Origin of the sequence: Mesorhizobium sp. ESP-6-4, from assembly GCF_020164735.1 — a bacterium.
Classification (GTDB): Bacteria; Pseudomonadota; Alphaproteobacteria; order Rhizobiales; family Rhizobiaceae; genus Mesorhizobium.
This window is the reverse complement of the sequence record NZ_JAIUGS010000001.1, coordinates 399,872-515,214: the sequence shown is the minus strand read 5'-3', so window position 1 is coordinate 515,214 and position 115,343 is coordinate 399,872. Positions and strand designations below refer to the sequence as shown.

Genomic DNA, 115,343 nt, shown 5'->3' with positions numbered 1-115,343 from the left:
AAAGAACGGGCTGACCAAAATTCTCGCCTATTGAAAACCGATCGCGTCGACCGTGCCCTTCGGGCAACCGGCCTTGGCTGTCGGCGCCGACCCCATCAGGAGATCAGCCAGCTTGCTGTCCGGGCCGATCGGACCGGACAGGCCGAGCGTGATCTCGCCGATCATACGCCTGCCGCTCGACGGATCGACCAGACACGACACGCGTACGCGATCCCCGGCGCCGGGACCGAAAGCCTGGTTGAAGGCGCCGCGGATCGCATCCGATGTCAGCTGCTTGCCGATGTTCTTGTTGAACAGATCGCGCACCGCCGAGGCGTTCACCGCCCGCATCAGGTTCAGCGCGTCTGAGAAATAGTCCTGCTGGTTCTTGCCGTAGCAGGTGCCGTGCTTGATCCATTCGTGGCGCTCGAGCCTGGACGCCGTGCCCGGCATCACCTGGTCGAGTTCGGCACGCGTCTTTGCGTCGAGATCGACCGGCGGCAGGTCTCCCCAATGCGCCGGATTGTCATTGGCCTTGTCGTTCGCCGAGACCTGGCAATAGAAATTGCCGTTCGGCTGCGGCCACAGCCCATGCAGCGTGAAGTGCGAGGCATCGAACTCGCTCGGGCTCTGTGCCTTGCATTCGGGCTTGCTCGCCTTGGTCTCGCAGAAAGCCGGCTGCCAGCTCAGCGCAAAGACATATTCGGGTTTTCCCGAGGCTGACGGCGACGGTTTGGCCTGGCCGGCAGGCGCCGGGGTCATCTGCGCGCTGCCGCCGTTGACGTGGCCGCAGCTGATCTTCACCCAGCGCCGCTCTGGGTCGGCGCCCGGCACCTGGAGAAGGTAGTGCGTGGGCTCGTCCTTGTTGCCGGCAAGAAGGTCGTAGCTTTTGCCGGCTTCGGTCGAGATGTTGCCGGGGTTCTTGCCGCTCTTGATGGCCTGCGTCGCCGGGCAGGCGCTGTCGGCAACGAACGTGCCGCTCATCTTCACGTCGGCATGCGCCACCCCGGCACCGGCCAGCGCCAGCACCATCGAACCCCATAATGCCCAAACCCGCATCCCGCTCTCCCGGCGATCATTGAACCGTATTGGATACGTCACACTAGAACAGTCGACGTGTCAGAATTGCGATCTTTTTCGCCGCTCGAAAAAACAATCCCCAGCTGAGCGCTTCCCATTGGCATGTTCGCAAGCGCGCTCATCCTCTTGACGCCGGCAAACGCCGCGCCCAACAGTCGCCGAGGGAGCGACACATGCCATTCGACAGAAAGACCAGCCTGGCCTCACCGACCGGGGCCGACCTCAACCTCTATGTGAAACACGCGGAGGCGAAGCCACGCGCCTTGGTCCAGATCAACCATGGACTGGCCGAGCACGCGGCGCGTTATGCCCGCTTTGCCGATTATCTCGCGCCGCGCGGATTCCACGTCTATGCCCATGATCATCGCGGCCATGGCGCGACAAAGGCGCCCGACGCGCCGCTCGGCAAATTCGCCGACAGCGACGGCATCGCCAAGGTGATCGCCGATGTCGAGGCCGTGCACGACCTGATCGCGGCCGAGCATCCGGGCTTGCCGGTGATCGCCTTGGGACATTCGCTGGGCGCCTCGGTGGCGCTGAATTTTGTCCTGCGCCATTCCGGGCGTGTCCATGCCGCCGCGATCTGGAACGGCAATTTCTCGCAAGGCCGGCTCGGGCAACTGGCGCTTGGCATTCTAGGCTGGGAGCGGATGCGGCTCGGCTCCGACGTGCCGTCGCGGCTTCTGCCCAAGCTCACCTTCCAGGCTTGGGGCAAGGCGGTGCCAAATCACCGGACCCTGTTCGACTGGCTGTCGCGCGACCCGGTCGAGGTCGACAAATATATCGCCGACCCGCTTTGCGGCTGGGATGCGTCGGTCTCGATGTGGCGCGACGTAGTCGACATGGCGCTGCACGCCGGCAAGGATTCCAGCTTCACCGGCGTCCGCCGCGACCTTCCTTTCAATCTCATCGGCGGCGAGAAGGACCCCGCGTCGGACTACGGCAAGGCGGTCCATCACCTGGCAACGCGCATGCAGGCAATGGGCTTTTCGAATCTGGTTTCAAAGGTTTACCCGGAAACCCGCCATGAAAGCCTGAACGATATCAATCGCGATGCCGTCATGAATGATTTCGTCGCTTGGGCGGACAGCGTGCTGAAATCCTGATCCGGCTTGGCCCACTGCAAGGGCCGTGACAGGTGCGGCTGCTGTTGATAGAGCCTGCGTTTCCGACCCATTACGGTGATCCATGGCCGAACCTCCGCTGAAAGGCATCCGCGTTATCGAGCTCGCCCGCATCCTGGCCGGTCCCTGGGCCGGGCAGTTGCTCGCCGATCTCGGCGCCGATGTCATCAAGGTCGAGAGCCCCGATGGCGGCGACGACACTCGCAAATGGGGTCCGCCCTTCGTCATGAGCCATGATGGCGAGAACCTGTCGGCCGCCTATTACCACTCCTGCAATCGCGGCAAGCGTTCCATCGCCGTCGATTTCTCCAAGCCCGACGGTGCCGGGACGCTGCGCAAGCTGGTCGCCACCGCCGACGTGCTGATCGAGAACTTCAAGCTCGGCGGCCTGAAGAAATACGGCCTCGATTACGAGAGCCTGAAGGCGATCAATCCGCGCCTCGTCTATTGCTCGATCACCGGCTTTGGCCAGGACGGCCCCTACGCGCCGCGCGCTGGCTACGATTTCATCATCCAGGCCATGGCCGGCATGATGTCGATCACCGGCGAGCCCGGCCGCGAGCCACAGAAGGCCGGCGTCGCCATCTCGGATCTCTTCACCGGCCTCTATTCGGTGATCGCCATCCAGGCAGCACTGCGCCACGCCGAAAAGACCGGTGAGGGCCAGCATATCGACATGGCGCTCTTCGACAGCCAGATCTCGGCGCTCGGCAACCAGAACCTCAACTATCTGATTTCCGGCAAGTCGCCGGTGCAGATGGGCAATGCGCATATGAACATCGCCCCTTACGAGGTGCTGCCGGTCAGGGACGGCCACATCATCCTGGCGGTCGGCAATGACGGCCAGTTCGGCAAGTTCTGCGCCGTAGTCGGCCTGACGGATCTGCCCGCCAATCCGGATTTCGCCACCAACCCTGCCCGCGTCGCCAACCGGGTGAAGCTGCGCGAACTGATTATCGCGACGCTGAGCACCTGGGATCGCGATCCGCTGCTGGCGAAGCTCGAGGCTGCCGGCGTGCCGGCAAGCCCGATCAACACTATCGGCCAGATGTTCGACGATCCGCAGACGATCGCGCGCGGCATGCGGCTCGATCTCGACGACGGCCACGGCAATCGCCTGCCTTCGGTGCGCGCGCCGATGGTGATGTCGGGCACGCCGCTCGTCTATGAACGCCCCTCGCCGCGCCTTGGCGAGCACACGGACGAAATCCTTGCCGAATTGGAGAGAGCAAAATGAAGACCGGCGGACAACTGATCGTCGAGGCGCTGGAAGCGAACGGCACCGACCGCATCTTCTGCGTTCCGGGCGAATCCTATCTCGCCGTCCTCGACGCGCTGCACGACTCTTCGATCCGCACCATCGTATGCCGCCAGGAAGGGGGTGCTGCGATGATGGCCGACTGCCAGGGTCGGCTGACCGGCAAGCCCGGCATCTGCTTCGTCACCCGCGGCCCCGGCGCCACCAATGCTTCGGCCGGCGTCCACATCGCCATGCAGGATTCTGTGCCGATGATCCTGTTCATCGGCCAGGTCGCCAGCCACGCCAAGGAGCGCGAGGCCTTCCAGGAGGTCGATTACAAGCGCTTCTTCGGCGACATCGCCAAATGGGTGGTCGAGATCGACGACGCCGCGCGCATTCCAGAATTCGTGACCCGCGCCTTCGCCGTCGCAACCTCCGGCCGCCCCGGCCCGGTGGTCATCTCGCTGCCGGAGGACATGCTGACCGACGAGGTCGAGGCTCCGGAAGCGCTGCCGCACACGCCGGTCGAGACGCGTCCCGGTGAAGCCGAGCTAGACGCGCTGGAGATGCTGCTGAGCAATGCCAAGCGTCCCTTCGTCATCCTCGGCGGCACGCGCTGGAACGGGGAAGCGGTGGCGCATATGCGCCAGATCGCCGAGGCCTGGTCGCTGCCGGTCGGCTGCTCCTTCCGGCGCCAGATGCTGTTCGACCATCTGCATCCGAATTATGCCGGCGATGTCGGCATCGGCATCAATCCCAAGCTGGCGGAGCGGATCAAGCAAGCCGACGTGGTGCTCTTGATCGGCGGCCGCCTTGGCGAGATGCCGTCTTCCGACTACACGCTGCTGAAGAGCCCCTACCCCGACCAGGCGCTGGTGCATGTCCACGCCGATGCCGGCGAGCTCGGTCGCGTCTACCGGCCGACGATAGCGATTAACGCGTCGCCCGCCGCTTTTGTCGAGGCTTTCGCCAGGCGAAAGCCAACGGCCAAGCCTGCCTGGGCGGCCGAGACGGAAAAGGCGCACGCCGCCTATCTCGAATGGTCGACGCCGCCGCAGACCGGCCCGGGCGCCGTCCAGATGGGCCCGATCATGGACTACCTCGGAAAGGTTCTGCCGGAAGATGCCATCCTCACCAATGGCGCCGGCAACTATGCCACCTGGGTGCATCGCTTCTACCGCTCGCGCCGCTTCGGCACGCAGGCGGCGCCCACGTCCGGCTCGATGGGCTACGGCACGCCCGCGGCGGTCGCCGCCAAGTCGCTGTTCCCGGATCGCACTGTGGTTGCCTTCGCCGGCGACGGCTGCTTCCTGATGAACGGCCAGGAGTTCGCGACGGCTGTCCAGTATGACCTGCCGATCGTCGTGATCGTCGTCAACAACGGCATTTACGGCACGATCCGCATGCATCAGGAGCGGGAATATCCAAGCCGCGTCGTCGCCACCACCCTCAAGAACCCTGACTTCGCGGCGCTCGCCCGCGCCTATGGCGGCCATGGCGAGACGGTGGAAAAAACCGCCGACTTCGCGGCGGCCTTCGAACGCGCGCGCGCCAGCGGCAAGCCGGCGATCGTCGAGATCAAGCTCGATCCCGAAGCGATCACGCCGACCCGCACGCTGACGCAGATCCGCAACAAGGCGTAAGGCAGCCTGCTGCCTTTCTGCCGGCTGCACGACAAAAGCGGCGGTGAACCGCCCCTTTTGCGTCTTTACATCGCCTTCTCGATCTGGCCGCGGATCTCGCCGTCCTTGTTCTTGGCGGTGTGGACGTTGACGTAGTATTTGCCGGCTTCCAGATCGGCTGCCTGCGCGTCGGTCAACGTCGCCGATCCCTTGATCGGGCTCTTCAGCTTCTTGAACGGGATGACCGGGTCAGCGTTCGCGCCCATGTCCGCCGGGCCGTGGATGTGGGCGGCCACGGCAGGCCCGCTAAGGCCGGAATATTTGACGTTCCAGCTGAGCTTCTTGCTTGTGGTGTCGAAGGTAAGTGTGGCGGTTCCCTTGCCCTTGGTGGTGACGGGCGGGCTCTGCTGACTGCCGTCGAGCGTCGCCTTGTACTTCACCATCTCGGCCATGGCCGGCGATGCAAGAAGGAAGGCGGTCGAAACGGCCAAGGCCGAAAGCATCGGCACGGATAGGATGCGCATGAAGAACCTCCGTTGATTGCAGCATCCTTCGCGGCTCCCCGGCGCGCGGATGCGCCAATCAACGGCTGAGCGGCCCGATGTATCCCGGCGCACACGGTTATTTTACCGCGGGGCAACGAGAAAGGGGCGGTCGCCCGCCCCTTTCCAACTTCCGCGCTGAGAGCGGACCTTACTTGATCGCCTTGTCGGTGATCGCGGTCGTGTAGGCGCCGCTCGCCTCCTTGCTGATGATCTTCTGGTCCAGCAGCGCCTTGGCGGTGCGCTCGTAAGCGGCCGGGATCAGCTTGCCGTCGGCATTGTCGACCAGCTTGGCCACTTCCTTCATCATGAACTTCTGGTGGTTCTCATCCTGGCCGCCGGCGTCCACGACGATCTCGGCCGCCTCGTCGGTGTTCTCCGTGGCGTATTTCCAGCCCTTCATCGAGGCGCGCACGAAGCGCACCATCTTGTCCTCGAAGGCCGGATCCTTGAGCTTGTCCTCGAGCGTGTAGAGCCCGTCCTCCAGAAGGTCGTTGCCCATGGCGGAGTAGTTGAACACGACCAGGTCTTCCGGCTTGTAGCCGGCGTCCAGCACCTGGCCGTATTCGTTATAGGTCATCACCGAGATGCAGTCGGCCTGCTTCTGGATCAGCGGCTGCACGTCGAAACTCTGCTTGAGCACGGTCACGCCGTCCGGGCCGCCATCGGTCTTGAGGCCGATCTTGTTCATCCAGGCGTAGAACGGATATTCGTTGCCGAAGAACCAGACGCCGAGCGTGTGGCCCTTGAAGTCGGCTTCCGTCTTGATCGGGCCGTTTTTGGGGCAGACCAGCTCCATGCCGGCCTTCTTGAACGGCTGGGCGATATTGACGAGCATCACGCCCTTGTCGCGGGCCGCGAGCGCGCCGCCCATCCAGTCGACGATGACGTCGGCGCCGCCGCCGGCGATCACCTGCTCGGGCGCAATGTCCGGGCCGCCCGGTTTGATGTCGACGTCGAGGCCTTCGGCGTCATAAAAACCCTTGGCCTTGGCTACGTAATAGCCGGCGAACTGGGCCTGCGTGACCCATTTCAATTGCAGTGTCACCTTGTCGGCGGCCATCGCCTGGAAGGCGGCCAGCGACATGGCGCCGGCCAGAGCAGAAATCAGCAGTCTTTTCATCTTATTACCCTCTGAAGTTAGCACCCAAACCCACCGCCCCTATCCACCTCGGACAGAGGGATGCCAAAACGTGACGGCTCTCTCGATGAGAGCGACCACGCCATAAAAGACCGAACCCGCCAGTGCTGCAACTGCGATTTCGGCCCACACCATGTCGATGTTCATCCGCCCGACTTCCGTCGAGATGCGAAATCCCATGCCGACCACAGGCGTACCGAAGAACTCCGCGACGATGGCGCCGATCAGCGCCAGCGTCGAGTTGATCTTCAGCGCGTTGAAGATGAAGGGCATTGCCGCCGGCAGCCTGAGCTTGAGCAAGGTCGGCCAATAGCCCGATGCATAAGTGCGCATCAGGTCGCGCTCCATATGCCCGGATGCGGCAAGGCCCGCCACCGTATTCACCAGCATCGGGAAGAAGGTCATGATGATGACGACCGCGGCCTTGGACGGCCAATCGAAGCCGAACCACATGACCATGATGGGTGCGACGCCGATGATCGGCAGCGCCGAAACCATATTGCCGATCGGCAGCAGGCCGCGCCGCAGGAAAGGCACGCGGTCGGCGAGGATGGCGACGGCGAAGCCGGCGAGATTGCCGACGACATAGCCGATCAGCACCGCCTTGAAGATCGTCTGCCGCACGTCCGATCCCAGGATCGGCAGCGAGTTGGCGATCCGCGCGCCGATGGCGCTGGGCGGCGGCAAGAGGATGAACGGGATGCCGGCACCGCGCGTCACCGCCTCCCAGATGATCAGGATCCAGGCGCCGAAGATCGCCGGGATGATCAGGCGCAGCGCGTTCCTTGCGACGCTCCCGCTCGGACGCAACCAGGCGAGCAAGGCAACGCAGCGCCAGGCCAGCAGCCAGGCAGCGGCAAGCAGCAGGAAATAGGGCGCCAGCGCCGTGCCCTCGAAACCGGCTATGCCTTTGACCAAGAGCCAGGCTGCGGCATGGGCGCCGACGAAGAGCACAATGGCCTCAACGACCGGCGTCAGCCTTAAGGTCGAGACCAGCGCCGCAATGAGCAGCAGCCCGATGATCAGCCCCTTGGCGCCCATATAGGGATAGGCCAGCGTTGCGGCCGGCTCCGCCAGCACGGCTGCCTCCGGCTTCGTCATTGCGCCAAGCGCAAAGGCGATGAGACAAAGCAGGATTGCCAGCACCGATTGCCATGATGGCTTCAGCCAATTCATGCCGGCCTCCCGCCCATGGCGCGGTCGACCAGGCGTCCGGCGATGCCCACCACCATCACCAGCAGCGCCGCGACGACGGACCCCGCGACCAGCGCCGACCAGATGTCGATGGTCTGACTGTAGTACGCGCCGGCGAGCAGCTTGGCGCCGATGCCGGCGACGGCGCCCGTCGGCAATTCGCCGACGATCGCGCCGACCAGGCTTGCCGCCACCGCCACCTTCATCGAGGTGAACAGGAACGGCACCGAAGCCGGCACCCTGAGCTTCCAGAAGGTCTGCGAGGCGCTGGCGTTATACGTATGCATCAGGTCGAGATGCATGATCTCGGGTGAGCGCAGGCCCTTCACCATGCCGACGGCGACCGGAAAGAACGACAGATAGGTCGAGATCAGCGCCTTGGGGATCAGCCCGGTGATGCCGATCGCCGCCAGCACCACGATGATCATCGGCGCCACCGCCAGGATCGGAATGGTCTGCGAAGCGATGATCCAGGGCATCAGGCTGCGGTCGAGCGTCGCCACATGCACGATACCCACCGCAATGACGATACCGAGCGCCGTGCCGAAGGCAAACCCGAGCAACGTAGAGGACAGCGTCACCCAGGCGTTGTAGACCAGGCTGCGGTTCGAGGTGACGGACCGCAGGAAGGTATTTTCGAAGAAATTCACCGCCACCTGATGCGGCGCCGGCAGCGTCGGCTTCGGCTGCGCCAGCGTCTTGCCGATGAATTCGACTGCGCCGGGGGTTTCCTTGGCTCTGGCGTCGAGATCGCGCTGGAACGGCGCGTTGAGGATGACGGCGAAGACGTACCAGAGCACCACCACGCCGGCGAGGATGCTGGTGACGGGGATGATTTTCGAGCGGAAGGTGTCCATCTAGCGCTGCCCTTCTCCTCTCCCCCACGGGGAGAGGGTGGCCGGAGCGAAGCGAAGGCCGGGCACGTTCGACTGGAGTGCTGCGGCGCGGGTATTTTTCGTCATCCTAGGGCGGAGCAAGGAGCGAAGCGACGCGGCGCAGACCCTAGGATCCATTCCGTTACTTCTGAGCTCCGCAACGTTCCAGAATACAGCTCCCTGCGCCACGCTCTGCTCGTCGGGTATTCTGAGCCGCTTACGCCCTTCGACCAGCATTACGGAATGGATCCTAGGGTCTGCGCTCCGCTTCGCGTCGCTACGCCCTAGGATGACGAAATCGCGATGGCCGGCTTCCTTAACACGCGGGGTGGCGCGCCTGCTCCGCCCTAGGATGACGAAGGCGCGAGTGGCCGGCCCCTCACCCGGCCGCTGCGCGGCGACCCTCTCCCCGGAGGAGAGAGGAGAGAGCTCATCCTCCCGCCCCTCAATCATCATAGCTATGCCCTGCCCTCAAGCCATCCCGCACCCGTGCGGCGATCGCCAGGAATTCAGGCGTCTCGCGGATGTCGAGCGGCCGCTCTCTCGGCAGCGTCGATTCGATGATGTCGGTGACGCGGCCTGGCCGCGGCGACATCACGACAATGCGCGTCGACAGATAGACCGCCTCGGGTATCGAATGGGTGACGAAGCAGATCGTCTTGTTGGTCCGCGCCCAGAGATCGAGCAGCTGCTCGTTCAGATGGTCGCGCACGATCTCGTCAAGCGCGCCGAACGGCTCGTCCATCAAGAGCAGGTCCGCATCGAAGGCGAGAGCACGCGCGATCGAGGCGCGCTGCTGCATGCCGCCGGAAAGCTGCCAGGGGTATTTCTTCTCGAAGCCGGAAAGGTTGACCAACTCCATCGTGCGCTTGATGCGCTCCGCCTGCTCGACTTGGCTGAGGCCGATGATCTCCAGCGGCAACGCCACGTTGCGCTCGATCGTGCGCCACGGGAACAAGGCCGCCGCCTGGAAGACATAGCCATAGGCGCGTTTCTCGCGCGCCTGCTCCGGCGTCATGCCGTTGACGGAGATCGCCCCGGCGGTCGCCTTCTCCAGATCGGCGATGACGCGCAGCAAGGTGGTCTTGCCGCAGCCGGACGGGCCGATGAAGGAGACGAATTCGCCCTTGCCGATGGTCAGATCGACATTGGACAGCGCCTGCACCGGACCGTCATTGGTCTGGAAGGTGAGGCCGAGCTTGCTTGCCGAGACGACGGCTGGCGGCTGTTCGGTCATTGGCTGCAGCCTGCCTTTCGCAGCCGCTGCCGCGCTGTCCGCAATCCGGTTGATTTTATGATAGCGTTGCTTTCCACTCGTCCTGTCCCACCCGATCGACGCCGCCCGGAGCCTTGCCGATGTCGCCTAAACCCACCTGTCGTCTCGTTCGCCCCGAAAGCACCTATCAAGGCAAGCAGGGGCTGAGCTATTTCGCCGGCATCGCCGCCGAAACCGTCGGCTCCTCCGGCATCTGCATGCATCTTCTCACCATGCCGCCCGGCGCGCGCGCCAAGGCGCACATGCATGAAAGCCACGAGACGGCCATCTACGTGCTCTCCGGTGAAGTCCACACCTGGTACGGCGACCGGCTCGAACACCACACCGTCGTCAAGGCCGGCGACCTCTTCTACATTCCGGCGGGCGTGCCGCATCTGCCCGCCAATCTGAGCGGGGCGCCCTCCTCCGCGGTCATCGCCCGCACCGATCCCAACGAGCAGGAAAGCGTCGTGCTGCTGCCGGAACTGGATGGCCTCGTCGCTTGACCCTGACGGGATGACCGTCATTTGCATCGCGCGACTTCGCCCATCACATTGCCGTCCTCGTCGGCCACCACCAGCTTCTTCGCATTCTTCGCGCTGCGCTTGATGGTGAACCTGGTCGGCTGTCCCTCTTCGCCCTCAGCCTCGCATTTTGCCGTCACCACCAGTGATCCATCGGCCTGCGCTTGGCGGTCGCTGAAGGTGCAGGCGCTGGCCGCCGTGATCAGTTCCTTGTCGGTCAGAAGCAGCATCTTGTCGGCAGCCACCTGCTGGCCGTTCCGGTTGATGCAGCCATATTTGTCGCCATAGGGCTTGCTGAGGTCGATGCCGGCGGCAAGAGCCTGGCCGGCGGCAAGCATCGCGGCCGCCGTGATCGCAAGATGAAGAGCCCGCATGGTCAGACCCCGGTGGCCGGAATGCCGGTTCGCTCGACCTTGCGCGGCGCGGAAATCTCCTTCCAGGTCGACAGCGCCCGGTTGACCGCGGCGTTCGGCTCGCGGGCGACGAACTCGCCATGGCCGGTCTTGGCCTTCACCTCCGCTTCCTCGATCGACAGCTCGCCGCGCGAGAAGACGAAGCGCGGCAGACCGGTCACCTCGACGCCTTCGAAGACGTTGTAGTCGATCACCGACTGCTGGTTCTTGGCCGAGATCGTCTTCTTGCGCTTCGGATCCCACACGACGATGTCGGCGTCGGCGCCTTCGACGATCGCGCCCTTCTTCGGATACATGTTGAGGATCTTGGCGATGTTGGTCGAAGTCACCGCGACGAACTCGTTCATCGTCAGCCGCCCGGTGTTGACGCCTCTCGTCCATAGAACCGGCAAGCGGTCCTCGAGCCCGCCGGTGCCGTTCGGGATCTTGGTGAAGTCGCCGATGCCGTTGCGCTTTTGGCTGGTGGTGAAAGAGCAGTGATCAGTCGCCACGACCTGCAGCGAGCCGGCCTGCAAGCCGGCCCACAGCGAATCCTGGTGCCACTTGCTGCGGAAAGGCGGACTCATCACCCGGCGCGCCGCATGGTCCCAGTCCTTGTTGAAATACTCGGTCTCGTCGAGCGTCAGGTGCTGGATCAGCGGCTCGCCGAACACCCGCATGCCCTTCTGCCGGGCGCGACGGATCGCCTCGTGGCTCTGCTCGCAGGAGACATGCACGACATAGAGCGGCACGCCCGCCATATCGGCGATCATGATGGCGCGGTTTGTCGCCTCGCCCTCCACTTCCGGCGGCCGCGAATAGGCATGTCCCTCCGGACCGTTGTTGCCGGCGGCTAAAAGCTTCTGCGAGAGCGCTGCGACCACGTCGCCATTCTCGGCATGGACCAGCGGCAGCGCGCCGAGATCGGCGCAGCGCTGGAACGACGAGTACATCTCGTCGTCATCCACCATCAGCGCGCCCTTATAGGCCATGAAATGCTTGAACGAGGTGATGCCCCGGTCGACGACATGAGCCATCTCGTCGAACACCTGCTTGCCCCACCAGGTGATCGCCATATGGAAGGAATAGTCGCAGGACGCTTTCGAGGTCTTGTTGTCCCACATCTGCAGCGCTTCCAGCAGCGACTGCTGCGGCGCCGGCAGACAGAAATCGACCACCATGGTCGTGCCGCCGGAGAGCGCCGCGCGGGTGCCGGATTCGAAATCGTCGGCCGAATAAGTGCCCATGAAGGGCATTTCGAGATGGGTGTGCGGATCGATGCCGCCCGGCATGACATAGCAGCCCGTGGCGTCGAACTCATGGTCGCCGTGCAGGTTGGAGCCGATGGCGACGATCTTGCCATGCTGCATCAGCACGTCGGCCTTCCAGGTACGGTCGGCGGTAACGATGGTGCCGTTCCGGATGACTTTGGTCATATCTGTTCCCCTGTTCTTTCGCGCTTCTTTGCGAGCGGCGTTGCGAGGTGACTGGTCTAGGCGGTCATTCAACGATTCCAGCTGTCTCGACCACCGCATGGAACAGCACATCGGCGCCCGCCGCCGCCCATTCCTTGGAGATGTCCTCGGCCTCGTTGTGGCTGAGGCCGCCGACGCAGGGGCACATGACCATGGTCGCCGGTGCCACCTTGGCCGCCCAGCAGGCGTCGTGGCCGGCGCCGGAGATGATATTCATATGGCTGTAACCGAGCTTTTCGGCGGCTGTGCGCACGCGGCCGACCAGCGTCGGATCGAAGGTCACCGGGTCGAAATGGCCGACCGCCTCGACCGAGCATTTCACGCCAAGCGCCTCGCAGATCTTCGGCGCTTCCTTTTCGATGCGGGCGCGCATGCCGTCGAGCTTGGCCTGGTCCGGCGAGCGGATGTCGACGGTGAAGACCACCGTGCCTGGCAGGACGTTCCGGGAATTGGGCGAGAACTTCACTTGGCCCACCCCGCCGACGGCGCCGGGCTGGTTCTCCATGGCGACCGTCTGCACCATCTCCAGGATGCGCGCCATGGCAAGGCCTGCATTGACGCGCATGTTCATCGGCGTCGAGCCGGTATGCGCTTCCCTGCCGGTCAGCGTGAACTCCAGCCACCACAGGCCCTGGCAGTGGGTCACCACGCCGATTTGCTTGTTCTCGGCTTCGAGGATCGGGCCCTGCTCGATATGGTATTCGAAATAGGCGTGCATCTTGCGCGCGCCGACCGTCTCGTCGCCCACCCAGCCGATCCGCTTCAGCTCGTCGCCGAAGGTCAGGCCGTCGAGATCCTTGCGGGCATAGGCATATTCCTGGGTGTGCACGCCGGCGAACACGCCCGAGGCGAGCATCGCCGGCGCGAAACGAGCGCCCTCCTCGTTCGTCCAGTTGGTGACGACGATCGGATGCCTGGTCTTGATGCCGAGATCGTTGAGCGAGCGCACCACCTCCAGGCCGGAAAGTACGCCGAGCACGCCGTCATATTTGCCGCCGGTCGGCTGGGTGTCGAGATGGGAGCCGACATAGACCGGCAGCGCGTCCGGATCGGTGCCAGCCCGCGTCATGAACATGGTGCCCATCTGATCCACGCCCATGGTGAGCCCGGCCTCATCGCACCAGGACTTGAACAGCTCGCGGCCTTGCTTGTCGGAATCGGTCAGTGTCTGACGATTGTTGCCGCCGGCAATGCCGGGGCCGATCTTCGCCATCTCCATGATGGAATCCCACAAGCGGTCTGAATTCACTCGCAGATTTTCACCAGGTGCGGCCATTTGCGGTTCCCATTTTCACCAGGGGTCTTGTCGCCCCTTGAGTGGTTTGCATCCTGACCGTATGGTCAGCTTTCAGACTACACAAGCTGACCAAGCGGTCAACGAGAATCTTGGGGGAGACATGAGCGAATCCACCCGTCCCATGCGGCGACAGGACATAAGGCGGGAGAATGAAAAAGCAATTCTGCTCGCCGCCGAAAAGGTGTTTGCGGAAGCCGGGTTCGGCGGCGCCACGATGCAGCTGATCGCCGATCTGGCGGGACTGCCAAAGGCAAATCTCCACTACTATTTCGCGACCAAGGAAGAGCTCTACCGGTCCGTCGTCCAGAACATTTTCGAGATCTGGCTGCAGGCGGCCAATTGCTTCGACGCGGCGCGCGGCCCGGTTGACGGCATCAGCGCCTATATCGACGCCAAGATGGAAATATCGCGCCGCCACCCGGACGGCTCGAAGGTCTGGGCCTCGGAAGTGATGCACGGCGCGCCTGTGCTTCAGGACTATATGGAATCGACGCTGCGCGAATGGACCGACGGTCGCGTCGAGATCATCAGGCGCTGGATCGAGGAGGGCAAAATGGACCCGGTCGACCCGCGTCATCTCCTCTACATGCTCTGGGCCACGACCCAGCATTACGCCGATTTCGGCCACCAGATCGAGACGCTGAACGGCGGCAAGTCGCTCTCCGACCGGCAATGGCGGGAAGCCAAGGAAAACATCAAACGGGTGATCCTGACAGGTATCGGCGCGCAGCCCGCCTGAATCGCACCGAAGGTCGGCGCTGCGGCGTCGACCTCAGCCGGCGGCTTCGCGGACACCCTCCCTCCACGGCAGAGTGTCCGCGCCGGCTTGTCAGTCGATCGACCTCAGCACCTCACGCACATGGTCGATCAGCTCGTTGATCTGGCCCTTGGTGATGATCAGCGGCGGCGACAGCGCGATGATGTCGCCGGTGGTGCGGATCAGCGCGCCGCGTTCGAACGCCTTGACGAAGGCCGAGAAGGCCCGCTTGGTCGGGCTGCCGGCGATCGGCGCCAGCTCGATCGCGCCGATCAGGCCGATGTTGCGGATGTCGATGACATGCGGCTCGCCCTTGAGCGAATGCAGCGCGTCCTCCCAGTAAGGCGCCAGTTCCTCGCCGCGGGTCAAAAGGCCCTCTTCCTTGTAGGTGTCCAGCGTGCCGAGCGCCGCGGCGCAGGCGATCGGGTTGCCCGAATAGGTGTAGCCGTGGAAAAACTCGATCATGTGCTCGGGGCCGGTCATGAAGGCGTCGTGGATCTCCTTCTTGACGAACACCGCGCCCATCGGGATGACGCCGTTGGAGACGCCCTTGGCGGTGGTCATGATGTCCGGCGTGACGCCGAAATAGTCCGCCGCGAACGGCGCGCCGAGGCGGCCGAAGCCGGTGATCACTTCATCGAAAATCAACAATATGCCGTGCTTCGTGCAGATTTCCCGAAGCTTCTGCAGGTAGCCCTTCGGCGGCAGGATGACGCCGGTGGAGCCGGCGACCGGCTCGACGATGACGGCAGCGATGGTCGAGGCGTCATGCAAGGTGACGAGACGCTCCAGCTCATTGGCGAGCTCGGCGCCATGCTCCGGCACGCCCTTCGAGAAGGCGTTCTTCTCCGGCAGATGCGTGTGCGGCAGGTGGTCGACGCCGCCGAGCAGTGTGCCGAACATCTTGCGGTTGGAGACGATGCCGCCGACCGAGATGCCGCCGAAATTGACGCCGTGATAGCCGCGCTCGCGGCCGATCAGACGGGTGCGCGACCCCTCGCCGCGAACGCGGTGATAGGCGATCGCCATCTTGAGCGCGGTGTCCACCGATTCCGATCCGGAATTGGTGAAGAAGACATGGTCCATGCCCTTGGGCGCGATATCGACCAGGCGGTTCGCCAGCTCGAACACGATCGGGTGGCCCATCTGGAAAGCCGGCGCGTAGTCGAGCTCGGCAGCCTGGTTCTGGATCGCCTCGGTGATCTTCGGCCGGCAGTGGCCGGCGTTCACGCACCACAGGCCCGCGGTGCCGTCGAGCACCTTGCGGCCGTCGCTGGTGGTGTAGTGCATGTCCTTGGCGGACACGAACATGCGCGGCGCCTGCTTGAACTGGCGGTTTGCCGTGAACGGCATCCAAAATGCGCTGAGATCGTTCGGCGTGACTTTCAGCCGGTTGGACATGACCAGGACTTCCCCTTGTAAGCGTGTTTCGGTGCGGCCAACGCTTGGTCTTTGCTGCGTTTTCGTGCTACGCAAATTTTTGACCGGTTGGACAAACGTTAGCACCGCCTGTCGGCGGTCAGGGGATTACTAGCGGAAATGCGGCATAAAAAGCGCGCTCCACAGCCCAAGGAAAAACTGGTCCAGACAATTGGTCCAGAGAGCCGGCGCGAAGACGGCCGGCCAGGATGACGGCGGCGATGGAAGGCTCCGCTCCCCGCCGCACCCGCATCCAGCAGGAAAAGCGCGAGCTGATCCTCGAGGCCGCGCTCGAAGTCTTCTCCGCCAACGGTTTTCGCGGCTCGACCATCGACCAGATCGCCGAAGCCGCCGGCATGTCGAAGCCCAACCTTCTCTATTACTTCCGCCGCAAGGAAGACATTCACGAGACGTTGATGCAGCGCCTGCTCGACACCTGGCTGGCGCCGCTGCGCGAGCTTGACGACATCGGCGATCCGCTGACGGAGCTCAGAAGCTACATCCGCAGGAAGCTGGAGATGGCGCGCGATTTTCCGCGCGAAAGCCGGCTGTTCGCCAACGAGATCCTGCAGGGCGCGCCGCGCATCAAGCCGATGCTGGAGGGCGAGCTGAAGACGCTGGTCGACGAGAAGGCCGCCGTCATCAAGGGCTGGATGCGCGCCGGCAAGATCGCCCGCACCGATCCCTGGCACCTGATCTTCTCGATCTGGGCGACGACGCAGCACTATGCCGATTTCGACGTCCAGGTCCGCGCCGTGCTCGGCGCCGACCGCGGCGGCGACGGCCGCTTCGAGGACGCAGCGCGGTTTCTGGAGCAGCTGTTCCTGGATGGGCTGAAGCCGAAGGGCTAGCGTATCGCCGGGACGGGGCCGTTTTGCCAGCCGTTTGGCTGTTGCTGTCCTTCGAGATTAGCCGAAGCCTCTCAGCTTCGTCATCCACGGGCGGAGCGGGAGCGAAGCGACGCAGCGCAGACCCGAGGATCCATTCCGTGACCTCGAAGCGACGCGACGATCCAGAATTCTGCACCGCTGGCACACACGGCAAAGGTAACGGAATGGATCCTCGGGTCTCCGCGTCCGCTTCGCTCCCGCTCCGCCCGTGGATGACGAAGCTGACAGCTGCTGCCAACCAACCTTAGGCGCTACGCTTCTGAATGGCCTGGCTATCAAGCAGCTTGCGCAATTTCACCACCGAGTTCTGCTCCGCCAGCGGCGTGTAGACGATCAGCCGCATGTCTGAGCCGTCGTCGATCGACAGGCTCATATGCTCGAACGTCATCGCGCCGGCGATCGGATGCCGCAGATGCTTCAGGCCGGAGAGCCGGTGCACCACATCGCGCTGCGGCCACCATTCGCGGAACTCGGGGCTTGAGCGCATCATCAACTCGATCAGCCGTTCGAAATCCGGATCGCCGGTGTATTTCGCGCTCTCGGCGCGAAAGGCTGCAAGGGTCGCGCGCGCCAGCTGTTCCCAATCCACCAGCAGATGCCGCCGGTGCGGATCGGTGAAGACGCCGTGGATGATGTTGCGGGCGTCGCCCTCCAGCAGGCCGTAATCGCCGAAAATGGCGACGGCCGCATCGTTCCATGCCAGCACGTCCCAGCGCGGGCCGACGACATAGGCGGGCTGCAGGACCAGGCTCTGCAGCATGTGCAGCAGCGGCCCCTCGACCTTGCCCTGCACGATGCGGCGCCGCTCGGGCTGCTGGCGGCCGGCGAGCGTGAACAGATGCCGCTGCTCGGCGGCGTCGAGCCGCAACGCTTCGCAGAGCGCTGAGAGCACCTCGACCGAAGGCCGCACGTCCCTGCCCTGTTCCAGCCAGGTGTACCAGGTGGTGCCGACGCCGGCGATCATCGCCACTTCCTCGCGCCGCAGGCCCGGCGTGCGCCGCCGCGCGCCGCAGGCGATGCCGGCGGTATCCGGCGAAAGCCTTTCGCGGCGGGACCGCAGGAAGGCGCCGAGCTCGCGCCGGCGGTGATCTTCGGGGGAATGAGTGATGACGTCCATATGCCCATTATAGCAGTACCGATACCAGGATAAAGTTTGAACTGTTAGCGCCCCGCGCGATGTCCCATCTTTGCGTTCAGAGCAGCGCAAGGAGGCTCCGGACATGGAACTCAACGACAAAACAATTCTCGTAACCGGCTCGACCGACGGCGTCGGCCGTGTGGTCGCCGAGCGGCTCGGCGCCGGCGGCGCCCGCGTGCTGGTGCATGGCCGCGACGAAAGCCGCGGCAAGGCGACTGTGGCCGCCATAGAGGCAAAAGGTGGCAAGGCGGAATTCCTCGCCGCCGATCTCGCTTCGCTTGCCGAGGTGCGTCGCCTCGCCGAAGCGGCGCGCGCCAAGACCGATCGGCTCGACGTCCTGATCAACAATGCCGGCGTCGGCACCGGCGGCCAGGCCGCCAGCCGGCAGGTCAGCGCCGACGGCTACGAGTTGCGCTTCGCCGTCAACTATCTTGCTGGCTTCCTGCTGACGTCGGAGCTCTTGCCGCTCATCAAGGCAAGCGCGCCGGCGCGCATCGTCAACGTCGCCTCGGCCGGCCAGCAGGCGATCGACTTCGACGACGTGATGCTGACGCATGGCTATAGCGGCGTGCGCGCATACTGCCAGAGCAAGCTGGCGCAGATCCTGTTCACAATCGATCTGGCGGAGCAGCTCGACGGCACCGGCATCACGGTCAATGCTTTGCACCCGGCAAGCTACATGGACACAACGATGGTGCGGCAGGCCGGGGTCACGCCATGGAGCTCGGTCGAGACCGGGGCCGACGCCATTCTCAACCTGGCAACATCGCCGGCGCTCGAAGGCCGCAGCGGCCGTTACTTCGACGGCCAGCGGGAGTCGCGCGCCGACGCCCAGGCCTATGACGAGAAAGCCCGCCGCCGGCTGCGCGCGCTTAGCCTCGAACTGATCGGGCAATCTTCCGCAACATCCAGGGAAAAGCACTCATGAGCGAGACCACCGAACACTGCGTCATCGTCGGCGGCTCATCCGGCATCGGCCTCGCCACGGCCAAACGGCTGGTCGGCCCCACGATAAAAGTCACGATCACCGGCCGTAACGAGGAGAAATTGAAGAGCGCCTGGAAGAGCCTCGACGGCACCGTCGGCAAGGCCGCCTTCGACGCCACCAAGCCGGACGAGGTCCGGAATTTCTTCGAGCACCTCGGACCCTTCGATCACCTGGTTCTCGCTGCCAGCGGCGGCAAGGGCCTGGGACCGTTCGCGACGCTCGACCTCGCCGATATCGGCAGCGGCGTCGACGAAAAGATCCGGCCGCAACTCTCCTGCCTGCAGGCGGCCCTGCCGACCTTGAACAAAGCCGGATCGGTGACTTTCATCTCGGCCGTGTCGGCGCAGATCGCGGCGCCTGGCGTCGCCGGCATCGGCGCCATCAACGGCATGCTCTTGACCGTCGCGCCGATCCTCGCGGTCGAGCTGAAGCCATTGCGCGTAAACGTCGTGGCCCCCGGCGTCATCGACACGCCCTGGTGGGACTTTTTGCCGGACGACCAGCGGCAGGCGGTGTTTGCCGAATATGCCGACAAGACGCCGGTCGGCCGCATCGGTCGCGCCGAGGACGTCGCCGAAGCGATCGCCTTCCTGGTCTCGAACAGCTTCATGACCGGCCAGGTGCTGACCTGCGACGGAGGCCTGCGCTTTGCTGCGTGAACAGGCGCGCGGATCTCTTATCCGCGCGCCAAGCCGTTCGATCAGGCGGCCTTGGCGGCCGGCATCGGATGAATGGCGTGGAAGGGAATGCACAGCCGGTTCCAGGTGTTGATCATGCCGAGCGCGACCGAGAGCTTGACCAGTTCCTCTTCCGAGAAATGCTCGAGCGTGCGGGCGTAGAGCTCGTCCGATACGCCATTGTCGGCGATCAGCGTCACGGCTTCGGTCCATGCAAGGGCGGCGCGCTCGCGCTCGGAAAACAGCGGCGATTCCTTCCAGGCCGCGACCAGATAGAGCCGGGTCTCGGTCTCGCCGTCGCGCCTCGCCTCGCGACTGTGCATCTCGACGCAGTATGAGCAGCCATTGATCTGCGACGCCCTGAGCTTGATCAGGTGCAGCAGGCTCACTTCCAGCCCGCATTCGTCGACGGCCTTGTTGAGCGCCGACACCGCCTTCATGATTTCCGGCGCCTTGGCAAAGAACTGCAGTCTCTGTTTCATTGTCTTTTCCTTCCGGGTTTTTGGTGGGGTTAGAGGTTCAAATCTGCTTCGGTGAAGCGGATTTCTGACGCCGCTGGTGACGCTCGACGAAGGCGCAACTCGCGGCATAGGATCGCGGATCGCCTTCGGCCGCGTAGTCCGCCACGATGTCGGACAGCTTCACTTCGGCGAGCGCCGCCCGATAGGCGCGCTCGGCCTTGAGCATCGCGACATTGATGCCGCAGGGCTTCACATAGGCGGAGGCATCGATCTTGACCGGGCCGCGCTGGCGGATCTCGCCGCAGCGAAAGGCGGGCTCCCTGCCCTCCACTGCAAGCACAATGTCGAGCAGCGTGATGCGCTCGGCCGCCCGCGCCAGCCTGTAGCCGCCCGCCGGCCCCGGCACCGATTCCAGGATGCGCGCCGCCGTGAGCTGGTTCAGATGCTTGAGCAGGTAACTCGGCGACAGACCAAACGCCTCAGCCAACGCCGCGCCCGGCATAGTGCTGTTGCCATCGACGCTGGCCAGCGTCGCCGCGCAATGGATTGCCGCCTCAACCCCATCGCCGAGCTTCATCGTGCCGATCTCCTAATCATGGATATCTTTTATCATGGATAATTTTTATCTGCAATAGAAAAATGAAGATTGCCCGCCGATTCGCAATGACAGAGTGAGGGAGAATTGGCGCTTCGCAGGACTTGGGTTCCTCGCACCCCGCAAAGCGGAGAGGTGGCCCGGCGAAGCCGGGACGGAGAGGGGGACGCCTTCTGTGAGCTCAGAGTCGGTGAAGAATGAGGTGTTAGCAAGATAAACAGGCGGTCAGGAGCCTGGACTAGTTCCCATCCGTCCCGAAGACCCCTCTCCGTCCCAGCTTCACCGGGCCACCTCTCCCCACTTCGTCTACGGCATGCACACGTTTCCAAGCGGCATGGCCTTTGGCGATAGCGTGCATGGCAGTTTGGCGCATGCATTGTCTTATGTAGCGCTGGTCGACCCCCACTCCGTCTCGGCTTCGCCGAGCCACCTCTCCCCCGATCGACGGGGTAGAGGAAGGCGCCAAGCTTTTTGCCGTCAACGCTCGTCCAGCAACGCTCCCTTCCTTTCCCTCCGGAGGGGGAAAGGTGGCGCTGCGAAGCAGCGACGGGTTTGGGGGAACCACGTCGCAATCAAGGCTCGGCCTGATCAGTCGCGCCAGTCACAGAAGATCTGTGCCCACTACGTGGGGCGAGGAACCAATCCTACTCCGCGGCCACCTTGGCCATCGGATTGTTGGGGTGCGTGGTCCAGTTGGCGTAGACCGGCGACACCGGCAAGCCGGTGCGCTGGTCGAGCACGCCGGCGGCCAGCGGCTGCATGGTGATGCAGCCCTCCACCGGACAGACATTGACGCAAAGGTTGCAGCCGACGCATTCGGCTTCGATCACCTCGAAATGCCTGACACCGTCGACCATGCTGGTGATCGCCTGATGCGAGGTGTCCTCGCAGGCGATGTGGCAGCGGCCGCATTTGATGCAGGCATCCTGGTCGATATGCGCCTTGGCGACATAGTTGAGGTTGAGATACTGCCAGTCGGTGACATTGGGCGTGGCGCGGCCGATGATGTCGGAGAGCGAGGCGTGGCCCTTCTCGTCCATCCAGTTCTCCAGCCCGGCGATCATCTCCTGCACGATCTTGAAGCCATAGGTCATCGCCGCCGTGCAGACCTGCACGTTGCCGGCGCCGAGCGCCATGAATTCGGCGGCGTCGCGCCAGGTGGTGATGCCGCCGATGCCGGAGATCGGCAGACCATGCGTTTCCGGATCACGGGCGATCTCGGCCACCATGTTCATTGCGATCGGCTTCACCGCTGGGCCGCAATAGCCGCCATGCGAGCCCTTGCCGTCGATGGTCGGCTGCGGCGCGAAATTGTCGAGATCGACGCCGGTGATCGAGTTGATGGTGTTGATCAGGGACACCGCATCGGTGCCGCCGGCATGCGCTGCGCGCGCCGGCTTGCGAATGTCGGTGATGTTGGGCGTCAGCTTGGTGATGACCGGCATGCGCGTGAACTGCTTGCACCAGCGCACGACCATCTCGATATATTCCGGCACCTGGCCGACCGCCGAACCCATGCCGCGCTCGCTCATCCCGTGCGGGCAGCCGAAATTGAGCTCGATGCCGTCGGCGCCGGTCTCCTCGACCAGCGGCAGGATCGCCTTCCAGCTCTCCTCCACGCAAGGCACCATGATCGAGGCGATCAGCGCCCGGTCCGGCCAGTTCATCTTCACCTGCTTCATCTCGCGCAGATTGGTCTGCAGGTCGCGGTCGGTGATCAGTTCGATATTGTTGAGGCCAAGCAGGCGGCGGTCGGCACCCCAGATCGCGCCATAACGCGGGCCGTTGACGTTGACGACCGGCGGGCCTTCCTCGCCCAGCGTCTTCCACACCACGCCGCCCCAGCCGGCCTTGAAGGCGCGCTCGACATTGTAGGCCTTGTCGGTCGGCGGCGCCGACGCCAGCCAGAACGGGTTGGGCGATTTGATGCCGACGAAATTGTTGCGGATGTCAGCCATGTTCATGCCCTCCCGTTAGAGGTCAGTGCCCGGTGGATGCTCTCGGCCGCGTCGCGCCCTTGCGCCACCGCCGAGACAGTCAAATCGTCGCCGCCGAAGATGCAGTCGCCGCCGGCCCAGACCTTGGCCAGCGAGGTGCGGCCTTCGGCATCGACCTTGATGCGGCCGCCTTCGAGCTCGATCTGTTCCGCGCTGCCGTTGAGATGCGCCGGCACGAAGCTCTGGCCGATCGCCTTGAACACCTGGTCGGCATTGAGCCGCAGCGTCTCGCCGGTGCCGACAAGCTTGTCGCCGCTCATGGCGGTGTATTCGAGCTCGATGGCCGACACCTTGCCGTTCTCGGCAATGACGCGCTTCGGCTGCAGCCAGTGGCGGATGGTGACGCCGTTGGCGGCGGCCAGATCCTGCTCGAACTCCGAAGCATTCATATGCTCCTGGCCGCGCCGGTAGCAGATCGTCACCTCTTCCGCGCCAAGCAGCTTCGACTGCACCGCGGCGTCGATTGCCGTCATGCCACCGCCGATGACGACGACACGCCGGCCGACCGGCAGGCTGGAAAGATCGCTCGCCTGGCGCAGTTCGGAGATGAATTCCACCGCGTTGGCGACGCCGTCGGCGTCCTCGCCATCGGCGCGCAGCGCGTTGACGCCGCCAAGCCCCATGCCGAGGAAAACCGCATCATAGTTGCGGATCAGGTCGGCAAGCTGGAAGTCGCGGCCGAGCGCCTTGCCGTTCTGGATGTCGATGCCGCCGATCGCGGTGATATAGTCCACTTCCGCCTGGGCGAAATCGTCGACGCTCTTATAGGCGGCGATGCCGTATTCGTTGAGCCCGCCGGCCTTCGGCCGCGCCTCGAGGATGGTTACGTCATGGCCGTGGCGGGCAAGCCGATGCGCCGCCGCCAGCCCCGCCGGGCCGGCGCCGACCACGGCGATGCTCTTCCCGGTCGGCTCGGCGCGCTTGTAGAACTGCTTACCCTCGCCCATGGCGACATCGGTGGCATAGCGCTGCAAGCGGCCGATCTGAACCGGCTTGCCTTCGGCGACCTCGCGCACGCAGGCCTCTTCGCACAGCGTCTCGGTCGGGCAGACGCGGGCGCACATGCCGCCGAGAATATTCTGGTCGAAGATCGTCTTGGCCGAACCCAGCGGATTGCCCGTCGCGATCTGCCGAATGAACAGCGGGATGTCGATCGACGTCGGGCACGCGTTCATGCACGGCGCGTCGTAGCAGAAATAGCAGCGATCGGACTCGACCAGCGCCTCGTGATGATCGAGCGGCGGATGCAGGTCGGAAAAATTGTCGGCATATTGCTCGGAAGACAGCCGGCCGCCGGCAATGCCTTCGATGAAATGACCAGTCGCCATTCCAGTTCCCCTTGTTGTCGTTTTGGGGAAGGCTAGCACGTTTTATTTTTTTATCAATTGGTCAATTTTCGGCCAAGCCACTGTATTGTTTGCGCAAAAACATGATGAATGTAGTCATGTTATAGCCGGCTCGGCAACCTTTGCTGTGTCATGGCTTGTGACGCTGTGGCCATGGATGGACCGGATCTCGTCCGCCACCAGTTCCTGCAGCCGCCACAGATTGCGGTCATGGATGCCAAAGGTCTCGAGGTGGCTGACGGTGTTGTAGAGATATTCGGCGCCAGAGCCGACATGGCCGCAGGCGCGTGCCAGTATCTTCGCCACGCTTTCCAGCGGCTGCCCGAGCGAAGTGCCCTTGCCGGTCACGCCGACCCAGAAGCCGAGCGCCCGCAAAGACCCTTGCGCCGTTCTTACCGGAACCCAGCGGACCGAGCTGACGCTTTCGTGGTCGTCGATTTCACGCCGCAGCAATCGCTCGATCTGGGCTGGTTTCTCGCCATCCGGCAAACGATAGATGACCCCGTCGCAGCGCCCGCCCCGTTCCAGCGCCATCATCAATCCAGGCTGCTCGCGGCTACCGCGCCAGCGCTTTATGTCGAGGCAGAACGAGCGGTGCCAGCCATGCGCGGCCGCGCGCCTTTGCTCAATGGACTCGAAGGCCGGCTTCCAGATCAGCGAGCCATAGGCGAACACCCACAGCGGACCGTCGTCGGCTTCGCCGGACAGGCGCATGGCAAGCGTCCGGAAATCATCATCGCTTAGCTGTGTCCAGCTGCCATCGGGACCAGGGTCGACCTCGTCGCGATGGCACAAGGCCACGAGCTCAGGCGTGAGTGACATTCGACGCATGAAGACAGCCCCCTCTTTGAGGCCAGCAAAGTCGAAAAGCGCCGGATACGCAAGATCGTGGGCCTAATGCATGTCAGCGAGAAGTGTGCAGCGGTTCTGGGTGACAACGACATGCATCAAGAGAAGGACTCAAAGCGCGCCGCCTGAATCCGTTTCAGCGCGACGCGATTTAAGCCGCTTGCCGTCCTCGAATTCTGGCCCAGATGTCGGATTCCTGTCGTCAGGATCGTCCTAAGGTGTGTTGAGATTCAGGTCAGGCCGCGCCGAAAACGGCGGTTTTCGAGAACCGGAGCGGAGCGTACTCAAGTACGTGAGCACCGGAAGCGCAGGAAACCGGCGTTTGCAGGCCGGCATCACCTGAATATCAACATACCTTAGGATGGATCGAACAACGATCGCTGCCTGAACCGGTGAGGAGACCGACCATGCCGAAATCCCCGCAACCTTTCTTCTGGTACGAGTTGATGACCACCGACCTCGACGCCGCCGAGGCTTTCTACACCGCCGTTGTCGGCTGGCGGGCCGAGCCCTTCGACAAGGCGCCCGGCATGCCCCGCTACATCGTCGTGAACTCCGCCATGCGCGGCGTCGGCGGGCTGATGACGATGCCGGAAGAGCCCGCCAAGATGGGCATGCCGCCAGCCTGGATGGGCTACATCTACACCAAGGATGCCGACGCCTCGACACAAGCGCTCAAGGACGCCGGCGGCGCCGTCCACCGCGCACCGGACGACATTCCGGGCGTTGGCCGCTTCGCCGTCGTCGCGGACCCGCAAGGGGCATCCTTCATGTTCCTGCAGCCCAATCAGGCCGAGCAGCCGCCGGTGCCGGCGACCACGCCCGGCCATGTCGGTTGGCATGAGCTCTACACATCGGACTGGAAAGCCGCCTTCGATTTCTATTCCAGCCAGTTCGGCTGGGAGAGCGCCGGCCAGTTCGACATGGGCGAGATGGGTATCTACCAGACTTTTGGCGCCGGCCCCGAATCCGGCGGCGGCATCATGAACAAGCCGCCGCAGATCCCGGTTCCCGTCTGGCAGTTCTATTTCAACGTCGACGCCATCGACGCCGCCGCCAAGCGCGTCACCGACAATGGCGGCAAGGTCATCATGGGTCCGATGGACGTGCCGAGCGGCCAGTGGATCATCCAGTGCCAGGACCCCCAAGGCGCGCATTTCGCGCTGCTGGCGCCGGTTCGGTAATAGCACCTCGGCGGGCTGGCGCTGGATCACTCCGGCGTCAGCACCGCCAGCTTCAGATCGGCTTTCTTGGCGCCGCTGAGCTGGACGACGGCCGCTCCGCCCTGGAGCTTGAAACGCACGCTTTTGCGAATGCCCGGGCAAGTCTTCACGCCGCTGAAAGCCGCCGATTTCACGATCTTGCCATCCTGCACGACATCGATCCAGGCCTCGTCGGAGAGGCTGAACTGCAGCTCGCCTTCAGGCGGCACCGTCACATTTGCCGTCGCGCCGAAGGTGCCGGCTTTCGGTGCACGGTCAGGCGGCACTTCAAAGCTGACCGTGTCGACAGCCGCGAGCGAGAAATCCACCGCTTCGCCGACCGACAGGGTGGCGCCGGACTGGGCGGCGGGCGCGGCCGGAAACAGGGCCTGCTCACGTTCAACCGGCCATTTGAAGGCGTCGCAGCCGGTGTCTGCGGCTGCGGCGAAGCTGGTGCCCGCAAGGATTGCGAATAGGCTGATGACGACTTTTCTCATGGTTAAGGGACCTGCCTGGTTTGATGCGTCACCCTTAGTAATACAACCATAAGGATACGTATGCAACCATAGAGAGAAAAAATATGGGGATTGAAGTCATTTCCACTCACCGATTGTTGATGGCAGGCCATGGGAAGTGAGTGGTCCGTCGCCGGGCGATAACTTAAGGCCCGAGCGGCGTACAATGGAGTTTTAGATGAAGCTTTTCGAAAGCCTTGCCCAGTACCGTCCGCAAGCGTTGGGCGTGTTGCGCATCATGACCGCCTTGCAGTTCATCGAACATGGCTCGCAGAAGCTGTTCAACTTCCCGGCCGCTGCCGAGCCACATGCCCTCACCGGGTTGACGACGGCTGCCGGCATTCTCGAATTCGCCGGCGGCATCCTGCTGGCGCTCGGCCTCTTCACCCGCCCGGTCGCTTTCCTCCTGGCCGGCGAAATGGCGATCGCCTATTTCATGGCGCACATGCCGCGCGACTTCTTCCCCGTCAACAACGGCGGCGACTCGGCGATCTCCTTCTGCTTCATCTTCCTCTATCTGATCTTCGCCGGGGCCGGCGCCTTCGCGCTGGATAACCGCCGCAGCGCCTGAAGCATCGAAGGGTACGCGCCTGGAGGCTTTTTGTTTTGACGCAATTCCGGATCGGAAACCGCTTCGCACTTTTCCCGGAATTGCTCTAGAGCATGATCCCGAAAAGTGGGAACCGGTTTTCGGAAAAGATCATGCTCCAACAAAGAGTTAGAGCAGTATGACGATTCAACGAAACGTCATCCTGCTCTAGCCGCGCATCCGCTCGAAATTGGCGTCGAACAGCGGCGCCGCCTGGATGCGCGCCGCATGGCGCTTGCCGAGGATCTCGATCTCGAAACCGTCCGGTCTGTCGGCGATCTCCTTGGGCACATAACCCATCGCGACCGACTTCTTCGAGTGATGCGCATAGCCGCCCGAGGTGACCCAGCCGCGCACAACGCCGTCATGCCAGATCGCCTCGTCGCCGATCACATCGGCATCGGTGGCGTCGACGATGAAGCTGCGCAGCCTGAGCTTGCCGCCGTCTTTGCGCTCGGTAAGTGCTGCTTCCTTGCCGATGAAATCAGCGTCCTTGCCATAGGCGACGAAGCGGTCGAGCCCGGCCTCAAGCGGCCCATAGATCGGCCGGTACTCGCGCGCCCATGAGCCATAGTTCTTCTCGAGTCTCAGCGCATTGAGCGCGCGCGAGCCGAACAGGCCGATGCCTGCCGCTTCGCCCGCGGCCAGCAGCGCCTGGTATGCGGCGCGCTGATATTCGGGCGCTACCCAGATCTCGTAGCCGAGATCGCCGGTGTAGCTGACGCGGCCTATCAGGCATGGCGCCATGCCGATATCCATCCGCGCAACCGCCATGAAAGGGAACGCAGCGTTGGAGACATCGGCGCGGGTGACCTTGGCGAACACTTCCCTGGCCTTCGGCCCGGTGATCGCAAGGCCGGTGAGCTTCTGTCCCAGCGCCTCGATTTGCACCGAGCCGTCCTTCGGCAGATGCGCCTCGAACCAGCGCATGTGGTATTGCTCGGCGATGCCGGAGCCGGCGATGAACCACTCTGCGTCGTCGATGTTGGCCAAAGTGAAATCGCCGATGAGTTTGCCGTCGTCCTTCAGCATCGGCGCCAGGGTCATGCGGCCGCGCTTTGGCAGCCTGCAGGCAAGCATGCGGTCGAGCCAGGCGGCCGCGCCCTCGCCGGTCACCTTGTATTTGGCGAAGTTCGAGATCTCCGACAGGCCGACGCCGTCGCGCAGCGCCGCGACTTCCTTGGCAACATGGTCGAAGTCAGTCGAACGCCGCCAGGAAAACTCGTCCTTGACGCCATCCGGCGCATACCAGAGCGGCACTTCCAAGCCGTATGACACGCCCCATTGCGCGCCCTTGGCGGCAAGCGTGTCATAGAGAGGCGTCGTCTTCAGCGGCCGCCCGGCCGGCAGTTCCTCATTGGGGAAGCGGATTGAGAAACGGCGCGAATAATTCTCGCGCACCTTGGCGTTGGTGTAGGCCATTGTCGCCCAGTCGCCATAGCGCGCCACGTCCATGGCCCAGATGTCGGCGCCCGGATCGCCCTCGATCATCCAGTTGGAGAGCGCAAGCCCCACGCCGCCGCCCTGGCTGAAGCCTGCCATGACGCCGCAGGCAACCCAGAAGCCAGGCAAGCCGCGCACCGGACCGACCAGCGGATTGCCGTCGGGGGCGAAGGTGAAGGGGCCGTTGATGATCTGCTTGATGCCGGTTTTCTGGAAGGCCGGAAAATGGCGGAAGCCGACTTCGAGCGACGGGGCGATGCGGTCTATGTCCGGCTCCAAGAGCTCATGGCCGAAATTCCAAGGTGTGGAAAATTCGGACCAGACCTTGTTGGCCTTCTCGTAAGTGCCCATCAGCATGCCGCCGCGCTCCTGGCGCAGATAGAGCTCACCGTCGAAATCGACCGCGTGTATGATCTCGGTGCCGGTCTTCTTGTTCCAGTCGGCGACTTCCGGCATGTCCTCGGTGATCAGGTACATGTGCTCCATGGCCAGCACCGGCAGCTCGAGCCCGACCATGCGGCCGACCTCGCGCGCCCACAGACCGCCGGCATTGACGACGTGCTCGGCAATGATATCCCCCTTGTTGGTGATGATCCGCCACAGCCCGTCGGGACGGCGCACGATGTCCTCGACCTTGGTGAAGCGCTCGACCTCGGCCCCCAGTTTCCGCGCCGCCTTGGCATAGGCATGCGTCACGCCGGACGGGTCGAGATGGCCGTCCTCCTTGTTGCGGACGGCGCCGACAAACTGGCTGGGATCGATGAGCGGCATCAGTTCCGCCGCTTCCTTGGCCGAGATCACTTCGAGGTCGATGCCGAGATAGCGGCCCTTGGACACCACGCCGCGCAGCCAGTCGAGCCGCGCTTCGGTCGCCGCTAGTAGCACGCCGCCCGTGAGGTGCACGCCGGTGGCCTGCCCCGACAGTTCCTCGATCTCCTTGTAGAGCGAGATCGTGTATTTCTGCAGCTTGGCGACGTTGGGGTCGCCGTTGATGGTGTGCATGCCGCCGGCCGCATGCCAGGTCGACCCCGACGTCAGTTCGTCGCGCTCCAGAAGCACGACGTCGGTCCAGCCATGGCGGGCAAGATGGAACAGCACCGAGCATCCGACGACACCGCCACCGATGACCACGACCTTTGCATGCGACTTCATGGACTTTTCTCGTTGGTTCAGTGAGTTGAGAGATTGAAATGAATCAGGATGGGAAGCTGTTCCCTCACGGCTCACCCTGCCCAATCGCTTCCTTGCGGCGCGCCATATAGGCTTCGAGCGCCTCGCGCACCGCGGGATCCATGGCCGGCTGGACATATTCCTCCAGCGCCTTCTTCCACAGCCGCGTCGCGCGCGCCGTCGTGTCGAGCGCACCCGCCTCCTGCCAGGCCTCGTAATTCTGCCAGTTGGAAAGCATCGGCTGGTAGAAGGCGGTGGCGTAGCGCTCCAGCGTGTGCGGCTCGCCGAAGAAGTGGCCGCCGGTCGGCACCGCGCCGAGCGCCTCGACCGCAAGTTCCGCCTCGTCGACGACGATCGGCCGCAGGAACTCCATCATGTGCTGGATCATCTCGACATCGATGATGAGCTTTTCGAACGACGCCGTCAGCCCGCCTTCCTGCCAGCCGGCGGCGTGGTAGACGAGATTGCCGTGGCCGAGCACCGCGCCCCACAGCGCCATCAGCGTCTCGTAGGCGCCCTGCGCATCGGCGGCATTGGAGGCCGAGCCAGGCGTCGTGCGGTAAGGCAATTTGTAACGCCGCGCCAACTGCCCGGAAGCGATGTTGGCCTTGGTGTTCTCCGGCGTGCCGAAGGCGGGCGCGCCCGACTTCATGTCGACATTGGAGGTGAAGGCGCCATACATCACCGGCGCACCCGGACGCACCAGCTGCGTCAGCACGATGCCGAACAGCGCTTCGGCATTCTGCTGCGCCAGCGCGCCGGCCAGCGTTACCGGGCTCATCGCCCCCATCAGCGTGAACGGCGTCACCGCCACCGACTGGCCGTATTCGGCCATGGTCATCAGCCCTTCGGCCATCATCTCGTCGAAGCGGCGCGGCGAGTTGACCGAAATGATGGTGGTGACGCCGGGGTCCTCTCCCATCTGCTCAAGCGTCAGCCCGCGCGCGATCGCCATCATCTCGATGCCGTCTAGCGCCCTGCCCCGCCCGATCGCCGAGACGTGGAAGCATTTGTCGGTCAGCGTCAGATTGGCGAAATAGGTATCCATATGCCTGGTGTTCGCCGGCAGCTCGACCGGGGCGCAGACCTGGTTGCCCAGCATGTGGATGCAGTTGAAATGCTGCGCCAGCCGGACGAGGTCCGAGTAGTCGGCGAGGTTGCCGGCGCGGCGGCCGCGTTCCATGTCATGCACATTGGGCGGCCCGGCGACGAGCGTGAAGTTGATGGTGCTGCCGCCAAGATGGATGGCGTGATCTGGGTTTCGGGGCGTCAGCGTATAGGCCGAGCGCGTCGACTTCAGCGCCTCCTCGACCATGCCGCGATCGATGCGCACATTCATCGAGCCGTGGTCGACCTTGGCGCCGGCGCGCTCGAACAGCGACAGGGCGCGTGCGCTCATCACCTCGATGCCGAAATTCTCCAGTATGTGCATCGATGCCTGGTGGATGGCTTCGATCTGGTCGGCCGACAGCAGCGCCATCGGCGGATAGGGATTGTCCACCCGCCGCCGCGGTAGTTGCGGGATGGCGGCTGGTCCCCGGTTGCTGGTGCGCTCGGCGCCGCGCTTGCGTCTTGGTTCGCTCATGCGCGCATCAGAGCGCCGGCATCGCATGCGAGCTGTCAGGAATTCGCCATTTGCCGGCGTGATTTTAGCCAAGGCGGCATTTTTCAAAATCGAGGAAAAGAATAGCGACACGAGTAGTCGTGATATCGATACTTAGCTTTTCGCGCTTCCCACCCCTCGTTAAGGAAGCGCGCAACACTCCTTTTATGATTTCGGCCTATTCGTCTTCCAATGCATAGGTCGAGTTTTAGTAAAATTGTCGCTGTTTCCGTGCTGCTGGCGCTTTCGGCCTGCGCGACGGCGCCCAGTCACATCAACAATGTCTGCGCGGTCTTCGACCAGAATGACGGCTGGTTCGACAACTGGCAGTCCGCCGCCGAACGGACCGAGCGGAAATACGGCGTTCCCGTCCCCGTGCTGATGGCGACGGTGCGCAAGGAATCCGGCTTCAAGAGCAATGCCCGCCCGCCGCGCACCAAGCTGCTCGGCTTCATCCCGTGGAGGCATGTCTCGAGCGCCACCGGCTACTCGCAGGCGCTCGACGGCACATGGTCGCAATATCAAAGCGAGACCGGCAACTGGGCGGCGCGCCGTACGCGCTTTGCCGACGCCATCGATTTCGTCGGCTGGTACCACTCAAAGACGGCCGACACTTTCGGCGTCGCCCGCAACGACACCTACAATCTCTATCTGGCCTATTATCTCGGCTGGACCGCGTATGGCCGCGGCAACCGCGGCGATGGCGGCGTTCAAAACTACGCGCGCGCCACCGACCAGATGGCGCGCGATTACGCCGCGCAGATGCGGCAGTGCGGCAGCTAGTTCCTCAACACGGTGATTTTGAAAGATTGAAGGCTTGTCGGGCAAGGCTATCAACGCAAACGCTGGCGATGAGCTGAAGGCTCCTGAACCTCGTCATTCTAGGGCGGAGCAAGGAGCGTAGCGACGCGCGCAGACCCTAGAATCCATTCCGTTACCCTGACCGAATTGTGCAATGGTGCAAAATTTCTGGGCCGCCGCGGCACTTCCATATCACGGCATGGATCCTCGGGTCCGCGCGCGTCGCTACGCTCCTTGCTCCGCCCGTGGATGACGATCGCGATAGGCGTCTCGGCCAATCGCCAAAGGCATGGGCTTTGCCAACGCACACATAACCAACCGGTCAAAACTTCTATGTTAAGGAACCGGGTCTAGTGCCGCCTTGTCGTGTCCTTCGGCCTTGAGACACCGGTTTCCGAATCCTCGTCGCGCACTTCGTGGCGACGGGCTTTGAGCACCTGGTCGTTCTCCTCGACGCCCTTTCCGATCGCATCGGCCTCCGCGCTGGCGTTTTTGCCGTCGGGCCGCTGCGGCGGCGAACCGGCAAAGCCTGGCCCCTCGCCGTGCGGCGCATCATCCGGCACGCCTTCACGCGCGGCATGTTCCTTGTCGAACTTGATGACCGGTTCCATCCTGGCCAGGACATCGTCCGAGAGCCAGCACAGGCTCATATGGCCGTTGCCGAGATTCTTCACCGGCGGCACCTTGGTCTCGCACAGATTGTCGGGCACCAGCTTCTTGTAGCCGCAGCGCGTCTGGAACGGGCAGCCGGTCGGCGGGTTCATCGCCGACGGGATGTCGCCTTCCAGCACGATGTGCTTCTTCACCACGCTGGTGTCGGCGATCGGGATAGCCGACAGCAGCGCCTCGGTATAGGGATGGTAAGGCGGCGAGAAGATCTGATCGGTCGTGCCTTGCTCGACGATGTAGCCGAGATACATGACGACGACGCGGTCGGCGATGTAGCGCACCACCGACAGGTCGTGGCTGATGAACAGCATCGTGGTCTTGTTCTTGCGCTGGATGTCCATCAACAGCTCGGTCACCGCCGCCTGCACCGAGACGTCGAGGGCCGAGACCGGCTCGTCGGCCACCACCACCTTGGCGTCGCCGGCAAATGCGCGCGCGACGCCGATACGCTGCTTCTGCCCGCCCGACAACTGGCGCGGCTTGCGCGTTTCGAAGGCGCGCGGCAGCTTCACCAGGTCGAGCAGTTCCAGCATCCGCTGGCGCCGCTCGGCGACTGTCCTGCCGACTTTGAACTTCTCCAGCGTGCGGATGATCTGCGAGCCGACCGTGTGGCTGGGGTTCAGCGTGTCGAACGGATTCTGGAACACCATCTGGATCGAAGACACCGTCTCGACATTGCGGCGCTCGATGCCGGTCGACTGGATCTCCTTGTTGCCCAGCGTCACGGTGCCGGAGCTTGCGGTCTCGAGGCCCAACAACACCTTGGCGAGCGTCGACTTGCCGCAGCCGGATTCGCCGACGATCGCGACCGTCTCGGATTCGCGCGCGGTGAACGAGATCGTCTCGTTGGCCTTGACGACGCGGCCTTCGCTCGAGCCGAACACCTCGCTGCCGCCCACCTTGTAGTATTTCTTGAGATCGTCGATCTTGAGCACCGGCGCGCCGGGCTCGACCTTTTCGTTGACCTTCTTGGCACCGGGCGGCAGCGCCTCCCAGTCGATCTCGTTGAACCGCACGCAGCGCGAGAAATGGCCCTCATGGCCCTCGACCGGGATCATCGGGATTTCCGCGGCGTTGCAGACGCCCTCGACGAAATGGTGGCAGCGTGGCCCGAAATTGCAGCCCTTCGGCCGCTCATGCGGCAGCGGCAACTGTCCAGGAATGGAGATCAGCGGCCGCGAGTTCTTGTCGGCGCCAGGCAGCGGGATCGAACGGAACAGCCCTTGCGTGTAGGGGTGGCGCATCCGGTCGAACACGTCCTCGATCTTGCCGGTCTCGACCGCCTCGCCCGAATACATCACCGTGATCTTGTCGCAGGTCTCGAGGATGAGGCCGAGATTGTGCGACACGAAGATCATCGAGGTGCCGAACTTCTCGCCCAGACCCTTGACCAGCTCGACGATGCCGGCCTCGACGGTAACGTCGAGCGCCGTCGTCGGCTCGTCGAGCAGAAGCAGCGCCGGTTTCGACAGCAGCGCCATGGCGATGACGATGCGCTGCTGCTGGCCGCCGGACAGCTGGTGCGGATAGGAGCGCATCATGCGCTCCGGATCGGGCAGCTTCACCGCCCGCACCATCTCCAGGGCGCGGTTGTAGGCCTCTTCCTTCGACACCTTGTCGTGGATCAGCGGCACTTCCATCAGCTGCTGGCCGATCTTCATCGCCGGATTGAGGCTCGCCATCGGCTCCTGGTAGATCATGGCGATCTTGTTGCCGCGGATCGAGCGCAGCTCATCCTCGGAGAGCTCGCCCATGTCCTTGCCCTGGAACTTGATCTTTCCGCCGACGATCTTCCCGATGTTGGAGAGGTCGCGCATGATCCCGAGCGACACGGTCGACTTGCCGCAGCCGGACTCGCCGACGATCCCCATCGCCTCGCCGGGCATGACCGTGCAGGAAAAATCCATCACGGCCGGGATCTCGCCCTTGCGGGTGAAGAAGGAGATCGAGAGGTTCTCGATCTCGATGATCGGCTGACTGGTCGCCTTGGCTGGATCTCGAACTGCCTCGTTCATGGGTCGCTCCAATCCTTGGTCCTTGGAAGATGGGGCCGAAAACCCCGCCATCAATCTTTCATCGACTGTTCACGCAGCGAATCCGCCAACAGGTTCAGCCCCAGCACGAACGACATCAGCGCGATCGTCGGCGGCAGCGCCGGGTGGATGAAGGACCGCAAGAGGCGGCTGGCGTCCTTGATCGCGGTGCCCCAGTCGGGGCTTTCCGGCGCCAGGCCCAGGCCGAAATAGCCGAGCGTTCCGAGCAGGATCGTCGTGTAGCCGATGCGCAGGCAGGCATCGACGATCAGCGGACCCCGCGCATTGGGCAGGATCTCCCACAGCATGATGTACCAGGGCGATTCACCGCGCGTCTGCGCCGCCGCCACATAATCGCGCGTCTTGATGTCCATGGTCAGCCCGCGCACGATGCGGAACACGCCCGGGCTGGAGGCGAACACCACCGCCACGAAGATGTTGAGCTGGTTGGGATCGATATGGACGATGCGCAGCGGATCCTTGTCGAAGACGAGGCCCGTATAGATCCAGCCGCCTAGGACCAGCGTGATGCCGAGCAGGATATAGAGCCGGTCCGGCCGGTTCTTGTAGCGAGTCCAGAACAGCACGCAGAAGAAGATGATCGGGAACAGGAAGAACAGCCCCGCCATCCCATAGGGGATCGGCGTGTCCATGATGCCCGGCGTTACCAGCAGGTAGAACAAGAGGATGACCGGGAAGGCCAGCACCAGATTGGCAAGGAACGACAAGAGCGTGTCGATCTTGCCGCCATAATAACCAGCCGGCAGGCCGAGCGTGATGCCGACCATCAGCGCGAAGCCGGTGGCGGCCGGCGCGATGATCAGCACGATCTGGCTACCATAGACCATCCGCGAGAACACGTCGCGGGCAAGCTTGTCGCCGCCGAAATAATAGACGAGCTTCGATGCCGGCTCGATCGCCCCGGGCAGCGTATCCTTCATCACCGAGACCTGCGCCAGCGGATCGAAGGGCGAGATGGTGGAGGCGAAGATCGCCGTGAACAGCCAGAACAGGCAGATGAAGACGCCGGCGATGCCGACGCCGCTGTCGAAGAGCTGGCCGTAAAGCCCAAGCCGCTTCTTGTAGGTAAAGCTGGCGCCCATCACCAGGATGAGCCCGACCCACACCGGCCAGAACCGCCAGAGCACGCCGATAACCACGTTGAAGGCGCTGATATATTCGGTTTGCATCGGCCCCTGCCCCTACTGAACCCTGATACGCGGATTGAGAAACGCGTAGCCGACGTCGGAAATCAGCTGCGTGATCAGCACGATGAACACCGAGACCAGCGAGCAGCCGAGCAGCAGGTCGATGTCGTTGTTGCCGGCCGCCTCGACCAGCGTGTAGCCGAACCCCTGGTAGCGGAACATCACCTCGACGATGACAACGCCGGTGAGCAGCCACGGGAACTGCAGCATGATGACGGTGAAGGGCGCGATCAGCGCGTTGCGCAACGCATGCTTGATGACCACGCTGCTGAAGGACAGGCCCTTCAGCCGGGCGGTGCGGATATATTGCTGCGTCATCACCTCGACCATCGAGGCGCGTGTCATGCGCGCGATATAGCCGATGCCGTAGATCGCCAGGGTGATCACCGGCAGCGTGAAATTGTAGAAGGTTATGCCCTGGCTGGCGGACGCCGCCGAGCCGTTCAGCCAACCGAGCCAAGATGCGAAGATGACGGTGAAGATGACGCCCGACACGTATTCGGGCGTCGCCGTCGAGGCGATCGAGGCCACCGACAGCACGCGGTCGGTGCGCGAGCCCTCGCGCATGCCGGCGAGAATGCCGATCAGCAGCGAGATCGGCACCATCACCGCCAGCACCCAGAACATCAACAATCCGGTGGCGCCGAGGGCCGGGAACAGCTTGGCCGCGACCGTCGTCTTGAACTTGGTCGAGCAGCCGAAATCGCCCTGCAGGACGCCGGAGAATTGCGGCTCGGCCGGGTCGTTGCAGAACGAGAAGCGCTGCGTCGTCTTGCCGGTCGCCGGATCGGTGATCGGATGCTTCGGCAGGACCCCCAGCCACTGGCCGTAGCGCACGAAGAAGTTCTGCCGGTAGCCATGATTGACCAGCCAGCTTTCGAGCTGGTCGGCTGGCGTGTGCATCTCGGTCTGGCTGATCGCCAGTTTCTTCAGATTGGGCTCGAGATTGACGAGAAAGAAGACGACCAGCGTCAGGCACAGCATCGTGAGCAGTATCGTGCCGATGCGTCTGGCGATGAATGAGAACATGTGCCCCCCTGCCGGCCGGGTTGGGGTCAGATACGTTCAACCCTGTTTCGAAAAGCGGATGACGCCCCGCCGCCGCTGCAGGATATGCAACGGCGACGAAGCTGCAAATACGAGGGGCCGCGGCCCCTCGTATCCATCGCGCTATGGATCATGCCTGCTCGAGCCAGACCTTGCCGAAGTCGTGCTCGTAGGTGGGGTGCATCGAGTGGTTCTTCACCTCGGGCTTGATGTTGATGTAGAGCTTGCGCCAGTAAGGCTGGATGATGATGCCGGAATCTTGCAGGGTCTGCTCGATATCCTTCATCACAACCTTGCGCTTCTCCGCATCGGCAATGCCGAGCGCCTCGTTCACCTTCTTGTCGAAGTCCGGATTGGCGTAGGCCGTCTCGTTCCAAGCTTCACCGGTGCGGTAAGCGATGGCGATCACCTGGATGCCCAGCGGGCGCATGTTCCAGTTGGTTTCCGAGAACGGATACTTCGTCCAGTCGTTCCAGAAGGTCGAGCTCGGCAGCACGGTGCGCTTCACCTTGATGCCGGCTTCGCGCAGCTGGGCGGCGATCGCGTCCGTGGTGTTCTTGTGGTAGTCCTCGTCGTTGCTGATCAGTTCGTGCTCGAAATCGATCGCGCCGGCCTCCGTCAGCATCTGCTTGGCCTTGGCGATGTCGCGCTTGACCTCCGGCAGCTTGACGTATTCCGGATGGATCGGCGCGACGTGGTGGTTTTCGGCCGGCGTACCGGCATTGCCGTAGCCGAGCTGCAGCACGGTGGCGTTGTCGACGGCAAGCAACATCGCCTGACGAACCTTCTGGTCGTCATAGGGCTTGTGGGTGATGTTGAAGCGCGACACCACGGTGGCAGCCGTCACGACTTCCGAGACCGGAGCGCCGACGTCGGCGATGATCTTGATGTAGTCGGCGGTCGTTTCGTGGTTGGTCTGGACTTCGCCCGACTCGAAGGCAGAGACGGTCGCGGCCGGATCGGTGCCGTAATCGATGAACTCGACGCCGTCGAGGAAGGCCTCGCCCTGCCACCACTTGCCGGTCTCGCGGCGCTTGTAGACCACCTTCTGGCCGACGTCGTAGGAGACTAGCTCGAACGGACCGGTGCCGATCGGGCAGCTCTTGAAGTTGGCGCCCTTCTCGTCGAAGGTCTTGTGCACGACCAGCGCCGGATAGTCGCAAAGGTTCGGGATGATGGCGATGTCGGGCTTGGTCAGCTTGAGCTTGACGGTCATGTCGTCGACCTTGACGACGGAGCCTTCGCGCAGCTTCTTGGTCGTGTCGTCAACGAGGCTGCCGAGGCGGCCAGGCATCGAGTTGCCTTCCGCGCCCTTATCCGCCCAGCGCGTGAAGTTGTAGATCACGTCGTCGGCCGTGAACTTGTCGCCGTTGTTCCATTCGACGCCCGGCCGCACATGCAGCGTGTATTCGGTGGCGTCGTCGTTGATGTCCCAGCTCGCCAGCAGATACGGCGCGAAGGTATATTCCTTCGTGTATTTCACCAGCGGCTCGAGCGCCTGGCGCTCGGCATTGGAGATTTCGGACCAGTCGGCGGTGCGCGGATCCTTCGGATCCTTGATCGACATCGCGACCTTGAGCACGCCGCCCTTCTTGCCCTGCACGTCCTCGGCCCGGGCCGGGGTCGGCGCGGCGAGGCCGAGCATGCCATAGGCCATTGCCGTCGATGCGCCGAAGACGCTGGCCATAGCCAGGAATTCGCGGCGGTCCACGCCGCCCGATTTGGCTTCTTCAGCCATTTTCAGGATGTGATCGGGAACACGATCACCATTGCTCTTATAGATTGCCATGACTTACTCCCATTGTTGGCTTTCCGCCTTTTAACATTCCGCATCCAGACCGTGATGTCAAAACACGGTGTGGAGTAGGAACATGCCAGGGAATGTGCATCTTTGGCTACAACCCGGTTCGCGCGTTAGCGACAGTCTTGACGCAAATTTGTTATCGCGAGGCGGATTTCCAAAAAAATCGTTGCGGGCGATTAAATCAATACATTTTATACGGATAACGGCCCCGTCCCCGCGGCGGCCAGCCTGCTGGGCAGACACAGAAGCGCCGGCGCGGCCTCAATATTCGCGTTCGTAGAAGACGCCGCCCTTGGCTTCGCCGGCATCATTGGCCTCGCCGCGCAGCTTCACGCCGCGACCGACATTGAGGTCGATCGTGGCCTTGCCGGAGCCCGGCTTGTCGCCCTTCTGTATGGTCACATAGGTGCGGTCGTTAAGGTATTTGCCGGCCGAAACCGCGGTGCCGCCCTTCTCGTCCGTCGTCACGTCGAGATCGTCGACGCCGATTGCGTTGCGCAGGTTGTCGAGCAGCGAGGTCGTGCCGCCGGCGCCTGCCAATTGCGCGGCGGCGTCGGCGAGCTGGGCGATCTGCAGCGGTGACAGTCTGGACATGGATTGACCGAAGATGAGCTGCGCCAGGACCTCGTCCTGGGGCAGCGCCGGCACCGAGGAGAAGTTGAATTTCGGATCGGTCGCCTCGCCGGAAACCACGATTGTCACGGTGGCACTGCTTGTCGTGGTGGTCGCGGTGAGATTGAGGTAAGGCACCAGCGATCCCTGGAACCCGACCGTGCCCTCCGTGAATGTCAGCCGTTTTGCAAGGATCGTTAGCCGTCCGCGCTGCAAGGTGAAAGTGCCCACAGCCTGCGGTGACGACGCCGGGCCGGTTAGTTTGAGCGAGCCGCCGAGCTCGGCGTCGACGCCCCTGCCCTGGATGAAGATCTGGTTCGGCGCGTTGACCGTCACGTCAAGCGTCAGGCCGCTGCCGCCCTTGCTGCTGCCGCTGGACGTCGGCGGGCGCAGCGCCTTGTCCTGTGCCCGCACGGCGCGTGGCGCGTTCTTGTGCTTGACGTTGAGTTCCGAGAGTGACCCGGGCAGCTTGTCCGGAACGGTGATGACCGTCCTCGCCAGATTGATGGTGCCGGCGATCACCGGTGCCGAGACCAGCGGCCCCTTGACGGTCAGGTCGCCGCCGAGATTGGCGGTCACTACCCGGCCGTCGGTGTAGCGGCCATCGCTGAGCTTGATCGACAGGTCGGCCGGGAAGCCTTGCGCCGGCGTGATGCCCACCGTGCCGCTGGCCGACAGGCTGCCGCGCGTCGACAGCTTTCCGGTCAAGCGATTGATCCTGGCGACGCCGCCGCCGATCGAAACGTCGGCGTCGATATCGTTGACCGCCAGGCCGGAACGCGCATCGATAAGGCGCGCGCCGGATGTCGTGACTTTGCCGCTGATCACCGGCGCGGATGCGGGACCGCGCACCTGCACATCGACATTGGCAGTGCCGTTGAGCGCCAGACCTTGCGCGGCGAGCTTGGCGGCAAGGAAGGAAAACGGCACCTTGCCCTTGAAGTCGAGCGCCAAGGTGGGCGTGCCTGCCGTCGCCACCGTGCCGCCACCCTTGAGACCGAGGCCGGCGCCATCGCTGATGTCGGCATCGAAAGCGAGCTTGTTGCCGACGAAGGTTCCCGACGACGACACATTCATGCCGCCGAGGCCGGCGCCGCGCGTCTGCGAGGTCTGCACGCCGGAAGCGTCGATCTTGAAGGCCGCCGATGGGGTCGCCGGCGCGCCGGTGACCTTGACCGTGCCCGAGACCGAGCCGGCCGCGTCGAGACCCGGCGAGAAACTGTTGGCGAGCGAGATCGGCACCCGAGCCAGATTGGCGTTGATGTCGAGCGTCTGCGCGACCTTGCCCGTCACCGTCGCCGTGCCGCCGCCGAGATTCAGCACCAGCCGGTCGAGCGTCGTCACCCCGTTGGCGATGGTCACGGTCGAGGCCTGCGCGATCGCGGCCTTGATGCCCTGCATCGTCGCTTGGCCCGACGCGAGCTCGACCGTCGTCGTGCCGTTGGCGATCCTTACCCGGCCGGCTGCCTTCGCCGGGATATTCTTGACGGTGGCGCCGCCGGAGAAGCCGGTCCAGTCGCCGTCGCGCTTGAGGTCGACATCGATGCCGGCGATGGCGGTTCCGCCGGAAGTCACGCTCTCGGCGCGTATCGTGCCGCCAATAACCGGTGCTGCCATGTAATTCGCGATCTGCGCGTCGATGGCGACATTCCTGGCGGAAAGATCGCCGCGCTTGATCTCCGAGGTGTTCGCCTTGACGGCGACATTGGCCCCGTTGGCTGCCTTGGTAAAAGCGATCGTGCCGCGCACATTGCCCTCGGCCTTTTCCAAGGCCAGCGCGGCCAGCGGCCCGATATCGGGCAAGTCGAGCGAAACGGTGCCGACCGGCACGAAGGCATCGTCGAGAGTGAGATCGCCGGCAATCTTGTTCGGACCGAGCGACAGCAAAAGCCCATTGATCGCGCGGCTGCCATTGGTCGTGGCGAGCACCGCGCTGCCTTGCAGATTCTGCCCGGCGACATTGCCGGTGAGTTCAACATTGGCCGCCGGATTGGCGGCATCGGCCTTGCCGCTGGCCGTAAGCTTCAGTCCCGTGATCTCGCGCGCCGCCACGGAAAGCCGGTCGCTGCTCACCGTCATCGACAGGTCCGGCGTGGTGACCGGGCCTTGCGCGTTCAAGACAAAGGCGATGGCGCCCTTGGCGTCTTTCGACAGCCCCGAAACGTCGCTCAACGCGCCTCTGATCCCGGCGGCCAGCTTGCCGTCGGCAAGGCTCGCCTGCCCGTCGGCGCTGAGCGCGCCGGAATTCAGTTTCAGCCCGTCGACATTGACATTGCCATTGGCATCGCGCTTCAGCGAGGCGCTCAACGCAGCGCTCTCGCCAAGCATGCCGCGCACCGCCGCCGGCAAGGCTGAAGAGGCGACATTGGCGTTCATCTTGAGGTCGACCGAACCGTCGCCCAGCGATATCCGGCCGGCGACCTGGCTGTTGAGTGCATCGCTTCTCAAGGAGCCGCTGTCGACGGCAACGGCATCGGTCGTCAGGCGGCCATTGACCTTGGCCGTGACCTTGCCGGCGATCAGCGGCGCGATCGTCGGATTGTCGAGGCCGATCCTGTCCACCGACACCGTGCCGGAAACCGGACCAGCCCGCCCCCTGAGGTCGAAGGCGTCCGAATGCAGCGCCAGGATGAGGCCGTCGACCGTCGCCTGGCTGGCGGCAATGGAAGGCAGGATCGCGGACACATCGAGCCGCGCCTGCGTGCTTTCGCCCGCCATCTTTGCCGACAAGGACCGGACGGCGATCTTGACCGGGCTTTGGGCGCTGCCGACGGTCAACGGCAGGCTGGCTCCGGATGAGGTAAGATCGAGAGAGAAATCGCTGGCGCCGTTCGGGTTGAGAGTGCCGGCGGCCTTGCCTGAAATCCCTTCGCCCGAAAGCGTGGCGTGGTCCAGGGCGACGCCGCCCGCCAGCGTGTAAGTACCGGCAGCGTCCAGATCCAGCGGCCCGAGCCCCGCCTGCCGGGTCTGGCTGGTCTCGGCGCCCGCCAACTTCGCGTCGAACTGAATGTCGGGATTGGACGATGGACCCGTGACGTGTGCCGTGCCTTCCAGCGTTCCGGCCCCGTCGAGGCCGGGCACGAAATCATTGGCGAGTGCCAGCGGGAGGTTGGCGAGATTGGCCGTCAGGTCCAGTGCCTGACCGGCGCTGCCGGAAACCGTCGCCGAGCCGCCGCCGAGATTGAGCGCGAGCTTCTCGATGGCGGTCACGCCATTGGTGATGGAGAGGCTGGAAGGCTCGGCTATGGCCGCCTTGATGCCGCGCACCGTCGCCTCGCCGGAAGCGATTTCCACGCTTGTCGTGCCGTTGGCGATCTTCACTCGGCCGGTGGCGGTGGCCGGAATGCCGGACGCCGTGGCGCCGCCGGTAAAGTTCGTCCAATCGCCGTCGCGCTTCAAATCGATGCCGATGCCGCTGATGACCGTGCCGCCGGAGGTCACGCTATCGGCCTTGATCGTGCCTGAGATCGCCGGCCCTTTCAGGTAGTTGGCGATCAGCGCGTTGACGGTGATGGCTTTCGCCGCCAGATCGCCGCGCGCGATCGACTTGCTGGCCGCATTGATGGTGACAGTCGGCGCCTCGCCGTCCTTGGCGAAGGCGATCGTGCCGTTGATATCGCCGGTCGCGCTCTGATTTGCGAGCGCCGCAAGCGGTCCGATGTCGGGCACGGCAAGCGTCAGCGTGCCGAGCGGCAGGAACATGTCGTCGAGCGCGAGATCGCCCGACACCTTGTTGTCGCCAAGCGCCAGGCTGAGGCCCCTGATCGAGCGCTTGCCGTCGGCCGTCACCAGCGAGGCTGCGATGTCCAGCGCCTGCCCCTCGGCGCTGCCCGTCAGCGAGATTTCGGCGGACGGGTTGGCGATGTCGGCCTTGCCCTTGGCCGAGAGTTTGATGTCCTTCACCGTGCGGCCGGCGGCCGTCAGGCTGGCGCTGTCTGCTGAAACGGAGAAATCCGGCGCCCAGCGCGGGCCGCTCGTGGTCAGCGCGAAATTGACCCCGCCGGCAAGCGGCGTGCCGGCGAGCGACGACAGTGGCGAGACATCGCCCAACGTGCCTTTGACGCTGGCCTGGATATCCGATCCTTGCATGCTGCCGGTGCCGCTGGCGCTGAGCGAACCGGAACTGATCTCCAGCGAATTGGCGGCGAACGCGCCTTGCGGATCGCGCGTAGCGGTGGCCGAGAATTTCACCCGCTCGCCAAGCAGCGAGCTGATCTGCGGCGGCAATGCCTTCGAGACGGCGTCGGCATTCATCTTCAGCGTCATCGACAAATCGGCCAGCGCCACATTTGCCGTCAGCCCGGCATTGAGCGCATCGCTGCGCAAGGTGCCTTTGTCGATGGTCACGGTCTCGCGGCTGATCGTACCGGAAAGATCCGCGGCGAGCTTGCCGGTCACCAGCGGCGCCAGCGTCGCCACATCGGTCTTCAGGCCGGCGGCCGCGAGCTTGATGGCGACCGGGCCGCTAACGGTCTCGACGTCGAAGCCGTCGGAATGGATCTCGCCCGTAATATTGTTGAGCTGCGTGCCGCCGACGGCGACCGAAGTAAGCGACGTGCCGATATCGACCATTGGCGCCTCGCCGTCGCCGAAGGCGCGCACCGTGGCTTTTTCGACCGCGACCAGGATCGGAACCGCGCTGTTGCCGACATCGACGGTGACCGGCTTGTCCTTGGCGGAGAGCTCGACCGCCAGGTCGCTGGCGCCCTTCGGATCGACATTGCCGGTGGCAGTGCCGTGCACCGCATCGCTCTCTATGATGGCCTGCTCGATATCGATCCCACCCGACGCGGTCGCCGTTCCGGCGAGGTCGAAGCTCGTCTTACCGGCAAACAAAGCCTTTATCTTCTCCGGCAGGAACTCTTCGAACTGGCCGTCGCCCTTGGCCTCGATGCGGTGGCCCTTGTCAGTGAGCTGGTGCCGACCGGTCAGTTGGCTGACGATCCGGCCGTCGACCATGAAGGTGCCGACGCCGCTCCAGTTGGCCAAAGGCCCGCCGCCGGAAACGACGATGTTGACGGGCGGCGCATCCGGCAGCTTGAGCAAATTGGCGATGATGCCGCCGGCCGGCTCCGACGCCTTGAGGTCGAGGTCGAGCTTGTTGTCGGCCGGCGCAAAGTGGATCTTGGCGTCGACATTGCCTTGCTTGCCGTCATGGCGGCTGACGTTGAGCACGCTTTCGATCGCCAGCGGCGACGGATCGGCCTTGAGCGAACCCTTGGCGGCCAGTTCGGCGATGCCGCTGCCGGCAAGCTCCTGTCCAAGCGCGATCTCCGGCAGGTCGATCTGCTTCACGTCGATCGACACCGGCAGGCTGGACGAGCCACCTTGCGATGGCTGCTGGCTCGGCTGCGGCAGCCGCGCCAGCTCGATGCGCTCGGCGGCTAAGTGGTCGGCATTGAAATTCCAGGACAGCAGCGCCGCCGGCGACCAGTCGAGCACTACCTTGCGCGCCACCATCCAGGGGCCGGCGCGGTCTTCCAGCACGATGTGGTCGACCCTGAGCGCGCCCGACCAGATGCCTTCGATGCCGCTGACCGTCACCTTGCGGTCCTCGTTCGAAGCCATCTTCGAAATCAGGCCGGCAAGATTCTGCCGGCCGCCTTCGGTGCCGGTCAGAACGACAAGCGCACCGATCGCCACCATGAGCAGCACAAGCAGCGCGTAGAGGCAGATACGGAGGATGCGCCAGACCATCTTCATCGTCAGAACGCCTGGCCGATGCCGGCATAAATGCCGAAATGCGGATCGCCCGGATCGCGGTTGAGCGGCACGGCAGCGTCGATGCGCAACGGCCCGAAGGGAGTAATATAGCGCAGGCCGACGCCGGCGCCCACCTTCACATTCGAGAAATCGGGGAAGGATTTGGTCGAGACCGTGCCGGCATCGACGAAGGGCACGATGCCGATCGTGTCGGTGATGCCGATGCGCATCTCGACCGAGGTCTCGAAGAAGGAGAGGCCGCCGATCGGCTGGCCGTTAATATCCTTCGGGCCGATGCCCTGATAGGCATAGCCGCGTACCGAGCCGCCGCCGCCGGAATAGAAGCGCCGGTCGGCCGGCACGTTCTGCAGCCCGGTGCCGACGATCGAGCCCAGCGTCGCGCGCTCGGCGAGCACGAACCGGCTTGCCGTGTCGAGCGACTGGTACGTGTAGCCCTCGCCCTTCAGCTTCAGGAACGTCGCGCCATTCAATATGTCGTAGCTCGGCTCGGCATAGGCTAAGAATCGGAATCCCCTGGTCGGGTTCAGCTTGTTGTCGCGGCTGTCATAGACATATTGCAGCGGCACGCTGGCGATCAGATAGGTATGCTTGCCAAAGGCGTCGGTGATCCTCGAATAATCGAGGTCAAATTCGGCCGACACCCTCTGCTTCTTGTCGAGATCGTAGGAAACGCCGACGTCGCCCTTGACCGAGAAATGGTCATAGGCATCGGGGTGTTCGAACACCGTCTTGATGCCGGTGAAGAATTTCGACGTCGGCCCCAGCACGCCCGGCTTCTCGAACATGACGCCGGCATTGTAGTTGAGCGCGGAAAGGCTGTTGCTGCCGATGCCGCTGATCGAGCCGTCGATGCGCAGCTTCTCGGCCTGGCCGAACAGGTTGCGGTGGCCCCAATAGCCTTCGAGCCCCAGGCCTTCCGTATTCGAGAAGCTGCCGCCGACGCCGAAATAGCGCGGCTTCCGCTCGCTCACCTGGACGCCGATCGGAATGTTGCCGTTGGCGTCGAGCCTGTCGCCTTCCTTGATCGTCACGCTGTTGAAGACCTCGAGCCCGAGCAGCCGGTCGCGCGCATCGTCGATCTCCTGCGGCGAATATTGCTGTCCCCGTTTCAGCCCGGTCATGTATTCGGTGAAGTCGCGATCGACCTTTTCCGTGCCCTCGACCGTCGTGTCGCCATAGCCGGCGACCGGGCCGGCGGCCACCGTCAACGTCACGTCCAGCGTCGAGCTGGTGTGCTCGGCGACGATCTCGCGGTTCGTGACCTTGGCAAGCGGCCTGCCCTCTTCCTTCAGCGCCCGCACGATCAGCAGTTCGGCCTTGAGCACCGCGCCTGAACCGGCATCGCCGCCGGCGATCAGGCCGAAATCGGCTGCCGCCAACCCCGCCGCATCGCCCTTCAGCCGGATGTTGCCAAGCGTGAATTTCGCCCCGGGGGAAACCGTTATGACCACCGGAATGGGCTGTGGCCCTTTGAACTCGGCATCCGGCGGCAGTTCGTCGATCGACTTGCCCTCGATCGTGATGGTGACCACGCCTTCGTAGCGGGCATCGGCGTAGAGGGCGGCGACGAGCTGTTCGCGGTCGCCGCGTGCCTTGGCCATCAGGCCGAGCGACCCCGACACCGGATGATCCTCGTCATTTTTCAGCGCCGAGGCGTTTTCGAGCCTCTTGATCAGATCCTTGTCGGCATCAGGCGCATTGATCGTCACCGAGTAGCGCAGCGGATCGACGATGTCGGCATCCTCGTCCTTGGACGAGCCCCAAAGCTTGATGCCGAAAATCTCGAAAGCCGCCGCCTGCCGTACCTCTACGGTCAGCACGGTCGAGCAGACGAGCGCGAAAAGCAGGGCGCGCGGGAGCCCGCGCCCTGGCGCGATCCCCTTTGACATCTGCGTTTCATGCGCCGGCATTAAGACAACCTAGTCGACAAAACTAAAATTGGAATGAAGTTCCGCAACGTTCGTAAAGGGGCCACAATCCAATTGTCTGAAATAGACCGGGCTTGGAATTCACACCTTTTGCATTTTCGCAAGAATGTGTGATCCGTCTCACAGAGGTTCTGTCGAAATACCGGCCTTTGGCCGGCATGGAAACCGTTCGCGGGTGATAAACCTGCGGCGCTCCGGCGTTGACAAGCCTGCACGAAGCTTGATCATGCCCGGACGCTGGCGATGTCTGGAGGGTGGTATGGCAATGCGCGCGGCTCGTGGTCTCTCTTTGCTTCTTCTCATCTTTTTCGCCCTGGGCGGAGCGGCCTTTGCGGCCGAAGCCCGGAGAATCGTGACGACCGATAATTCCGACTATTTCGGCTTCGACCTGAGGTCGGAGCAGAATGTCAGCCTCGACCAGTGCAAGACCGCATGTCTCGGCGATCCCGCCTGCCGCGCCTTCACCTACAACACCAAGGCCAAATGGTGTTTTCTCAAATCCGACTATAACCAGTTGAAATCCTTCACCGGCGCAGTCGCCGGCAAGGTCGCCAATGTCGACGGCGATCCCGATATCGGCGCTCCGCCGGCACTGGCTTTTTTCCCCAACTGGATGGCCGACCAGGCCCAGCAGTTCCGCAACAAGCTGACCGATCCGGCCTATGACAAGCCGACCGAAGGGCTTGCCGCCCTGCAGGCCGCCGCTGAGCAGGCATCGCTTACCGGCGACCATCGTCTTGCCATGCAGAAATACCAGGCCGCGGTCTCGGTGCTGCCCGATGACGGCGCGCTGTGGCTGGCGCTGGCGCGCGAGACGCTTGCCGTGCAGCCGGCGTCGAACACCACTGAACCTTCGACTTTGCCGATGAATGTCACCTCGGCGGCCTTCAACGCCTACAAGCTGGTGCGCACGGCAAAGACTCGTGCCGAGGCGCTGGCGCTGCTTGGCGCCGGCCTCGACAAGCGCGACCTCTACCGGCCCTCGCTGCAGGCCTATGAGGCGAGCCTTGCGCTGGTGAGCTCGCCGGCCGTCCAGGCCGACTATGCCGATCTCAAGGCGCGCAAGGGCTTTCGCGTCGTCGAGCACACTGTCGATGCCGATTCCTCCTCGCCGCGGATCTGCGCCCAGTTTTCCGAGCAACTGGTCAAGACCGGGGTCGATTATTCGCAATTCGTGACGGTGGACAACGCCGCGCCCAAGGCCGTGGAGGCCAAGGACAAGCAGATCTGCGTCGAAGGCCTGGAACACGGCCAGCATTATGACGTGACCTTCCGCGCCGGCCTGCCGTCGGCGATCGGCGAGACGATCGCCGCGCCCGTCGTGCTGTCGATCTACGTCCAGGACCGCGCTCCCTCCGCCCGCTTCACCGGCGACAGCTTCGTGCTGCCGGCCGGGGCGCGCCGCGGCATCCCGGTCGTCACTGTCAACATGAACGCCGCCAAGATGACGCTCTATCGCATTGGCGATCGTTCGCTGGCGCAGCTTCTGTCCGGCTATCAGTTCCTGCATCAGCTCGACGGCTATGACATTTCCACCATTTCCGACCAGATGGGCTCGCCCGTCTGGTCAGGCACGCTCGAAATCGCCAATGATCTCAATAAGGAGGTTACCACTTCGTTCCCGGTGGATGAGGCGATCCCGCAGCGCAAGCCCGGCGTCTATGTGCTGACCGCGCAGCCGGTCGACGACAAGAGCGACGACTATGGTTCACGCGCCACGCAGTGGTTCGTCGTCTCCGATATCGGCCTTTCCACCTATACCGGCCAGGACGGCCTCAACGTCTTTGCCCGTTCGCTGGGGTCGGCCAAGCCGATCTCCGGCGCCGAATTGACGCTGCTTGCCAGGAACAACGAGATTCTCGGCACGGCGACCACCGACGCCGAGGGCCACGCCGTCTTCAATCCGGGCCTCACCCGCGGCGAGAACGGCATGGTGCCGGCCGTGCTGATGGCCAAGCAGGGCGACAACGACTTCGTCTTCCTCGACATGGGCAAGGCCGGCTTCGACCTGTCGGATCGCGGCGTCGAGGGGCGCGCCTCGCCAGGCGCCCTCGACGTTTATGCCTGGACGGAGCGCGGCATCTACCGCGCCGGCGAGGACGTTCACGTCGCGGCCCTCGCCCGCGACGGCGCGGCAAAAGCGGTTGAGAACCTGCCGCTCACCTTCATCTTCACGCGTCCAGACGGGGTCGAGAACCGCCGCATAATCAGCAATGGCGAGTCCGCCGGCGGCCACGCCGTCGATCTGCCGCTCGAGGCCAACGCCATGCGCGGCACCTGGACGGTGTCGATCTACACCGATCCCAAGCAGTCACCGGTCGCCAGCCAGATGTTCCTGGTGGAAGACTTCGTGCCGGATCGCATCGAATTCGACCTGACCGCCGACAAGAAGGAGATCGCCCAGGGCGAGACCGCCAACGCCACCGTCGACGGCCGCTTCCTCTATGGCGCGCCGGCCGCGGGCCTCGCGCTTGAAGGCGAGCTGACTTTGTCGACCACAAGCAGTTGGGACAGCTTCAAGGATTTCACCTTCGGCCTGGCCGACGAGCAGTCGAGCGAGCCGACCGTCACGCCTCTCGCCAACCTTCCCTTGGTCGGCGACGACGGCAAGGCGACCTTCCCGGTCACGATCGCCCAGTTGCCGTCGACCACCAAGCTGGTCAACGCCAAGATCACCGTCCGCATGCGCGAGGCCGGCGGCCGCGCCGTCGAGCGCTCGCTCGACATCGGCGTTCGCCCGCAGCGCGACGTCATCGGTATTCGCCCGGATTTCGAGGGCGATGAGGTGCCGCAGGGCGGCACCGCCAAGTTCAGCATCATTGCCATCGACCCGAACGGCAAGCGCGAAGACTTGAAGGGCGCGCAGTGGTCGCTGGTCAAGGTCGAGCGGAACTATCAATGGTACCGTTCCAACAATTCTTGGAACTACGAAGCGGTGAACCTCACCAAGGCCGTTGCCAATGGCGCGGTCGACCTGAAGGCCGATGGCGAGGCGACCGTGTCGCTGCCCGTCGACTGGGGCCGCTACCGGCTCGAGGTCGAGACCGCCGATCCCGACGGTCCGGCGACCAGCTATGAGTTCGATGCCGGCTGGTATGTCGCCTCCACCACCACCGAGACGCCCGATGGCCTGGAGATCGCGCTGGACAAGGACACCTACGCTGCCGGCGAAGTCGCCAAGCTGAAGGTCTCGCCGCATTTTGCCGGCGAGCTTCTGGTCACCATCGGTGCCGAAAAGCTGCTGAAGACCGTCACCGCTTCGGTGCCGGCCGGCGGCAGCACGGTCGACATCCCCGTCGGCGACGACTGGGGCGCCGGCGCCTATGTCACGGCGACCTTGTTCCGGCCCGGCGACGCGCAGGAATCGCGCATGCCGGCCCGCGCCATCGGCATCCAATGGCTATCGGTCGATCCGGGATCGAAGAAGCTGGCGGTCAGCCTGACGCCGCCGGAAAAAACCGTGCCGCGCCAGCAGCTGTCGATCCCGGTCGCCGTCAGCGGCGCTCAGGCCGGCAGCAATGCCTATGTGATGGTGGCTGCCGTCGATGTCGGCATCCTCAACCTCACCAACTACAAGGCGCCCGATCCCGAGGACTGGTTCTTCGGCCAGCGCATGCTGGGGCTGGAGATCCGCGACCTCTACGGACGCCTGATCGATGGCTCGCTCGGCACCATGGGCAAGATACGCACCGGCGGTGATGGGGCGAACATGCAGGCGCAAGGCAGCCCGCCGACGGAAAAGCTGATCGCCTTCTTCTCCGGCCCGGTCGAGCTCGACGCCAATGGCAAGGCGCGGGTCGATTTCGACATCCCGCAGTTCAACGGAACCGTGCGCATCATGGCCGTCGCCTGGACCAAGGATGCGGTCGGCCATGCCCAGACCGACGTCATCGTGCGCGATCCGGTGGTGATCACCGCCGGCCTCCCGCGCTTCCTGGCGCCGGGCGATGCGGCGACCATGCGCCTCGACATCGCCGACACCGACGGCCCGGCCGGCGACTATGCGCTCTCGGTCACCACGACCGGCGACCTGTCGACCGGCGACAAGCCACTGCCCGAGAAGCTGACGCTCGCCCAGGGCAAGCGGCAGTCGCTCTCCTTCCCGCTGGTCGCCAAGACCGCGGGCGACGCCTCGGTCACAGTCAAGCTCGCGCATGCCGACGGCACGGAAGTCGAGCAGACGCTCTATCTGCCGGTGCGCCCGGCGCAGCTTCCGGTCACCAACCGCATGGTTGTCGACCTCAAGCCCAATGGCGGCTCGCTGCGCGTCGACAAGGAACTGCTTGCCGCAAGCGTGCTCGACGGCGCTTCGGTCAGCGTCGGCGTCTCGCAGTCGTCCGCGCTCGACGTGCCGTCGCTTCTGATGTCGCTCGACCGCTACCCCTATGGCTGCGCCGAGCAGACCACCAGCCGCGCCATGCCGCTGCTCTACGTCAACGACATGGCCAAGAGCATCGGCATGGAGAGCGATCCGGACCTGCATGGCCGCATTCAGGATGCCATCTACAAGGTGCTGTCCTACCAGGCGGCAAGCGGTAGCTTCGGCCTCTGGGGGCCGGGCTCCGGCGATCTGTGGCTCGACGCCTATGTCACGGAGTTCCTGACCCGGGCGCGCGAGCAGAAGTACGATGTGCCGGCGCTGGCCATGAACCAGGCGCTCAACAACCTGCAGAACGCACTCGGCTACGACCAGGACGTCCAGGACAAGGGCAGCGAGATCGCCTATGCGCTCTACGTGCTCGCCCGCAACAAGAAGGCCTCGATCGGCGACCTGCGCTATTATGCCGACACGCAGCTCGAAGCCTTCTCCAGCCCGATGGCCGTCGCCCAGTTGGCGGCAAGCCTGGCGCTCTATGGCGACGCGCAGCGTTCGGAAGCCACCTTCCAGACGGCGCTCAGGCTGGCGAAGTCGGAAACCGACTACGACTACTACCGCTCGGACTACGGCTCGCGGCTGCGTGACGGCGCGGCGATGCTGGCGTTGGCGGCGGAATCGAAGCCGGTGCCGAGCATCATGCCGCAGCTGATCAAGCTGGTGGGCGTGGCACGCGCGGACGCCCGCTGGACGAGCACGCAGGACGAATCCTGGATGCTGCTGGCCGCGCGGGCGCTGAAGGAAGGCAATGATTCCATCACGCTTTCCGTCAACGGCGCGCCGCATTCGGGCGGCTATTCAGACCAGGTCGCCGGCAGCGAGCTTGTCGACAGCCCCCTCACCATCGCCAACACCGGCGCGACGCCGCTGCAGGCGGTGGTGACCGCGGTTGCCGCGCCGGTCGAGCCGCTGCCGTCCGGCGGCGACGGTTTCACCATCGCGCGCACTTATTACAAGCTCGACGGCACCGAGGCCAACGTCACCGAGGCCAAGCAGAACGAACGCTACGTGGTCGTGCTCAAGGTCTATGAGCAGAACAAATGGCCGTCGCGGCTCCTGATCACCGACCTGTTGCCGGCCGGCTTCGAGATCGACAATCCGAGCCTGGTTTCCAGCGCGCAACTATCGAACTTCTCCTGGCTGGCGCAAACCGACGCCGCGCATCTGGAGTTCCGCAACGACCGCTTCGTCGCCGCTTTCAATCCGAACGAAGGCGACGGCGACCGCAACATCACGCTGGCCTATGTCGTGCGCGCCGTGACGCCGGGCACCTACGCCCATCCGGCGGCGACGGTGGAGGACATGTACCGGCCGCAATATTCGGCCCGCACCGCCACCGGCGTGATGGAGGTGAAGGCCGAGTAAGGAGCCGGACGATGGCGCTGCCCCTCATCCGCCTGCCGGCACCTTCTCCCCCTGTAGTGACGGGGAGAAGGGGACCGTCACGATTGTTGGCCACTTTCCTGCAGCGTTGGAAATTGGCGAAAGCCTCTGCGCAGCCCCCTTTCTCCCCGTCACTATACGGGGAGAAATGCCCGGCAGGGCAATGAGGGGCAGCGCCATGCTCTCGAGGAAATTCCTGCGTCGAACAGCCATCCCCGGGATTTCTCTAGCCGGCTTCGCGGCGCTTTCAGTCGCTGCCCTTTGGGAAATCGACCGCGCTTTCCCGCCGCCGCTGCCGGCAAAGCTGACGGTCTCGACGGAGGTGCAGGACCGCGACGGTCAGCTGCTGCGCGCCTTCGCCACGCCGGACGGCTATTGGCGGCTCGAGACCCGCCTCGACCAGGTCGACCGGCAATTCGTTGACATGCTGGTGGCTTACGAAGACAAGCGCTTCTGGGATCACCGCGGCGTCGATGTCCTGGCGCTTTGCCGTGCCGCCGGCCAGCTCGTCACCAGCGGCCATATCGTGTCCGGCGGCTCGACCTTGTCGATGCAGCTTGCAAGGCTGATCGAGCCGCGCGACAGTCGCAGCCTTGCCTCCAAGCTCAAGCAGATGCTGCGCGCCATCCAGATCGAGCGGCGGCTCACCAAGCAGGAAATCCTCGAGCGCTATCTGACGCTGGCGCCTTATGGCGGCAATCTCGAAGGCGTGCGCGCCGCATCGCTCGCTTATTTCGGCAAGGAGCCGAAGCGGCTTACGGTTTCGGAAGCCGCCCTGCTCGTCGCGCTGCCGCAATTGCCGGAGAAGCGCCGGCCCGACCGCAATCTCGGCATTGCTCATACCGCGCGCGACCGCGTGCTCACCCGTATGGTCTCGGCCGGCCTGCTCGGCGAACGCGAAGCCGCGCGCGCCGCGCTGGACGACGTCTCCGGCCTGCGCAGAAAATTGCCGGCGCTGGCCGCGCATGCTTCCTATGCCATGCTGCCCAGGGCCGTGCCAGGCAAGCCGCTGCAGCTCACCATCCGCAAAAGCGTGCAGCAGGGGCTGGAACAGGTGGCACGAGATGCCGCCAGGAAGCTCGGGCCGAAACTTTCCGTCGCCATGATCATGGCCGATGCGCGCACCGGCGACATTCTGGGCGAGGTCGGCTCGGCCGATTTCTTCGATGCCAGCCGCTCCGGCTGGATCGACATGACCAAGGTGGTACGCTCACCCGGCTCGACGCTCAAGCCCTTCATCTATGGGCTGGCCTTCGAGCAGGGGCTGGTGGCGCAGGAGATGATCATCGAGGACAGCCCCGCCGATTTCGGCGGCTACCGTCCGAAGAATTTCGACATGGGCTACCAGGGTGACGTCTCGATCCGCCAGGCGCTGCAAATGTCTCTCAACGTGCCGGCGATCCGCGTGCTCGACGCCGTCGGTCCGGCACGACTGACCGCGCGCTTTCGCCAGGCAGGCGTCAACCCGATCCTGCCGGTCAACGAAGCGCCGGGCCTGGCGATCGGACTTGGCGGCGTCGGCGTGACCTTGCGCGACCTGGTGCAGCTCTATACGGGGCTGGCCAATGGCGGCAAGATGCATACGCTGCATGACGGCACCGAGCCGGCCGACGCCGAGCGCACCACCGCCACCATTCTCGACGACCAGGCGGCCTGGCAGATCAACGACATCCTGTCCGGCGTGAAGCCGCCGGAAGGCGCCATGCAGCGCGGCATCGCCTACAAGACCGGCACCTCTTACGGCTATCGCGATGCCTGGTCCGTCGGCTTCGACGGCCGCTATGTGCTAGGTGTGTGGGTCGGCCGCGCCGATGCCAGCCCTGTCCCTGGCCTGTCGGGCTATGTCTCGGCAGCACCCATCCTGTTCGAAGGCTTCGTCCGTTCCGGTCTTGCCGGCGTGCCGCTGCCCGGCCGGCCGCCGGGCGTCTTCAACCCCAAGCGCGATGAATTGCCGGTGACGCTCGCCCGCTTCGGCGCCGGCGCCGACGGTCTGGTGCAGGCCACCGCCACCGAGCCGGCGCCGACCATCATCTTCCCGCCCAACGGCGCCCGCGTCGACCTCGGCACCAATTCGGCCGAGGCCACGCCGCTGGTGCTGAAGCTGCAAGGCGGCCGGGCGCCGTTCCGCTGGCTCGCCAACGGCAAGCCGCTCGCCGGCATCGACCGCCGCCGCACCGCGACCTGGCAACCCGACGGCGCCGGCTATTCGACGCTGACGGTGATCGACGCTGTGGGGCGAGCGGCGAGCGTGAAGGTTTTCGTTGAATAGGATGCGGCAAGCGATTCAGGGATTGCGTTTCTCGGCGTGATATCCGGCGCGAGGCCCCCCTCTCTGGCCTGCCGGCCATCTCCCCCTCAAGGGGGGAGATTATTCGCTTCGTGGCCTTCGCTAATCTTCAAAGTTGGAAAGGCGGGCCCAGCGCCGAAACTGCCAATCTCCCCCCTTGAGGGGGAGATGCCCGGTAGGGCAGAGAGGGGGGCCTCGCACCGACTTTTGTCGAGAGCATTCTTCGCAGCGCTTGCGCTAGCAATCGCGAGCCCTCTCTCAGTCCGCGCCGATCCCCTCCCCGCCGGCTTCGTCAGGCTGGCCGACATCGACCCGACCATTCGCCAGGATATCCGCTACGCCGGCCTGGAAAATTTCCTGCACCGCAAAGCCGATGGTTATGAGGCGCCGGTCTGCATCCTGACCGCGCAAGCCGCGAAGGCGCTGTCCAGCGTCCAGAAAGCCATGACCGCCAAAGGCCTGACGCTGGTCGTCTTCGACTGCTACCGCCCGGCGCGAGCGGTTGCCTATATGGGCAAGTGGACAAGAGACGGCGGCCGGCCTGACCCGCAATGGTATCCGACCGCCGAGCGTGGCGATCTCATCGCCAAAGGCTATATCGGCGAGTTCTCCAGCCATTCTCGAGGTTCGACGGTGGACCTTGCCATCGCCGAGCCCGGCAATAAAAGCGCGGTTCATCCGGCCTGCGGTGCGCCGGACGGCGACACGCTCGACTTCGGCACCGGTTTCGACTGCTTTGACCCAAAGAGCGAAACCGCCAGCGCCTTGATCGGCGCCGAAGCCACCGCAAACCGCAAGACGCTGCTGACCGCAATGCACGCCGCCGGCTTTCGCAACTATGCACGCGAATGGTGGCACTTCACCCTGGCAAAAGAGCCTTTCCCAAAACAGCGCTTCGATTTCCCGGTTAACGCCAATTGAGGCGCCCGGGGTTGTCATCACCCTGACCGCTTCTAATTAGGGCCGGCGGATGAAGCCCTGCGGCCGCTGGCTGAGGAAGTTATTTCCTCAACCGGCCCAAGCTCGGCGAAAAATTGCTTCGAGGAGATGAAAAAGGCAACATTCAATGCATCTAAATTCTATAAACTCGGTAGAGTTCGCAGCAGTTCAACGGAGGCCGGAATGACCAAACCTCATTTCAGGAAACTGCTCGGCGCGCTGGTCGCCACGTCTGTCCAGTTCGGCACACTCGGTTTCGCGTTTGCCGATACGACCATTCTGAATGTGTCCTATGACCCGACACGTGAACTCTACAAAGCCTATGACGAGGCGTTCGCCGCGCACTGGAAGGCTGAGACCGGCGAAACAGTCACCATCCAGCAGTCGCATGGCGGTTCCGGCGCGCAGGCCCGGGCGGTGATCGACGGCCTCGACGCCGACGTCGTCACGCTGGCGCTCGAAGGCGATATCAACGCCATCGTCTCGAAGACGAAGAAGATCAACCCGGATTGGCGCTCGAAGTTCGAGAACAACTCGGCACCTTACACCTCGACCATCATCTTCCTGGTGCGCAAGGACAATCCCAAGGGCATCCACGACTGGAGCGATCTGGTGAAGGACGGCGTCCAGGTGATCACGCCGAACCCGAAGACGTCCGGCGGCGCGCGCTGGAACTATCTTGCTGCCTGGGCCTATGCAAACGCCAATGACGGCAATGACGAAGCCAAGACCAAGGAGTTCGTCGGCAAGCTTTATGCGAACGTCCCGGTCCTCGATACCGGCGCGCGCGGCTCGACGGTGACCTTCGCGCAGAAGGGCCTGGGCGATGTGCTGATCGCCTGGGAGAATGAAGCCTATCTCGCGCTCGACGAATTCGGCGCCGACAATTTCGACATCGTCTACCCGCCGACCTCGATCCTGGCGGAACCGCCGGTCGCGGTCGTCGACGCCAATGTCGACGCCAAGGGCACGCGCAAGGTCGCGGAGGCCTATCTGGGATGGCTCTATTCCAAGGAAGCGCAGACCATCATCGCCAAGAACCACTATCGCCCGGCCAAGCCCGACCTGGTGCCGGCCGAGGACCTTGCCAAGCTGCCGGCAATCAAGCTGGTCACCATCGACGACCCGCAGTTCGGCGGCTGGAAGAAAGCGCAGCCTTACCATTTCGGCGACGGTGGTATATTCGACCAGATCTACAAGCCGGCGCAGTGAGGCCGGACGGCCGGTGAGCCTCGGGCATGCCGGCCGGATGCGACTGCGCAAAAGCCATTCTGGTTTGAATAGAAGGGACGATCCAGAACAGCATGACCACAGCACCCGTCAAGGCGGGGTGGCGATTCAGGCAGCCGAGTGTCATTCCGGGTTTCGGACTGACGCTCGGCTTCTCGCTTGCCTACCTCACGCTCATCATCCTCATTCCGCTTTCGGGGCTGGTCTGGCGCTCGGCCGCGCTCGGCTGGGCCGATTTCTGGGCAATCGCCGCTGACCGGCGCACCCTCAACGCGCTGAAGATAAGCTTCGGCACCGCCTTCCTGGCGGCTGTCGTCAACGTCGTGTTCGGCACCATCGTCGCCTGGGTGCTGGTCCGCTACCGTTTCCCTGGACGCCGCATCGCGGACGCGATGGTCGACCTGCCCTTTGCCCTGCCCACGGCCGTGGCCGGCATCGCGCTCACCACGCTCTATGCGCCGAACGGCTGGATCGGTCATCTCCTGATGCCGCTCGGCATCAAGGTCGCCTACACGCCGCTCGGTATCGTCGTCGCGCTGGTGTTCATCGGCCTGCCCTTTGTCGTGCGCACCGTCCAGCCGATCATGGAAGAGATCGACAAGGAGGTCGAGGAAGCAGCCGCCACGCTCGGCGCCAGCCGTTTCCAGATCATCACCCGCGTGCTTTTCCCAGGCCTGGCGCCGGCGATCATCACCGGCTTTTCGCTCGCCTTCGCGCGCGGCGTCGGCGAATACGGCTCGGTCATCTTCATCGCCGGCAACCTGCCCTTCAAGTCCGAGATCGCGCCGCTTCTCATCGTGATCAGGCTCGAGGAATACAATTACGAGGCGGCGACTGCGATCGCCGCGATCATGCTGGCCCTGTCCTTCGTAATGCTTTTGGTGGTCAATCTCGTCCAGACATGGAGCCGCAAGCGCTATGGCTGATCCCGAGATCAAATCCTACGAGCCGCATCACGAGAGCCAGTCGGCCGCGGTGACCGAAAGCCGGCCCGTCAAGGCCGTGCTGATGGCCATCGCCTTCGCCTTCCTTGCAGTCTTCCTGCTTTTGCCGCTGATCGTCGTCTTTCATGAGGCGCTTGCCAAAGGCATCGGCGCCTACACGGAAGCCCTTTCCAGCCCCGATACGCGCTCCGCCATCCGCCTGACGTTGCTTGTGGCGGCGATCTCGGTGCCGCTCAACGTCGTCTTCGGCATCTCTGCCGCCTGGGCCATCGCCAAGTTCGAATTCAAGGGCAAGGCGTTCCTGACCACGCTGATCGACCTGCCCTTCTCGGTCTCGCCGGTCATCTCCGGCCTGGTCTATGTGCTGCTCTTCGGCGCGCAGGGGCTGCTCGGCGCCTGGTTGAAGGCGCATGGCATCGTCATCCTCTTCGCCGTGCCCGGCATCGTGCTGGCCACCATCTTCGTCACCTTCCCCTTCGTCGCCCGCGAGCTCATCCCGCTGATGCAGGAACAGGGCAATGGCGACGAAGAGGCGGCGCTTTCGCTGGGCGCCAGCGGCTGGCAGGCCTTCTGGTATGTGACGCTGCCCAACGTCAAATGGGGACTGCTCTATGGCGTGCTTCTGTGCAATGCGCGCGCTATGGGCGAGTTCGGCGCGGTCTCGGTGGTTTCGGGCCACATACGCGGCCTCACCAACACCATGCCGCTGCATGTCGAGATCCTTTATAACGAATACAACGCCGTCGGCGCCTTTGCCGTCGCTTCGCTGCTGGCCGGCCTGGCGCTGGTGACGCTGGTCTTGAAAACGCTTTTGGAGATGCGCTACGGCGCCGAGCTTGCCGCGACACGCGGACACTGAACACTACCTGTCGCCCGAGAGTGCCTGGCAGTTTGGGAACACCGACAGCATCAACGAACCGAGGGATTTGCATGGAAGTTCGCGTCGTCAACGTGCGCAAGGAGTTCGAGCGGTTTCCAGCGCTCCACGACGTATCGCTCGACATCAGGTCTGGCGAGCTCATCGCGCTGCTCGGGCCGTCCGGCTCCGGCAAGACGACTCTGCTTCGGCTCATCGCCGGCCTGGAACGGCCGACCAAGGGCGCGATCTTCTTCGGCGACGAGGACGCCTCGCAGAAGTCGATCCAGGAGCGCAATGTCGGCTTCGTCTTCCAGCATTACGCGCTGTTCCGCCACATGACGGTTGCCGACAACATCGGCTTCGGCCTGAAGGTCCGGCACGGCGCCGCAAGGCCGTCGGGGCAGGAAATCCGCCGCCGGGCGCTGGAACTGCTCGATCTCGTCCAGCTGTCGGGACTGGAGAAACGCTACCCCGCTCAGCTTTCAGGCGGCCAGCGCCAGCGCGTCGCGCTCGCCCGAGCCATGGCAATCGAGCCCAAGGTGCTTTTGCTCGACGAACCGTTCGGCGCGCTTGACGCGCAGGTTCGCCGCGAGCTGCGCCGCTGGCTGCGCGAGATCCACGACCGCACCGGCCACACCACCGTCTTCGTCACGCATGACCAGGAAGAAGCGCTGGAGCTCGCCGACCGCGTCGTGGTCATGAGCCAGGGCCGCATCGAGCAGGTCGGCACCGCCGACGATATCTACGACACGCCGAACTCGCCCTTCGTCTACTCCTTCATCGGCGAGTCGAGTTCGCTGCCGGTCAAGGTCGAGAACGGCGAGGTGTGGATCGCCGACCGGCCGATCGGGCTCTCGGCGCCGCACGAGCCGTCCGGCGAGGCAGTCCTCCACTTCCGTCCGCATGACGTCGACCTGGTCGACGGCTGCAGCGGCTGCATCGCCGGCACGGTTGCCGCCAGCCGCCGCGTCGCCGGCACCAGGCGCGTCGAGCTCGAGATCGGCGGTGAGCGCCAGCGCGTCGAGATCGAGCTGCCGGTCGACCACCCCGCGGCGCAGAAGAGCCGGGTGGCTTTCAGGCCGCGGCGCTGGAAGCTTTTCCCGGCGGCGTGATCGTCGCGCCCGGCGCTACTCCAACCAGTTCTCGAGCTTCAGCCTGCCGATCCGGCTGAACTCGGCCATGTTGGCCGTCACCAGCGTGGAACCTGACGCGCAAGCGTGAGCAGCGATAAAGAGGTCGTTGTGGCCGATGGTCTCGCCCCTGCCTTCGAGTTCGGCGCGCAGCGCGCCATACTCGGCATCCGCCGGCACATCGAGCGGCAGGACCAGAATCTCGGCCAGCAGTTCCTCGACCTTCTTGAGCAACTTGGCCGATCCCTTCCTGGCGCAGCCATACCGCAGTTCCGAAGCGACGACGATGCTGGTGCACACGGCAGCGTCCCCCTCGCGCGCCATCGCATTGGCGGCCTTGCCGGTCGGGTTTCTGATCATGTCGCTTATGATGTTTGTGTCGAGCATGAACCGCATCAAAAAATGTCCTCGCGTCCGACAGGACTATCCTTGATCTCGGGGAAGTCATCCTCAGGACCGAGCGGGGCTTCCTTCGCCCACTGGGCGAGCAGCGCCGTGAGACCTGATTTACGAATGGGCTCGATGACAAGACGGTCGCCCTCGCGGCTGATCAGGACCTTGTCGCCGGGGAGTTCGAACTCGACTGGAATCCGCACCGCCTGGCTGCGGTTGTTGCGGAACAGCTTTGCCTCTTTCGGCGGCGTCGCTGCATGGCGTTGTTGGCTCATCACGACATTCCCTTGTATATGCCATATGTATATGCCAAGGCGCCGAAGCGCAATCTTTTTGCCTATGGATATCGCCCCACACAATGACTCTTGCTGGAAAGAAATCCTAACAACCGACTGTTCCGGCGGTGACTTTTCTCACCTGACGCCGTCTAACCGGCGCGCGTGTCTCGCCGCTCAACAGCGCCACGGCTATCATCGGCCGTTGCCATATTTTCCTTGGAGCCCGTTTTCATGAAGCGTCTGTTGCTCGGCATCGCGGCTGTTGCCGGTCTCCTCCTCGCGTCCTCCCAAGCCTGGTCGGCCGACAAGCTTTTGAATGCATCCTATGACGTTGGCCGCGAGTTGTTCGCCGACATCAACAAGGCCTTCATCGCCAAGCACCCCGGCGTCGCGATCGACCAATCGCACGCCGGCACCTCGGCGCAGGCGCGCGCGATCGCCGAAGGCCTTGGCGCCGATGTCGTCACCTTCAACCAGGTCACCGATGTCGACTTCCTGGTCAAGAAGGGCCTCGTCTCGGCCGACTGGCAGAAGAATTTCCCGGACAACGCCTCGCCCTTCTATTCGCTGCCGTCCTTCCTGGTGCGCGCCGGCAATCCCAAGCATATCAAGGACTGGAACGATCTGGTGCGCGACGACGTGCAGGTGATCTTCCCGAACCCGAAGACATCCGGCAATGCGCGCTACACCTATCTCGCCGCCACCGCCTACGCCAAGGAAGCCTTCAAGGGCGACGACGCCAAGGTGAAGGAGTTCATCGCCAAGCTCTTCAACAACGTGCCGATCTTCGACACCGGCGGCCGCGCCGCCACCACCACTTTCGTTCAGCGCGAGATCGGCGACGTGCTGATCACCTTCGAGTCTGAGACGCGCGGCATTCGCAAGGAGTATGGCGACGACAAGTTCGAGCAGGTCACGCCTTCGGTCAGCCTGCTGGCCGAGTTCCCCGTAGCGGTCGTCGACAAGGTCGCCGACGAGCATGGCAGCCGCGATCTCGCCAAGACCTATCTCGACTTCCTCTATACGCCGGAGGGCCAGGAGATCGCCGCCGCGAACGGCTTGCGGGTTCGCGACGCGACGGTCGCCGCCAAGCACAAGGCGGACTTCCCGGATGTCCGGCTGCTGACCGTGGAGGAGGTCTTTGGCGGCTGGGACAAGGTGCAGAAAGAGCATTTCGCCGCCGGCGGGCTGCTCGATCAGGCCTACGGCAGCCGTTGAAAAGCTCCGCAATCAGGAAGAGCAAGAAAGCCGGCTTTGCCGGCTTTCTTCATGTAAGCGGGCGGCACGAGTTCGCGGGGAAATCCCAACCCCCAATGTGAAAAACGTTACGAAGAATCAACGCGTTTGTGCCTAAGCTGTGGTGCGAATTATTGGGCCAGGCGGCGTCAGGCGGTCAAACTGTCATGATTTGCACACAAACAACCGCCAGATGCAGGCGCATTGGGGTTGATGAACTGAATCGGGCATGCTGACCAAAAAAGGCAAATACGGCCTCAAGGCCCTCGTGCATCTTTCCGGCCTGCCGGCTGGCCAGCTTGCATTCGTCAACGACATCGCCGTCGCCAACAACATCCCGAAGAAATTCCTGGATGCGATCCTGGGCGAGCTGCGCAATGCCGGTTTCGTCCAGAGCCGCAAGGGCAAGGAAGGCGGTTACCGCCTCGCCCGTCCCGCTTCCGAGATCAAGATCGGCCATGTCGTGCGCGTGCTCGACGGGCCGCTGGCGCCGATCCCTTGCGCCAGCCGCACGCAATACCAGCGCTGCGAGGATTGCGACGAGGCCACCTGCCAGGTCCGCCATATGATGCTGGAAGTGCGCCAGGCGATCGCCGAGGTGCTCGACAACCGCAGCCTCGCCGCCATGCGCGACGCCGACAACGACGATTTCCCGGCGGAGCTCACCTCTCAGATTTGAAGCGACCCGGCCCTGACGGCAGTCCCGTCGGTTGCTTGTCTGCTTTCCACGCAGTAAAGCGGCTGGAGGATGAAACGGGGCTCTGACGCATGAGGCTGCCTTGGCTTGGCAATTCCCGTAAGGCCAGCCGGCAATCATCGTCGAACGACATCTATCATACCGAGATCACGGCCGATGTGCCGGTGCGCGGCGAGTCCGTTCGCTTCTTCAGCCGCAAGGTGGTGCGCCCCGGCAAATTGCGTCGCTTCACCAATCGGGATCCGCGCGAGAGCCTGTTGTCCTGTTTCTATCTCGGCGTCGCGGCGATGCTGCCGGTCTCCTGGTGGAGCTCGATCTGCGGCTGGGTGTCCAGGCTCAGGCGCAAGCGCCACTTCCGCAAGGAGTTTGCCCGTTACGACGTCGCGGTGAAGGCCGTGCTCGGCAATACCGTCGACACGAAAAGCATGTTCGAGGCGCAACTCGCCGCCGTTCACCGCCGGCGGCTGACGCTTGCGGCGCATCTCGTCGCCGGCTGGCGCTGGTCGCCGGCGATCCGGCTCGAAGGCCTCGAGGCTCTGCAACAAGCCCTGCGCAATGGGCGCGGCGCCATCGTGTGGTGCGACCAGTTCACGGCGCAGACGATCATGGGCAAGCGCGCCCTGCATGAGGCCGGCGTCGATGCCCATCAGGTGAGCGCACGCTACCACGGCTTCTCGCCGAGCAAGTTCGGCCTGCGCGTGATCAACCCGCCGCTGGTCAGGCTCGAGAACCGGTTCCTGAAAAGCCGGATCGTCTTTGAGCGCACCGACGCCTATCAGGTCACCACGCGTATCCAGAAGGTGCTGAAAGCAAACGGCGTGGTGCTGATGACCAACACCGTCTATGCCGGCTCCGCCTTCACCGAGGCCGCCATGGGCGAGCGCGGCTGGACCCACCTCGCCTCGGCCCCGGCAAACTTCGCCGCGCGCGCCGGCGCTGCGCTGTTTCATATGGCGACCATCGAGACGGCGCCCTTTCGCGAATATAGGGCGATCGTCAAAGAACTGAGAGCGACGCCAGAGGCGCCAGCATCGCCTGCCAAGGACATGACAGGGAAGAACCTCGTCGTTCAGGCGGGATTTATCCTGTCGAAGCGCGACCGGATGCTGGAGACGCTCAAACTCTGTCCTGAACAGATGATGGCCTGGTCGAGCGCCGTGCGGCTGACCGAGCAGCCAGCCGAAGCCGCGATCGGCAACGACGAAGCCTGATTACCAACTGATCTAGCGGATGATCTCTTGCAGGATTCCCGCTACACTTCGCGTTCCGTCGACCGTCACGGCTCGTTCATCCGCCGCAGGCTCCTCCAGCGTGGCGAACTGGCTGTCGACGAGGCTGGCGGGCATGAAATGGCCCTTGCGATCGGCGACCCGTCGCCATGCGGTCTCCCGATCGATCTTCAGATAGAGGAAGACTGTGTCGGGGCAGAAGCGGCTCAGCCGGTCGCGATAGCTTCGCTTCAGCGCCGAGCACGCCGCCACCGCCTTCCGCCCATCGGCAACCGAGGTCGCGATATGCTCGCCTATGGCGTCGAGCCAGCCCGCGCGCAAAGCATCGGTCAGCGGCTCGCCGCGCGCCATGCGCGCCACGTTCTCCGGCGGATGCAGCAGGTCTCCTTCGATGAAGTCGGCGCCCAGCGCCTTGGCGAGCGCCTCGCCGACGGCGGTCTTGCCGCAGCCGGCAACGCCCATGACGACGATGGCGGGCGCCGTCCGAAGATCGTTCATGCCAGGCTCCGGGGTCTGCGGTCTTGCGCTCGCCTCATTTACCGTCAGCGGCTTGCCGGCGCGCGCCCGTAAAGCAGGAGCATGGCGACGATGACGACGCCATAGATGATCTGCCGCCCCGCTTCCGGCATCTGCATGACCGAGAGGATGGATTGCAGGAGCGTGATCAGGATCACGCCGGCCACCGTGCCGAGATAGGAGCCGCGCCCGCCCAGGATCGATGTGCCGCCCAGGACAACCGCCGCGATCGACGGCAGGAGATAGGCATCGCCCATGGACTGCGCCGCCTTGGATGCATAGCCCGCCAGAAGCACGCCGCCAAAGGCCGACAGCCCGCCGGAGACGGCGAAGGCGATCATGACGATGCGACGCGTATCGATGCCGGACAGGTAGGCGGCGCGCTCACGGTTGCCGATGCCGTAAACGGCGCGGCCGAAGCTTGTGCGGGTCAGCGCGAAGACCATCGCGGCGCCGATCAGCACCCAGATGATGACGGCATTGGGAACGCCTGGGATGGTGAAACCGGTTGCCAGGTAGCGCATCGCCGCGGTCGCCGAATCCTGTGGCGAGAAGCCGCCGGTGTAGACCACCATCAGCCCTTGCGCCACGGCATTGGTGGCTAAAGTAATGATCATCGAGGGGATGCGCAGATAGGCGACACCGATGCCGTTGATGATGCCTATCGCCACGCCGCACAGGACGCCGAAGGGGATGGCGAGAGCAACGCCGATCGGCCCGTAGGCCGCGGCCGCGCAGGCCATCATGGCGCCGGCGGCCACGGCCCATGGCACGGAAAGGTCGATCTGGCCAAGCAGGATGACCAGCATCATGCCGGTGGCGATGACGCCGAGGAAAGACGCGACCTTCAACTGCTGCAGGAGATATTCCGGCGACAGGAAGTTGCGCGAATAGAGGCTGCCGAGCAGAAGCAGGACCACGATGCAGGCAAAGGCCGTCAGCACTGCCGGGTCGGCGCGCCGGATGAATTTGGGCATGCGGCCGGCAATGCCGCCGATGATGCCGCCATGCGTCGTTTCGCTCACAGGAACCACTCCAGCCGGTTGCGTACCCGAAACAGCGCGAAGGCGCCAAGGCTGACCGCGATCAACAGGATAACGCCCTGGAACAGCGGCTGCCAGAGCGGATCGAAATCGAAGACGAACAAGAGGTCGCCTATGGTGCGAAAGGCAAGCGCCCCGAAGATCGCGCCGATGGCGCTGCCCTTGCCGCCGAACAGCGACACGCCGCCGAGCACGACGGCGGCGATCGAAAACAGCGTGTAGGCATTGCCGCTGGCATAGGCCGCCTCTCCCGTATAGGTGAAGAAGGTCAGGAACAGTCCGCCGATCGCCGCAAGCAGGCCGGCAAGCGTATAAGCCAGCAACTTGCCTCTGCGGATCGGCACCCCGGACATGTAGGCCGCCGTCTCCGACGAGCCCGCGGCATAAGCGGCGCGCCCAAGTTCGGAGCGACTGAATGGCACCCAGACGACAAGCACGATGACGAGCAGCGCCACGAGGCTCGCAGGCACGATGCCGAAGAAACGCCCGGTCAGGAAATCGGCAAGGTCCTCGTTGACCGAACCACCGGGAACGGGGCGCAAAAGCAAGGCCAGGCCGAAATAGACGGCGCCCGTGGCGATGGTGGCGACGATCGGCTGCAGCCGCCCGTAGATGACGATGGCGCCGTTGACCGCCCCGCTGATGAGCCCGGTGCCCAGCACCGCCAGCACGCCGAACGCCGTTTCCAGGCCGGTGCCGACCACCAGCCATGAAGCCATGCAGTTGGTCAGCGTGAAGATCATGCCGACCGACAGATCGATGCCGGCGGTGATCACCACCAATGTCTGCGCCATCGCGACGAAGGCGAGCAGCACGCCCTTGTTGGCGGCCGTCTGCACGACATTGGCGGTGAAACCTGCCGGATGGTTCGCGCTGTAAATTGCGAACATGACGATGAAGATGCCGAAGGCCAAAAGCGTTCCGCGTTGTTCGGCCAGCCGGTAGCGCCAATCCTTCACGCGTGCTCTCCCTGCCCGATGCGGACATCATCGCCGTGGATGTTGAGCGCGCTGGCGATAAGCGCATGCTCGGTGAGCCCCGCGCCGACCAGCTCGCGCTTGACCGCGCCGTCATAGAGCACGAGCACGCGGTCGCAGCAGCCGATCAGCTCGTCATAGTCCGTCGAATAGAACAGGATCGCAGCACCCGCATCGGCGAGGTTGCGCATCAGTTGGTAGAGCTCCTGCTTGGTGCCGACGTCGATGCCGCGCGTCGGATCGTTGAGCAGGATGATGCGCGGCTGCCGCATCAGCCATTTGGCGATCACCACCTTCTGCTGGTTGCCGCCGGAAAGCGCGCCGACCGGAATGTCCAGGCCCGCCGTCTTGATCGCCAGCAGCCCGACCATGTCGTCGATCAGGCGCTGTTCGGCGGCGCGGTCGATGATGCCGGCCTTGGACAACCGGTCGAGTGCTGCAAACGACAGGTTCTCGCGCACCGTCATCGGCAGCATCAGTCCTTCGGTCTTGCGATCCTCGGGGATCAGCGCCATGCCGATGCGGCCGTGGCTGGCCGCGGTCGGGCTGGCGATCGAAACCGGCTTGCCGTCGATCAGCACCTCGCCGCGCAGGCCGCGCAGCACGCCGAAGAAGGCAAGCAGCAATTCGCGCTGGCCCTGCCCATCCAGACCGCCCAGGCCCACAACCTCCCCTGCCCTGACACTCAGCGAAATATTGTCCAGCCGGTCGGCCCAGGAGAGATTGCGCGCCTCGAGCACCGTCGCAGCGGCCGGGGCGGAAGCGGGTTTCGGCGGGAAGATATGGCTGTATTCGCGGCCGATCATCAGCTCGACCACCTCATTGTCGCTCTTCGAGCCGGCGGGGTAGCTGGCGACGTTGCGGCCGTTGCGGAACACCGTGCAATGGTCGGCGAGTTCCGCGATCTCGTTCATGCGGTGCGAGATGTAGAGCAGCGCCAGCCCTTCCGAGCGCAGCCGTTTCAACACCTCGAAGACCTTGGCGACGTCCGCCGCAGTCAGCGCCGAGGTCGCCTCGTCGAGGATCAGGATGCGCGGCTTCCGAGCCAGCGCCTTGGCGATCTCCACCATCTGCCGGCGCGACAGCGGCAGGTCCTTGACCAGCGCGCGGGGATGAATGTCGGAAGCGCCGGCGCGTGTCAGCGCTTCCTCAGCGATCTTTCGCTGCGCCTTGCGGTCGATCATGCCGAAACGCTTGGGTGGATTGGAAATGACGATGTTGTCGGCGACGCTGAGCTCCGGAATCAGCGACAGCTCCTGGAAGATGCAGACGATGCCGGCCTGGTTGGCGGCGGCAGGCGAAGCGAAGGTGACCTCGCTTCCGTCCAGTGTCATGCGCCCTTCATCCGGCGCCACGACGCCGGCCATGACCTTGATCAGCGTCGATTTGCCGGCGCCGTTCTCGCCGAGGATGGCGTGGATGCTGCCGGCGGTGACCGTTAGCTCGGCCTTTTCCAAGGCCCGAACGCCGCCATAGCGCTTGGATATGCCCTCCATGCGGAAGAGCGGAGCCGTGCCGTCCATCAGCCCTCCCCGGCCGGTTTTGATTGGGGAGACAGTGCCGCGGGCTCGCCGCGGCACTGTCCGGTCAGACTATTTGTTTTCCTTGGTCTGGCCCATGATTTCCTGCGCGGTGAAATTGATGCCGCAGGTCGGGAAGGAATTGCCGACGAAGAAATTGTCGGACTGGTCGGGGAAGAAATCCTGACCCGCCTTGAAGTTCGGATCCTCGACGATAGCCAAGGGCAGCTTGACCGACTGCGGCACGACATTGCCTTCGAGCGCGGCAATCGCCGTCTTGATGGCAACCGCCACCTGGGCCGGGCCGGTACCGGCGGACGAGCATTTCAGCCCGTCGGCCGCATGCGCGGCGCAGAATTTGCGGAAGCCGTTTTCCGTCTCGCCGCCGAACGGCACGAACGGATGCTTGGCGTCGATCATCGCCTGCACGATGCCGGTGTCGCCGCCCTGCCCGGTGATGCCGTCGAACGGCCCGCTGGTGGCGATCGCGTCGGCCGTGGCCTTTTGTGCCACGCCGTCATCCCACTTGCCGACCACCTCGGTGACGGCCCACTTCTTGCCGGAACCGTCGAGCACCTCGTGGATGCCATTGTGGCGGTCGGTATCGACCGAAGTGCCGGCGACGCCGCGCACCTCGAGCACCTTGCCGCCGTTCGGCACATGCGCGACCAGCCACTTGCCCCAGAGCTCGCCGAGGCCCTTCTGATCGACATTGACGTTGATGGCGTCCTTGGTGTCGAGGATGTTGTCGAAGGCGACCAGCACGACACCGGCTTCCTTGGCGCGCTTGATGACCGGCCCGAATGCGGTCGGGTTCTGCGCGTTGACGACGATCGCGTCAAAGCCGGAATCGATGAAGTTGTTGATCGCCGAGATCTGCGCCGGCACATCCTCGCCGGTCGACACGACCTTGAATTCCTTGAGCTTCTTGGCGACATCCGGCTGCGCCGCATAGGCCTTGGCCGTCTGGATCATCTGGATGCGCCAGGTGTTGGCGATGTAGCCGTTGGCAAGCGCGATGCGGTATGGACCGTCCTTCTTCGGATACTTGAAAAACTGCGTGTCGGCCGACCACGGCGCGAAGCAGTCCGGCTCGGCCGCGGGCCCCTTGACGACCTCGGGTCCGGCGATCGCCGACGAACTCAGCATGACAAATGCGGTGGCGGCAATGACGCCGCCAACGAGTGACTTGATCATCGATATTCCTCCCAGTTGCAGTTCTGCTTGTTATGAATCTTTGGCGATACGGTCGGCAACCCTCCGGCCAACCAGACACCCACACAGGACGGCCGCGCCGCCCAGATCCTCCTCGTCCCCCTCAGCTCTCTGGCAATTTAGAAAACTATCATATTATACATAATAAACAAGTACGAGCTGTTGCTTATGTATAATAAACAGCCTTCCCGCCTCGCCGAGCCTTTACCGGCATGCAAATGGTAGCGCTACCATCTCAGGCTGTAAAGCATCATCTTAAGGAACCAACAGTACCGCGTCAGCGCCCGGTGCTCTCGCGCCGCATCAGCTCGAAACCGAGATCGACGATCCGCTGTTCCGGCCGGTTTCCGGCGATCGCCGACAGCGCCATGGCGACGGCACGGGTGCCGATTTCATAGCGATGCGTGCGCACGCTTGTGATTGAAGGAAACGACACCTGCATCATGTCGAGATCGTTGAAACCGACAATGCCGATCTGCTTCGGCACGTCGATCGATGCGCGATGGCATTCGAACAGAACGCCAAGCGCGATATCGTCATTGTTGCAGAACACGCCGTCCAGCGTCGGCATCTTGGCCAGCGCGTCGCGGAACAACTCGCGCCCGAGCGTCACGCTTGACGGCACCGGCGTTGTGGTGACCAGCCGCGCGTCGAACAGGCCGGCGGCCTCCATCGCGGCGCGGTAGCCGGCAAGGCGCCGCTGCGAACGCGGATCCATCCGCGCGCCGATGAAGCCGATCTTGCGGTATCCGGCTTGCAGCAGGTGTTCGGCGGCGGTCCTGCCGCCGTCGAGATGCGAGAAGCCGACCATCATGTCGACCGGGTCCGGCCCGGTCTCCATCACTTGCACCACCGGGCAGCCGGCATTCTCCAGCAGTCGTCGCGCGCTGGGCGTCTGGTCTATGCCGGCCACGATCAGCGCCGCCGGGCGTTGCGATCCGAAGACCTGCAGCAGCCGCTCTTCCTCCAGGCCTGAATAATGGGTGTTGCCGATCTGGATGCGGAACGGACTGTCGGAAAGACTGTCGTAGATGCCGCGCACCACCTCGGCGAAGACGTTGTTGGTCAGCGAAGGCACCAGCACGCCGAACACCTCGGCGCGCGCCGAGGCAAGCGCGCGGGCGTTCGGGTCGGGCACGTAGCCGAGCTCGTCGACCGCGGCCTGTATCTGCCGTCGAAGGTCTTCCGACACCCGCCCGGGCTCACGCAAGGCCCGCGACACGGTGATCGCGCCGACACCGGCCTTGCGCGCCACGTCGGCAATGGTCGGACGGCCGCCGCCACGGCGGGAGCGCGGCTTGGTCAAGGGCGAGCCTCGTGCGTCAAATCCCGCCTGCTGCGCGCTTGCAATGCCATTGACCCTGGTGTCGCCATCTAGCAGGCCTGTACCACATTCCCTGCCCTTGGCGTCGCGCAGCCGCGATTTGTTGTCAAGCTGAGGGCATTTCAGGAGAAGCGCCGGCGCGAGCCGTCAGGCCATGACGACGCCGCTGCGCCTTGCCCTCCAGAACACCACGACCATCATCAGGATGTTGAGCAGGTTCCACCCAATTCCGTTGAGGAACGCGGCCGCGTAAGATCCGGTGAGATCGTAGATCCAGCCCGACATCCAGCCGCCGATAGCCATGCCGAAAATCGTCGCCATGATGACGACGCCGACGCGCTGGCCGGCCTCCTTGGCGGGCATGTATTCGCGCACGATGATCGCATAGCAGGGCACGATGCCGCCTTGCGACAGGCCGAACACCAGCGAGACGACATAGAGCGAGGCAAGACCGTCGAAGGGAATGTAGAAGAACAGCGACAGGCACTGCAGCACCGAACCGATCAGCAAGGTCCTCACCCCGCCGATACGGTCGGCGACGAAGCCGGAAGCAAGGCGGCTGACGACGCCGGCGGCCATCATGATCGACAGCATATCGGCGCCGTGGGCGACACCATAGCCGAGGTCCATGCAATAGGCGACGATATGCACCTGCGGCATCGACATCGCCACGCAACAGCCAAGACCGGCTATGACGAGCAGCGCCTGAAGGGCGGCCGGCGACAATGAGATCGGCTGGACCGGGCGTGCGCCTGGCGAGCCTGCGACGACCACCGGGGCGCGACGTCGCAGCATTATGACCAGCGGCGCCATAGTCACCAGGCAAGCGATGCCGATAGCCACATAGGTGAAGCGCCAACCCTCCGCCTTCATCAGCGGCGGTATGATTGCTGGCCAGACCGTTCCGGCGAGATAGCTGCCGGCCGCGGCCGTAGCCACGGCAACGCCGCGCCGGCGGTTGAACCAGTGCGAGATGTCGGCGATCAGCGGTCCGAAAATCGCCGATGTCCCCACCCCGATGAGCAAGCCTTGGGCGAGCGTGAATTGCAGGATCGAAGTGGAGAGCGACGCCAGTGCGAAGCCTGCAACCAGGGCCATCGAGGAAACCAGCGCCGGGATCCAGTAACCGACACGGTCGATGGCGCGGCCGACCAGCACATTGCCGGCGGCGAATCCTACCATGGTAGCGGTGTAAGGCATCGAGGCGGCGGCACGATCGACGCCGAACTCGGCCTGCACGGCGGGCAGGACCACGACTACGGCCCACATGCCGACGCCGCCGATCGTCGCCAGCAGCAAGGAGATCCCGAGCCGCGTCCATGCATAGAAGCTATCGATGCCGGCGCTGTTTGCCGCGTTTCCTGGAATTGTCGTCACGGCGTCTCCTGTTCGCGATTTCTTCGAGATCGCGCGTTTGAGCGCACTATCGGCCCATTTCCTGAGCCGAGCAGCGCCACGACCGGCAAATCCGTGGCTCCAGAACCGGGAACCCGCCTCACCTCATGGGGTTTCTCTGAAGGAAGGAGTTTGTCATGACCGCCAAGAAGAAATGGTCGGCCGACGTGACCGAACACAGCGACGCCCTCGATCTCGAGGAGCACGTCTTCGAATCCGATGACGCGAAGAAGATCGCCGCCTCGCTCAAGCGCTCGGCCGAGCACAGCCACCGCCGCAAGGCAGAGCCGTTCCAATCCGCCATGTCGATGTTGAATTTCTACATCAACCGTGCCGGCAAGAATCTGCCTGACGAGCGCAAGAAGGTGTTGGAAAAGGCGAAGGACGAGCTGCGTGTCGCCTTCGGTCGCGAAAAGCAGGATTGAGGGTTGCTGGGAGCGCTAGCACCAGTTCCTCAACGCAGGGATTGGATGCAGGCTTGTCGGGCAAGGCTATCAACATCCGTTTGGGGTAGCCAGCGCAAACGCTGGCGATGAGCTGAAGACCCCAACCTCGTCATTCTAGGGCGGAGCTACGCGAAGCGGAGCGTAGACCCTAGAATCCATGCCGTTACATCGACCGAAGTGTGCAACGGTGCAGAATTCTGGACCGCCGCGGCGCTTCCAAGTCACGGCATGGATCCTCGGGTCTGCGCGCGTCGCTTCGCTCCTTGCTCCGCCCGTGGATGACGACCGCGATAGGCGTCTTGGCCAAGGCATGGGATCTGCCAACGCACGCACGGGCAGCGGTCAAAGTTTCTGTGCTGGCGAACTGGTCTGGTACAAGACCCTAACGCGACCGGATCACTTCGTCGGTATTGGCCAGCAGCTTGCGCACCGCATTGCGCGCCGCGTCCGGCCTTTGCAGGCGGATACTGCGTTCGATCGCCTCATGCAGTTTCTGGGCGTGCTGCAGATTGTCGAGCTCGCGCGTCGTATAGGTGAAGAGATGGTCGAAGGCGGATTCGATCAAGACGCCCAGCGGCACCAGCAGGTCGTTGCCCGAAGCCCTGAGGATGGCAAGGTGGAAGCGCGTGTCGGCCCGCGTGCGCTCCTGCAGGTTGGTCGCCTCGCCCATCTCGCGACAGGCCTGGCTGATCTCGGCCATCTGCTCGCGGGTGCGCCGCATCGCCGCGAAGGCCGTCGCCTCCGGCTCGATGATGTGGCGGAACTCCTGCACGGTCTTGAGGAACACCTCGCGGTCCGGCGAGGTCGCGTACCAGGCGAGCACGTCGCGGTCGAGAAGGTTCCAGCGTTCCTTCGGTTCGACCCAGCTGCCGATCTTCGGTCGCGAGGCCAGAAGGCTCTTTGCCATCAGCATCTTGATCGCCTCGCGCACCGCCGAGCGGCTGACGTCGAAGGTCTCCGACCATTTGGCCTCATTGGGCAGGATGGTGCCCGGCGGATAGTCGCCGCGCACGATCCGAAGGCCGATTTCACTCGCAAGCGAAGCATGCACGCTGGCGCCCGGGATGCGTGACGCGTTGGCCCGGCGAACGCCGGACGGACGCTCCGCCGTTGCCATTTTTGTCGGCCTCTTTTCGTTGTTCGGCTTAGCGTCCCGCATGGTTCCACAAAATCCCGTTTTCAGAAGCTGTCAAGCTGGGCAAGCCCGCTTTGCCGCAATGCGCGAGGATGTGCACAGATCAACCGGCATTTGCCGCCGGCTCACGCCGTCTTGACGTATTTGCGCCAGCTGTGCTCGGGCCGGAAGCCAAGCACATCGCGCGCCTTGCGGTTCGAAAGCAGCGTCTCATATTCGCCAAGCTCGGCCTTGACCGGCACGCCCGGATAAAAGCGCTTCAACAGCTCCGCCGTCGGCAGGTCCGACGAGGTGTCGTCGTTGGCCGCGTTGAACACCTGATAGCCCAGGCCGTCCTTCTCGATGGCGCGCAAGGTGATCTGGCCGAGATCGCGCGCATCGATATAGCTCCAGGCGATGCGCTTGCGGAAACCGGGATCAGCGAACCATTTCGGGAATAGCGAATATTCATGCGGCTCGATGACATTGCCGATGCGCAGCGCATAGATGTCGAAGCCGCTGCGCAACGCGAAAGCCCGCGCAGTCTTCTCGTTGACGATCTTCGACAGCGCATAGGAGTCCATCGGGTCGACGTCATAATCCTCGTCGAGCGGGAAATGCGTCGGATTGCGAGGCTCGTTGGCGAAGACAAGACCGTAGGTCGTCTCGCTGGAAGCGATGATAACCTTGCGGATGCCGAGCTTCACCGCCGCCTCGATGACATTATAGGTGCCCATCGCGTTGATGCGGAACACCTCGTTGTCCGGCGTGATCATGATGCGCGGGATCGCCGCGAAATGCACCACGGCGTCGACCGGCTGCGATCTCAACGACGGGTCGAACTCGTGCAGACCCATATAGCTCGACAGCGCGTTGAAAACCTGGCCGCTGTCGGTGATGTCGGTGACCAAAGTGCGCACCTTCGGATTATCGAGCGGCTTGGTGTCGATGTTGAGCACCTGGCAGCCATGTTCGACCAGATATTCCACGACATGCCGGCCAGCCTTGCCGCTGCCGCCGGTGAACATGATCCGCTTCGTCATTTTGCTCTCCACAATGCTAGGTAATTATGTGTATTGTCAGACAATATGACATTCCGCGATCGCCCGCCACCCGCGATCCGCGGAAACCTTCTGGACAATCGCCCGCCGCGCGGGCGCCCATCACCATGAAAGACAAGGAAGAGACGACATGAGCACCACCGCTGCCCGCGAGAACATCGGTTTCATCGGCCTTGGCCTGATGGGGCACGGCATCGCCAAGAACATCGTCGACAAGGGCTATCCGCTGACCTTCCTCGGTCGCAAGAACCGCAAGCCGGCGGAAGACTTGGCCGGACGCGGCGCCAAGGAAGTTGCCACGTCCAAGGAGGTGGCCGCGGCCTCCGACATCGTCTTCATCTGCGTCACCGGCTCGCGCGAGGTGGAGGCGATCATCCGCGGCCCCGACGGGCTGAAGGAGGGCCTGAAGCAAGGCTCGGTCGTCGTCGATTGCTCGACCTCCGATCCGGTCTCGACCGTGGCCCTGGCCGCCGAACTCAAGGCGCTCGGCGTCGACTATGTCGATGCGCCGCTCAGCCGCACGCCGAAGGAGGCCTGGGAAGGCACGCTCGACGCCATGGTCGGCGCGCCTGACGCCGTGTTCGCCAGGCTGAAGCCGGTGCTCGAGACCTGGGCCGGCCGCATCGTTCATATCGGCGATACCGGCGACGGCCACCGCATGAAGCTGCTCAACAACTTCATCTCGCTGGGCTACGCCGCGATCTATTCCGAGGCGCTGGCGCTGGCCGAGAAGGTCGGCATCTCGCCGCCCCGCTTCGACAGCGTCATTCGCAACGGCCGCATGGATTGCGGCTTCTACCAGACCTTCATGCGCTGGACGCTGGAGGGCGACCGCGACGCCCACAAATTCACCATCGCCAATGCCTTCAAGGACCTGACCTATCTGGAATCGATGGCGGGCGCGGCCGGCATCGCCAATCCTCTGGGCAACGCGACCAAGAATTCCTTTGCGACAGCCTTCGCCGCCGGTCCCACGGAACAGTATGTGCCGATGCTCGCCACGCATATCGGCAAGCTCAACGGCGTCGACCTGATGCCTTCGAAGGACGGCGTGAAGCAGAAGATCTGAGACGAAAGCGCCTTCATCAAGAGCACAAAAGTCAGGGGCGCCTCGCGGCGCCCCTGTTGCATTGGTTATGGATGCGACCAGCGCCTACTTCTGGATGCAGGTGTCGGCCGTTTCCTTGGTGCATTCGTCGAGGCCGGTGAAGACCGGATCGTCGACCTTCTTGCCACCGATGAGGTCGAGCATCACTGCCGGCGCCTTGTAGCCCATCTCGAAAGGCCGCTGGCCGACCAGCGCGGTCACCAAGCCTTCCTTGGCGATCGCCACCTCGTCGCCGATCGTGTCGGCGGCGCCGATGACGAACTCGTTCTTGGCGATCTTGTCGGCCATCGGCTTGAACAGGTCGCGATAAGGCTGCGGCGCGCCGAACAGCGGCCAGCCACCCATGATGCCGAAGGCGTCGAGCTTCGGGTTGGCGGCGAGGATGTCGGTCATCGCCTGCACGCCTTTGGCGCCGTCGTCATTGGTGAACACCGGGCAGCCGGGAGCTTCGGTCCAGCCACCTTCGCCGGCAAGTGCTGCAAGACCTTCCTTCCCGGTCAGCGCATCGCGCATGCCTTGCGCGCGACGCAGGATGTTGTCGGCAGCCGGATTGCCCTCGATCGTGCAGATCGTGCCGCCATTCGGCTTGGCCTTCTTGATGTACTCGCCGATCTTCTTGCCCATCAGGTAGTTGTCGGTGCCGAGATAGGTCTTGCGAAGGGCGGCGTCTTCCTTGGCAAGGTCGGCGTCGACCGTCATGATCGGGATCGACGGATTGGCGCTCTTGATCGTCTGCGCGATCAGCGGCGCGTTCGACGGCGAGATCGCCATCGCCACCGTGTCTGGCTTGCTCAGCATATCCTGCACGATCTGCGCCTCGCCGGCCTCGTCGGAAGTCGATGCCGGGCCAGTGTAGAAGCATTCATATTCCGAGCTGGCGTTTTCCTTGTTCCACTTCTCGCAGCCCTGATGGATGGCTTCGAAGAACGGATTGTCGAGACCCTTCACAACGATGACGAGCTGTTTCTTGGCCAAAGCCGGCCCGGCGCCCAACGCCATGGCGGCGACGGCGGCAAGCAAAAGTGTTTTCCTCATGTCAGTCCTCCCTTGAAACAGACGGACACCGCGTGCCCGCCACACTGATCAACCCGGATACACAAGAACCACGACGAGCATCTCATGATGTTCGCGCCCCGCGCCGGGCTGATAAGCATTTGCCGATCCGTCCGCCCGAATACCGATGCAGCCGAATCCTTTACCCTCAAACCATCTGCCTGCCTCCGCCGGATAGACGGACGATTGGCAAAGTCTTGTTCCAAAGCTTAGCTAATATCGGCTTTTCGCCAGCGTCAATTGCTATTTGTCCTACAAAACCGATTTTTCGTCGAGTGTCGAAATTAATCATCAGACAATTGATTGACGCCCCCGTCCGCTTTTGCCTAAATGCGTGGACGCACCGTTCGGGAGGAGATGGACGGGGCAAGACGCAAGCGGCGCCGCCGGGTTCGGTGGCCAGTTGCGCCAACAACGGGGAGGCTTAAGGCTGGTGTCGGTTCTGGAACTCGCCAACATCTCGAAGCATTTCGGCGCCATCCAGGCGGTCAACGATGTATCGTTTTCGCTGGAAGCTGGTGAGGTCGTCGGCCTGATGGGCGACAACGGTGCCGGCAAGTCGACGCTGGTGAAGATGATCGCTGGCAATTTCCACCCGAGCCACGGCACCATGCGGCTGGAGGGCAAGGACCTTGTCATGCACAAGCCGGCGGATGCACGCCAGCACGGCATCGAGATCGTCCACCAGGACCTTGCGCTCTGCAACAATCTGACGGCCGCGGCCAACGTCTATCTCGGCCGCGAGCTGCGCCGCGGCTTCGGTCCGCTGCGCATTCTCGACTATGGCGCGATGTACAAGCGCGCCGGCCAGCTCTTTGCCGAGCTGAAATCCGAGACGCGGCCGCGCGACCTCGTCAAGCAGATGTCGGGCGGCCAGCGCCAGGCGGTGGCGATTGCCCGCACCATGCTGTCGCAGGCCAAGATCGTGCTGATGGACGAGCCGACGGCGGCGATTTCGGTCAGGCAGGTCGCCGAAGTGCTCAATCTCATCCGCCACCTGCGCGATCAGGGCATCGCCGTGGTGCTGATCAGCCACCGCATGCCCGACGTGTTCGACGTCGCCGACCGTGTTATCGTCATGCGGCGCGGCCGCAAGGTGGCCGACAAGAAAATCGCCTCGAGCTCGCCCGAGGAAGTCACCGGGTTGATCACCGGCGCCATCGAACAGGTTGCGTAGTCGCGTGGATCGGGCGTCCACGCCTCAGGAAAGGTCGATAATGGCAGTCACACTTGACCAGACGATCGCGCAGAAGCAGCACACCTTCCTGTCGCGGCTTTTTGCCAACCAGACTTTCTGGGTGGTGATCGCGGTCATCCTCGCCTGCCTGTTCCTGTCCGTCGCCACCGATTCCTTCGCCACGCCGAAGAACATCTTCAACATTACGCGCAATATCACCTTCGTCGCCATCGTCGCGCTCGGCATGACCTTCGTCATCATTACCGGCGGCATCGACCTTTCGGTCGGCTCGGTGCTTTGCCTATCCTCGATGGTGCTCGCCGTCACCATGCATGCCGGCTATTCGATCGAGGTGGGCATCCTGGCCTCGATCGCCACCGCGCTTGCGATCGGCGCCTTCAACGGCCTGCTCATCGCCTATCTCGGCTTCCCGCCTTTCGTGGTCACGCTCGGCATGCTGTCGGTGGCGCGCAGCCTTGCCATGGTCGCCTCGAACAACACCGTGGTGTTCCAGTTCGGGCCGGACCACCAGAAGCTTTTGTCATTGGGCGGCGGCGCCTGGGTTTTCGGCATCGCCAATCCGGTGCTCTACATGATCCTCCTGGCGGGGATCACCGGCTTCATCCTGCGCTGGACCAAATTCGGCCGGCACATCTTCGCCATCGGCGGCAATGAGCATGCGGCGACGCTGACCGGCGTTCCCGTCAAGCAGATCAAGGTCGTCGTCTACATGATCTCGGCACTGTCGGCAGGGCTTGCCGGCATCATCCAGACCGGATGGCTGGGCGCCGTCACCACCAATCTCGGCAACGGCATGGAGCTGCAGGTGATTGCAGCCACCGTCATCGGCGGCGCCAATCTCGCCGGCGGCGTCGGCACCGCGCTCGGCGCCATCGTCGGCGCCGCCCTCATCGAGGTGATCCGCAACAGCCTCGGCCTGCTTGGCATCAACGCCTTCTGGCAAGGCACCTTCATCGGCGGCGCGATCATCCTGGCGGTTCTGTTCGACCGCATCCGCAATTTCAGGCGTAGTGACTGAAGTGCGCGGCCTCGCCTTCTCCCCTTGTGGGAGAAGGTGGATCGGCGCGATAGCGCCGAGACGGATGAGGGGTGTTCCAGCGGAGTGAGACGCTGGCTTTCCCTGGAGCACCCCTCATCCGTCGCCTTCGGCGACACCTTCTCCCACAAGGGGAGAAGGGAAAGCCGCGCCTATCGCCCAGTCTGAAAATCCGCCCCGACGGCCGCCTCCAAACGTCTGTCATCATTGCGCGCCTTGACGCAACCGCAAACTCAGCCGCACTATTGCCCGGCAGGCGAAGGGAGGCCAGTCGCCTGCGGGAGGAACGATAGCCATGACGGACGCGATCAGGCTCTATTGGGGCCGGTTCGGACATGTTTCCGTGCTGAATGTCGCCAACGACTTCGTCACCCATGCCCATGGCGAGGCTCATCTCATCATCTGGCTGGAAGGCACGGCAGGCGAAATGACCATCGGCCGCGAAACGGTGCGGCTTGGGCCTGGCACCGCGGCCGGCATCAATTCGTTCCAGCCGCACAGCCACGCCCTTTCCCGCGACGGCAAGCCGGGCCTGTTCCTCGCCTTCTACATCGACCCGGATTGGGCGCGCCGGCGCCGCGACCTGCCCTCCTCCGCGCCGCTGTTCGCGCAAGCGGCGATCACGCTGGAGCCTTGGCTGCACCAGGCGGCGGCGAACCTGCTCGATCATCTGGCCGACAATGAGAGCATCGACGACGTCGCCAATTACGAGATCGAGCGTTTCATAGACAGTGTTCTCGATGCGGCCGACACATCCGCGCCACAGACAGCCCGCGCGCGCATCAACACGATGCTCGATTTCCGTGTCCGCAAGGCGATCCAGTTGATGAAGGCCAATGTCTGCGAACGCATCTCCTTCGACGACGTCGCTCGTTCGGTCGGGCTCTCCCGACCGCATTTCTTCGCGCTGTTCAAGGAACAGACCAATCTGACGCCGAACGTCTACTGGAACACGCTGCGCATGGAGGAAGCCGTGCGCCAGCTGCAGTGGTCGCAGGAACCGCTGATCTCGGTCGCCTGCAATCTCGGCTTCACCACCCAGGGTAATTTCTCGCGCTTCTTCCGCGACCATGTCGGCGTGCCGCCGACGCTCTACCGCGAAGCCGCGCGGGCGACAGCGTAAGGCGCTTTGAGATTCAGGTCAGGCCGAGCCGGAGTCGAAGACGGGCGCGAAGCGACCAAACTGGATGGCTTCCGAGAACCGGCCTACGCCGGCCGTAGCCTTCATAGAGCAAAGACACTTATGAGGGCTTCGGCCGGCGAAGGCCGGAGCGGAGCGTACTTTAGCTACGTGAGCACCGGAAGCGCAGGAAGCCGCCATTTGCAGGCCGGCATCACCTGAAAATCGACGCGCCGGTTTTTCCGACTGGTTGATACGGGCTCAAGACGCATTGATAAGCGCCGGCCCGCCGGCCGCCCTAGTCTGCTCCCGATCTTTGCAAGGGAACCAGTCTATGGCGAAAGTCACCATCTCCAGCGTCATCGACGCGCCGGTCGAGCAGGTCTGGGCGCGCATCCGCGACTTCAATGGTTTGCCCAGTTGGCATCCGCGCATGGTGGAAAGCCATATCGAGAACGGCAAGGACGCCACCGCGATCGGCTGCGTGCGCAACTTCCAACTGGTCAGCGGCGCGCGGCTGCGCGAGAAGCTGCTCGATTTCTCGGATGAGAACTTCCTGGTCAGCTATTCGATCCTCGAGACGCCGCAGCCGCTCACCAATCACAAGGCGACGCTGCAGTTGCGGCGCGTCACCGACGGCAACCGCACCTATGCCGAATGGACAGCGAGCTTCGACGCCGCGCCCGAAGAGGCCGACAAGCTGGCCGAGGGCATGGGCGCCAATGTCTTCCAGGGCGGCTTCAATGCCCTGAAGGCCCATTTCGCCGGCCAGAGCTGACGGGAGCGCGCCATGTCGCTTGCGCTGCAGACTTTTTCGAGCGTGAAAGACGCCAATGCCGCCTTGCAGGCCGCTGGGACACGCTATCTCGGCGGTGGCACGCTTGTCGTCCGCGCGGCCAATGAAGGCGACGTTGCCGTCTCCAACCTGATCCGCGTCAACGATCCCAACCTCTCGCAGATCGCGGTTTCCGGCGGCAAGGTCCGGCTCGGCGCTTCGGTCACCATGGCCGCGATTGCCCGCCATCCCGAGCTCGCCGCGCTTGCGCCGGCCGCGCGCGCCGTCGGCGGGCCGGCGATCCGCAACATGGCGACCGTCGGCGGCAATCTGTTCGCCCCTGCCCCTTATGGGGATTTCGCGGTGGCGCTGCTGGCGCTGGACGCGACCGTCGTCATCGAAGACGGCGAAGTGCCGGTCGAGACTTTTTTGGCCGGTCGGGACACCAGCCGCGCCATACTGACCGCGGTGAATATTGCATTGCCTAAAGCCGAGAGCTTCCGTTTCCTGAAAGTATCGCGGGTCAAGCCCAAGGGTGTGTCCGTGCTGAGCATCGCGGCGCTTCTGGAGCTCGCATCGGACGGCACGGTGGCCTCGGCGCGCATCGCGCTGGGCTGCATGGCCGATCGTCCAATGCGCGCTTTAGCGGCCGAAAAGGCGCTGCTCGGCTGCAAGCTCACCCCGCAGGAGATCGCGCCGGCCCTGACCGCCGCGAGCGAAGGCATCGCGCCGATCACCGACCCGATCGCCAGCGCCTGGTATCGCGCCGAGGTTCTGCCGGTCCATCTCGGCCGGCTGCTGCTTGACTAATATCCGTGGGGGACGCGCGTCTGTCCGGCCGATCCGGGCAGGCGCGCAGGGAGGAAAAATGACAAAAGTACCTGTCCAATTCACACTCAACGGCTCCGAAAAAGCCGAGTTCGTCGAAAGCGGCACGACGCTGCTCAATGCGCTGCGCGACAAGATCGGCGACACCTCGCCCAAGGGCGGTTGCCACCAAGGCACCTGCGGCGCCTGCTCGGTCATCATCGACGGAGAACTCAGGCTCTCCTGCCTGACGCTGGCTGAAACCTGCGGAGGCGCCGACATCGAAACGACGGCCGGCCTTGCCAAAGGCGGCGTCCTGCATCCGCTGCAGCGCGCCTTCCTCGATGCCTTCGCCACGCAATGCGGGTTCTGCACGCCGGGCATGATCATGGCCGCGAAGGTTCTGCTCGACCGCACGCCCAACCCAAGCCGCGAGGATGTGGTCGAGGCGCTGTCCGGCAACATCTGCCGCTGCACCGGCTACGAGCCGATCATCCAGGCGGTGCTGCTTGCGGCGCGCGCCAACTCGCAGAACGCCGCCTGAGGGAACGAGCCATGGAACTGCGCAAGGACTATTTTGCCGATGTCCGCAAGGACGGCCTGCATGAGATCGGCCAGGGTCGCCCGCGGCTCGACTCGCCGGGACATGTCACCGGCAAGACCGTTTATTTCGCCGACCGAAACTTCCCGGGCATGCTGCATCTGAAGATGGTGCGCAGCCCGCACCACCATGCCCGCATCCGCTCGATCGATACGTCGGAAGCGGAGAAACATCCGGGCGTTGTGCGCGTGCTGACCGCCAGGGATGTGCCGCACAATGTCTACACCATCCTGATACTGATCCAGATCGGGCCCAAGGACGAAACCGTGCTCGCCGACGGCAAGGTGCGCTGGAAGGGTGAGGCCGTGGTGGCGGTGCTGGCCGAGACCGAGCGCGCCGCGCAGGAAGCCGCCGCCAGGGTCAAGGTCGACTATGAGGTGTTGCCGGCCGTCTTCGACATGGAAGAAGCGCTGAAGCCCGGCGCGCCTTTGGTCAACGAATATCACGGCCAGAATTACTATCTCTATGACAGCGGCGAGTGCCGCAAGGTGCGCTTCGGCGATGTCGAGGCAGGCTTTGCCCAGGCCGACCACATTCTCGAACAGTCCTACCAGTCCTCGCCGATCGAGCACGCGCCGACCGAAACCACGGGCTGCGTGGTGGCGCCGGAAGGCAATGACCGCTTCACCTGCTACACCAACACGCAGGCGATGTTCTTCACCCTCGACAACGCCTCGATCATCCTGCAGATGCCCGGCTCGAAGCTGCATTTCGTCGGCGGCACCGTTGGCGGCGGTTTTGGCGGCAAGGTCGACGTCATCGTCGAGCCGATCGCCATCCTCGCGGCCAAGCTAACGGGACGCCCGGTCTGTTTTATTTACAGCCGCGAGGAGGAAATGCAGATCTCCTCGCCGCGCGCCGCCGAGAAGGTGATCATCAAGGACGGCGTCATGAAGGACGGCCGCATCGTCGCGCGCAAGGTGACCGGTTATACCGACGCCGGCGCCTATTCGCGCCACTCGCCCTATGGCGCGCAGAAGGGCGCGGCACACTATCCCGGCCCCTATACGATCCCGAATGTCTGGATCGACACCTATTGCGTCTACACCAACCGCACCCCTTCGTCGGCCATGCGCGGCTTCGGCGTCACCATCGGCGACTTCGCGCTGGAGGTGCAGATGGACAAGCTGGCGCGGCTGATCGGCATGGACCCGCTCGAATTCCGCTTCATCAACGCCTATCGCGACGGCGACATGAAGGCGCATCGCCAGCCGACCGAGGGCGCGGCGCTGATCGAATGCATGCAGGAAGCCTCGCGCGCCGCCAACTGGCCGGTGGCGGAAAAGTACATGGCGATGTCCTCCTACAGGAAGGAAGCCTGAGATGGCGATCCGGCGTGGACGCGGCGTCGCCGCGATCAACTATCCGACCGGCATGAACCTCGGCGGCGACCCGACCCAGGCGCTAGTCCATTCGACCCCGACCGGCAACTTCATGGTCACGCTCTCCAGCGTCGATCTCGGCCAGGGCATGAAGCAGATCATGGCGCAGATCTGCGCCGAGACGATCGGCGTGCCGACCGACCGCGTTGTCATCGACACCGCCGACACCGACACCGGCCCGCACTGCATGGGCACCTTCGCCTCGCGCGGCACGCACCGCGCCGGCAACGCCGTCATCCAGGCGGCCAAGGAAGCCCGCCAGGTGATGCTGGAAGTGGCCGCCGAGGAGCTGGAGGTGAATGCGTCCGACCTCGAGACCGACGGCGAGGGCAACATACTGGTGAAGGGCGCGCCGCAGAAATCGATCTCGATCTTCGATGTGGCGCTGTCGGCGCATTTCAAGCGCGGCCGCTCGATCTCGGGGCGCGGCATGTTCCTCATCCCGCGCTCCTATCCGGAGAAGGAAACCGGCGCGATGAAGCCCTCCACCTGCTACGCCCATGCCTGCACGGTGGCCGAAGTCGAGGTCGACGACGAGACCGGCGAGGTGACGGTGCTCACCGTGAAGAACGTCTTCGAGATCGGCCGTGCGCTCAACCCGAAGATGGTCGAGCAGCAACTGGTCGGCGGCTCGTGGATGGGCATCAGCCACGCGCTCTACGAAACGACCGAGCCCTATTACCCGAACCGCGACCATGGCGGCACCGACTTCAACCAGTATCTGATGCCGGGTCCCGGCGATCTGGCAGAGACCGAGATCATCGTCTTGGAGCGGCCTTCCGCCGATGGACCGTTCGGCGCCAAGGGGCCGGGCGAGATGTGCGCCAACCCGCAGATCCCGGCCGTCGCCAATGCCGTCTTCGACGCCGTCGGCGTGCGCATCGACACGCTGCCGATCACGCCCGAGCGCATCCTGCGCGCTCTGAAGGCGCAGGCGGCGGGCTGAGGGGGAGATGACCAGCGCCGACGCCGTTGCGGTCGCGGACTCGCCGGAGGCGATCGCCGCGCGCCTTGCCGCTTCGCGCTATCTGGCCGACGACAGCCTTGCGACGGCGATCTTCCTCGCGATCCGCCTGGGCAAGCCGCTGCTGCTCGAAGGCGCGCCGGGCGTCGGCAAGACCGAGGCCGCCAAGGCGGTGGCCGAACTGCTTGGCCGCGAGCTGGTGCGGCTGCAATGCTACGAAGGCATAGACGCCGGGCATGCGCTTTACGAGTGGAACTATCAGCGCCAGTTGCTCGCCATCCGCCATGCCGGCGAGCATGAGATCGACATCTATGACGACCGCTTCCTGATCGCCCGGCCGCTGCTGCAGGTGCTGCGAGCGCCGGAGCAGCGCGTTCTTCTGGTCGACGAGATCGACCGCTCGGATCACGAGTTCGAGGCGCTGCTGCTCGAATTCCTCTCAGACTTCCAGATCAGCATCCCGGAGCGCGGCACGATCCGTGCCGCGACGCAGCCGATCGTCATCCTCACCTCCAACCGCACGCGCGAGCTGGCCGAAGCGCTGCGCCGCCGCTGCGTCTATCATTGGATTGGCTATCCCGACGCCCAGCGCGAGGCCAATATCATCATGCTGCGCGCGGGGGGCGTCGCGGAAGCCACCGCACGTGCCGTGGCCAACGCCGTGCAGGAGATCCGCGCGCGGCCCCTGGCCAAGCCGCCCGGCATCGCCGAAGCGGTCGAATGGGCGAATGCCGCCACGATCCTCGAAAAAGGCGGCAGCCCGTGGCCGGAGGCCTTTCGGCAGGCCATCGGCGTGCTGATCAAGGACGAGGAGGATTTGTCGGCGATTGCGCCGGAGCTGGGGAGGATTGTCGAGGAGGCGCTGGGGTGAGCCGCGACCTCGACAACCCCTTCGCCCCGTTTACGGGGAGAAGGTGCCCCGAAGGGGCGGATGAGGGGCAGCGCCACCCTGGGCAGAAGGTAGCGCTGCCCCTCACCTGCCTGCCGGCATCCTCTCCCCGTAAACGGGGAGAGGAGCGCTTGCCTCGTCCTACCACGCCCTTCCTCGGCTTCGCCCGCTTGCTGCGCCATCACGCCTTCGCCATCGCGCCCGAACAAATCACCAGCTTCATGCAGGCCGTGACCCTGCTCGGCCCGCGCTCGATGAACGACATCCGCGAAGCAGCGCTCGCGACGCTCGCGCCCTCACCCGATCGCCGCGGCGAGTTCGAGGCGCATTTCCGCGCCTATTTCTACGGGGACGCCAAGCCTCCGATCCAAGGCGAAGAAGACGACGAAACCCGCGTCAAGGACGATCGCGGCACGCGCGAGGAAGAGAAGCAGATCGCTCGCCAGGAGAAAGGCGGCGAGCTCTCCTCGGCGCTTGAGCAATTGAGCAGCCGCGATTTCCAGCGCGATCCCGATGGTCTCGGCCAGTTCCGCCGCAAGCTCGCCTCCGCCCTCCCCGCGCGCCGTTCTTTCCGCACCATGCGCACGCGTTCGCGCGGCACGCTCGACCTCCGGCGCTCGCTCAGCGAAATCGTCAGCGCCGATGGCGACATCCCGTCGCCGCTGCTGCGCCGGCGGCAGGCGGTATCGCGAAAACTGCTTCTGCTCATCGATATCTCCGGATCGATGAAGCTGCACACCGCCGACTATCTCAAGCTGGCTCACGCGGCGGTGCAAGGCGCAGACCGCGCCGAAGTCTTCACCTTCGGCACGCGGCTTACCCGCATCACCTCGGCGCTGCGCATTCGTGACCGCGAGCAGGCGCTCGCCCGCGCCGGGGCGCTCGTCGACGATTGGGACGGCGGCACCCGCATGGGCCCGACCTTGCTCGCCTTCCTGTCGGTGCCGCGCTTCTCCGCCTTCGCGCGCGGCGCCTGCGTCGTCATCCTGTCCGACGGACTGGAACGCGGCGATCATTCCGACCTCGAAACCGCGATGCGCCGGTTCAGCGCTCGCGCCTTCCGGCTGTCGTTGGCGACGCCCCTCGCCGGCGATCCGCGCTTCCGCCCGGAAACTGCGGCGCTCCGCGCCATCCTGCCGGCGCTTGACGATCTGGTCGACGGCTCGTCGGTCAAGAGCCTGACCGATTTCATCCTGTCGCTCGCCCGTCCTGCGCCTGCGGCCGCTTCCATCTGGAAAAGGATATCGTGATGCAGAAAGCCATCGACGCGCATTTCCACATCTGGCGCCAGAAGGACCAGCCCTGGCTGGTCGGACCGATGGTGCCGCGCATCTTCGGCCCCTACGAGCCGATCCGCCGCGACTATCCGATCACGGAGTTTCTCGAGGACCAGAAAGGCTCGGGCGTCGAGAAGGCCGTCTATGTCCAGACCAACTGGGCCAAGGAGGATTTCGAGAAGGAAGTCGCCTTCTTGCAGAAGACCGCGGATGAAACCGGCTGGCCGCACGCCATCGTCGGTTATGCCGACATGACGGTCGACGACGTCCGCCCGCAGATCGACCGATTGAAAAAGTATCCGCTGCTGCGCGGCGTGCGCATGCAGCTCCACTGGCACGAGACGCCCGCCTTCCGTTTCGCCGCTTCGGCTGACCAGGTGATCGATCCGAAAGTGCGGAAGAACGTGGCGCGTTTGAAGGATTACGGCCTCTCCTTTGACCTGCAGCTCTTTCCCGCGCAGATGAAGGACGGGCTGACACTAGTCGGCGAAAACCCTCAGACGAATTTCATCCTCACCCATGCCGGCATGCTGACCGGCATGGAGCCGGAAACCACCGAAGCATGGAAGGCGGGTCTGCGCATGCTTTCGGCGGCGCCCAATTTCTACGCCAAGCTGTCGGGGCTCGGCACCTTCGTGCACCGCAACGATCCGGAGCTCATCGCCTACATCATCGACAACGCGGTCGAAATCCTCGGCAGCGACCGGCTGATGTTCGGCTCGAACTTCCCGATCGAGAAGCTCTGGACCAGCCATGCCGAGCTGATCCAAGCGCACCGCGCGGCGGTGGCGAAACATGGCGCGGCGGCGCAAGCGGATATCTTCTGGAACACGGCGGAAAAGGTTTATCGGCCGGTGTAGCGCGGCTTTCCCTTCTCCCCTTGTGGGGGAAGGTGGATCGGCGCGAAGCGCCGAGACGGATGAGGGGTGCTCCAGCGGAGTGAGACGTTAGCGTTCCTTGGAACACCCCTCATCCGACCTCGCTTCGCGAGGCCACCTTCTCCCACAAGGGGAGAAGGGGAAGCTGGCGCTTCACTTCACCTCGAATTGCGGATCGAGCGGGATCTGCATCGCAGTCACCAGATGGTTCGTCTGTCCCGCGAGCCCGATGATCGACACCAACTCGCCATGCTGCGCCTCCGTCATGCCCTTGGCGCGGGCGGCGGCCGTGTGCGAGTGGACGCAGTAGGAACAGCCATTGGCAGTCGAGACCGCTATATAGATCATCTCCTTGGTCAGCGGATCGATGGCGCTGTCGGCGACCATCACCGCCTTGAGCTGCTCCCACACCCGCTTCAGCGCCGCCGGATCGTTGGCCAGCCCGCGCCAGAAATTGTTCACGAAGTCGGATTTTCGCGTCGCCCGGATATCGTCGAACACCGCCTTCACCGCCGGGATCTTTTCGACCTCGGCATCGCTGAGCAGCTTTGTGGTGGCCATGGTGTGGTCCTTTCAATGAACTGATGGAAGACGTCGTTGAATCAAGTGTTGCGCATAGGCGGCTAAACGGTTTGTCCGATTCAATTTCTTGGCTCGGAACAGCACACTGCAGCGAGGTTGGGCGAAGCACTTCAGCCTCGTCATTCTAGGGCGGAGCAAGGAGCGAAGCGACGCGCGCAGACCCTAGAATCCATTCCGTGACTTCGCGCGAAGGGTGCAGCGGAGCAGAATTCTGGACCGCTGCATCCCACGGCAAAGGTAACGGAATGGATCCTCGGGTCTGCGCGCGTCGCTTCGCTCCTTGCTCCGCCCGTGGATGACGACATGACAAGCGCCTCGGCTAATCTCCAGGGGTGCTCGATCCAATCGCGCGATCATCCGCCGCCGCCTCGCTACCCTAGTGCACCGCCGCGTACATGATCTTCTCCTCCGTCGCCTCCGCCGGCGAGAACTCCTCGACGATGCGGCCCTGGCGGCAGACAAGGATGCGGTCGGACAGGTTCATGATCTCCGGCAGGTAGGACGAGATGACGACGACGGCGAGGCCTTCGTCCGCCAGCCGGTTGATGATCTGGTGTATCTCGGCGATGGCGCCGACATCGACGCCGCGCGTCGGCTCGTCGAAGATGACGATGCGCGGCTGCTGCACCAGACCTTTGCCGATCACCACCTTCTGCTGGTTGCCGCCGGAAAGCTCGACCACGCGGGCGTTGTCGTTGATCGCCTTGATGTTGAGTGTCTTGGTCCATTCGGCCGAGAGCTGCCGCATCTCCTGCTGGTTGATCATCCAGGCCTTCTCGCGGCCGGCGGCAAGCAGGCCACCGAAGAGGTTCTCGGCGATGCCCATGGTCTCGAAGATGCCTTCGCTCTTGCGGTCCTCGGTGACATAGACGATGCCGTCGGCCACCGCCTCGCTCGGCACGAGGTAGCGCACCGGCTTGTCGTCCAATTCAATCGCGCCGCCGCGCAAAAAGTCGCGCTTGTAGATACCCGAGACAATCTTGAAGGTCTCGGTGCGGCCCGATCCGATCAGCCCGAACACGCCGGTGATCTGGCCTTCGAAAATCGAGAAGGAATTGTTGCGCACGATGTTGCTCATCGAGATGTCCTGCACCGAGAGCACTTTCTTGCCGGCCTTGCGCAATTTCGTCTCGTCGCGCTGGCGATAGATCTGCCCCGACAGCGAGCGGCCCACCATGGCCGCGACGATCTTGTCGCGGTCGAAAGCCGATGTCTGGTCGGTGATCACCAGTTCGCCGTCGCGCAGGATGGTGATGCGGTCGGCAATCATCAGCGCCTCTTCCAGCGCGTGGCTGATGAAGACGATCGACACGCCGCGCGCTTTGAGCCTCCGGATCAGCGCGAAGAAATGGCGTTTCTCTTCCGGCGTCAGCGTCGCCGTCGGTTCGTCGAAGATGATGATCTCGGCATTATGGTGGACGGCGCGCGCGATCTCGACCATCTGCCGCTTGGCCGCGCCCAGCGTCGCCACCATCGCATTGGGATCGACCGGAAAATTCAGCGACTGCAGGAATTGCTGCGCCGAGATGTAGGTGCCGCGCAGCCGGTTGAGGAATTTCTCGGTGCCAAGATAAAGGTTCTGCGCCACCGTCATCGACGGCACCAGGCTGGTCTCCTGGAACACCATGGCGATGCCCGCTTCCAGCGCGGCGTGCGGCGATGCATAAGCCGTCTCGACGCCCTTGTGGAACATCTTGCCCGACGTGGCGTCGACGACGCCGGCAATGATCTTGGTCAGCGTCGACTTGCCGGCGCCGTTCTCGCCAAGCAGCGCATGGATCTCGCCCTTCCGCAGATCGAAGGTGACGTTCTTCACCGCCGGAACGCCGCGATAGGTCTTGGTGACGTTTTCCAGACGGACGATCGGTTCCATCAGAAACCTCCCGAAGCGAGGTCGAGCGCCAGGACGCAATCACCGCCCTTCGAGGCGACGAACAGGCGACCGTCTTTTTCCGCCACGCTGCAGATGCCGTGCCGCGTGCCGTTGGCGCGGCTGTGCAGGCTGAATTGCGGCTGCAGGCCCCGATCGAGCTTGACTACCAGCCCATAGGAGCGGCTGGGCGACCACGGCTTGTGGATGCCCATGGTGCGGATGCCGCCGCATTGCAGCGGCTCGAGGAAGCTGCGGTTGGAGGCCAGCGCCGGCGCGATCCAGTAGGCAGGCGGCACCTGGTCGATCATGTCCTGGCGATAATGCGTTTCCTGCAGCACGAATTCGATCAGCCGGTTGCGTGACGCAAATAGCGTCAGCCACGCGCCGCCATCTCCCGCCGGCGACAGCCGCGCGGGATAGCCGGGCAGATGCGTCAGCACCGTCGAGCGGTTGCCAGTCGCGTCAAAGCGCACGAGCTGGTGGCGCCAGCTTTCGCTCACCAGCACGTTGGCACCGACCGGGTGAAGTCCATAGGGAAAGGCGATGTCGCCGGCGATCTTCTGAAAACCGATGCCACCCGCCCCGCACCGCCACAGCGAACCGGATGCGCCCTTCTTCATCAGGTCGGCCGCCCATTGCGACGGAGCATGCGCGCCGGAGCCGTTGGCCAGCCACAACGTGCCGTCATCGGCATAGGCGAGCGCGGTGATGCACCGTATTTCGGCCGGCAGCGAAACCTCCTTGCCGGCAATCAGCAGTCTGCCGCTCTCCAGCCCGACGGTCAGTTCGCCCGATGGCGACAGCGCCAGCGCGGTGATGGGGGATTGAAAGGTTTCGACAGCGACGGGCTCGGAACCAGCCGCAACCGCCAGGATAGCGTTGCCGCTGGAGACAAGCAGCCGCCCGTCAGACACCAGCAGATTGTCCGGCTCGCTCAGTTCGGCGAAGGCCGGCGCGTCGTCCAGCCGCGTGTTGGGACGGAAGGCGCCGTCGAGCGGCGGAATGGTGACCGCTCTGCCGCGAAAGACATCCAGGATCGGATCGAGGATCATGGCTTGCCTCCCCAATAGGAGGCGGGGCTCGTCCAGCTCGGGTCTGCGCCTTCGATCCTGTAGCGCCCGATGCGGTTGTTGAGGATGCCGCCGACGAACAGATATCCCTTGTGCTCGCGCATCGAGGTGACCATCGGATGCGCGTTGCCGGAAAGATCGCCGAGCGTCTCGACGATGCCGCCCTTCTCGTTGAACTTCACCACGCCGCCGGTGTTGATGTTGGGAAACAGCCATTCGTCCTGCGGCAGGCGGCGGGTCATGCGTTTGCGCATGTCGGGATGGCGCAGCGACAGGTCGAAGCTTGGCGTGCGCATGCCGAGCCAGGCCATCCAGTAATTGCCGTCGGAGGCACGGTTGATGTTGTCGGGATAGCCCGGCATGTCGCGGATGACGCATTCGGCGGTGCCGGCCTTCGGTCCTTCCAGCCAATAGCGATGCACGCGGCAGGCCCAGCTTTCGGCAAAGAACAGCGACTTGCCGTCATGCGCCATGCACACGCCGTTGGTGTAGCGGTAGCCGTCCAGCAGCGTCTTGGTCGATCCGTCCTTCGGATCGTAGGCCAAAAGGCGGCCCGTGGCGCGGTTCTCGATCGAGTCCAGCGCCCAATCATGGGCATCATAGCGCTTGGTTGAATCCGTAAAATAGATGCGGCCGTCCGGCGCGATGTCGCAATCATTCGGGTCGCGCAGACGCGCATCGTCGACGATCGAGGTCCAGGAGCGCGCCGTCTCTGCCGAGAGGCGCTTCACCTCCCGGTCCGGCGAGACCGAATAGAGCCCCATGGCGCCGACGCAACTGATCAGATTGCCGGCCCGGTCGAAGGCCAAGCCCAGCGGAAAGCCGCCTATATGGGCAAAGACTTCCGACTTCACATAGTCCGGTGCGAAGAAGCGGACGATCTCGCCATGACGCGTGCCGCAATAGAGATGGTCGTCGCGGTCGAGGATGACGTCCTCCGGCCCCTCCAGCTCGCCGAGCCCGATATGGTCCGCCGCCGACAGCCGGTTGTCGAGCTCGCAGGACGTGCCGGAACCGGGCGCAGCCGATTGCGTCTCGCCCATCTTGAGGTAGACCGGCGCGACATAGACCTCGTTCAGCACCTTGTGGCGGTTCTTCAGCCAGCGGATGTCGATGGTGACGGCAACCGCAAGCAGGATGCCGAGCACCATCTGGTTGGTGCCGGTGCCGTAGCCCAGCCGGATCAGGCCGTTGGTCATGGTCAGAACGATGATGGCGCCCATCAAGCCCTTGACCACCGAGCCGCGTCCGCCGCCAAGGCTGACGCCTCCGACCACCGCCGCCGTCAGCGCCATGATCTCGAGATTGAGGCCGGTGCCCGGCCCTGCCCCGCTCAACCGGCAGGCGATCAGGAAGCCGCCGATCGAGGCGCAGAAGCCTGAGAAGACATAGCTCATGAACACGGTGCGCCGCACCCGGATGCCGGCATTATGCGCGGAGCGCCGGGAGCCGCCCACCGCCAGCACATGCCAGCCTGGGCGCGAGCGCGTCAGCGCGATATGCGTGACGACGGCGAGGATGATGGCCAGCCAGACCGAGACCGACAGGCCCCAGAACGTGCCGTCGCCGATGAAGTCGAGCACATCGGAACTTGCCTGGGAAAGCTGCACGTCGGCGGCATAGGTGGTAACGAGAATGTCGAACAGCGCCCGCCCGAAAATGAAGGTGACCAGCGTTGTCAGGAAGGCACGCAGCCTGAGATAGCCGACGAGGTAGCCGTTGATGGCGCCGAAGACGAGCCCCGTGCAAAGTGCCGCGGCCAAGGCCAGCCAGATCGACTGTTCGAGAATGAAGAAGACGTAGACGGCGGAAAAGCAGGACAGCGCGAAGATTGAGCCCACCGAAAGATCGATGCCGCCGCCCAACATCACCACGGTCATGCCGATGACGACCAGCGAGAACTCGCCGAGCTGTCGCGTGGATTCCTGCAGCGAGGTGAGCTTGAAGAAGCCCGGAATGATCGAGCCGAACACGCCGAGCGTCGCCACCAGCGCCAGGAAAGGTATGGCGTTGTCGGTCCAGCGCTTGGTCAGGATCTCGCCGACCAGATGGTCGGGCACGAGATTGTAGCGCCAGGCCTGGAGGCGTTCACGGAAATTCATCGGCTGCTGCTGTCATTAAAAACGGGAAAGAGGCGGCCGGAACAATCCGGCCACCCCGTGGATGCTTTTCCGGCTGCGCGGCTTATTTCGCCGCCGCTTCGGCTTGCAGAGCCTTCAGGTCCCAGCAGCTGTCGGGCTTGAGGTCGGCCTTGGTCGTCGCCTTCTCCAGCGTGTAGATGTAGGTGTGCGAGGTGCCGGCCGGCTGGCCGCTCTGCAGCAGGAACTTGATGATGGCGTTCATGTCGCCCGACTGGCGGGCAAGATCGGTCATCACCACGGCGCCATAGGTGCCGTCGTTCAGCTTGTCGCAATCGGCCGCCTTCTCGCCGCCGCCGGTGGTGACCAGGAACACCTTGCCCTCGAGCTTGGCGTCGCGAATCGCGGCCGAGGCACCAGTGGCGTCGCCGTCCCAGAAGTCGATGATCGAGCATATGTCCGGGTGCTGCTGCAGCATCGTCGTCGTCACGTTGCGCGAGGTGGTCGCGTCCCAGTTCGAGTCGGGCTTGGCCACTACCTGGAAGTCGGGATGCTTCTCCAGCACCTTCATGATGCCGGCATACTGGTAGAGGCTCGACGAGTTTGCCTGGTCGCCCTGCACCAGGCCGATCTTCTTGGACGAATTCTCGCCGCAGCCTTTGATCGCCGCTTCGGCTTCGAGCTGGCCGAGCTTGTCCCAGTCGCTGCCGACGAAGGCGTCGGCCGGGAAGTTCGCCGGATTGTCGACCAGCAGCACATAGGTGCCGGCGGCCTGCGCCTTCTTCATCAGCTTCGAGTAGGAGTTGAGGTCGGGCGCATGAATGATCAGCACGTCCGGCCGCGTGTCCGAAGCGATGGCGTCGGTGATCGCCTGCGCGCCGGCATCGACCACCCAGTTCGGGTCGCGGGTCTCGAACGTGCCGCCCCAGGCCTCGACTTCCTTCTTCAGGTAGTGCGCCCAACCCTGCGCCAGGTCGAAGCCCATCGCCAGCGGCACCAGCATGACGCGTTTGCCGTTGAGCGCCTTGGCATAGGCGGCGGGGCCTGGATCGTCTGCGGCAAAACTCGGCGCCGCGAAGGCGGTAACGGCGAGCGCCGTGGCGGCGGCCATCAATGTCCTGATTAGTCTCATGTCACACCTCTGGTTCGGTTTTCGTTGCCGGGCGATCGTCGCGATCGCCCGGGTACCCGAGAGCAAGATGGTCTAGCCCATCTGCTCTAAATGTCGCCTTGTTGCGCCGTCTGCTCGTCGCGCGGATTGATGATGCCGTCGACGATGATGGCACCGAGCAGGATCGCCGCCTTGATCAGGTTCTGGTAGAGCAGCGGAATGTCGATAATGGTCATGGCGTTGAGCAGGATGCCGATCAGCGCCGCCCCCACCAGCACGTTGCGCACCCCGCCCCTGCCGCCCGAAAGGCCGATGCCCCCGATCACCGCCACCAGGACGATGTCGTAGAGCAGCGTCGAGTTGACGATGCGGGTGTTGATCGAATGCAGGCTGGCTGCCGTCAAAAGCCCGGCGACCAGCGCCACGAAGGCCGAAAGCACGTAGCGCAGCACCAGCATGGGCCGTACCGGAACGCCGATGTTGCGGGCAGCGACCGGATTGTCGCCGGCGAAATAGATGAAGCGGCCCCATTTGGTGTAGCGCAGGAACAGGAACACCAGGAAGGCCAGCCCGGCGAAGACGAACACCTCGACAGGAATATCGAGGAAGCGGACGCCGCCGAGCAGCTCGACCCAGTGTCCGCCGGGCACCGGCACGGCATCCTGCGTGATCAGTTGCGAGCGCACATAGCCGAACACGAAAGAGCCGGTGGCCAAGGTCACGAAGATCGCCGGCACGTCGGCATAGGCGACGAGAAAGCCGTTGAGCAGGCCGATGGCTAAAACGCCCGCCAGCACATAGACGAAGGCGAGCCCGTCCGAGGTTCCGGTGTTGAGCAGTTGCAGGTACCAGGCGACCGACATCGCCATGATCGCCACCGCCGAAAGGTCGATGCCGCGGCCGATGATGACGACCGCCATGCCGAGCGCCAGGATGCCGAGCACCGAGACCGAGCGCACGATGGCCACCAGATTGTCGGCGGTCAGGAACCCGGGCAGGCCCAGGGCAGCGGCGGCGAACAGCAGGATGGCGATGGCAAAGACGATGCCTTCCTGATTAAGGCGCCTCCAGTTCGGCCAGCCGATCGCATTCATCGCTTGTGTCTTTCGCCCCGAGGGCAAGGCCTTGCCGGCCTGCACCCCGCATGAAAGCTAATCGGCTCAACAGCGGCTCGTCAAATGAATCCGCGTTCAAGAACGGCGCCTCTCCGACTATTTTCCGAGTGGACGCATCAATTGCTGCAACTGGCGCAATAGGCGGAAACTCTTGGGGTTTTGGCGGTTCGTTGCCGTGATCGCGCGGCGGGTGGAAGAACCCGTTCGGGACGTCGCGGGACGGCGCAATTTGAGTCCGCAAAATGCGCCCGGCGCGACGTCAATTGTTCGCTGAATGGCCCGAAACCTCTGCGCCGGCATTGCCGGCAGGAGCATGCACACACCGCCGTGGCGCCGGCCCAGTCCAGAGCTTATCCAACAAACTTCCGTGTCGCCGTCTCGCCTGTTATGGATGAGTCCGGGGGTGGGCCGAGGAAAACGCATGAAGCCGATTTATATCGACTACCTCAATGCTCTCGATATCGAAGCGCTTGCCATGACGGACGCCGAGATCATCGGCGCCGTCGAAGCCGGACTCGTCGCGCAGGGCAACGGCCAGACGGTGATCGAGCCGCGCGTCCATCTCGAGCCGGATCCCTCCTTCCACGGCCACTTCAACGTGCTGCGCGGCTATGTGGCGCCGCTCGATGCGGCCGGCGTGAAGATCGTCGGTGACTATGTCGACAACTACAGGCATGGCCTGCCGTCGGAATTCGGCATCCTCAATCTTTTCGATCCGCGCACCGGCACGCCGCGCGCCATCCTCGACGCCACCGTCATCACCGACATGCGCACCGGCGCGGTCACCGCCATCGGCGCCAAGCATTTGGCGAAGAGGTCGTCCAAGGTGCTCGGCCATATCGGCGCGCGCGGCACCGCCTATTGGAACGTGCGCCTGCTCGACCATCTCTTCGACTTCGACGAGATCCGCGTCCACTCACGCCGGCCCGAAAGCCGCGATAGCTTTGTCGCGAGGCTGGCGGCCGACCTCGGCAAGCCAGTCATGGCCGTGGCTGACTGGAAAAGCTGCGTCGAAGGCGCCGACATCGTCGTCGAAGCCTCGCGGCTGCCGGAACCGCAGCCGCTGCTCAAGACCGAATGGATCAAGCGCGGCGCGCTGGTGGTGCCCTATGGCACGATGAGCGCGGTTGAGCTGTCATTGACCGATGTCATGCAGAAAATCGTCGTCGACGACTGGGGCCAGTGCAAGGGCGGCAAGTTCGGCTCGCTGCGCGCCCATGTCGAGACGGGACGGCTGAGCGAGGCGACGCTGCACGCCGAACTCGGCCAGATCGCCGCCGGCCTCAAACCCGGCCGGCAAAGCGATGGCGAGACGATCCTGTTCTGGCATCGCGGCCTCTCGCTCTCCGATATCGCGCTCGGCAAGGCCATGCTCGCCAAGGCCGGCGAAAACGGCATCGGCCAGAGGCTGCGCTTCGCATGAGCCCGCTCGTTCTCACCGGCGCCGGCGTCAGCATCGAGGATGTGGTTGCCGCCGCGCGCAACGCCTGCAAGGTCGAGATCACGCCTGCCGTCCTCGAAAAGCTCGACAAGGCTCGCCAGGTCCTTGATGCCGCCGCGGCTGCGGGCCAGCAGATCTATGGGCTGAACAGAGGCCTCGGCGCCAATCTCGTCACCGCGGTCCAAGGCGACGCCAGCGCCTTTCAGCGCCAGCTGATCGAAGGCCGCAGCGCCGCCGTCGGCGAGGCGCTGCCCGTCCCGGCGGTACGGGCAGCGATGTTCGCCCGCCTTGCGATGCTCGCCGCCGGCGGCTCGGGCCTGTCGCCGCGTGTGTTCACCGCGCTGGTCGAAGCGCTCAATGCCGGCGTGCATCCGGTGATGCCGTCGCTGGGTTCGATCGGCGCCGGCGATCTTCTGCTGATGACGGCGGTCGCTCGCGTGCTGATCGGCGAAGGCGAAGCCGAATATCAGGGTCGCCGCATGCCTGCCGCCAAGGCGCTGATGATGGCGCGGCTGGCGCCCGTCACTCTCTCGCCGAAGGACGGTCTTTCCCTGATCAACGCTTCGGCCGTTTCCACCGGGATCGGAGCGCTGGCGCTGACCGATGCGCTGTCGGCGCTCGACCAGCAGCAGCAGGCCGGCGCGCTGACGATGGAAGGCATCGGCGCCAACCGCACCATTCTCGATCCGCGCCAGCATCAGGCGCGCCCGGGCGCCTGCCAGCAGCTTGCGGCGAAGGCGCTGCGCGACCTGTTGGCGCGCGATGAGGCGCCGGCGCCGACCACCATCCAGGACCCGCTGTCGATCCGCTGCATGCCTTCGATCCACGGCGCGCTGGTCCAGGCGATCGACCATGCGCGGCTGGCGGTTGAGATCGAACTCAACGCCGCCGCCGACAATCCGCTGGTGCTTGCCGATGATGAGCTGGTCATGTCGACCGGCAATTTCCACACAGCGTCGCTGGCGCTCGCCTTCGAGACGCTTGGCCTGGCGATCGCGCAATGCGCGGCAGCGTCTGCCGCGCGCTTCGTCCAGCTCACCGGCTCGACCCGCCACGGCCTGCCGAAATACCTCTCGCCAGTCGGCGGTGCGTCTGCCGGCTTCGTGCCGTTGCAGAAGACGGTGACGGCGATCCTGGCCGCGATCCGCCACAAGGCCAATCCGGTGATGCTCGATTTCCTGCCGGTGTCCGAGGGCGTCGAGGATCACGCCACGCAGACGCCGCTCGCCATCGCCAAATGCGCCGAGATGATCGTGCTGTGGCGGCGACTGATCGCCTTGGAACTGATGGCTGCAGCGCAGGCCGTCGACTTGCGCGAGGGCATGGCGCTCGCGCCGGCCACCGGCGCGATCCACGCGGCCGTGCGTTCGCATGTGGCGACGCTCAAGGAAGACAGGCCGCTCGGCATCGACGCTGAAGCGCTCTATGCCGCTCTCGTCAGCGGAATCTGGCAAGGCCCTCCGGCCACGGGCTGACGCTTTTCGATTCTTGGTTCAGGGCTTTGCGTCCACCTTCTTCATGAAGAGGGTGAGCTCTTCCGGATCCATGTGCACGACATGCCTGTCTTCGGGATAGGCGCCGCTGTTGACGTCGGCGACATATTCGGAAAACGCCCCGATGCGCTCCTGCTGCAGCCGGTCATATTCGGCGGCGAAGTTGCGATAGACTTTCGAGTGGCGTGGCATGTGACCGCGATTGGTGCCGAGAATATCTTCGGCGAACAGATATTGCGCGTCGCAGCCGGTGCCCGCGCCCATCGACAGCATGATCAGCGAAGTACGCTCCGAGATCGCCTTCGCCACTTCCACCGGCACCACCTCGATCTCGGCGCCGATCGCGCCGGCGGCCTCGAGCTGCTTGACCGCCTCGAACACCTGCATGGCGGTGTCTGCAGTCTTGCCGACCGCCTTGAAGCCGCCGGTCCAGGTCGCGCGCGACGGGATCAGGCCGACATGGCCGATGACCGGGATGGCGTCGTCAGCCATGCGCTTGATCGTGGCGTAGCCGGCGCTGCAATAGACCGCGTCGGCGCCGGCTTTGTAGAGCCGGAACGACCAGCGCACGAAATCGTCGGCCGTGCCGATCTCGAAGAAATTGTCGCCCGGCATGGTGAAGAGGCTGGGCGCGGCGTCGCGATATTGCGGGTTGAGAACCAGGTCCGGCGGCACCGAGACGATGTCGACCCCTGCCCGCTCGGCGGCCTCGGCTTCCTCCAGCGTCAGCACGCGCAACATGGTCAGCTGCCGCTTGCCCTTCATGGCGCGCAGGTCGGCAACGGTCGGTCTCTTTCGGCTCATCGGTACATCCTGTTTTAACTGGCGGCTTTCAGCCGATATCGATCATCACCTTACCGGCCTCGACCTTGACCGGATAGGTCTTGAGGTTGACGCAGACCGGCGCGCCCTTGGCCTGGCCGGTCTTGTAGTTGAAGCGGCCATTGTGCTTGGGGCATTCGATTATGTCGTCCATCACCAGCCCATCGGCGAGATGGGCCTTTTCATGCGTGCAGTACCCGTCGGTCGCGAAGAAGGCGTCGTCCGGCGAGCGATAGATCGCGAAAGTGCGGCCGCCATGATCGAAGCGGATCACATCCTCCTCGTCCACGTCGTCGACCGCTAATGCTTCGACCCATTCCGCCATCGTCTGCCTCCAATTTGCCTAAGCTGCGCCTATTCGGCGGCCGCCGCCGTTATGTCGAGTTCGTGGAATTCGCTGCGATAGGGCTTGGCCGTCGGCGGCAATTCGCGCTTGAGATAATAGTCTTCATATTTCAGCTGCCTGAGCAGCACCGGCCAGACCTCGCGATAGGCATGCCACATCGACGGGTTCGGCACCGGCAGATCGTGCTTGATCAGCTCATGCAGCTTCGGCAGGGCGTGGTACGGCACCATCGGGAACATGTGGTGCTCCACATGGTAGTTCATGTTCCAATAGATGAAGCGGCTGATCGGGTTCATGTAGACGGTGCGCGTGTTCAGCCGGTGATCGGTGACGTTGTCGGCCAGCCCGATATGCTGCAACAGCCCCGTCAGCACCATGTGCCAGGTGCCGTAGAGCCGCGGCAGGCCGATCAATACGAGCGGTATCCATGATCCAAGCGCGATCGCGACAGCAATCGTCGCGGCGTAGACGACCATATGCCAGCGCGCCGCGATCACCGCTTTGTGCTGTTCCATTTCCGGAATGTAGCTCTTCTCGTCGTCCGACAATGTGCCGAAGGCCTGGCGCACCAGCGTCGGCAGCGAATAACGGAAATCGAGGATGCCGGTGAAGGCCAAAGCCGCCTTGACGAGGTCCGGCGGCCGCATCACCGCAATCTCGGCGTCGCGGCCGACGATGATGGTGTCGGTGTGGTGGCGCGCATGGCTCCAGCGCCACTGCACCGGATTGCGCATCAGCATGAAGGAAGCGATGTGATAGACGACGTCGTTCATCCAGCGCGTGCGGAAGGCCGTACCGTGGCCGCATTCGTGCCAGCGCGAGTCGCTCGACGAGCCGTAGAGCACGCCATAGACGAACAGGAACGGCACGATCCACCAACTGCCCCAGAACCAGACGATGCCGGCCGCCGAGCCCAGGATCGCGACGATCCAGATGATGGTGTCGCGGATCGCCAGCCCATCGGAGCGCTGCATCAATTCCTTCATGGTCTTGCGCGGTACGTCGGTATGGTACCACTCGGCCGAGGCAAGCCCGGTCTCGATCGCAAGCCGAGTGCTTTCGCCGACAAGGCTGTAGTCGCGCTTGGTGCTGGCGGCCATCGCCATCGTCATATTCCCCAGCCGTCAAACTCCGTTGGCGCAGAATTTCTCATCGAGGAATTTTTTCGCGCGCGGTACGTCGTCCTGGGTCAGGTGCTCGATGATCACCGGGATGTTCGGATGCTTCTCGCTGAGCCGCTTCAGATAGAGGTCGTAGTTCAGCGCGCCGAGGCCCGGCGCCGGCAGCTCGATCTCGCCGACGCCGCGGAAGGTAAGCCCCTCATGCGCGTCCGCGTCACCGATATCGGCATGCTTCTCGGACTTGTCGTCGCCCGAGCGCTTGACGTCCTTGGCATGCGCGATCCTGATCTTGTCGCTCAGCGTGTCGAACACCTGGTTCAGCACATGGTCCATGCGGTCGATGTTGTGCGCCTCGAAGTAATTGGTCGGATCCATCAACAGGCCGAGACCGGGGTGGTCGACCTGTGCGAACATCCTGACCGTCTCCTCGACCGAACCGACGACGTTGTTGACATAGGTCTCAAGCAGAAACACGGCGCCGTGGTCGTAAGCCGTCCGGGCAAGGTCGGAAATCACTTTGCGGCATTCCTCGAACCCCTCCTCGGTCTTGTTCTTCGGGTGATGCACCCAGTCGGACTCGGTGTTGTAGGTGCCGGTTTCCGAGATCACGTAAGGCGAGCCGAAATGGCGCGCATTGCGGATAATCTCCTTCAGATACGCCAGTCGCCTGTCGCGCTCGGTCTTGTCCGGATGAATGATGTTGGTGTAGCCGGACACGCAGCAGACTGGCAGGTTATGATCGCGAAAAGTGTCGCGCACTTTCCGCGCCTTTTCCGTGGAGATCTGCCCGGCCGACAGGTCGATATCCTTGAAATGCAGGTCGAGCTGCACGGTGTTGAAGCCGAGCGCACGGATGCGCCTGGCGGACTCTTCCAGCTCGTAGGGAAAATAGCCTGTGAAGATACCTGCCTGCATCATGAGGTGAAGTCCTCTGGGTAAGCGATTCAGTTGCCCTGCCTTTTAGTCGCCTAGTCGACAGAGATTTCGGACAGCCTGATCGTGCGACCTTCCGCCATCGAACGGTAGCCGGCCTCGACCAGCGCCATGGTCTTGACGTTGTCGGCGACCGACAGCGCCGGCGGCGTGCCGGTCTTCAGCGCGTATTGCAACTGCTCCATGACGCCGATGAATGCATGCGGAAACCACATCGTCTCCCAGCTTGGGCTGACCCATTTGCCGCCCGTCGTTTCGCTCGAGGCATGGGTCAACGTCGACGCGACGCCCTTCGGCCATCCAATCGTGCCCTTAGCGACGCCCTTGATGCCGTCGACCCGCCAATTGATGTGCTGATCGTCCTCGTAACCCTCCTGGCGCGGGCCGGACCAGACGTCCTCCAGCAAAACGGCAAGCACGCCCGAGGGGAAGCGCAGCGTCGACACGGTGATGCCGTCCGAGTGCTCGAACGCCGTGCGCGGATCCTTGCGCGTCAGCGTGGTTATCTCCTCCGGTTCGCCAAAAAGGAAACGCAGCACGTCGAGGTGATGCACGCTCATATTGGCGAGCGTCAGTCGATCGTAATCGGCAAGGAAGGTCTGCCAGTGCGGGATCGCGTGCATGTCGATCTCGGCAAAGACGATGTCGCCAAGCGCGCCGCTGTCTATGATCTGCTTCAAGACGCGCATCGACTGATCATAGCGCATGTTCTGATTGACCGAGAGGATCTTGCCGGACGCAGCCGTTTCGTCGCGCAGCTTCACAGCTTCCTCGACCGAAAGCGCCAGCGGCTTCTGCGCCAAGATCGCTTTGACGTGCGGCTGCTTCAACGCATGGCGGATCAAAGCCGGTTGCTGATCGGGCGGAAAGGCCAGATCGACGATCTCGACCTGGCTGTCCTCGATCAATTGCTCCGGCGTCTCGTGGACGGTCGCAATATTCCAGCGATCGGCGACCTTCTGCGCATTGGCTTTGGTGCGCGATGCTATGGCGACCGCCGGAAAACCGGCTTCGTGATAGGCGGCGAGATGGCATTCGGCCATGATCATGCCGGCGCCGATACAGCCGATCCGATATTCCCTGACCCGAACTGTCACGTCCGGTTCGAAGCCTATACTCGCCATCCATTCCTCCCTTGGAGGATGGATATAACGCCATGGTCCGGACCTCAGCCAAGGCCCGCGCCATCATTTCCCATCAGTCAGGCCGCAATCAGCACCGTGCTGTCCGGCGACCAGCTGAGCACGACGGGCTGACCCTCTGCGAGGCGTTCGGCACCGGTGTTCTGGACGATCACCTTCAAAGTCTGGCCGTCGCGGTCGACGAAATAGGTGCTGTTGTTGCCGGCGAAGATGCGCTTTGAGACCTGCCCCGTGAGCGTGTTGACATTGGCTGGATCGGGCTTTGCCGCGCCGGGCGAAATCCGGATGCGCTCGGGCCGAACGGCGCAGCTCGCCTTGGCGCCGGTCGGCACCGATGCGCCTGTCGAAGCCGCGATCGTCGTGCCGTCGGGCAGCCTGATCCCTGAGCCGGTCGCGTTGCCGTGAAAGATATTGGCGTCGCCGAGGAAAGTCGCGGCGAACTCGCTTTGCGGCCTGTCGTAGATCTCTTCCGGCGGTCCTTCCTGCACCAGCCTGCCGTCGCGCAATATGCCGATGCGGTCGCTCATCGTCAGCGCCTCTTCCTGGTCGTGGGTGACGAAAATGGTCGTGATGCCGATCTCGCGCTGGATGCGCTTCAGCTCGATCTGCATGTCGACGCGCAATGCCTTGTCGAGCGCGCCGAGCGGCTCGTCGAGCAAGAGCACGCGCGGCTTGGTAACGATGGCCCGCGCCAGCGCCACGCGCTGGCGCTGGCCGCCGGAGAGCTGGTGCGGCTTTCGCCCGCCGAGCTTGCCGAGCTGTACGAGATCGAGCGCGCGTTGCACTTCCGCAGCGATTGTCGCTTTCGGCTCGCCGCGCACCGACAGGCCGAAGGCGATATTGTCGGCGACGCTCATATTGGGAAACAGCGCATAGTTCTGGAACACCATGCCGATGCGCCGCTTTTCGACCGGCACGCGCTCGACGCTCTCGCCGCCGATCGCAATGCGGCCGGAATCCGGAAAATCGAAGCCGGCGATCTGGCGGAGCAGCGTGGTCTTGCCGCTGCCGGATGGTCCGAGCAGCGCATAGAAGCCGCCATCGGCAAAATCGATCGAGACATCGTCCAGCGCCTTGTGCGCGCCGAAGCTGCGCGAGACGTTCGCGACCTGGACGCCAGCCATTATTTCTCTCCACCAAACTTGAAGAAGCGCGCCGTGAGCAGCATCAGCGCCATCGACACGACAATGATGATCGTCGAGACCGCGTTGATCTCGGGCGTGAAACCCTTGCGGATCGCGGCATAGATTTCGACCGGCAATGTCGTTTGGCCGGGCGTCGACAGGAAATACGAGACCACGAACTGGTCGAACGACACGGCGAAGGCGAACAGCCCGCCGGCGATCACCCCGGGTATGATCCACGGCAAAGTAACCCGCATGGTCACCTGCCACTGGTTGGCGCCGAGCGAGCGCGCCGCTTCCTCCAGCTCTGGCGCGAAGGTCTGCAGCCGGGCCGACGCGACGACGATCACATAAGGCAGCGCCAGCGCGACATGGCCAAGCAGGATTGCAATGAGCCCGCGGCCGATTCCGACGCCGAAGAAGAAGATCAGCATTGCCGTGCCGGTGATCAGCCACGGAATGGCGATCGGCGGGAAGAGCAGCGCCTGCAGGACTTTCTTGCCGCGGAACTCGTAGCGGTAGAGCGCCAGCGAAGCCATCGAGCCCAGCACCGTCGAGATCAAAGTGGTGATGATTGCGATCTCGATGCTGTTCCAGGTCGCGGCGATCAACTGGTCGTTCTGCCAGAGCGAGGCGTACCAGTCCGTCGTCCACTCGAACGGCAATTGGTAGAAGGGCGAAGCGTTGAAGGACATCGCCGCCATGATGATGATCGGCAAATAGAGGAAGCCGAGCAAAAGCACGATGTAGAAGCGCCCGAGCCATTCGAGGATGCGCGTCGTCGCCATCACGCAGCCCTCCGCAGGACAGGCGCGGCCAGCGCCAGGATGATCAGCACGACCGCGAGCAGGATAAAGGAGAGTGCCGCGCCCAGCGGCCAGTTGAAGACGGCGACGAACTGGTCCTCGATGATGGTGCCGTAGAAGGTACCGGTGCGGCCGCCGAGGATGCGCGGCTCCATGAAGGAGCCGACTACCGGTACGAAGATCAGCGCGGCACCCGCGATCAGGCCCGGCATCGACAGCGGGATGATCACCCGCCACAGCACCTGCCGCCGCGATGCGCCAAGCGAGCGGCCCGCCTCGATCAGCGAATCATCGATGGCCTGCAGCGTGAGATAGCAGGTCAGCACCATATAGGGCACATAGGAGTGCACCAGGCCGATGATGACGGCTGGGTAGGAATACATGAGATCAATGTTGATCTTGAACGGCAGAACCGCATTGAGCGCGGTGTCGAGAATGCCGCCTTCGCGCAGCACCATCGCCCAGGAGAAGATGCGCACCAGCCCGTTCGACCAGAAGGGCAGGATAACGAGCAGGAAGATCGCCTCGCGGCTGCGCCCTTTCAGCACCTTCGCAAGCACATAGGCCGCCGGGTAGCCGAGGACGACGCACCACAGCGTCACCTCCAGCCCGAGCCGCAGCGATGAAAACAACAGCGTCGAATAGAGGCTCTGCGAGAAGAAAGCTGCGTAGTTGCCGAGCGTGAACGACCATTCCTTTCCGGCCAGCGGCAGGTCGGTCATGAAGGAGAAGAACAGCATGGCCGACAGCGGCAGGAAGATCGCCACCGTCAGCCACAGATAGGCCGGAAGGAGAAGCGGCAAGGCCGGCTTCAGTCCGCGGCGCGAACCGATCGCAAGCTGGTCAGCCATCTGCCTCTCCTCACCGAAAGACGTGATTTACTTCACGTTGACCTTCAGCTCCTGCCACAGCGCCAGGTATTTCTCGCGCTGCGCATCGGTGATCGGCGCCTGGAACTGGATGCGCTTTGCGACCTCGGGGCTGCCCATGACCTTGCGGTTGAAGGCGTCCTCGGGCAGCGCGTCGACAGCCTTGGTGTTGGCCGAAACCGGCGCGCCGACCTTGGTGACCCATTCGACGTAGAATTTCGGGTCGATCATATAGTTGATGAAGGCCTCGGCGCCCGCGACATTCTTCGAGCCGACCGGGATCGAAAAGGCGTCGAGCCAGGCGACGGCGCCTTCCTGCGGGATGACCAGCGAGACCGGCAGCTTGAAATGCGTCTTGGCGCGGTCAGCCGAGCCGCTCCAATAGGTGCCGATGTCGATCTGGTTGGAGGCGACCATCTGGTTCCAGTCGTTCTCCGAGCTTCAGAAGGTCTTGATCTGCGGCATCAGCGAGGTGAGCTTCGCCTTGACCGCGTCCATATCCTTGATGTCGTTGATGTCCTGCCCCGACGCGATCGCGCCGAACTGCACCGCCTCGACGGCGTCGTCGCGGATGATGACGCGGCCCTTATGCGCCGGGTTCCACATCTCGGCGATGCTCGTCGGCGGCTTGTCGAAGGATTTGTCGTTGATCGCCAGAGCCGTCAGGCCCCACACCCACGGCACGCCATAGACCTTCCCGTCATGGTTGAGCATCGGCGAGCTGGCCTTGTCCTTGGCGATGTCGGCATAGTTGGAAAGCTTCGAGACATCGATCGGCTGGATCAGCTTGCCGGCCATCGCCTGGTCGTTGAAGGCGGCGTTGATCATGACGACGTCGTAGAGGCCGGGATTGGTGCGGATCTTGGTCAGCATCTCCTGTTCGGAGTTGAAGAAGTCGTTGACCACCTTGAAGCCGGTCGCCTTCTCGAAATTGGCGACCGCCCAGGGCTCGTCGGCGCCATAGCCCTTCCAGTTGAGCACATGCACTTCCTCGGCGGCCTGTGCTCCAAGCGTAAATGCTGAGACGAAGACGGCGGTCGCCGTCAGGAAAGCGGTCAGTCTGGGCATGCGCATGTTCTTTTCCTCTCATTGTTTGCCCGATTGACGGGCTTGTTAAGTTGCAGTCGCTTCCGCCCGGTCGAGCGCGGTCGTCGCTTCGCCGCGCTCGGTCAGGAACTCCTGGATTTCCATGTCGGTCGGCGCCGAAGATCCGCCATGGCGGGTGACCGAAAGCGCGGCGGCCGCATTGGCATAGCGTGCCGCCTCGCAAGCGCCCATGCCGCGCGAAAGGCCGCTGACGAAGGCGCCGATATGCGTGTCGCCGGCCCCATTCGTGTCGACGGCTTCCACCTTGAAGCCCGGCACCGCACGGGTGCCGCCATCGGCCATGCGCACCAAGCAGCCATGCGCGCCGGCGCGGATGACGACGCCTTCCGCCCTGGGGCAATGCTCGGCGAGCAATCGGATCGCGACGGTCTGGGCATCGCCGGCGCCGGCAATCTCGGCAGCCTCATTGGTGTTGCAGCTCAACCAGGTCGTACGCGCCAGAACCCTGTCCAGGATCGGCCGTGGAATGTCGGCGATCACCGGTGTCGGATCGAAGACGAAAGGAATGCCGGCCGGAAGCGCTTCGATCCAACCGGCAAGCGCGTCGCGACTGCCGGGATAGCTCAGCGTGTAGCCGGAGGTGAAAACCCAATCACCCGGAACGACTTGGACCGGTTTCATCATGTCCGGCGTGAGCCGGCTCTCGGCGCCCGGCCACGAAACGAAGGTGCGCTCCGCGTCGCCGCTGATCATGGCGACGCAATTGCCGCTGTCCATCGAAGGCGATGACGGCGTCAGCGTCTCGATACCTTCGGCCGCGAAGGCTTCGCGCAGGAAGTCTCCGTCCGGCCCGGTGCCGAGCTGGCCGCCGAACACCACCTTCATGCCGGTGCGGCTTGCCGCCACCATCATATTGAAGCCGCCGCCGGCGACCCGCGCGTAAGCTGACGCGGTCTTTTCCGTGCCGGCCGCCGGCAGGGCGTCGATGCGGTAGACATAGTCGACCACGGCGCTGCCGACATGAACGAGGCGCCCGCTCATCAGGCAACCTCCTGGCCTGGGCCGGCCTTGGAGCCGCGTGTGGCGACCAGGTCGCCAGCCAGCCCGCGAACCTGCGCGAGGTCGATGCCATGCAATTCGGCGATGCGATCCTGCGGCAGCTTCGACAGGCCGGCGCAGGCCCCGGCCATGCCGGCGGCAATCGCACCGATCGTGTCGGTGTCGCCTCCGAGATTGGCGCCGATGACGGCAGCCCGCCACGCATCGCCTTGCGCGACCTCCAGCACGGCGAAGGCCGCCGGCACCGATTCCTGGCTGGCGACGCCGGTGCCAACCAGGTCGACGATCAGCTTGATGGCTTGCTTCTCCGCCTTGCCGCGGACAAGCTCCTGCGCCCAGACGATGCGCGCGGCGATGTCGCCGCCGGTGACCCAATGGCCGAGCGCAGCACCAAGCCTTGCGGCGGCGACCCCATGATCGGAAGCGATGCGCCAATCGCCGCCCGAAACACCGAGACTGACAGCGGCTGCGACCGCCGCAGCCGATGCGATGGCGATCGAGGTGTTGTGCGTGGCCCGGCAGGTTTCCGCCACCTTGGAGACCAGAACGTCGAGCGGCTCCGGCGGCATCATGATGCCGACCGGCGCGATGCGCATCGCAGCGCCATTGGTGTCGCCGCCGCGGCCAGCTTCTTCGGCCGGCACGCCGCTGTTGATGGCATCGATTGCGCGCTTGGTCGATGGTCCAAGCAGGTCGTAGCTGCCGCGCGCCTTGACCTCGCGCTCCCAGTCGAGCAGCGCGTTGACCCAGTGCGCATGATCGAAGCGCTCGCCGGACTCGACAAGGATGCGGCCAAGCAGCAGCGCTTGTTCGGTATCGTCGGTGATCGCGCCGGCGGGCAGCCCTTTCGACACCGGGTGATCGGCGGCAGGCGCGACGAACTCCTCGACATGGCCGTAAAGCTCGGCGATGCGGGCCGTCGACAGAAGCTGCGTCGGCATGCCCAGCGCATCGCCCAGCGCCCCGCCGATCAGCGCGCCCATAGCCCGGTCCATCGCGTCGGCCGCCATGCTCAGAACTCCAGGTGCAGCGCGAAATGCGCCGGATTGAGCAGGCTGGTGACGAATTCGATGGCGCGCCCGTCGGCGGCGCGTGTCAGGCGGCGTGTGCGCAGGAACGGCGTGCCGGGCGCGCAGGCGAGGATGGCTGCGTCGGAAGCGCTCAGCATCTCGATGTCGACCCATTCCTCGCCGTGATCGGGAACAAGCCCTGCCCCGCGCAACGTCTGGTGCAGCGAGCCTTCGCGCAGGCCGCGCAGCGGTATGTCTTCCAACTCCGGCGACAGCGGCAGCCGGCTGCGCTCGATCGAAATGGCATGGCCGTCGTCGGCGTTGGTGCGGGCACGATCGACGGCGATGAAGGACGAGCTCTCGACGCCGAGCCTGGCCGCCAGTTCGGCGTCCTCGATGATCTCGAGCCGCAACGTGCGTGTCTCGGCATTGGCGCCCGCATTGGCAAGCGCGCGCGACCAGCCGATCGCGTCGTCGACCGGCATGCCGTCGAAGGTGACGAATGAGCCGATGCCGACCTTGGTGGTGATCAGCCCGCGGCTCGACAGTTCCTCGAGCCCTTTGCGGACCGTGTTGCGGCTGACGGAGAAGCGCTGAACGAGCTCGTTTTCGCTCTGCAGGCGGTCGCCGAAACCGAGCAGGCCGGAGCGTATCTCATGCTCCAGAACCGTCGCGATCTGCTCGGGCTTGCCCGTGCCGGGAGTGATCTGCGTCGCGCGACGGGCCATATCGATACCTGTTCAGTGAACCTGTATAATCCTGTTCATTATCGGATTAGAATTCCCCCGTCAACGAACCTTCATCACAATTCAAGAACGGAAGGAGGACCGGGCGCAGAATGAGCGTGCGGCGGCAACCGGAGACGCGCCGCTCAAGCGAAGAAGAACTCCTCCACGCGCTGCTTGGCCTGGCGCAGCACCGGCAGGATGTCGCGCTCCATCGCCTCGACCGAGAAACGCGCCGACTGCGTCGAGACGTTGATGGCGGCGACGGTGCGGCCGGCGCGATCGACGATCGGCACCGCGATGGAGCGCAGGCCGAGTTCCAGTTCCTCGTCGACGATGGCGAAGCCCTCCGCCCTCGCCTTGTCGATGGCCTTGCCGAGCGCGTTGCGGCCGGTGATCGTCTTCGGCGTCCGCCGCTCGATGGTCGCTTGCGCCAGGAAGGTCTTCAAGTCGTCCGCCTCCAGACCGGAAAGCAGCACCCGCCCCATCGAGGTGCAATAGGCCGGCAGCCGCGTGCCTACATCGAGCGCGACGCTTAAGATCCGCCGTCCGGGGATGCGCGCAACGTAGACGACGTCCTCACCCGATAGCACCGCCGCGTTGCAGGCCTCGTCGAATTTGCCCGCCACCTCGCGCATGATCGGCGCCGCGAACGTCCAAAGCGATGCGCCGCCGAGCCAGGTCCGCGCGACGGTCAAAAGGCGCGGCGACAGCGAGAACAGCCGGCCGGACTGCGTCGCATAGCCCGTGGCGACCAATGTCAGCAGAAAGCGGCGGGCGCCCGCGCGGGTGAGGTCGGCCTCTTCGGCCATCTCGGTCAGCGTCATGCCGGCCGGATGGCGCGCAAGGATTTCCATCACTGCCAGGCCGCGTCCCAGCGAGCCGACATGGTCGCGCGAAATTACTTCCTCTCCCACGAGCGCCTCCATGCCGGCGTTGACTCAATGCAGAGCTCGGAGTTAGAAATATCTCATACAAAACAGATGTTCGCAATGCGAACTTTTTCGTGGGGTCTGGAGATGGTCAAGTTCCTGCCGCTGAAAGAGGCGGTCGCGGAAAACCTGCATGACGGCGATACGGTCGCCTTCGAGGGCTTCACTCATCTGATCCCGACCGCCGCCGCGCATGAGGCGATCCGCCAGGGCTTTCGCGACCTGACGCTTATCCGCATGACGCCCGACCTGATCTATGACCAGATGATCGGCATGGGCATGGCTAGGAAAATCGTCTTCTCCTATGTCGGCAATCCCGGCGTCGGCCTGCTCAGACGCGCCCGCGACGCCATCGAGAACGGCTTTCCCCGCGCCATCGAGATCGAGGAGCACAGCCACGCCGGCATGGCCAATGCCTATGAGGCGGGCGCCGCCGGCCTGCCTTGTGCGGTGTTCCGCGGCTATCGCGGCGCCGGTCTTGCCGTGGTCAATCCAAACATCAAATCCGTCACCTGCCCTTTCACGGGCGAGGTGTTGGCGGCCGTTCCGGCGATAAGGCCGGACGTCACCTTCATCCACGCGCAGAAGGCGGACCGCAAAGGCAACGTGCTGGTCGAGGGCATTATCGGCATCCAAAAGGAGGCTGTTCTTGCCGCAAAGCGCGCAGTGGTGACGGTCGAGGAAATGGTCGACAGCTTCGACGAACTCCACCCCAATCTCACCGTGCTGCCCAGCTGGACGATCGCTGCGATTTCGGTCGTGCCCGGTGGCTCGCATCCCTCCTACACGCATGGCTATTACGAGCGCGACAACGCCGCCTATCTCGAATGGGACGAGATCGCCGCCGACCGCGGCCGCTTCCAGGCGTGGATGCAGCAGAACGTCATCGAGAGCAGCCCGGATGACTTTGCCGGCCGCATCGAACATCTGAGGAAAGCCGCATGAGCGACGCGAAGGAGATTGGTTTCACCCCGAACGAGATGATGACGATCGCCGCCAGCCGCGCCTTGAAGAGCGACGATGTCTGCTTCGTCGGCATCGGCGCGCCGTCGGCCGCCTGCAACGTCGCGCGGCTGACGCATGCGCCGGATATCACCTTGATCTATGAGAGCGGCACCATCGGCACGGCGCCCGACGTGCTGCCGCTGTCGATCGGCGACGGCGAATTGTGCGAGACGGCGGTCACCACCGTCGCGGTGCCGGAGATGTTCCGCTATTGGCTGCAGGGCGGCCGCATCTCGATCGGCTTTCTGGGCGCCGCCCAGCTCGACAAATTCGGCAATATCAACACCACCGTCATCGGCGACTATGCGCATCCCAAGACCCGCCTGCCCGGCGGCGGCGGCGCGCCGGAGATCGCCACTTCGTCAAAGCAGGTCTACATCACCATGGCGCAGTCGAAGCGCGGCATGGTCGAAAAGGTCGACTTCTTCACCTCCTTCGGCCATGGCGATGGCGGCGATCATCGCAAGCGGCTCGGCATCGATACCGCCGGGCCAACGCTTTTGATCACGGACCTCGCCATCTGGAAGCCGGACCCTGTGACCAAGGAATTCACAGTGGTGTCGCTGCATCCCGGCGTCTCGCGCGAGCAGGTACAGGAGACCTGTGGCTGGACAGTCAAGTTCGCGGAGGCTCTTGACGAGACGCCGGCGCCGACGGAACTCGAGCTGAAGACATTGCGCGACCTGCATGTCCGCACCAAGGCGGCGCATCAGGGGATCGCCGAGGGGAAAGCTGCCTAGATGACTGAAGCCTTCATTTGCGACTACATCCGCACGCCCATCGGCCGCTTCGGCGGCTCGTTGTCCTCCGTCCGCGCCGACGACCTCGGCGCCATCCCGTTGAGGGCCTTGGTCGAGCGCAATCAGGGCGTCGACTGGGCGGCCGTCGATGATGTCGTCTATGGCTGCGCCAACCAGGCCGGCGAGGACAATCGCAATGTAGCGCGCATGGCGCTGCTGCTTGCCGGCCTGCCGCAGGACATCCCCGGTTCGACAGTCAACCGCCTGTGCGGCTCGGGCATGGATGCCGTCACCATCGCCGCACGCGCCATCAAATCGGGCGAGGCCGAGCTGATGATCGCCGGCGGCGTCGAATCGATGAGCCGCGCGCCTTTCGTCATGCCGAAGGCCGACGCCGCCTTTTCGCGCAACGCCGAGATCTACGACACCACCATCGGCTGGCGCTTCGTCAACCCGCTGATGAAGAAGCAGTACGGCGTCGAGTCCATGCCGGAGACCGGGGAGAACGTCGCCGAGGATTTTTCCGTTTCCCGCGCGGACCAGGACGCCTTCGCGGTGCGCAGCCAGGACAAGGCCGTTGCCGCTCAAGGCAGCGGCCGGCTGGCGAAAGAGATCACGTCCGTGACGATCCCGCAGAAGAAAGGCGATCCGGTCGTCGTCTCGAAGGACGAGCATCCACGCGCCGGCACCACCGTCGAGACCCTGGCCAAACTGCCGGCGCCATTCCGCCAGGGCGGCACCGTGACGGCCGGCAACGCCTCAGGCGTCAATGACGGTGCGGCCGCCCTCATCATCGCTTCGGAAGCCGCGGCGAAGAAGCATGGCGTGACGCCGATCGCCCGCATCCTCGGGGGTGCCGTCGCCGGTGTGGCGCCGCGCATCATGGGCATCGGTCCGGCCCCGGCCACCAAGAAGCTTTGCGCCCGCCTTGGCCTGACGCCCGAGCAATTCGATGTCGTCGAATTGAACGAAGCTTTCGCCTCGCAAGGCATTGCCGTGCTGCGCCAGCTTGGCATCGCCGAGGATGCCGCGCACGTCAATCCGAATGGCGGCGCGATCGCGCTGGGTCACCCGCTCGGCATGTCGGGCGCGCGCATCACCGGCACGGCGGCGCTCGAGCTGCGCGAGCGCGGCGGCAAGCTGGCTTTGGCCACCATGTGCATCGGCGTCGGCCAGGGCATCGCAATTGCGCTGGAGCGGGTCTGACCGGTCGGATCAATAAGGCAGACCGACGTAGTTTTCGGCCAGCGCCGTGGAAGCGGCCTTGGAATGCACGAGGTAATCGAGTTCGGCTTCCTGGATGCGTTGGCCGAATTCACCGGTCTCCGGAAAACGGTGCAGCATCGTCGTCATCCACCAGGAGAAGCGCACGGCTTTCCAAACCCGCGCCAGCGCCTTGGCCGAATAGGCGTCGAGCCCGGCGTCTGACTTTTCGCGATAGAATTCACGAAGCCCGGCAAACAGATAGCGCACGTCGCTGGCAGCGAGGTTGAGGCCCTTGGCGCCGGTCGGCGGTACGATATGGGCGGCGTCTCCAACCAGGAACAGCCGGCCGAAGCGCATCGGCTCGGCGACGAAGGAGCGCAGCGGCGCGATCGACTTCTCGAACGATGGGCCGGTGGTGACGGCGGCAGCGGTCGCCGGCGGCAGGCGGCGGCGCAACTCGTCCCAGAAGCGGTCGTCGGACCAGGCCTCGACGCGCTCCTCGGCTGGAACCTGCACATAGTAGCGGCTGCGCTGCGGCGAGCGCATCGAGCAGAGCGCAAAGCCCCGCTCATGGTTGGCATAGACCAGCTCGCGGTCGGCCGGCGGCACCTCGGCCAGCACGCCCAGCCAGCCGAACGGATACTGCCGCTCGAACGTCTTCAGCGCGCCCTCTGGCACCGAGCGGCGGCTGACGCCGTGATAGCCGTCGCAACCGGCGATGAAGTCGCAATCGATGCGATGCGTGGCGCCGTCCTTCTCGTAGGTGACGAAGGGCGACGTTCCATCGAAACCATGCAGCGCGACATTCGACGTTTCGAAGAAAGTCACCAAGTCCGCCGCCTCGCGCTTCCGCATCAGATCGAGCGTCACCTCGGTCTGGCCATAGACAGTGACATGCTTGCCGCCGGTGAGCGCGGTCATGTCGATGCGGTGCGCGCGGCCGTCGAAGGCGAGCGAAATGCCTTCATGCGGCAGGCCCTGTTCATAGAGCCTCTCCGCCGCGCCCGCTTCGCCGAGCAGGTCCACCGTGCCCTGCTCGAGCACGCCCGCGCGTACCCGGCCAAGCACATGCTCGCGGCTCGACCGCTCGAGGATGATCGTCTCGACGCCAATCGTGGCAAGCAATTGGCCGAGCAGCAGCCCGGACGGCCCCGAGCCAATGATGGCGACTTGCGTGCGCATCAATGACCGAGGCTCTCGACCTGCGCGGCCAACTCGGCTGCAAGCCTGAGCGCGGCCGCCGTCGCAACGACCATTTGCGGCAGGATGAGCCATTCCAGCGTCCAGGCCGAACCCGAGCGCTCCTGCTCATGCACCAGCGCCTGATGCATGCCGGAAAGCTGGACGGCATTGAAGCGGGCGAGCGCCACCAGGGCTTCCGCCTTCACGGGATTCTGCTTGTGCGGCATGGTGGATGAACCGCCGCCGCCGGACAGCTTGATGTCAGTGCCCGCCTGCGCCATCAGCGCAACGTCCTTCCCGAACTTGCCGAGGCTGCCGGTCACCAGCGACAGCCAGCCGGCGAACTCGGCGAGCGCGTCGCGCTGATTGTGCCATTGCGGCGCGTCAGCGAGGCCAAGCTTCGCGGCAAGCGCGGCGCGCATTGCGGCGGCCTTGTCGCCGAGCTTTTCCAGCGTGCCGGCGGCGCCGCCGAACTGCACGACAAGCAGTCGGCCGGAGAGCTCCTTCAACCGTTCCTGGTGACGCTGGAGCGGCGCTCGCCAGGAAGCGATCCGGTCGGTCACGACGATCGGTATCGCCGGCTGCATACGCGTCACCGCCATCATCGCCCTGCCCTCGAAATCCTGT

Annotated in this window: 96 protein-coding genes and 1 pseudogene (1 of these 97 cut by a window edge); 39 read left to right on the top strand and 58 right to left on the bottom strand. The window is 64.1% G+C overall.

Going from position 1 to position 115,343, the window contains the following annotated elements; translation table 11 throughout:
- Positions 1 to 27: 27 nt before the first annotated feature.
- The gene (locus LB523_RS02300; RefSeq protein ID WP_224600762.1) at positions 28 to 1,038 is read right to left on the bottom strand and encodes a ribonuclease T2 family protein; all 1,011 of its coding nucleotides are present in this window, start codon (positions 1,036 to 1,038) and stop codon (positions 28 to 30) included.
- 194 nt (positions 1,039 to 1,232) lie between these two features.
- On the opposite strand from LB523_RS02300, the gene LB523_RS02295 reads away from it, so the two are divergent.
- From LB523_RS02295 to LB523_RS02285, 3 genes are all read left to right on the top strand, one after another.
- Positions 1,233 to 2,165 (top strand): alpha/beta fold hydrolase, encoded by a 933-nt coding sequence (locus tag LB523_RS02295; RefSeq protein ID WP_224600761.1) that lies wholly within the window; start codon positions 1,233 to 1,235, stop codon positions 2,163 to 2,165.
- A gap of 82 nt (positions 2,166 to 2,247) precedes the next feature.
- Positions 2,248 to 3,420: a CaiB/BaiF CoA transferase family protein gene (locus LB523_RS02290; RefSeq protein WP_224600760.1), complete on the top strand. Its 1,173-nt coding sequence runs from the start codon at positions 2,248 to 2,250 to the stop codon at positions 3,418 to 3,420.
- Positions 3,417 to 5,066, top strand: a complete 1,650-nt coding sequence (locus LB523_RS02285; RefSeq protein ID WP_224600759.1) for a thiamine pyrophosphate-binding protein — start codon at positions 3,417 to 3,419, stop codon at positions 5,064 to 5,066. The genes LB523_RS02290 and LB523_RS02285 overlap by 4 nt, the downstream gene beginning before the upstream one ends.
- 65 nt (positions 5,067 to 5,131) lie before the next feature.
- Here the strand turns inward: LB523_RS02285 and LB523_RS02280 are convergent, their stop codons facing one another.
- From LB523_RS02280 to LB523_RS02260, 5 genes are all read right to left on the bottom strand, one after another.
- Entirely contained in the window at positions 5,132 to 5,569 is a 438-nt protein-coding gene (locus LB523_RS02280) for a CHRD domain-containing protein (protein WP_140839627.1), read from the bottom strand.
- 169 nt (positions 5,570 to 5,738) lie between these two features.
- Entirely contained in the window at positions 5,739 to 6,710 is a 972-nt protein-coding gene (locus LB523_RS02275) for an ABC transporter substrate-binding protein (protein ID WP_095768959.1), read from the bottom strand.
- Between the two features lie 39 nt (positions 6,711 to 6,749).
- Positions 6,750 to 7,904, bottom strand: coding sequence for an ABC transporter permease (locus tag LB523_RS02270; RefSeq protein WP_224531796.1), 1,155 nt, complete (start codon positions 7,902 to 7,904; stop codon positions 6,750 to 6,752).
- Complete coding sequence (locus LB523_RS02265) at positions 7,901 to 8,779, bottom strand: ABC transporter permease (protein WP_095768957.1); 879 nt, start codon at positions 8,777 to 8,779, stop codon at positions 7,901 to 7,903. The genes LB523_RS02270 and LB523_RS02265 overlap by 4 nt, the downstream gene beginning before the upstream one ends.
- Before the next feature lie 463 nt (positions 8,780 to 9,242).
- Positions 9,243 to 10,034 carry an ABC transporter ATP-binding protein gene (locus tag LB523_RS02260; protein ID WP_095768956.1) on the bottom strand — a complete coding sequence of 264 codons (792 nt, stop codon included), beginning with the start codon at positions 10,032 to 10,034 and terminating at the stop codon, positions 9,243 to 9,245.
- Between the two features lie 119 nt (positions 10,035 to 10,153).
- Between LB523_RS02260 and LB523_RS02255 the strand changes: the two genes are divergently transcribed.
- Positions 10,154 to 10,558 (top strand): cupin domain-containing protein, encoded by a 405-nt coding sequence (locus tag LB523_RS02255; protein ID WP_140839621.1) that lies wholly within the window; start codon positions 10,154 to 10,156, stop codon positions 10,556 to 10,558.
- A gap of 17 nt (positions 10,559 to 10,575) precedes the next feature.
- Here the strand turns inward: LB523_RS02255 and LB523_RS02250 are convergent, their stop codons facing one another.
- The 3 genes from LB523_RS02250 to LB523_RS02240 all read right to left on the bottom strand — a co-directional run bounded on the left by LB523_RS02250 (position 10,576) and on the right by LB523_RS02240 (position 13,719).
- Positions 10,576 to 10,950, bottom strand: coding sequence for a hypothetical protein (locus LB523_RS02250; protein ID WP_224531801.1), 375 nt, complete (start codon positions 10,948 to 10,950; stop codon positions 10,576 to 10,578).
- 2 nt (positions 10,951 to 10,952) lie between these two features.
- Positions 10,953 to 12,404 (bottom strand): dihydropyrimidinase, encoded by a 1,452-nt coding sequence (gene hydA / locus LB523_RS02245; RefSeq protein ID WP_224600758.1) that lies wholly within the window; start codon positions 12,402 to 12,404, stop codon positions 10,953 to 10,955.
- 64 nt (positions 12,405 to 12,468) lie between these two features.
- Positions 12,469 to 13,719 carry a Zn-dependent hydrolase gene (locus LB523_RS02240; protein ID WP_224600757.1) on the bottom strand — a complete coding sequence of 417 codons (1,251 nt, stop codon included), beginning with the start codon at positions 13,717 to 13,719 and terminating at the stop codon, positions 12,469 to 12,471.
- Positions 13,720 to 13,840: 121 nt separating this feature from the next.
- Here LB523_RS02240 and LB523_RS02235 point away from each other — a divergent pair, with 121 nt between their 5' ends.
- Positions 13,841 to 14,479, top strand: a complete 639-nt coding sequence (locus tag LB523_RS02235; protein WP_095768951.1) for a TetR/AcrR family transcriptional regulator — start codon at positions 13,841 to 13,843, stop codon at positions 14,477 to 14,479.
- A gap of 90 nt (positions 14,480 to 14,569) precedes the next feature.
- Here the strand turns inward: LB523_RS02235 and LB523_RS02230 are convergent, their stop codons facing one another.
- A complete protein-coding gene (locus LB523_RS02230) occupies positions 14,570 to 15,898 on the bottom strand; it encodes an aspartate aminotransferase family protein (RefSeq protein ID WP_140546683.1) in 1,329 nt (442 codons plus the stop codon).
- A gap of 239 nt (positions 15,899 to 16,137) precedes the next feature.
- Between LB523_RS02230 and LB523_RS02225 the strand changes: the two genes are divergently transcribed.
- Positions 16,138 to 16,767 (top strand): TetR family transcriptional regulator C-terminal domain-containing protein, encoded by a 630-nt coding sequence (locus LB523_RS02225; protein WP_095769027.1) that lies wholly within the window; start codon positions 16,138 to 16,140, stop codon positions 16,765 to 16,767.
- A gap of 283 nt (positions 16,768 to 17,050) precedes the next feature.
- On the opposite strand, the gene LB523_RS02220 is transcribed toward LB523_RS02225, so the two are convergent.
- A complete protein-coding gene (locus LB523_RS02220) occupies positions 17,051 to 17,923 on the bottom strand; it encodes a helix-turn-helix transcriptional regulator (RefSeq protein WP_224600756.1) in 873 nt (290 codons plus the stop codon).
- Positions 17,924 to 18,026: 103 nt separating this feature from the next.
- Here LB523_RS02220 and LB523_RS02215 point away from each other — a divergent pair, with 103 nt between their 5' ends.
- Positions 18,027 to 18,872, top strand: coding sequence for an SDR family oxidoreductase (locus tag LB523_RS02215; RefSeq protein WP_224600755.1), 846 nt, complete (start codon positions 18,027 to 18,029; stop codon positions 18,870 to 18,872).
- Complete coding sequence (locus LB523_RS02210) at positions 18,869 to 19,591, top strand: SDR family oxidoreductase (protein ID WP_224600754.1); 723 nt, start codon at positions 18,869 to 18,871, stop codon at positions 19,589 to 19,591. The genes LB523_RS02215 and LB523_RS02210 overlap by 4 nt, the downstream gene beginning before the upstream one ends.
- Positions 19,592 to 19,632: 41 nt before the next feature.
- On the opposite strand, the gene LB523_RS02205 is transcribed toward LB523_RS02210, so the two are convergent.
- The 5 genes from LB523_RS02205 to LB523_RS02185 form a co-directional block, all read right to left on the bottom strand.
- The gene (locus LB523_RS02205) at positions 19,633 to 20,091 is read right to left on the bottom strand and encodes a carboxymuconolactone decarboxylase family protein (protein WP_127304365.1); all 459 of its coding nucleotides are present in this window, start codon (positions 20,089 to 20,091) and stop codon (positions 19,633 to 19,635) included.
- Between the two features lie 37 nt (positions 20,092 to 20,128).
- A complete protein-coding gene (locus tag LB523_RS02200) occupies positions 20,129 to 20,647 on the bottom strand; it encodes an RrF2 family transcriptional regulator (protein ID WP_224600753.1) in 519 nt (172 codons plus the stop codon).
- Between the two features lie 662 nt (positions 20,648 to 21,309).
- On the bottom strand, positions 21,310 to 22,623 hold the full coding sequence (gene preA / locus LB523_RS02195; RefSeq protein ID WP_224600752.1) for an NAD-dependent dihydropyrimidine dehydrogenase subunit PreA: 1,314 nt from the start codon (positions 22,621 to 22,623) through the stop codon (positions 21,310 to 21,312).
- 2 nt (positions 22,624 to 22,625) lie between these two features.
- The gene (locus LB523_RS02190) at positions 22,626 to 23,990 is read right to left on the bottom strand and encodes an NAD(P)-dependent oxidoreductase (protein WP_224531821.1); all 1,365 of its coding nucleotides are present in this window, start codon (positions 23,988 to 23,990) and stop codon (positions 22,626 to 22,628) included.
- 114 nt (positions 23,991 to 24,104) lie between these two features.
- Entirely contained in the window at positions 24,105 to 24,839 is a 735-nt protein-coding gene (locus tag LB523_RS02185) for a gamma-glutamylcyclotransferase (protein WP_224600751.1), read from the bottom strand.
- Positions 24,840 to 25,264: 425 nt separating this feature from the next.
- On the opposite strand from LB523_RS02185, the gene LB523_RS02180 reads away from it, so the two are divergent.
- Positions 25,265 to 26,041, top strand: coding sequence for a VOC family protein (locus LB523_RS02180; protein WP_224600750.1), 777 nt, complete (start codon positions 25,265 to 25,267; stop codon positions 26,039 to 26,041).
- A 26-nt stretch (positions 26,042 to 26,067) separates the two neighbouring features.
- Here LB523_RS02180 and LB523_RS02175 read toward each other — a convergent pair whose 3' ends face one another.
- A complete protein-coding gene (locus tag LB523_RS02175; RefSeq protein ID WP_224600749.1) occupies positions 26,068 to 26,556 on the bottom strand; it encodes a hypothetical protein in 489 nt (162 codons plus the stop codon).
- Between the two features lie 196 nt (positions 26,557 to 26,752).
- Here LB523_RS02175 and LB523_RS02170 point away from each other — a divergent pair, with 196 nt between their 5' ends.
- Positions 26,753 to 27,145 (top strand): DoxX family protein, encoded by a 393-nt coding sequence (locus tag LB523_RS02170; protein ID WP_224600748.1) that lies wholly within the window; start codon positions 26,753 to 26,755, stop codon positions 27,143 to 27,145.
- Between the two features lie 186 nt (positions 27,146 to 27,331).
- Here LB523_RS02170 and LB523_RS02165 read toward each other — a convergent pair whose 3' ends face one another.
- Positions 27,332 to 29,758, bottom strand: a complete 2,427-nt coding sequence (locus LB523_RS02165; protein ID WP_224600747.1) for an FAD-dependent oxidoreductase — start codon at positions 29,756 to 29,758, stop codon at positions 27,332 to 27,334.
- 64 nt (positions 29,759 to 29,822) lie between these two features.
- A complete protein-coding gene (locus LB523_RS02160; protein ID WP_224600746.1) occupies positions 29,823 to 31,361 on the bottom strand; it encodes a trimethylamine methyltransferase family protein in 1,539 nt (512 codons plus the stop codon).
- 210 nt (positions 31,362 to 31,571) lie between these two features.
- Here LB523_RS02160 and LB523_RS02155 point away from each other — a divergent pair, with 210 nt between their 5' ends.
- Positions 31,572 to 32,162 carry a hypothetical protein gene (locus LB523_RS02155; protein WP_224600745.1) on the top strand — a complete coding sequence of 197 codons (591 nt, stop codon included), beginning with the start codon at positions 31,572 to 31,574 and terminating at the stop codon, positions 32,160 to 32,162.
- Positions 32,163 to 32,530: 368 nt separating this feature from the next.
- On the opposite strand, the gene LB523_RS02150 is transcribed toward LB523_RS02155, so the two are convergent.
- From LB523_RS02150 to LB523_RS02125, 6 genes are all read right to left on the bottom strand, one after another.
- Positions 32,531 to 34,864, bottom strand: a complete 2,334-nt coding sequence (locus LB523_RS02150; RefSeq protein WP_224600744.1) for an ABC transporter ATP-binding protein — start codon at positions 34,862 to 34,864, stop codon at positions 32,531 to 32,533.
- Between the two features lie 50 nt (positions 34,865 to 34,914).
- Complete coding sequence (locus tag LB523_RS02145) at positions 34,915 to 36,072, bottom strand: ABC transporter permease (protein WP_140839587.1); 1,158 nt, start codon at positions 36,070 to 36,072, stop codon at positions 34,915 to 34,917.
- 12 nt (positions 36,073 to 36,084) lie between these two features.
- Positions 36,085 to 37,119 carry an ABC transporter permease gene (locus LB523_RS02140; protein WP_095768933.1) on the bottom strand — a complete coding sequence of 345 codons (1,035 nt, stop codon included), beginning with the start codon at positions 37,117 to 37,119 and terminating at the stop codon, positions 36,085 to 36,087.
- Between the two features lie 148 nt (positions 37,120 to 37,267).
- Positions 37,268 to 38,926: an ABC transporter substrate-binding protein gene (locus LB523_RS02135; protein ID WP_140839585.1), complete on the bottom strand. Its 1,659-nt coding sequence runs from the start codon at positions 38,924 to 38,926 to the stop codon at positions 37,268 to 37,270.
- Positions 38,927 to 39,202: 276 nt separating this feature from the next.
- Positions 39,203 to 45,256, bottom strand: a complete 6,054-nt coding sequence (locus LB523_RS02130) for a translocation/assembly module TamB domain-containing protein (protein WP_224600743.1) — start codon at positions 45,254 to 45,256, stop codon at positions 39,203 to 39,205.
- A gap of 2 nt (positions 45,257 to 45,258) precedes the next feature.
- Positions 45,259 to 47,187 (bottom strand): autotransporter assembly complex protein TamA, encoded by a 1,929-nt coding sequence (locus tag LB523_RS02125; protein WP_224600742.1) that lies wholly within the window; start codon positions 47,185 to 47,187, stop codon positions 45,259 to 45,261.
- A 277-nt stretch (positions 47,188 to 47,464) separates the two neighbouring features.
- On the opposite strand from LB523_RS02125, the gene LB523_RS02120 reads away from it, so the two are divergent.
- The 7 genes from LB523_RS02120 (at position 47,465) to LB523_RS02090 (ending at position 60,334) form a co-directional block, all read left to right on the top strand.
- Entirely contained in the window at positions 47,465 to 52,945 is a 5,481-nt protein-coding gene (locus LB523_RS02120; RefSeq protein WP_224600741.1) for an alpha-2-macroglobulin family protein, read from the top strand.
- Positions 52,946 to 53,141: 196 nt separating this feature from the next.
- Positions 53,142 to 55,232 carry a penicillin-binding protein 1C gene (gene pbpC, locus LB523_RS02115; RefSeq protein ID WP_224600740.1) on the top strand — a complete coding sequence of 697 codons (2,091 nt, stop codon included), beginning with the start codon at positions 53,142 to 53,144 and terminating at the stop codon, positions 55,230 to 55,232.
- Between the two features lie 225 nt (positions 55,233 to 55,457).
- Positions 55,458 to 56,171, top strand: coding sequence for a M15 family metallopeptidase (locus tag LB523_RS02110; RefSeq protein ID WP_224600739.1), 714 nt, complete (start codon positions 55,458 to 55,460; stop codon positions 56,169 to 56,171).
- Between the two features lie 201 nt (positions 56,172 to 56,372).
- Entirely contained in the window at positions 56,373 to 57,401 is a 1,029-nt protein-coding gene (locus tag LB523_RS02105) for a sulfate ABC transporter substrate-binding protein (RefSeq protein WP_224600738.1), read from the top strand.
- Between the two features lie 92 nt (positions 57,402 to 57,493).
- Complete coding sequence (cysT, locus tag LB523_RS02100; protein WP_224600737.1) at positions 57,494 to 58,345, top strand: sulfate ABC transporter permease subunit CysT; 852 nt, start codon at positions 57,494 to 57,496, stop codon at positions 58,343 to 58,345.
- Complete coding sequence (cysW, locus tag LB523_RS02095; protein ID WP_224544882.1) at positions 58,338 to 59,222, top strand: sulfate ABC transporter permease subunit CysW; 885 nt, start codon at positions 58,338 to 58,340, stop codon at positions 59,220 to 59,222. The genes cysT and cysW overlap by 8 nt, the downstream gene beginning before the upstream one ends.
- A gap of 71 nt (positions 59,223 to 59,293) precedes the next feature.
- The gene (locus LB523_RS02090) at positions 59,294 to 60,334 is read left to right on the top strand and encodes a sulfate/molybdate ABC transporter ATP-binding protein (protein WP_224600736.1); all 1,041 of its coding nucleotides are present in this window, start codon (positions 59,294 to 59,296) and stop codon (positions 60,332 to 60,334) included.
- Positions 60,335 to 60,349: 15 nt separating this feature from the next.
- On the opposite strand, the gene LB523_RS02085 is transcribed toward LB523_RS02090, so the two are convergent.
- Both LB523_RS02085 and LB523_RS02080 read right to left on the bottom strand, forming a co-directional pair.
- The gene (locus LB523_RS02085) at positions 60,350 to 60,748 is read right to left on the bottom strand and encodes a type II toxin-antitoxin system VapC family toxin (protein ID WP_224600735.1); all 399 of its coding nucleotides are present in this window, start codon (positions 60,746 to 60,748) and stop codon (positions 60,350 to 60,352) included.
- Complete coding sequence (locus tag LB523_RS02080) at positions 60,748 to 61,020, bottom strand: antitoxin (RefSeq protein WP_224600734.1); 273 nt, start codon at positions 61,018 to 61,020, stop codon at positions 60,748 to 60,750. Before LB523_RS02080 ends, LB523_RS02085 begins: the two co-directional genes overlap by 1 nt.
- A 234-nt stretch (positions 61,021 to 61,254) precedes the next feature.
- Between LB523_RS02080 and LB523_RS02075 the strand changes: the two genes are divergently transcribed.
- The 3 genes from LB523_RS02075 to LB523_RS02065 all read left to right on the top strand — a co-directional run bounded on the left by LB523_RS02075 (position 61,255) and on the right by LB523_RS02065 (position 64,167).
- Positions 61,255 to 62,241, top strand: coding sequence for a sulfate ABC transporter substrate-binding protein (locus LB523_RS02075; RefSeq protein WP_224600733.1), 987 nt, complete (start codon positions 61,255 to 61,257; stop codon positions 62,239 to 62,241).
- 247 nt (positions 62,242 to 62,488) lie between these two features.
- Positions 62,489 to 62,938, top strand: coding sequence for an RrF2 family transcriptional regulator (locus LB523_RS02070; RefSeq protein WP_040984137.1), 450 nt, complete (start codon positions 62,489 to 62,491; stop codon positions 62,936 to 62,938).
- 89 nt (positions 62,939 to 63,027) lie between these two features.
- Entirely contained in the window at positions 63,028 to 64,167 is a 1,140-nt protein-coding gene (locus tag LB523_RS02065; RefSeq protein ID WP_224544884.1) for a hypothetical protein, read from the top strand.
- Between the two features lie 12 nt (positions 64,168 to 64,179).
- Here LB523_RS02065 and LB523_RS02060 read toward each other — a convergent pair whose 3' ends face one another.
- From LB523_RS02060 to LB523_RS02030, 7 genes are all read right to left on the bottom strand, one after another.
- Positions 64,180 to 64,683 carry a gluconokinase gene (locus LB523_RS02060; protein WP_224600732.1) on the bottom strand — a complete coding sequence of 168 codons (504 nt, stop codon included), beginning with the start codon at positions 64,681 to 64,683 and terminating at the stop codon, positions 64,180 to 64,182.
- A gap of 44 nt (positions 64,684 to 64,727) precedes the next feature.
- A complete protein-coding gene (locus LB523_RS02055; RefSeq protein WP_224600731.1) occupies positions 64,728 to 65,726 on the bottom strand; it encodes an ABC transporter permease in 999 nt (332 codons plus the stop codon).
- Positions 65,723 to 66,703 carry an ABC transporter permease gene (locus tag LB523_RS02050; protein WP_224600730.1) on the bottom strand — a complete coding sequence of 327 codons (981 nt, stop codon included), beginning with the start codon at positions 66,701 to 66,703 and terminating at the stop codon, positions 65,723 to 65,725. The genes LB523_RS02055 and LB523_RS02050 overlap by 4 nt, the downstream gene beginning before the upstream one ends.
- The gene (locus tag LB523_RS02045) at positions 66,700 to 68,244 is read right to left on the bottom strand and encodes a sugar ABC transporter ATP-binding protein (protein WP_224600729.1); all 1,545 of its coding nucleotides are present in this window, start codon (positions 68,242 to 68,244) and stop codon (positions 66,700 to 66,702) included. Before LB523_RS02045 ends, LB523_RS02050 begins: the two co-directional genes overlap by 4 nt.
- A gap of 69 nt (positions 68,245 to 68,313) precedes the next feature.
- Entirely contained in the window at positions 68,314 to 69,438 is a 1,125-nt protein-coding gene (locus LB523_RS02040) for a sugar ABC transporter substrate-binding protein (RefSeq protein ID WP_224531863.1), read from the bottom strand.
- Between the two features lie 295 nt (positions 69,439 to 69,733).
- The gene (locus LB523_RS02035; protein ID WP_224600728.1) at positions 69,734 to 70,762 is read right to left on the bottom strand and encodes a LacI family DNA-binding transcriptional regulator; all 1,029 of its coding nucleotides are present in this window, start codon (positions 70,760 to 70,762) and stop codon (positions 69,734 to 69,736) included.
- A 165-nt stretch (positions 70,763 to 70,927) separates the two neighbouring features.
- A complete protein-coding gene (locus tag LB523_RS02030) occupies positions 70,928 to 72,157 on the bottom strand; it encodes an MFS transporter (RefSeq protein WP_224600727.1) in 1,230 nt (409 codons plus the stop codon).
- 155 nt (positions 72,158 to 72,312) lie between these two features.
- Here LB523_RS02030 and LB523_RS02025 point away from each other — a divergent pair, with 155 nt between their 5' ends.
- Entirely contained in the window at positions 72,313 to 72,600 is a 288-nt protein-coding gene (locus LB523_RS02025) for a DUF3175 domain-containing protein (RefSeq protein WP_140544432.1), read from the top strand.
- A 403-nt stretch (positions 72,601 to 73,003) separates the two neighbouring features.
- Here the strand turns inward: LB523_RS02025 and LB523_RS02020 are convergent, their stop codons facing one another.
- Together LB523_RS02020 and LB523_RS02015 are read right to left on the bottom strand one after the other, a co-directional pair.
- Positions 73,004 to 73,780 carry a FadR/GntR family transcriptional regulator gene (locus tag LB523_RS02020; protein WP_224600726.1) on the bottom strand — a complete coding sequence of 259 codons (777 nt, stop codon included), beginning with the start codon at positions 73,778 to 73,780 and terminating at the stop codon, positions 73,004 to 73,006.
- A 101-nt stretch (positions 73,781 to 73,881) separates the two neighbouring features.
- Entirely contained in the window at positions 73,882 to 74,778 is an 897-nt protein-coding gene (locus LB523_RS02015) for an NAD-dependent epimerase/dehydratase family protein (RefSeq protein WP_224531872.1), read from the bottom strand.
- 97 nt (positions 74,779 to 74,875) lie between these two features.
- Between LB523_RS02015 and LB523_RS02010 the strand changes: the two genes are divergently transcribed.
- Positions 74,876 to 75,865 carry an NAD(P)-dependent oxidoreductase gene (locus LB523_RS02010; RefSeq protein WP_224600992.1) on the top strand — a complete coding sequence of 330 codons (990 nt, stop codon included), beginning with the start codon at positions 74,876 to 74,878 and terminating at the stop codon, positions 75,863 to 75,865.
- 84 nt (positions 75,866 to 75,949) lie between these two features.
- Here the strand turns inward: LB523_RS02010 and LB523_RS02005 are convergent, their stop codons facing one another.
- Positions 75,950 to 76,939: a sugar-binding protein gene (locus LB523_RS02005; RefSeq protein WP_140838867.1), complete on the bottom strand. Its 990-nt coding sequence runs from the start codon at positions 76,937 to 76,939 to the stop codon at positions 75,950 to 75,952.
- 451 nt (positions 76,940 to 77,390) lie between these two features.
- Between LB523_RS02005 and LB523_RS02000 the strand changes: the two genes are divergently transcribed.
- The 11 genes from LB523_RS02000 to LB523_RS01950 all read left to right on the top strand — a co-directional run bounded on the left by LB523_RS02000 (position 77,391) and on the right by LB523_RS01950 (position 87,866).
- Positions 77,391 to 78,134, top strand: coding sequence for an ATP-binding cassette domain-containing protein (locus LB523_RS02000; protein ID WP_095768909.1), 744 nt, complete (start codon positions 77,391 to 77,393; stop codon positions 78,132 to 78,134).
- 40 nt (positions 78,135 to 78,174) lie between these two features.
- The gene (locus tag LB523_RS01995) at positions 78,175 to 79,173 is read left to right on the top strand and encodes an ABC transporter permease (RefSeq protein ID WP_224600725.1); all 999 of its coding nucleotides are present in this window, start codon (positions 78,175 to 78,177) and stop codon (positions 79,171 to 79,173) included.
- A gap of 313 nt (positions 79,174 to 79,486) precedes the next feature.
- The gene (locus tag LB523_RS01990) at positions 79,487 to 80,314 is read left to right on the top strand and encodes an AraC family transcriptional regulator (RefSeq protein ID WP_224600724.1); all 828 of its coding nucleotides are present in this window, start codon (positions 79,487 to 79,489) and stop codon (positions 80,312 to 80,314) included.
- 331 nt (positions 80,315 to 80,645) lie between these two features.
- A complete protein-coding gene (locus tag LB523_RS01985; RefSeq protein WP_224600723.1) occupies positions 80,646 to 81,089 on the top strand; it encodes an SRPBCC family protein in 444 nt (147 codons plus the stop codon).
- A 12-nt stretch (positions 81,090 to 81,101) separates the two neighbouring features.
- Complete coding sequence (locus tag LB523_RS01980) at positions 81,102 to 81,896, top strand: FAD binding domain-containing protein (protein ID WP_224600722.1); 795 nt, start codon at positions 81,102 to 81,104, stop codon at positions 81,894 to 81,896.
- A gap of 58 nt (positions 81,897 to 81,954) precedes the next feature.
- On the top strand, positions 81,955 to 82,437 hold the full coding sequence (locus LB523_RS01975) for a (2Fe-2S)-binding protein (RefSeq protein WP_224600721.1): 483 nt from the start codon (positions 81,955 to 81,957) through the stop codon (positions 82,435 to 82,437).
- An 11-nt stretch (positions 82,438 to 82,448) separates the two neighbouring features.
- Complete coding sequence (locus LB523_RS29230) at positions 82,449 to 83,816, top strand: xanthine dehydrogenase family protein molybdopterin-binding subunit (protein WP_263492969.1); 1,368 nt, start codon at positions 82,449 to 82,451, stop codon at positions 83,814 to 83,816.
- Between the two features lies 1 nt (position 83,817).
- Entirely contained in the window at positions 83,818 to 84,822 is a 1,005-nt protein-coding gene (locus LB523_RS29225; RefSeq protein WP_263492968.1) for a xanthine dehydrogenase family protein molybdopterin-binding subunit, read from the top strand.
- A gap of 7 nt (positions 84,823 to 84,829) precedes the next feature.
- Positions 84,830 to 85,711, top strand: coding sequence for an AAA family ATPase (locus LB523_RS01960; protein ID WP_224600720.1), 882 nt, complete (start codon positions 84,830 to 84,832; stop codon positions 85,709 to 85,711).
- Between the two features lie 149 nt (positions 85,712 to 85,860).
- Positions 85,861 to 86,979, top strand: a complete 1,119-nt coding sequence (locus LB523_RS01955) for a vWA domain-containing protein (RefSeq protein ID WP_224600719.1) — start codon at positions 85,861 to 85,863, stop codon at positions 86,977 to 86,979.
- Entirely contained in the window at positions 86,979 to 87,866 is an 888-nt protein-coding gene (locus LB523_RS01950; protein WP_224600718.1) for an amidohydrolase family protein, read from the top strand. Before LB523_RS01955 ends, LB523_RS01950 begins: the two co-directional genes overlap by 1 nt.
- 171 nt (positions 87,867 to 88,037) lie before the next feature.
- On the opposite strand, the gene LB523_RS01945 is transcribed toward LB523_RS01950, so the two are convergent.
- The 6 genes from LB523_RS01945 to LB523_RS01920 all read right to left on the bottom strand — a co-directional run bounded on the left by LB523_RS01945 (position 88,038) and on the right by LB523_RS01920 (position 95,692).
- Positions 88,038 to 88,445, bottom strand: a complete 408-nt coding sequence (locus LB523_RS01945; RefSeq protein ID WP_224600717.1) for a carboxymuconolactone decarboxylase family protein — start codon at positions 88,443 to 88,445, stop codon at positions 88,038 to 88,040.
- Positions 88,446 to 88,842: 397 nt separating this feature from the next.
- Positions 88,843 to 90,339: a sugar ABC transporter ATP-binding protein gene (locus LB523_RS01940; RefSeq protein ID WP_224600716.1), complete on the bottom strand. Its 1,497-nt coding sequence runs from the start codon at positions 90,337 to 90,339 to the stop codon at positions 88,843 to 88,845.
- Complete coding sequence (locus LB523_RS01935) at positions 90,339 to 91,391, bottom strand: hypothetical protein (protein ID WP_224600715.1); 1,053 nt, start codon at positions 91,389 to 91,391, stop codon at positions 90,339 to 90,341. The genes LB523_RS01940 and LB523_RS01935 overlap by 1 nt, the downstream gene beginning before the upstream one ends.
- Positions 91,388 to 93,511 carry an ABC transporter permease gene (locus tag LB523_RS01930; protein ID WP_224600714.1) on the bottom strand — a complete coding sequence of 708 codons (2,124 nt, stop codon included), beginning with the start codon at positions 93,509 to 93,511 and terminating at the stop codon, positions 91,388 to 91,390. Before LB523_RS01930 ends, LB523_RS01935 begins: the two co-directional genes overlap by 4 nt.
- An 82-nt stretch (positions 93,512 to 93,593) precedes the next feature.
- Entirely contained in the window at positions 93,594 to 94,619 is a 1,026-nt protein-coding gene (locus LB523_RS01925; RefSeq protein WP_224600713.1) for a sugar ABC transporter substrate-binding protein, read from the bottom strand.
- Positions 94,620 to 94,705: 86 nt separating this feature from the next.
- Positions 94,706 to 95,692: an ABC transporter permease gene (locus tag LB523_RS01920; protein WP_224600712.1), complete on the bottom strand. Its 987-nt coding sequence runs from the start codon at positions 95,690 to 95,692 to the stop codon at positions 94,706 to 94,708.
- A gap of 442 nt (positions 95,693 to 96,134) precedes the next feature.
- On the opposite strand from LB523_RS01920, the gene LB523_RS01915 reads away from it, so the two are divergent.
- Both LB523_RS01915 and hutH read left to right on the top strand, forming a co-directional pair.
- On the top strand, positions 96,135 to 97,136 hold the full coding sequence (locus tag LB523_RS01915; protein ID WP_224600711.1) for an ornithine cyclodeaminase family protein: 1,002 nt from the start codon (positions 96,135 to 96,137) through the stop codon (positions 97,134 to 97,136).
- A complete protein-coding gene (gene hutH / locus LB523_RS01910; RefSeq protein WP_224600710.1) occupies positions 97,133 to 98,629 on the top strand; it encodes a histidine ammonia-lyase in 1,497 nt (498 codons plus the stop codon). Before LB523_RS01915 ends, hutH begins: the two co-directional genes overlap by 4 nt.
- 18 nt (positions 98,630 to 98,647) lie before the next feature.
- Here the strand turns inward: hutH and LB523_RS01905 are convergent, their stop codons facing one another.
- The 13 genes and pseudogenes from LB523_RS01905 to LB523_RS01845 form a co-directional block, all read right to left on the bottom strand.
- On the bottom strand, positions 98,648 to 99,451 hold the full coding sequence (locus tag LB523_RS01905) for a 3-methyl-2-oxobutanoate hydroxymethyltransferase (protein WP_224600709.1): 804 nt from the start codon (positions 99,449 to 99,451) through the stop codon (positions 98,648 to 98,650).
- A 28-nt stretch (positions 99,452 to 99,479) separates the two neighbouring features.
- On the bottom strand, positions 99,480 to 99,794 hold the full coding sequence (locus LB523_RS01900) for a MocE family 2Fe-2S type ferredoxin (RefSeq protein ID WP_224600708.1): 315 nt from the start codon (positions 99,792 to 99,794) through the stop codon (positions 99,480 to 99,482).
- 29 nt (positions 99,795 to 99,823) lie between these two features.
- Positions 99,824 to 100,915: a fatty acid desaturase family protein gene (locus LB523_RS01895; protein ID WP_224600991.1), complete on the bottom strand. Its 1,092-nt coding sequence runs from the start codon at positions 100,913 to 100,915 to the stop codon at positions 99,824 to 99,826.
- Positions 100,916 to 100,939: 24 nt separating this feature from the next.
- Complete coding sequence (locus tag LB523_RS01890; protein WP_224600707.1) at positions 100,940 to 101,854, bottom strand: sugar phosphate isomerase/epimerase family protein; 915 nt, start codon at positions 101,852 to 101,854, stop codon at positions 100,940 to 100,942.
- Between the two features lie 50 nt (positions 101,855 to 101,904).
- On the bottom strand, positions 101,905 to 102,993 hold the full coding sequence (locus tag LB523_RS01885) for a Gfo/Idh/MocA family protein (RefSeq protein ID WP_224522908.1): 1,089 nt from the start codon (positions 102,991 to 102,993) through the stop codon (positions 101,905 to 101,907).
- Positions 102,994 to 103,070: 77 nt separating this feature from the next.
- Positions 103,071 to 104,135, bottom strand: coding sequence for an ABC transporter ATP-binding protein (locus LB523_RS01880; RefSeq protein WP_224600706.1), 1,065 nt, complete (start codon positions 104,133 to 104,135; stop codon positions 103,071 to 103,073).
- Positions 104,135 to 104,923, bottom strand: a complete 789-nt coding sequence (locus tag LB523_RS01875; protein WP_224600705.1) for an ABC transporter permease — start codon at positions 104,921 to 104,923, stop codon at positions 104,135 to 104,137. The genes LB523_RS01880 and LB523_RS01875 overlap by 1 nt, the downstream gene beginning before the upstream one ends.
- Positions 104,923 to 105,792, bottom strand: coding sequence for an ABC transporter permease (locus tag LB523_RS01870; protein ID WP_224600704.1), 870 nt, complete (start codon positions 105,790 to 105,792; stop codon positions 104,923 to 104,925). Before LB523_RS01870 ends, LB523_RS01875 begins: the two co-directional genes overlap by 1 nt.
- A gap of 27 nt (positions 105,793 to 105,819) precedes the next feature.
- Positions 105,820 to 106,878, bottom strand: a pseudogene (locus tag LB523_RS01865) (ABC transporter substrate-binding protein).
- Positions 106,879 to 106,923: 45 nt separating this feature from the next.
- On the bottom strand, positions 106,924 to 107,898 hold the full coding sequence (locus LB523_RS01860) for a PfkB family carbohydrate kinase (RefSeq protein ID WP_224600703.1): 975 nt from the start codon (positions 107,896 to 107,898) through the stop codon (positions 106,924 to 106,926).
- Positions 107,898 to 108,926, bottom strand: coding sequence for an ADP-ribosylglycohydrolase family protein (locus LB523_RS01855; RefSeq protein ID WP_224600702.1), 1,029 nt, complete (start codon positions 108,924 to 108,926; stop codon positions 107,898 to 107,900). The genes LB523_RS01860 and LB523_RS01855 overlap by 1 nt, the downstream gene beginning before the upstream one ends.
- A 2-nt stretch (positions 108,927 to 108,928) precedes the next feature.
- Positions 108,929 to 109,654, bottom strand: a complete 726-nt coding sequence (locus LB523_RS01850; RefSeq protein WP_140838923.1) for a GntR family transcriptional regulator — start codon at positions 109,652 to 109,654, stop codon at positions 108,929 to 108,931.
- Positions 109,655 to 109,797: 143 nt separating this feature from the next.
- Positions 109,798 to 110,568, bottom strand: coding sequence for an IclR family transcriptional regulator C-terminal domain-containing protein (locus tag LB523_RS01845; protein ID WP_224600701.1), 771 nt, complete (start codon positions 110,566 to 110,568; stop codon positions 109,798 to 109,800).
- Positions 110,569 to 110,670: 102 nt separating this feature from the next.
- Here LB523_RS01845 and LB523_RS01840 point away from each other — a divergent pair, with 102 nt between their 5' ends.
- From LB523_RS01840 to pcaF, 3 genes are read left to right on the top strand one after another with little or no spacing between them, the layout of a single operon-like run.
- The gene (locus tag LB523_RS01840; RefSeq protein ID WP_224522916.1) at positions 110,671 to 111,528 is read left to right on the top strand and encodes a CoA transferase subunit A; all 858 of its coding nucleotides are present in this window, start codon (positions 110,671 to 110,673) and stop codon (positions 111,526 to 111,528) included.
- The gene (locus LB523_RS01835; protein WP_224600700.1) at positions 111,525 to 112,328 is read left to right on the top strand and encodes a CoA-transferase subunit beta; all 804 of its coding nucleotides are present in this window, start codon (positions 111,525 to 111,527) and stop codon (positions 112,326 to 112,328) included. Before LB523_RS01840 ends, LB523_RS01835 begins: the two co-directional genes overlap by 4 nt.
- On the top strand, positions 112,329 to 113,534 hold the full coding sequence (gene pcaF, locus LB523_RS01830; RefSeq protein WP_224600699.1) for a 3-oxoadipyl-CoA thiolase: 1,206 nt from the start codon (positions 112,329 to 112,331) through the stop codon (positions 113,532 to 113,534).
- A 9-nt stretch (positions 113,535 to 113,543) separates the two neighbouring features.
- Here the strand turns inward: pcaF and pobA are convergent, their stop codons facing one another.
- Positions 113,544 to 114,716 (bottom strand): 4-hydroxybenzoate 3-monooxygenase, encoded by a 1,173-nt coding sequence (pobA, locus tag LB523_RS01825; protein ID WP_224600698.1) that lies wholly within the window; start codon positions 114,714 to 114,716, stop codon positions 113,544 to 113,546.
- Positions 114,716 to 115,343: the 3' portion of a 3-carboxy-cis,cis-muconate cycloisomerase gene (locus tag LB523_RS01820; protein ID WP_224600697.1), read on the bottom strand. The gene runs 425 nt beyond the window's last position; 628 of the gene's 1,053 nt are visible here — the last part of the coding sequence; its start codon lies beyond the right edge, outside the window; it ends in the stop codon at positions 114,716 to 114,718. Before LB523_RS01820 ends, pobA begins: the two co-directional genes overlap by 1 nt.

Bases quoted from the DNA above. Each gene is read 5' to 3' on its own strand.
- LB523_RS02300 (WP_224600762.1), bottom strand. From the start codon at position 1,038: ATGCGGGTTTGGGCATTATGGGGTTCGATGGTGCTGGCGCTGGCCGGT.
- LB523_RS02295 (WP_224600761.1), top strand. From the start codon at position 1,233: ATGCCATTCGACAGAAAGACCAGCCTGGCCTCACCGACCGGGGCCGAC.
- LB523_RS02290 (WP_224600760.1), top strand. From the start codon at position 2,248: ATGGCCGAACCTCCGCTGAAAGGCATCCGCGTTATCGAGCTCGCCCGC.
- LB523_RS02285 (WP_224600759.1), top strand. From the start codon at position 3,417: ATGAAGACCGGCGGACAACTGATCGTCGAGGCGCTGGAAGCGAACGGC.
- LB523_RS02280 (WP_140839627.1), bottom strand. From the start codon at position 5,569: ATGCGCATCCTATCCGTGCCGATGCTTTCGGCCTTGGCCGTTTCGACC.
- LB523_RS02275 (WP_095768959.1), bottom strand. From the start codon at position 6,710: ATGAAAAGACTGCTGATTTCTGCTCTGGCCGGCGCCATGTCGCTGGCC.
- LB523_RS02270 (WP_224531796.1), bottom strand. From the start codon at position 7,904: ATGAATTGGCTGAAGCCATCATGGCAATCGGTGCTGGCAATCCTGCTT.
- LB523_RS02265 (WP_095768957.1), bottom strand. From the start codon at position 8,779: ATGGACACCTTCCGCTCGAAAATCATCCCCGTCACCAGCATCCTCGCC.
- LB523_RS02260 (WP_095768956.1), bottom strand. From the start codon at position 10,034: ATGACCGAACAGCCGCCAGCCGTCGTCTCGGCAAGCAAGCTCGGCCTC.
- LB523_RS02255 (WP_140839621.1), top strand. From the start codon at position 10,154: ATGTCGCCTAAACCCACCTGTCGTCTCGTTCGCCCCGAAAGCACCTAT.
- LB523_RS02250 (WP_224531801.1), bottom strand. From the start codon at position 10,950: ATGCGGGCTCTTCATCTTGCGATCACGGCGGCCGCGATGCTTGCCGCC.
- hydA (WP_224600758.1), bottom strand. From the start codon at position 12,404: ATGACCAAAGTCATCCGGAACGGCACCATCGTTACCGCCGACCGTACC.
- LB523_RS02240 (WP_224600757.1), bottom strand. From the start codon at position 13,719: ATGGCCGCACCTGGTGAAAATCTGCGAGTGAATTCAGACCGCTTGTGG.
- LB523_RS02235 (WP_095768951.1), top strand. From the start codon at position 13,841: ATGAGCGAATCCACCCGTCCCATGCGGCGACAGGACATAAGGCGGGAG.
- LB523_RS02230 (WP_140546683.1), bottom strand. From the start codon at position 15,898: ATGTCCAACCGGCTGAAAGTCACGCCGAACGATCTCAGCGCATTTTGG.
- LB523_RS02225 (WP_095769027.1), top strand. From the start codon at position 16,138: ATGGAAGGCTCCGCTCCCCGCCGCACCCGCATCCAGCAGGAAAAGCGC.
- LB523_RS02220 (WP_224600756.1), bottom strand. From the start codon at position 17,923: ATGGACGTCATCACTCATTCCCCCGAAGATCACCGCCGGCGCGAGCTC.
- LB523_RS02215 (WP_224600755.1), top strand. From the start codon at position 18,027: ATGGAACTCAACGACAAAACAATTCTCGTAACCGGCTCGACCGACGGC.
- LB523_RS02210 (WP_224600754.1), top strand. From the start codon at position 18,869: ATGAGCGAGACCACCGAACACTGCGTCATCGTCGGCGGCTCATCCGGC.
- LB523_RS02205 (WP_127304365.1), bottom strand. From the start codon at position 20,091: ATGAAACAGAGACTGCAGTTCTTTGCCAAGGCGCCGGAAATCATGAAG.
- LB523_RS02200 (WP_224600753.1), bottom strand. From the start codon at position 20,647: ATGAAGCTCGGCGATGGGGTTGAGGCGGCAATCCATTGCGCGGCGACG.
- preA (WP_224600752.1), bottom strand. From the start codon at position 22,623: ATGGCTGACATCCGCAACAATTTCGTCGGCATCAAATCGCCCAACCCG.
- LB523_RS02190 (WP_224531821.1), bottom strand. From the start codon at position 23,990: ATGGCGACTGGTCATTTCATCGAAGGCATTGCCGGCGGCCGGCTGTCT.
- LB523_RS02185 (WP_224600751.1), bottom strand. From the start codon at position 24,839: ATGCGTCGAATGTCACTCACGCCTGAGCTCGTGGCCTTGTGCCATCGC.
- LB523_RS02180 (WP_224600750.1), top strand. From the start codon at position 25,265: ATGCCGAAATCCCCGCAACCTTTCTTCTGGTACGAGTTGATGACCACC.
- LB523_RS02175 (WP_224600749.1), bottom strand. From the start codon at position 26,556: ATGAGAAAAGTCGTCATCAGCCTATTCGCAATCCTTGCGGGCACCAGC.
- LB523_RS02170 (WP_224600748.1), top strand. From the start codon at position 26,753: ATGAAGCTTTTCGAAAGCCTTGCCCAGTACCGTCCGCAAGCGTTGGGC.
- LB523_RS02165 (WP_224600747.1), bottom strand. From the start codon at position 29,758: ATGAAGTCGCATGCAAAGGTCGTGGTCATCGGTGGCGGTGTCGTCGGA.
- LB523_RS02160 (WP_224600746.1), bottom strand. From the start codon at position 31,361: ATGAGCGAACCAAGACGCAAGCGCGGCGCCGAGCGCACCAGCAACCGG.
- LB523_RS02155 (WP_224600745.1), top strand. From the start codon at position 31,572: ATGCATAGGTCGAGTTTTAGTAAAATTGTCGCTGTTTCCGTGCTGCTG.
- LB523_RS02150 (WP_224600744.1), bottom strand. From the start codon at position 34,864: ATGAACGAGGCAGTTCGAGATCCAGCCAAGGCGACCAGTCAGCCGATC.
- LB523_RS02145 (WP_140839587.1), bottom strand. From the start codon at position 36,072: ATGCAAACCGAATATATCAGCGCCTTCAACGTGGTTATCGGCGTGCTC.
- LB523_RS02140 (WP_095768933.1), bottom strand. From the start codon at position 37,119: ATGTTCTCATTCATCGCCAGACGCATCGGCACGATACTGCTCACGATG.
- LB523_RS02135 (WP_140839585.1), bottom strand. From the start codon at position 38,926: ATGGCAATCTATAAGAGCAATGGTGATCGTGTTCCCGATCACATCCTG.
- LB523_RS02130 (WP_224600743.1), bottom strand. From the start codon at position 45,256: ATGAAGATGGTCTGGCGCATCCTCCGTATCTGCCTCTACGCGCTGCTT.
- LB523_RS02125 (WP_224600742.1), bottom strand. From the start codon at position 47,187: ATGCCGGCGCATGAAACGCAGATGTCAAAGGGGATCGCGCCAGGGCGC.
- LB523_RS02120 (WP_224600741.1), top strand. From the start codon at position 47,465: ATGGCAATGCGCGCGGCTCGTGGTCTCTCTTTGCTTCTTCTCATCTTT.
- pbpC (WP_224600740.1), top strand. From the start codon at position 53,142: ATGCTCTCGAGGAAATTCCTGCGTCGAACAGCCATCCCCGGGATTTCT.
- LB523_RS02105 (WP_224600738.1), top strand. From the start codon at position 56,373: ATGACCAAACCTCATTTCAGGAAACTGCTCGGCGCGCTGGTCGCCACG.
- cysT (WP_224600737.1), top strand. From the start codon at position 57,494: ATGACCACAGCACCCGTCAAGGCGGGGTGGCGATTCAGGCAGCCGAGT.
- cysW (WP_224544882.1), top strand. From the start codon at position 58,338: ATGGCTGATCCCGAGATCAAATCCTACGAGCCGCATCACGAGAGCCAG.
- LB523_RS02090 (WP_224600736.1), top strand. From the start codon at position 59,294: ATGGAAGTTCGCGTCGTCAACGTGCGCAAGGAGTTCGAGCGGTTTCCA.
- LB523_RS02085 (WP_224600735.1), bottom strand. From the start codon at position 60,748: ATGCGGTTCATGCTCGACACAAACATCATAAGCGACATGATCAGAAAC.
- LB523_RS02080 (WP_224600734.1), bottom strand. From the start codon at position 61,020: ATGAGCCAACAACGCCATGCAGCGACGCCGCCGAAAGAGGCAAAGCTG.
- LB523_RS02075 (WP_224600733.1), top strand. From the start codon at position 61,255: ATGAAGCGTCTGTTGCTCGGCATCGCGGCTGTTGCCGGTCTCCTCCTC.
- LB523_RS02070 (WP_040984137.1), top strand. From the start codon at position 62,489: ATGCTGACCAAAAAAGGCAAATACGGCCTCAAGGCCCTCGTGCATCTT.
- LB523_RS02065 (WP_224544884.1), top strand. From the start codon at position 63,028: ATGAGGCTGCCTTGGCTTGGCAATTCCCGTAAGGCCAGCCGGCAATCA.
- LB523_RS02060 (WP_224600732.1), bottom strand. From the start codon at position 64,683: ATGAACGATCTTCGGACGGCGCCCGCCATCGTCGTCATGGGCGTTGCC.
- LB523_RS02045 (WP_224600729.1), bottom strand. From the start codon at position 68,244: ATGGACGGCACGGCTCCGCTCTTCCGCATGGAGGGCATATCCAAGCGC.
- LB523_RS02040 (WP_224531863.1), bottom strand. From the start codon at position 69,438: ATGATCAAGTCACTCGTTGGCGGCGTCATTGCCGCCACCGCATTTGTC.
- LB523_RS02025 (WP_140544432.1), top strand. From the start codon at position 72,313: ATGACCGCCAAGAAGAAATGGTCGGCCGACGTGACCGAACACAGCGAC.
- LB523_RS02020 (WP_224600726.1), bottom strand. From the start codon at position 73,780: ATGCGGGACGCTAAGCCGAACAACGAAAAGAGGCCGACAAAAATGGCA.
- LB523_RS02015 (WP_224531872.1), bottom strand. From the start codon at position 74,778: ATGACGAAGCGGATCATGTTCACCGGCGGCAGCGGCAAGGCTGGCCGG.
- LB523_RS02005 (WP_140838867.1), bottom strand. From the start codon at position 76,939: ATGAGGAAAACACTTTTGCTTGCCGCCGTCGCCGCCATGGCGTTGGGC.
- LB523_RS01995 (WP_224600725.1), top strand. From the start codon at position 78,175: ATGGCAGTCACACTTGACCAGACGATCGCGCAGAAGCAGCACACCTTC.
- LB523_RS01990 (WP_224600724.1), top strand. From the start codon at position 79,487: ATGACGGACGCGATCAGGCTCTATTGGGGCCGGTTCGGACATGTTTCC.
- LB523_RS01985 (WP_224600723.1), top strand. From the start codon at position 80,646: ATGGCGAAAGTCACCATCTCCAGCGTCATCGACGCGCCGGTCGAGCAG.
- LB523_RS01980 (WP_224600722.1), top strand. From the start codon at position 81,102: ATGTCGCTTGCGCTGCAGACTTTTTCGAGCGTGAAAGACGCCAATGCC.
- LB523_RS01975 (WP_224600721.1), top strand. From the start codon at position 81,955: ATGACAAAAGTACCTGTCCAATTCACACTCAACGGCTCCGAAAAAGCC.
- LB523_RS29230 (WP_263492969.1), top strand. From the start codon at position 82,449: ATGGAACTGCGCAAGGACTATTTTGCCGATGTCCGCAAGGACGGCCTG.
- LB523_RS29225 (WP_263492968.1), top strand. From the start codon at position 83,818: ATGGCGATCCGGCGTGGACGCGGCGTCGCCGCGATCAACTATCCGACC.
- LB523_RS01960 (WP_224600720.1), top strand. From the start codon at position 84,830: ATGACCAGCGCCGACGCCGTTGCGGTCGCGGACTCGCCGGAGGCGATC.
- LB523_RS01950 (WP_224600718.1), top strand. From the start codon at position 86,979: ATGCAGAAAGCCATCGACGCGCATTTCCACATCTGGCGCCAGAAGGAC.
- LB523_RS01945 (WP_224600717.1), bottom strand. From the start codon at position 88,445: ATGGCCACCACAAAGCTGCTCAGCGATGCCGAGGTCGAAAAGATCCCG.
- LB523_RS01940 (WP_224600716.1), bottom strand. From the start codon at position 90,339: ATGGAACCGATCGTCCGTCTGGAAAACGTCACCAAGACCTATCGCGGC.
- LB523_RS01935 (WP_224600715.1), bottom strand. From the start codon at position 91,391: ATGATCCTCGATCCGATCCTGGATGTCTTTCGCGGCAGAGCGGTCACC.
- LB523_RS01930 (WP_224600714.1), bottom strand. From the start codon at position 93,511: ATGAATTTCCGTGAACGCCTCCAGGCCTGGCGCTACAATCTCGTGCCC.
- LB523_RS01925 (WP_224600713.1), bottom strand. From the start codon at position 94,619: ATGAGACTAATCAGGACATTGATGGCCGCCGCCACGGCGCTCGCCGTT.
- LB523_RS01920 (WP_224600712.1), bottom strand. From the start codon at position 95,692: ATGAATGCGATCGGCTGGCCGAACTGGAGGCGCCTTAATCAGGAAGGC.
- LB523_RS01915 (WP_224600711.1), top strand. From the start codon at position 96,135: ATGAAGCCGATTTATATCGACTACCTCAATGCTCTCGATATCGAAGCG.
- hutH (WP_224600710.1), top strand. From the start codon at position 97,133: ATGAGCCCGCTCGTTCTCACCGGCGCCGGCGTCAGCATCGAGGATGTG.
- LB523_RS01905 (WP_224600709.1), bottom strand. From the start codon at position 99,451: ATGAGCCGAAAGAGACCGACCGTTGCCGACCTGCGCGCCATGAAGGGC.
- LB523_RS01900 (WP_224600708.1), bottom strand. From the start codon at position 99,794: ATGGCGGAATGGGTCGAAGCATTAGCGGTCGACGACGTGGACGAGGAG.
- LB523_RS01895 (WP_224600991.1), bottom strand. From the start codon at position 100,915: ATGGCCGCCAGCACCAAGCGCGACTACAGCCTTGTCGGCGAAAGCACT.
- LB523_RS01890 (WP_224600707.1), bottom strand. From the start codon at position 101,854: ATGATGCAGGCAGGTATCTTCACAGGCTATTTTCCCTACGAGCTGGAA.
- LB523_RS01885 (WP_224522908.1), bottom strand. From the start codon at position 102,993: ATGGCGAGTATAGGCTTCGAACCGGACGTGACAGTTCGGGTCAGGGAA.
- LB523_RS01880 (WP_224600706.1), bottom strand. From the start codon at position 104,135: ATGGCTGGCGTCCAGGTCGCGAACGTCTCGCGCAGCTTCGGCGCGCAC.
- LB523_RS01875 (WP_224600705.1), bottom strand. From the start codon at position 104,923: ATGGCGACGACGCGCATCCTCGAATGGCTCGGGCGCTTCTACATCGTG.
- LB523_RS01870 (WP_224600704.1), bottom strand. From the start codon at position 105,792: ATGGCTGACCAGCTTGCGATCGGTTCGCGCCGCGGACTGAAGCCGGCC.
- LB523_RS01860 (WP_224600703.1), bottom strand. From the start codon at position 107,898: ATGAGCGGGCGCCTCGTTCATGTCGGCAGCGCCGTGGTCGACTATGTC.
- LB523_RS01855 (WP_224600702.1), bottom strand. From the start codon at position 108,926: ATGGCGGCCGACGCGATGGACCGGGCTATGGGCGCGCTGATCGGCGGG.
- LB523_RS01850 (WP_140838923.1), bottom strand. From the start codon at position 109,654: ATGGCCCGTCGCGCGACGCAGATCACTCCCGGCACGGGCAAGCCCGAG.
- LB523_RS01840 (WP_224522916.1), top strand. From the start codon at position 110,671: ATGGTCAAGTTCCTGCCGCTGAAAGAGGCGGTCGCGGAAAACCTGCAT.
- LB523_RS01835 (WP_224600700.1), top strand. From the start codon at position 111,525: ATGAGCGACGCGAAGGAGATTGGTTTCACCCCGAACGAGATGATGACG.
- pcaF (WP_224600699.1), top strand. From the start codon at position 112,329: ATGACTGAAGCCTTCATTTGCGACTACATCCGCACGCCCATCGGCCGC.
- pobA (WP_224600698.1), bottom strand. From the start codon at position 114,716: ATGCGCACGCAAGTCGCCATCATTGGCTCGGGGCCGTCCGGGCTGCTG.